This window comes from Microbacterium sp. LMX7-1.2 (genome assembly GCF_040675935.1).
Lineage (GTDB): Bacteria > Actinomycetota > Actinomycetes > Actinomycetales > Microbacteriaceae > Microbacterium.
The window spans coordinates 1,511,161-1,626,503 of record NZ_JBEGIL010000001.1 but is presented as its reverse complement, the minus strand read 5'-3'; the positions used below and the strand labels follow the sequence as shown (position 1 = coordinate 1,626,503).

88 protein-coding genes (2 of these 88 only partly in view) are annotated in these 115,343 nt (G+C 70.1%); 53 read left to right on the top strand and 35 right to left on the bottom strand.

Annotation, left to right across the window (positions count from 1 at the left end):
* The 4 genes from MRBLMX7_RS07825 to MRBLMX7_RS07810 form a co-directional block, all read right to left on the bottom strand.
* A protein-coding gene (locus tag MRBLMX7_RS07825; protein ID WP_363367290.1) for an MFS transporter crosses the window boundary here: on the bottom strand, positions 1 to 1,061 show its 5' portion. The gene continues 250 nt to the left of window position 1, outside the view; the window shows 1,061 of its 1,311 coding nt (coding positions 1-1,061); its start codon is at positions 1,059 to 1,061; its stop codon lies off the left edge, out of view.
* Entirely contained in the window at positions 1,058 to 1,543 is a 486-nt protein-coding gene (locus MRBLMX7_RS07820) for a winged helix-turn-helix transcriptional regulator (RefSeq protein ID WP_363367288.1), read from the bottom strand. The genes MRBLMX7_RS07825 and MRBLMX7_RS07820 overlap by 4 nt, the downstream gene beginning before the upstream one ends.
* A gap of 177 nt (positions 1,544 to 1,720) precedes the next feature.
* Positions 1,721 to 2,998, bottom strand: coding sequence for a phosphoribosylamine--glycine ligase (gene purD, locus MRBLMX7_RS07815; protein WP_363367286.1), 1,278 nt, complete (start codon positions 2,996 to 2,998; stop codon positions 1,721 to 1,723).
* A 161-nt stretch (positions 2,999 to 3,159) separates the two neighbouring features.
* Positions 3,160 to 3,840 carry an NUDIX hydrolase gene (locus tag MRBLMX7_RS07810; RefSeq protein WP_363367284.1) on the bottom strand — a complete coding sequence of 227 codons (681 nt, stop codon included), beginning with the start codon at positions 3,838 to 3,840 and terminating at the stop codon, positions 3,160 to 3,162.
* Between the two features lie 55 nt (positions 3,841 to 3,895).
* Between MRBLMX7_RS07810 and MRBLMX7_RS07805 the strand changes: the two genes are divergently transcribed.
* Together MRBLMX7_RS07805 and MRBLMX7_RS07800 are read left to right on the top strand one after the other, a co-directional pair.
* The gene (locus MRBLMX7_RS07805; RefSeq protein ID WP_363367282.1) at positions 3,896 to 4,267 is read left to right on the top strand and encodes a sterol carrier family protein; all 372 of its coding nucleotides are present in this window, start codon (positions 3,896 to 3,898) and stop codon (positions 4,265 to 4,267) included.
* A gap of 30 nt (positions 4,268 to 4,297) precedes the next feature.
* A complete protein-coding gene (locus MRBLMX7_RS07800; RefSeq protein WP_363367280.1) occupies positions 4,298 to 4,732 on the top strand; it encodes a GNAT family N-acetyltransferase in 435 nt (144 codons plus the stop codon).
* Here MRBLMX7_RS07800 and MRBLMX7_RS07795 read toward each other — a convergent pair.
* From MRBLMX7_RS07795 to MRBLMX7_RS07785, 3 genes are read right to left on the bottom strand one after another with little or no spacing between them, the layout of a single operon-like run.
* Positions 4,729 to 5,517: a heme ABC transporter ATP-binding protein gene (locus tag MRBLMX7_RS07795; protein WP_363367278.1), complete on the bottom strand. Its 789-nt coding sequence runs from the start codon at positions 5,515 to 5,517 to the stop codon at positions 4,729 to 4,731. The genes MRBLMX7_RS07800 and MRBLMX7_RS07795 overlap by 4 nt on opposite strands.
* Positions 5,514 to 6,587, bottom strand: coding sequence for a FecCD family ABC transporter permease (locus tag MRBLMX7_RS07790; RefSeq protein WP_363367276.1), 1,074 nt, complete (start codon positions 6,585 to 6,587; stop codon positions 5,514 to 5,516). Before MRBLMX7_RS07790 ends, MRBLMX7_RS07795 begins: the two co-directional genes overlap by 4 nt.
* Entirely contained in the window at positions 6,584 to 7,708 is a 1,125-nt protein-coding gene (locus tag MRBLMX7_RS07785) for a heme/hemin ABC transporter substrate-binding protein (protein ID WP_363367274.1), read from the bottom strand. The genes MRBLMX7_RS07790 and MRBLMX7_RS07785 overlap by 4 nt, the downstream gene beginning before the upstream one ends.
* 161 nt (positions 7,709 to 7,869) lie before the next feature.
* Between MRBLMX7_RS07785 and MRBLMX7_RS07780 the strand changes: the two genes are divergently transcribed.
* Complete coding sequence (locus tag MRBLMX7_RS07780; protein WP_363367272.1) at positions 7,870 to 11,712, top strand: HtaA domain-containing protein; 3,843 nt, start codon at positions 7,870 to 7,872, stop codon at positions 11,710 to 11,712.
* A 119-nt stretch (positions 11,713 to 11,831) separates the two neighbouring features.
* A complete protein-coding gene (locus MRBLMX7_RS07775; protein WP_050723247.1) occupies positions 11,832 to 12,146 on the top strand; it encodes a hypothetical protein in 315 nt (104 codons plus the stop codon).
* Between the two features lie 6 nt (positions 12,147 to 12,152).
* Here the strand turns inward: MRBLMX7_RS07775 and MRBLMX7_RS07770 are convergent, their stop codons facing one another.
* Complete coding sequence (locus MRBLMX7_RS07770; RefSeq protein WP_363367269.1) at positions 12,153 to 12,779, bottom strand: zinc-binding alcohol dehydrogenase; 627 nt, start codon at positions 12,777 to 12,779, stop codon at positions 12,153 to 12,155.
* Positions 12,780 to 12,841: 62 nt separating this feature from the next.
* On the opposite strand from MRBLMX7_RS07770, the gene purM reads away from it, so the two are divergent.
* From purM to MRBLMX7_RS07755, 3 genes are read left to right on the top strand one after another with little or no spacing between them, the layout of a single operon-like run.
* Positions 12,842 to 13,957, top strand: a complete 1,116-nt coding sequence (gene purM, locus MRBLMX7_RS07765; protein WP_363367267.1) for a phosphoribosylformylglycinamidine cyclo-ligase — start codon at positions 12,842 to 12,844, stop codon at positions 13,955 to 13,957.
* A 6-nt stretch (positions 13,958 to 13,963) separates the two neighbouring features.
* Positions 13,964 to 15,436, top strand: a complete 1,473-nt coding sequence (purF, locus tag MRBLMX7_RS07760; RefSeq protein WP_363367264.1) for an amidophosphoribosyltransferase — start codon at positions 13,964 to 13,966, stop codon at positions 15,434 to 15,436.
* Positions 15,409 to 16,734, top strand: coding sequence for a CynX/NimT family MFS transporter (locus MRBLMX7_RS07755; RefSeq protein ID WP_363367262.1), 1,326 nt, complete (start codon positions 15,409 to 15,411; stop codon positions 16,732 to 16,734). The genes purF and MRBLMX7_RS07755 overlap by 28 nt, the downstream gene beginning before the upstream one ends.
* A 12-nt stretch (positions 16,735 to 16,746) precedes the next feature.
* Here MRBLMX7_RS07755 and MRBLMX7_RS07750 read toward each other — a convergent pair whose 3' ends face one another.
* On the bottom strand, positions 16,747 to 17,565 hold the full coding sequence (locus MRBLMX7_RS07750) for an MOSC domain-containing protein (RefSeq protein ID WP_363367260.1): 819 nt from the start codon (positions 17,563 to 17,565) through the stop codon (positions 16,747 to 16,749).
* Positions 17,566 to 17,584: 19 nt separating this feature from the next.
* A complete protein-coding gene (locus MRBLMX7_RS07745) occupies positions 17,585 to 18,619 on the bottom strand; it encodes a LacI family DNA-binding transcriptional regulator (RefSeq protein WP_363367258.1) in 1,035 nt (344 codons plus the stop codon).
* 92 nt (positions 18,620 to 18,711) lie between these two features.
* On the opposite strand from MRBLMX7_RS07745, the gene MRBLMX7_RS07740 reads away from it, so the two are divergent.
* The 3 genes from MRBLMX7_RS07740 (at position 18,712) to MRBLMX7_RS07730 (ending at position 26,536) form a co-directional block, all read left to right on the top strand.
* Positions 18,712 to 20,544 (top strand): glycoside hydrolase family 35 protein, encoded by a 1,833-nt coding sequence (locus tag MRBLMX7_RS07740; protein WP_363367256.1) that lies wholly within the window; start codon positions 18,712 to 18,714, stop codon positions 20,542 to 20,544.
* A gap of 284 nt (positions 20,545 to 20,828) precedes the next feature.
* On the top strand, positions 20,829 to 25,967 hold the full coding sequence (locus MRBLMX7_RS07735) for an endo-alpha-N-acetylgalactosaminidase family protein (RefSeq protein ID WP_363367254.1): 5,139 nt from the start codon (positions 20,829 to 20,831) through the stop codon (positions 25,965 to 25,967).
* A gap of 242 nt (positions 25,968 to 26,209) precedes the next feature.
* Complete coding sequence (locus MRBLMX7_RS07730; protein ID WP_363367252.1) at positions 26,210 to 26,536, top strand: hypothetical protein; 327 nt, start codon at positions 26,210 to 26,212, stop codon at positions 26,534 to 26,536.
* 104 nt (positions 26,537 to 26,640) lie between these two features.
* Here the strand turns inward: MRBLMX7_RS07730 and MRBLMX7_RS07725 are convergent, their stop codons facing one another.
* The 4 genes from MRBLMX7_RS07725 to MRBLMX7_RS07710 form a co-directional block, all read right to left on the bottom strand.
* Entirely contained in the window at positions 26,641 to 27,561 is a 921-nt protein-coding gene (locus tag MRBLMX7_RS07725) for a carbohydrate ABC transporter permease (RefSeq protein WP_363367250.1), read from the bottom strand.
* Entirely contained in the window at positions 27,558 to 28,541 is a 984-nt protein-coding gene (locus MRBLMX7_RS07720) for a carbohydrate ABC transporter permease (RefSeq protein WP_363367248.1), read from the bottom strand. Before MRBLMX7_RS07720 ends, MRBLMX7_RS07725 begins: the two co-directional genes overlap by 4 nt.
* A gap of 87 nt (positions 28,542 to 28,628) precedes the next feature.
* Positions 28,629 to 29,939, bottom strand: a complete 1,311-nt coding sequence (locus MRBLMX7_RS07715; RefSeq protein ID WP_363367246.1) for an ABC transporter substrate-binding protein — start codon at positions 29,937 to 29,939, stop codon at positions 28,629 to 28,631.
* Positions 29,940 to 30,246: 307 nt separating this feature from the next.
* Positions 30,247 to 30,435: a DUF3073 domain-containing protein gene (locus MRBLMX7_RS07710; RefSeq protein ID WP_050723254.1), complete on the bottom strand. Its 189-nt coding sequence runs from the start codon at positions 30,433 to 30,435 to the stop codon at positions 30,247 to 30,249.
* Between the two features lie 149 nt (positions 30,436 to 30,584).
* On the opposite strand from MRBLMX7_RS07710, the gene MRBLMX7_RS07705 reads away from it, so the two are divergent.
* Positions 30,585 to 31,127, top strand: coding sequence for a universal stress protein (locus tag MRBLMX7_RS07705; RefSeq protein WP_050723255.1), 543 nt, complete (start codon positions 30,585 to 30,587; stop codon positions 31,125 to 31,127).
* Positions 31,128 to 31,228: 101 nt separating this feature from the next.
* Here the strand turns inward: MRBLMX7_RS07705 and MRBLMX7_RS07700 are convergent, their stop codons facing one another.
* The 7 genes from MRBLMX7_RS07700 to MRBLMX7_RS07670 all read right to left on the bottom strand — a co-directional run bounded on the left by MRBLMX7_RS07700 (position 31,229) and on the right by MRBLMX7_RS07670 (position 36,094).
* A complete protein-coding gene (locus tag MRBLMX7_RS07700; RefSeq protein ID WP_363367243.1) occupies positions 31,229 to 31,855 on the bottom strand; it encodes a PadR family transcriptional regulator in 627 nt (208 codons plus the stop codon).
* Positions 31,852 to 32,694, bottom strand: a complete 843-nt coding sequence (locus MRBLMX7_RS07695; protein ID WP_050723256.1) for a DUF4097 family beta strand repeat-containing protein — start codon at positions 32,692 to 32,694, stop codon at positions 31,852 to 31,854. Before MRBLMX7_RS07695 ends, MRBLMX7_RS07700 begins: the two co-directional genes overlap by 4 nt.
* An 85-nt stretch (positions 32,695 to 32,779) precedes the next feature.
* Positions 32,780 to 33,346 carry a hypothetical protein gene (locus MRBLMX7_RS07690; RefSeq protein WP_363367241.1) on the bottom strand — a complete coding sequence of 189 codons (567 nt, stop codon included), beginning with the start codon at positions 33,344 to 33,346 and terminating at the stop codon, positions 32,780 to 32,782.
* Position 33,347: 1 nt separating this feature from the next.
* Positions 33,348 to 33,599 (bottom strand): hypothetical protein, encoded by a 252-nt coding sequence (locus MRBLMX7_RS07685; protein WP_363367239.1) that lies wholly within the window; start codon positions 33,597 to 33,599, stop codon positions 33,348 to 33,350.
* Positions 33,553 to 35,067: a hypothetical protein gene (locus MRBLMX7_RS07680; RefSeq protein WP_363367237.1), complete on the bottom strand. Its 1,515-nt coding sequence runs from the start codon at positions 35,065 to 35,067 to the stop codon at positions 33,553 to 33,555. Before MRBLMX7_RS07680 ends, MRBLMX7_RS07685 begins: the two co-directional genes overlap by 47 nt.
* Positions 35,064 to 35,786 (bottom strand): ABC transporter ATP-binding protein, encoded by a 723-nt coding sequence (locus MRBLMX7_RS07675; protein ID WP_363367235.1) that lies wholly within the window; start codon positions 35,784 to 35,786, stop codon positions 35,064 to 35,066. Before MRBLMX7_RS07675 ends, MRBLMX7_RS07680 begins: the two co-directional genes overlap by 4 nt.
* Before the next feature lie 65 nt (positions 35,787 to 35,851).
* Positions 35,852 to 36,094 (bottom strand): hypothetical protein, encoded by a 243-nt coding sequence (locus MRBLMX7_RS07670; protein WP_050723261.1) that lies wholly within the window; start codon positions 36,092 to 36,094, stop codon positions 35,852 to 35,854.
* A 207-nt stretch (positions 36,095 to 36,301) separates the two neighbouring features.
* Between MRBLMX7_RS07670 and MRBLMX7_RS07665 the strand changes: the two genes are divergently transcribed.
* From MRBLMX7_RS07665 to MRBLMX7_RS07655, 3 genes are all read left to right on the top strand, one after another.
* Complete coding sequence (locus MRBLMX7_RS07665) at positions 36,302 to 37,090, top strand: MerR family transcriptional regulator (protein WP_363367233.1); 789 nt, start codon at positions 36,302 to 36,304, stop codon at positions 37,088 to 37,090.
* Between the two features lie 170 nt (positions 37,091 to 37,260).
* Positions 37,261 to 37,635, top strand: a complete 375-nt coding sequence (locus tag MRBLMX7_RS07660) for a hypothetical protein (protein WP_363367231.1) — start codon at positions 37,261 to 37,263, stop codon at positions 37,633 to 37,635.
* A 4-nt stretch (positions 37,636 to 37,639) separates the two neighbouring features.
* Complete coding sequence (locus MRBLMX7_RS07655) at positions 37,640 to 38,452, top strand: nitroreductase family protein (protein ID WP_363367229.1); 813 nt, start codon at positions 37,640 to 37,642, stop codon at positions 38,450 to 38,452.
* 2 nt (positions 38,453 to 38,454) lie between these two features.
* On the opposite strand, the gene MRBLMX7_RS07650 is transcribed toward MRBLMX7_RS07655, so the two are convergent.
* A complete protein-coding gene (locus tag MRBLMX7_RS07650) occupies positions 38,455 to 39,981 on the bottom strand; it encodes an FAD-dependent oxidoreductase (protein ID WP_363367228.1) in 1,527 nt (508 codons plus the stop codon).
* Between the two features lie 88 nt (positions 39,982 to 40,069).
* On the opposite strand from MRBLMX7_RS07650, the gene MRBLMX7_RS07645 reads away from it, so the two are divergent.
* The 7 genes from MRBLMX7_RS07645 (at position 40,070) to MRBLMX7_RS07615 (ending at position 46,349) form a co-directional block, all read left to right on the top strand.
* Positions 40,070 to 40,459 carry a fluoride efflux transporter FluC gene (locus MRBLMX7_RS07645; RefSeq protein WP_363367226.1) on the top strand — a complete coding sequence of 130 codons (390 nt, stop codon included), beginning with the start codon at positions 40,070 to 40,072 and terminating at the stop codon, positions 40,457 to 40,459.
* A complete protein-coding gene (locus MRBLMX7_RS07640; protein WP_363367224.1) occupies positions 40,456 to 40,815 on the top strand; it encodes a fluoride efflux transporter FluC in 360 nt (119 codons plus the stop codon). The genes MRBLMX7_RS07645 and MRBLMX7_RS07640 overlap by 4 nt, the downstream gene beginning before the upstream one ends.
* A 126-nt stretch (positions 40,816 to 40,941) precedes the next feature.
* The gene (locus tag MRBLMX7_RS07635) at positions 40,942 to 42,213 is read left to right on the top strand and encodes an ABC transporter substrate-binding protein (protein WP_363367219.1); all 1,272 of its coding nucleotides are present in this window, start codon (positions 40,942 to 40,944) and stop codon (positions 42,211 to 42,213) included.
* Between the two features lie 7 nt (positions 42,214 to 42,220).
* Positions 42,221 to 43,180, top strand: a complete 960-nt coding sequence (locus MRBLMX7_RS07630; RefSeq protein ID WP_050723269.1) for a carbohydrate ABC transporter permease — start codon at positions 42,221 to 42,223, stop codon at positions 43,178 to 43,180.
* Positions 43,173 to 44,066, top strand: coding sequence for a carbohydrate ABC transporter permease (locus MRBLMX7_RS07625; protein WP_200903859.1), 894 nt, complete (start codon positions 43,173 to 43,175; stop codon positions 44,064 to 44,066). The genes MRBLMX7_RS07630 and MRBLMX7_RS07625 overlap by 8 nt, the downstream gene beginning before the upstream one ends.
* 1 nt (position 44,067) lies before the next feature.
* Entirely contained in the window at positions 44,068 to 45,126 is a 1,059-nt protein-coding gene (locus MRBLMX7_RS07620; RefSeq protein ID WP_363367216.1) for a LacI family DNA-binding transcriptional regulator, read from the top strand.
* 41 nt (positions 45,127 to 45,167) lie between these two features.
* A complete protein-coding gene (locus MRBLMX7_RS07615) occupies positions 45,168 to 46,349 on the top strand; it encodes a Gfo/Idh/MocA family protein (protein ID WP_363370858.1) in 1,182 nt (393 codons plus the stop codon).
* 52 nt (positions 46,350 to 46,401) lie between these two features.
* On the opposite strand, the gene MRBLMX7_RS07610 is transcribed toward MRBLMX7_RS07615, so the two are convergent.
* The gene (locus tag MRBLMX7_RS07610) at positions 46,402 to 47,778 is read right to left on the bottom strand and encodes an FtsX-like permease family protein (RefSeq protein ID WP_363367214.1); all 1,377 of its coding nucleotides are present in this window, start codon (positions 47,776 to 47,778) and stop codon (positions 46,402 to 46,404) included.
* A 2-nt stretch (positions 47,779 to 47,780) separates the two neighbouring features.
* The gene (locus MRBLMX7_RS07605) at positions 47,781 to 48,518 is read right to left on the bottom strand and encodes an ABC transporter ATP-binding protein (protein WP_363367212.1); all 738 of its coding nucleotides are present in this window, start codon (positions 48,516 to 48,518) and stop codon (positions 47,781 to 47,783) included.
* Between the two features lie 157 nt (positions 48,519 to 48,675).
* Here MRBLMX7_RS07605 and MRBLMX7_RS07600 point away from each other — a divergent pair, with 157 nt between their 5' ends.
* Together MRBLMX7_RS07600 and MRBLMX7_RS07595 are read left to right on the top strand one after the other, a co-directional pair.
* Positions 48,676 to 49,269: a TetR/AcrR family transcriptional regulator gene (locus MRBLMX7_RS07600; RefSeq protein ID WP_363367210.1), complete on the top strand. Its 594-nt coding sequence runs from the start codon at positions 48,676 to 48,678 to the stop codon at positions 49,267 to 49,269.
* A gap of 17 nt (positions 49,270 to 49,286) precedes the next feature.
* Positions 49,287 to 52,490, top strand: a complete 3,204-nt coding sequence (locus tag MRBLMX7_RS07595; protein WP_363367208.1) for an efflux RND transporter permease subunit — start codon at positions 49,287 to 49,289, stop codon at positions 52,488 to 52,490.
* A 177-nt stretch (positions 52,491 to 52,667) separates the two neighbouring features.
* Here the strand turns inward: MRBLMX7_RS07595 and MRBLMX7_RS07590 are convergent, their stop codons facing one another.
* Entirely contained in the window at positions 52,668 to 53,564 is an 897-nt protein-coding gene (locus MRBLMX7_RS07590) for an aldose 1-epimerase family protein (RefSeq protein ID WP_363367206.1), read from the bottom strand.
* 281 nt (positions 53,565 to 53,845) lie between these two features.
* Between MRBLMX7_RS07590 and MRBLMX7_RS07585 the strand changes: the two genes are divergently transcribed.
* Entirely contained in the window at positions 53,846 to 56,053 is a 2,208-nt protein-coding gene (locus tag MRBLMX7_RS07585) for a DEAD/DEAH box helicase (RefSeq protein WP_363367204.1), read from the top strand.
* Between the two features lie 191 nt (positions 56,054 to 56,244).
* On the opposite strand, the gene MRBLMX7_RS07580 is transcribed toward MRBLMX7_RS07585, so the two are convergent.
* The 3 genes from MRBLMX7_RS07580 to MRBLMX7_RS07570 form a co-directional block, all read right to left on the bottom strand.
* A complete protein-coding gene (locus tag MRBLMX7_RS07580) occupies positions 56,245 to 56,784 on the bottom strand; it encodes a YaeQ family protein (protein ID WP_363367201.1) in 540 nt (179 codons plus the stop codon).
* Positions 56,785 to 56,802: 18 nt separating this feature from the next.
* Positions 56,803 to 57,921 (bottom strand): Rv2578c family radical SAM protein, encoded by a 1,119-nt coding sequence (locus MRBLMX7_RS07575; RefSeq protein ID WP_363367199.1) that lies wholly within the window; start codon positions 57,919 to 57,921, stop codon positions 56,803 to 56,805.
* A 61-nt stretch (positions 57,922 to 57,982) separates the two neighbouring features.
* Entirely contained in the window at positions 57,983 to 58,126 is a 144-nt protein-coding gene (locus MRBLMX7_RS07570) for a hypothetical protein (protein WP_363367197.1), read from the bottom strand.
* Between the two features lie 89 nt (positions 58,127 to 58,215).
* Here MRBLMX7_RS07570 and MRBLMX7_RS07565 point away from each other — a divergent pair, with 89 nt between their 5' ends.
* The 4 genes from MRBLMX7_RS07565 (at position 58,216) to MRBLMX7_RS07550 (ending at position 61,201) form a co-directional block, all read left to right on the top strand.
* Positions 58,216 to 59,151, top strand: coding sequence for a M15 family metallopeptidase (locus tag MRBLMX7_RS07565; protein WP_363367196.1), 936 nt, complete (start codon positions 58,216 to 58,218; stop codon positions 59,149 to 59,151).
* Positions 59,152 to 59,313: 162 nt separating this feature from the next.
* On the top strand, positions 59,314 to 60,477 hold the full coding sequence (locus MRBLMX7_RS07560; RefSeq protein ID WP_363367194.1) for an acyl-CoA dehydrogenase family protein: 1,164 nt from the start codon (positions 59,314 to 59,316) through the stop codon (positions 60,475 to 60,477).
* Positions 60,478 to 60,611: 134 nt separating this feature from the next.
* A complete protein-coding gene (locus MRBLMX7_RS07555) occupies positions 60,612 to 60,833 on the top strand; it encodes a ribbon-helix-helix domain-containing protein (RefSeq protein WP_050723280.1) in 222 nt (73 codons plus the stop codon).
* Entirely contained in the window at positions 60,830 to 61,201 is a 372-nt protein-coding gene (locus MRBLMX7_RS07550; RefSeq protein ID WP_363367191.1) for a type II toxin-antitoxin system PemK/MazF family toxin, read from the top strand. The genes MRBLMX7_RS07555 and MRBLMX7_RS07550 overlap by 4 nt, the downstream gene beginning before the upstream one ends.
* A 127-nt stretch (positions 61,202 to 61,328) precedes the next feature.
* Here the strand turns inward: MRBLMX7_RS07550 and MRBLMX7_RS07545 are convergent, their stop codons facing one another.
* The 4 genes from MRBLMX7_RS07545 to MRBLMX7_RS07530 form a co-directional block, all read right to left on the bottom strand.
* Positions 61,329 to 62,204, bottom strand: a complete 876-nt coding sequence (locus MRBLMX7_RS07545; protein ID WP_363367189.1) for a siderophore-interacting protein — start codon at positions 62,202 to 62,204, stop codon at positions 61,329 to 61,331.
* An 11-nt stretch (positions 62,205 to 62,215) separates the two neighbouring features.
* Entirely contained in the window at positions 62,216 to 63,034 is an 819-nt protein-coding gene (locus tag MRBLMX7_RS07540) for an energy-coupling factor transporter transmembrane component T (RefSeq protein WP_363367187.1), read from the bottom strand.
* Positions 63,031 to 64,719, bottom strand: a complete 1,689-nt coding sequence (locus MRBLMX7_RS07535; protein WP_363367185.1) for an ABC transporter ATP-binding protein — start codon at positions 64,717 to 64,719, stop codon at positions 63,031 to 63,033. Before MRBLMX7_RS07535 ends, MRBLMX7_RS07540 begins: the two co-directional genes overlap by 4 nt.
* Positions 64,720 to 64,829: 110 nt before the next feature.
* Complete coding sequence (locus tag MRBLMX7_RS07530) at positions 64,830 to 65,372, bottom strand: ECF transporter S component (RefSeq protein WP_363367183.1); 543 nt, start codon at positions 65,370 to 65,372, stop codon at positions 64,830 to 64,832.
* A gap of 219 nt (positions 65,373 to 65,591) precedes the next feature.
* On the opposite strand from MRBLMX7_RS07530, the gene MRBLMX7_RS07525 reads away from it, so the two are divergent.
* The 10 genes from MRBLMX7_RS07525 (at position 65,592) to MRBLMX7_RS07480 (ending at position 82,486) form a co-directional block, all read left to right on the top strand.
* The gene (locus MRBLMX7_RS07525) at positions 65,592 to 71,837 is read left to right on the top strand and encodes an Ig-like domain-containing protein (protein WP_363367181.1); all 6,246 of its coding nucleotides are present in this window, start codon (positions 65,592 to 65,594) and stop codon (positions 71,835 to 71,837) included.
* 174 nt (positions 71,838 to 72,011) lie between these two features.
* Complete coding sequence (locus tag MRBLMX7_RS07520) at positions 72,012 to 74,294, top strand: carbon starvation CstA family protein (protein ID WP_363367179.1); 2,283 nt, start codon at positions 72,012 to 72,014, stop codon at positions 74,292 to 74,294.
* A gap of 1 nt (position 74,295) precedes the next feature.
* Entirely contained in the window at positions 74,296 to 74,541 is a 246-nt protein-coding gene (locus tag MRBLMX7_RS07515) for a YbdD/YjiX family protein (protein WP_363367177.1), read from the top strand.
* Between the two features lie 25 nt (positions 74,542 to 74,566).
* Positions 74,567 to 75,751, top strand: coding sequence for a sensor histidine kinase (locus MRBLMX7_RS07510; RefSeq protein ID WP_363367175.1), 1,185 nt, complete (start codon positions 74,567 to 74,569; stop codon positions 75,749 to 75,751).
* A gap of 4 nt (positions 75,752 to 75,755) precedes the next feature.
* The gene (locus MRBLMX7_RS07505; protein ID WP_363367173.1) at positions 75,756 to 76,487 is read left to right on the top strand and encodes a LytR/AlgR family response regulator transcription factor; all 732 of its coding nucleotides are present in this window, start codon (positions 75,756 to 75,758) and stop codon (positions 76,485 to 76,487) included.
* The gene (locus MRBLMX7_RS07500; RefSeq protein WP_363367171.1) at positions 76,484 to 76,858 is read left to right on the top strand and encodes a heavy metal transporter; all 375 of its coding nucleotides are present in this window, start codon (positions 76,484 to 76,486) and stop codon (positions 76,856 to 76,858) included. Before MRBLMX7_RS07505 ends, MRBLMX7_RS07500 begins: the two co-directional genes overlap by 4 nt.
* Positions 76,855 to 78,312 (top strand): cation acetate symporter, encoded by a 1,458-nt coding sequence (locus tag MRBLMX7_RS07495; RefSeq protein WP_363367169.1) that lies wholly within the window; start codon positions 76,855 to 76,857, stop codon positions 78,310 to 78,312. The genes MRBLMX7_RS07500 and MRBLMX7_RS07495 overlap by 4 nt, the downstream gene beginning before the upstream one ends.
* 280 nt (positions 78,313 to 78,592) lie before the next feature.
* The gene (locus tag MRBLMX7_RS07490) at positions 78,593 to 78,856 is read left to right on the top strand and encodes a type II toxin-antitoxin system Phd/YefM family antitoxin (RefSeq protein ID WP_363367167.1); all 264 of its coding nucleotides are present in this window, start codon (positions 78,593 to 78,595) and stop codon (positions 78,854 to 78,856) included.
* Positions 78,853 to 79,158, top strand: a complete 306-nt coding sequence (locus MRBLMX7_RS07485; RefSeq protein WP_363367165.1) for a type II toxin-antitoxin system RelE family toxin — start codon at positions 78,853 to 78,855, stop codon at positions 79,156 to 79,158. The genes MRBLMX7_RS07490 and MRBLMX7_RS07485 overlap by 4 nt, the downstream gene beginning before the upstream one ends.
* Positions 79,159 to 79,327: 169 nt before the next feature.
* Complete coding sequence (locus tag MRBLMX7_RS07480) at positions 79,328 to 82,486, top strand: S8 family serine peptidase (RefSeq protein ID WP_363367163.1); 3,159 nt, start codon at positions 79,328 to 79,330, stop codon at positions 82,484 to 82,486.
* A 224-nt stretch (positions 82,487 to 82,710) separates the two neighbouring features.
* Here MRBLMX7_RS07480 and MRBLMX7_RS07475 read toward each other — a convergent pair whose 3' ends face one another.
* Together MRBLMX7_RS07475 and MRBLMX7_RS07470 are read right to left on the bottom strand one after the other, a co-directional pair.
* Positions 82,711 to 83,628, bottom strand: a complete 918-nt coding sequence (locus MRBLMX7_RS07475) for a pirin family protein (RefSeq protein ID WP_363367160.1) — start codon at positions 83,626 to 83,628, stop codon at positions 82,711 to 82,713.
* Positions 83,628 to 83,987: a GNAT family N-acetyltransferase gene (locus tag MRBLMX7_RS07470; RefSeq protein WP_363367158.1), complete on the bottom strand. Its 360-nt coding sequence runs from the start codon at positions 83,985 to 83,987 to the stop codon at positions 83,628 to 83,630. The genes MRBLMX7_RS07475 and MRBLMX7_RS07470 overlap by 1 nt, the downstream gene beginning before the upstream one ends.
* 202 nt (positions 83,988 to 84,189) lie before the next feature.
* On the opposite strand from MRBLMX7_RS07470, the gene recQ reads away from it, so the two are divergent.
* Positions 84,190 to 86,256: a DNA helicase RecQ gene (gene recQ / locus MRBLMX7_RS07465; RefSeq protein WP_363367156.1), complete on the top strand. Its 2,067-nt coding sequence runs from the start codon at positions 84,190 to 84,192 to the stop codon at positions 86,254 to 86,256.
* A gap of 61 nt (positions 86,257 to 86,317) precedes the next feature.
* Here recQ and MRBLMX7_RS07460 read toward each other — a convergent pair whose 3' ends face one another.
* A complete protein-coding gene (locus MRBLMX7_RS07460; RefSeq protein ID WP_363367154.1) occupies positions 86,318 to 87,601 on the bottom strand; it encodes a TetR/AcrR family transcriptional regulator in 1,284 nt (427 codons plus the stop codon).
* Between the two features lie 134 nt (positions 87,602 to 87,735).
* Here MRBLMX7_RS07460 and MRBLMX7_RS07455 point away from each other — a divergent pair, with 134 nt between their 5' ends.
* From MRBLMX7_RS07455 to MRBLMX7_RS07390, 14 genes are all read left to right on the top strand, one after another.
* A complete protein-coding gene (locus MRBLMX7_RS07455; protein WP_363367152.1) occupies positions 87,736 to 89,034 on the top strand; it encodes an MFS transporter in 1,299 nt (432 codons plus the stop codon).
* Between the two features lies 1 nt (position 89,035).
* A complete protein-coding gene (locus MRBLMX7_RS07450) occupies positions 89,036 to 90,817 on the top strand; it encodes a glycoside hydrolase family 3 protein (protein ID WP_363367150.1) in 1,782 nt (593 codons plus the stop codon).
* A 289-nt stretch (positions 90,818 to 91,106) separates the two neighbouring features.
* Entirely contained in the window at positions 91,107 to 95,990 is a 4,884-nt protein-coding gene (locus MRBLMX7_RS07445; protein ID WP_363367148.1) for a choice-of-anchor G family protein, read from the top strand.
* A gap of 73 nt (positions 95,991 to 96,063) precedes the next feature.
* The gene (locus MRBLMX7_RS07440) at positions 96,064 to 96,891 is read left to right on the top strand and encodes a DUF5819 family protein (RefSeq protein WP_363367146.1); all 828 of its coding nucleotides are present in this window, start codon (positions 96,064 to 96,066) and stop codon (positions 96,889 to 96,891) included.
* The gene (locus tag MRBLMX7_RS07435; protein WP_363367144.1) at positions 96,888 to 98,102 is read left to right on the top strand and encodes an HTTM domain-containing protein; all 1,215 of its coding nucleotides are present in this window, start codon (positions 96,888 to 96,890) and stop codon (positions 98,100 to 98,102) included. Before MRBLMX7_RS07440 ends, MRBLMX7_RS07435 begins: the two co-directional genes overlap by 4 nt.
* Positions 98,103 to 98,222: 120 nt before the next feature.
* A complete protein-coding gene (locus MRBLMX7_RS07430; protein ID WP_363367142.1) occupies positions 98,223 to 100,283 on the top strand; it encodes an acyl-CoA dehydrogenase in 2,061 nt (686 codons plus the stop codon).
* A 136-nt stretch (positions 100,284 to 100,419) separates the two neighbouring features.
* Positions 100,420 to 101,466, top strand: a complete 1,047-nt coding sequence (locus MRBLMX7_RS07425) for an NAD(P)-dependent alcohol dehydrogenase (RefSeq protein ID WP_363367140.1) — start codon at positions 100,420 to 100,422, stop codon at positions 101,464 to 101,466.
* Between the two features lie 133 nt (positions 101,467 to 101,599).
* Positions 101,600 to 103,162 carry an HNH endonuclease signature motif containing protein gene (locus tag MRBLMX7_RS07420; protein ID WP_363367138.1) on the top strand — a complete coding sequence of 521 codons (1,563 nt, stop codon included), beginning with the start codon at positions 101,600 to 101,602 and terminating at the stop codon, positions 103,160 to 103,162.
* A gap of 267 nt (positions 103,163 to 103,429) precedes the next feature.
* Positions 103,430 to 103,837 (top strand): hypothetical protein, encoded by a 408-nt coding sequence (locus MRBLMX7_RS07415; RefSeq protein WP_363367136.1) that lies wholly within the window; start codon positions 103,430 to 103,432, stop codon positions 103,835 to 103,837.
* A 62-nt stretch (positions 103,838 to 103,899) separates the two neighbouring features.
* On the top strand, positions 103,900 to 104,481 hold the full coding sequence (locus MRBLMX7_RS07410) for a DNA-3-methyladenine glycosylase I (RefSeq protein ID WP_363367134.1): 582 nt from the start codon (positions 103,900 to 103,902) through the stop codon (positions 104,479 to 104,481).
* A 138-nt stretch (positions 104,482 to 104,619) separates the two neighbouring features.
* Positions 104,620 to 110,694: an Ig-like domain-containing protein gene (locus tag MRBLMX7_RS07405; RefSeq protein ID WP_363367132.1), complete on the top strand. Its 6,075-nt coding sequence runs from the start codon at positions 104,620 to 104,622 to the stop codon at positions 110,692 to 110,694.
* A gap of 57 nt (positions 110,695 to 110,751) precedes the next feature.
* On the top strand, positions 110,752 to 111,723 hold the full coding sequence (locus MRBLMX7_RS07400; RefSeq protein ID WP_363367130.1) for an AAA family ATPase: 972 nt from the start codon (positions 110,752 to 110,754) through the stop codon (positions 111,721 to 111,723).
* Positions 111,723 to 112,985 carry a DUF58 domain-containing protein gene (locus MRBLMX7_RS07395; protein ID WP_363367128.1) on the top strand — a complete coding sequence of 421 codons (1,263 nt, stop codon included), beginning with the start codon at positions 111,723 to 111,725 and terminating at the stop codon, positions 112,983 to 112,985. Before MRBLMX7_RS07400 ends, MRBLMX7_RS07395 begins: the two co-directional genes overlap by 1 nt.
* Positions 112,982 to 115,343: the 5' portion of a transglutaminaseTgpA domain-containing protein gene (locus MRBLMX7_RS07390; RefSeq protein WP_363367125.1), read on the top strand. 44 nt of this gene lie beyond the right edge of the window; only the first 2,362 of its 2,406 coding nucleotides appear in the window; its start codon is at positions 112,982 to 112,984; the stop codon falls past the right edge of the window. The genes MRBLMX7_RS07395 and MRBLMX7_RS07390 overlap by 4 nt, the downstream gene beginning before the upstream one ends.

Sequence of the window (115,343 nt, the reverse complement as noted above, 5' to 3'; positions counted from 1 at the left end):
CAGTCGAGGCCGTAGATCACGATGAACACGACGATGCTCGGCTGCACCTCGGCCGACAGCAGGCTCGGCAGGAACAGCAGACTCACCCCGCGCAGGGCGTAGTAGGCGGCGAGCAGGATGCGAGGGTTCACGCGGTCGGTGAGCCAGCCCGAGAACACCGTGCCGGCGATGTCGAAGATCCCGACGACGGCGAGGAGCCCCGCGGCGGTGGTCGTCGGCATCCCGTGGTCGTGCGCGCTGGGGATGAAGTGCGTGCCGATCAGGCCGTTCGTCGTGGCGCCGCAGATCGCGAAGCCGATCGCCAGCGCCCAGAAGGTCTTCGTGCGGGCCGCGTCGCGCAGCGTCGTGAGGGCGAGGCGCGCAGCGCCCCAGGCGTTGCCGCGGGGTCGCGCCGGTGGCGGTGCGGTCGGGGCCGCCTCTCCGAAGCGCCCGACGCCGAGGTCGCTCGGTTGGTTGCGGAGGAAGATCCACACGAGCGGCACGACCGCGAGAGCGCCGCCGGCGATGATGAGGGATGCTCCGCGCCAGCCGATCTGCTCGGCGGATGTCGCGATCACGGGGAGGAAGATCAGCTGCCCGGTGGCGCTGCCGGCCGTGAGCACACCGGAGACCAGGCCTCGCCGCGTCGCGAACCACGTGTCGGTGATGGTCGCTGCGAAGACCAGCGCCATCGACCCCGTGCCGAGGCCGATCAGCACGCCCCACGTGAGGATGAGCTGCGCGGGTGTCGCGACGAACACGCTGAGCGCCGAGCCCGCGCCGATCACGAACAGCGCGGTCACTGTCACCGCGCGGATGCCGAAGCGCTGCATGAGCGCCGCGGCGAACGGGGCGGTGAGCCCGAACAGCAGCAGGTTGACGGTGACGGCGAGGGAGAGCTCGGCGGTGGTCCAGCCGAACTCGTCCTGCAGCGGGAGCATGAGAACACCCGGCGCGGCACGGAATCCGGCGGCGCCGATCAGGGCGATGAGCGCGACGAGCGCGACGATCCACGCCGGGTGCAGGCGGCGTGGTCGGGGTGTCGGAGTGCCGGTCGGCTCCTCGACGGTCTCGGCGGTCATTCGGAGGCTCCCGGCACCCGCGTCTCGCCGGAGACGAGCGCGAAGGGCTCGCCTCCCATGCTCCGCCGCGCCCACAGCGTGGAGTAGGTGTCGAGCGGGGCATCGCAGTGCGGGCACCAGTCGGCGGATGCGGCGGCCTCGCCGCATCGCGCGCAGGACACCGTGAGTCCCCAGGGTCCGTCGGGGTCGGTCGCGCGGGAGAAGCGCGCGAAGGCGTGCAGGACCGGAAGCGTCTCGCGCCCGGCATCCGTGAGGGCGTAGCCGCGCTCCTCGCTGCGAGCGATCAGGGCGGCGTCGGTCATGGCGGTGAGGCGTCGGGACAGCACGGAGTCGGCCGCGCCGGTGGCGTCGCGCAGCTCGTCGAAGCGCGTGCGGCCGGAGAACAGCTCGCGCAGGATCAGCAGGACCCAGGGATCGGCGAGGACGTCGGCGGAGCGGGCGATCGGACACGTGGCTGTCGACCAGTCGGAGCGGAGCGGCATCCACTCACTTTCTTGAAGAAAGTACGCGGTGTCAAGTACCGATGCTCTGCGCGACCCACCTGCCCCTCTGTTTCTGCCGAACGGCAGAAACAGAGGGTCCATTCGTGCCGAACGGCAGAAATAGACGGGCGGGAGGGCGGGCGGGCGGCGGACGGGCGGCCCGGGCAGGAGTGCGGACTACTCCGCGACGCGCGCGGCGATATCGCTGCGGTGGTGCGAGCCCTCGAGGCGGATACGGCCGATCGCCTCATACGCGCGGTCGCGCGCGGTGCGGAAGTCGGATGCCGTCGCCACGACGTTCAGCACGCGCCCTCCGGTCGCGACGAGCGATCCGCCGGGAGCGTCGGGGCTGGCGGTCGCGGCGTGCACGAGGCGCACACCCTCGACCCGGGCCGCCTCGGCCAGGCCCTCGATCGGCCGACCGGTCTGCGGCGCCTCGGGATAGCCCTCGCTCGCGAGGACGACCGTGATCGCGACGTCGTCGGAGAACTCCGGCTCGGGCTGGTCTTCGAGGGTGCCGGATGCCGCGGCGAGCAGCAGCTCCGACAGCGGCGTCACAAGACGGGGCAGCACGACCTGCGTCTCGGGGTCGCCGAAGCGGGCGTTGAACTCGATCACGCGCACGCCGGCGGGCGTGAGGATGAGCCCGGCGTAGAGCAGGCCGATGAACGGGGTGCCCTCGCCATCGAGCTGTCGGATCACGGGGAGGGCGACATCGCGCGTGACCTCCTCGACGAACGCCTGCTCGCTGCCGAACTGCTCGGCGAGCCAGGGGAGCGGGGAGTATGCGCCCATCCCGCCGGTGTTGGGACCCTCGTCGCCGTCGAGCGCGCGCTTGAAGTCCTGCGCGGGGCTCAGCGCGCGCACCGTGTCGCCGTCGCTGAGGAAGAAAAGCGAGACCTCCGGTCCCGAGAGGAACTCCTCGATCAGCACGGGGCCCGACGGGAGGTACTGCTCGGCGTGCGCGAGGGCCTCGGCACGATCCGAGGTCACGATGACGCCCTTGCCCGCGGCCAGGCCGTCGGCCTTCACGACGTGCGGGGCGCCGAGCTCGTCGAACGCGGCCTCGACCTCGGCGGTCGTCGTGGCGCGCACCGCGCGCCCGGTCGGCACGGAGGCTGCATCCATGATCCGCTTCGCGAACGACTTCGATCCCTCGAGCTGCGCGGCGGCCCTGCCCGGGCCGAACACCGGGATGCCGCGCTCACGCAGCACGTCCGCGACACCCGCGACGAGCGGGGCCTCGGGACCGACGACGACGAGATCGATCGCGTTGTCGTTCGCGAACGCCGTGATGGCGGCGCCGTCGAGCGGGTCGACCGAGACGGGCGTCGCGTCCTGCGCGATGCCCGCATTGCCCGGTGCCACGAAGACCTCGTGCTCCGTCTGCTCGGCCCGCAGGGCGAGGATGATCGCGTGCTCACGGGCACCGGAACCGAGGACGAGGATCTTCACGTGTCCAGCCTACCGAGGCGCGTCGCGACGTTTCGGCGGGGCGAGATCCACAACTCCGGAAGAACGCTGCGTGAGAGGCAGAAAGCAGCCTGTGGGGTCCGAGATGCCTCAGTCCCCGGAGTCGTGGCAGTCGGCCGGGGTGGGCCTCGACCGGGTGCGGGTCAGAGCTCGATCGGGCGCTCGACTCCGCGGTCCCACTCCTGCGTCCAGCCGGTCGCGTCGAACAGGGCGTCGAGCACCATGGCCGTGAAGCCCCACACGATCGTGCCGTCGACGTCGAACGCCGGCCCGCGCCAGGTGCGGCCCATGCGGTGGATCGTCGAGGTGAACCGGATGCTCGAATCGAGCAGCTGCGCCACCGGCACCCGGAACACCTCGACCGTCTCGGCGTGATCGACCGCGGCGACCCGTGACGGCGCACGCCACCACGCCAGCACCGGCGTCACGAGGTGGTTGCTCGCGGCCAGCGGGAGTTCGCCGAGCGTCGCGAGCACCTCGACCCCGGACGGATCCAGGCCGGTCTCCTCCTGCGCCTCGCGGAGCGCGGTGGCCGCGGCGTCGGCATCCTCGTCCTCGCGACGACCGCCCGGGAACGACACCTGACCGGGATGCGAGGACAGCGTGGCGGCCCGGCGCTGCAGCAGCACATCGAGATCGGCCGCGACGGTCAGCTCGTCCGTCTGCGCCGGGACGCTGTCGAGCCGACCGAACAGCACGAGCACGGACGCGGCGTGGGCGTCGCCGACGTTCGGCGGGAGGGCCGGGGCCCAGGCATCCGCGCGCTGCGCGGCCGCGAGCAGTTCGGCTCGTGCGCCGTGCAGTGTCTCGGGATTCTGGCTCATCGTGTCGAGCCTATGCCCGGGCCGCAGGATCCGGGCCGGGCGTACCCTGGATCGCATGCCCTCCCGCAGGATCGACATCATCGACGGCCGTGCCGCGCTCGACGCCGTCCGCGCCGCCGACGCTGCGAATGAGAAGCCGACACGCACCGACCTCGCGACCGCGGTGCGGTACCTGCTGCAGCTGCTCGATGAGAAGGCACCGGGCAACAGCGTCGAGGTGCGCGTGCCGCCGTTCGGCGCGGTGCAGGTGATCCAGGGTCCGCGGCACACGCGCGGCACGCCGCCGAACGTCGTCGAGATGGACGCCGTGACCTGGATCGCGGTCGCGACGGGAGCGCAGCACTGGACGGATGCCGCGGCCGCGGGCCGCATCCACGCCTCCGGCACCCGCGCCGACCTGGTCGACGTGCTGCCGCTGCGCCCCTGAGCTGGTCGGCGGCGAATGCAGAATGGACGGATGAGCTACGCCGTCGACGACTCCCGTGACCGCATCGACATCGACGCGGTGTGGTCGGCGCTCCGCGAGGTGTACTGGGGCAAGTGGCGCAGCCGCGAGGACATCGAGGCGCAGATCCGCGACGCGTGGCGGGTCATCGGCGTGTACGACGAGCACACCGGGGCACAGGTCGGCTTCGCGCGGGCGGTGTCGGACGGGTCGGGGTTCGCCTACCTCGCGGACGTGATCGTCGTGGATGCGCATCGGGGCCACGGTCTCGGCAAGCGGATCGTGCAGGCGATGATCGACGACGGTCCGGGCGCCCACTTCAGGTGGACACTCTTCACGAGCGATGCGCACGGGCTCTACGAGCAGTTCGGTTTCGCGGAGCCCGACCGCACCGCCCTGGTGCGTCCGGCGACGCCGCTCCCCGTGCATCCGACGCAGGCACCCTAACGCCTCGCGACGACCAGCGGCACGCCCGTGACGGGATGCGGGAAGACGTCGACGGCCTGGCCGTACACGGCCTCGATCCGCTTGGCGGTCAGGACCTCCGCGGGTGTGCCCGACGCGGCGATCCGACCGCGGTCGAGCAGCGTGACGCGGTCGGCGTGCGCGAGGGCCGCGTTCAGGTCGTGCAGCACGATCGCGACGGCGATCCCGGCATCCGCCTGCGCGCGGATCAGCCGCATGACGTCCTCGTGGTGCTTGAGGTCGAGGGCCGCGGTGGGTTCGTCGAGCAGCAGGATGCCGGTGCTCTGCGCGATCACGCGGGCCAGGGCGACACGGGCGCGCTCTCCTCCCGACAGCGAGGTCACCGGGCGCGAGCCGAGAGGGAGCACCTCGGTCGCGGCCATCGCCGCGGCGACGACCTCGTCGTCCTCCGCGGACGCCTCGGTGCGCGCCCACGGCGCCCGCCCCATGCGCACGACCTGCTCGGCGCTGAACGGGAACGAGACGGCGTTCTCCTGCAGCAGCACGGCGCGTGCGCGGGCGAGGTCGGCCGCGCGGATGCCGTCGAGCGGCGTCCCGTCGAGCGCGACCTCTCCGGAAGCCGGGACGACGTCGCCCGCCAGGACCCCGAACAGTGTGGACTTGCCCGCTCCGTTCGGGCCGACCAGGGCGTGGATCTCGCCGGCCCTGATCGCGATCGACGCGTCGTCGAGGATCACGCGGTCGCCGCCGAGGCGCATGGTGATCTCGGTCGCGCGGAGCCGCACGGCGGCGTCGACGACGGTCATGCCCAGCCCCCCGAGCGGCGGCGCGTGCGCACGAGCAGCCACAGGAAGAACGGCCCGCCGACCAGCGAGGTGATCATGCCGATCGGCAGGTCGGCGAGCGGCACGGCCGTGCGGGCGACGAGGTCGGCCAGCGCGATGAGCAGCGCACCGCCGAGCGCTGAGGAGATCATGAGCGGCAGGTGCGCCGGTCCGATCAGCATGCGCATGAGGTGCGGCACGACGAGCCCGGCGAAGCCGATGATGCCCGCGAACGCCACCGCGGCGCAGACGAGGATCGCGACCGTCACGATCACGACCATGCGCAGCGCCTCGACGCGGACTCCGAGGTGTCGTGCGGTGCGCTCGCCGAGGGCGAAGAGGTCGAGCTGAGGGGAGACGATCAGCGCCACGACCACGCCGACCGCGACGAGTGGGGCGACGAGCGCGGCGTGCGACCACAGCGCGCCGTTGAGGGATCCGAGCTGCCAGAACACGATCTGCTCACGCGTCGACGTCGTGCCGAGGAACGTGAGGAACGCCATGCCGGCGCCGGCGATCGCGTTGATCGCGATGCCGGTGAGCAGCAGCGTCACGACCTCGGTGCGCCCGCCCGACCGGCTGATGAAGTACACCGCGAGCACGGCGGCGAGTCCGCCGAGGAAGGCGAAGGCCGGGGTCGTCCACATGCCGAAGGATGCGAGGCCGAGGGTGATGCTCGCGGCCGCGCCGAGCGCCGCGCCGGAGGAGACGCCGACGACTCCGGCATCCGCCAGCGGGTTGCCGAAGATCGCCTGCATGAGCACGCCGGATACCGCGAGGGCCGCGCCGACGAGCAGGCCGAGGACGAGGCGCGGGAGGCGGAGGTTGTAGATGACGCCGTAGTCCGTCGTGGCGGCCGGGGCCCAGGCAGTGTCGATGCCGACGCCCTTGAGCAGCACGCCGATGAGGTCGGTGGGCGACAGCGTGTACTGGCCGCTCGTGATCGACAGGACGGCCGTCGCGACGAGCGCGGTGACCAGCCCGGCGACGACGAGGGTGAAGCGCAGCGCCCGATGGCCCGCGGGAGTGCGGGTGACGACCTCGCCGCTCACTTCGCGGGCTCGGCTGCGGCGGCCTCGGGCGCGTACAGGGCGCGGGCGATCGCGCCGATCACCTCGGCGGAGCGGGGCCCGAAGCTGAGGATCTCGCTGTCGGCCATGTCGATCACGCGACGGTTCGCGCCCGCGGGGGTCTCGGCGATCGCCGGGATGCGCTCGATCAGCCCGTCGATGCCGCCGACCGAGTCGAGCCCGTCGGTCATCATCACGAGCACATCGGGCTGTGCGGCGACGAGCGCCTCGGCGGTCATGGGCTTCATGCCCTCCCAGCCGATCTCGCCCGCGACGTCGACGCCGCCGACCGCGTCGATCAGGGAGTCGGCGCCGGAGTCCTCTCCGAAGATGTAGTACACGTTCGCGCTGCCGCGGACGTACAGGAACAGCATCCGCGCACGGTCCTCGACATCGGCGGGCACGACGGCGGCGATCTCCGCGAGCGACGCTTCGAGGTCGGCATCCAGTCGTTCGATGAGGGCCGCCCCGCGCGAGCGCACGCCCAGGGCCGTGGCGATCTCGGTGACCAGCTCGTCGGTCGTGGCGAGGCGGCGGTCGCTCGAGATCACGACGACCGCGATGCCGGCATCGCGCAGCTGCTGGCGCACCTCCTTGGGGCCGATCGTCGTGTCGGTGAGGATCACGGTGGGGGCGAGCTCGAGGATCGCCTCGGCGTTGAGCGTGTGGCCGGACTTCGTGACGACGGGCAGGTCCTCGGTGCCGACGAACTGCGTGGAGGAGTCGCGGCCGACGACCTGGTCGCCGAGTCCGAGCGCGAACACGGTCGATGCGATCGTGCCCGAGATGTCGATGGGCAGGATGCGGTCGACGTCCGTGACCTCGACCTCGCGGCCTTCGCTGTCGGTCAGCGTGACGGGCAGGTCGGGGGCGGTGTCGTCGCTCACGGGCTCGATCGCGTGGCTCGAGAGGCAGGCCGTGGAACCACCGGTCGCGGTGCGGACGTCGTCGACCAGGTCGAGCGAGGCGAGGGGGACGGATGCCTGGGGGCACGCGTCCGGAGTCGCGGCGTCCTGCGGCGCGGCGGTCGCGTCGGGGTCGGCGCACGCGGCGAGGCCGACGGCGAGAGCGGCAGCGAGCAGGAGGGCGAAGACTCGACGCATTAGGCAAGGCTAGCCTAAAACTTGACGTGGTCTTCCACGCCGCTCTAGTCTCAGGAATGGAGCTTACTTAGCTAAGCCTAACCAACAATCCCCTTTTGCCCGATCGCATTGCGGCACCGCGGGCGCGCGCCCGAACCGCGCGCCCGGGAGCCTGGAGAACCGTGAATCACACAGCTACAGCATCCTGGGGGAGCAGACGTCTGCGCGTCGCGCTCGCCGCCCTCCTCTCCTTCCTCCTGGTCGCCGCCGGAGCCGTGATCGTGCCTCCCGCGCACGCCGCATCCGGCTCGGTCGCAGCGACCGTGGCCTCCGCCGACGCCGCAGGCGTCTCGGTGCAGGTGCAGGCATCGGGGCTTCCCGAGGTCTCCAGCGCCTACGCCGCGCTCATCGTCAAGGGCACCGAGGCCGGACTCTCGGGCCCCGGCGGCGGCTACGCGGCCTTCGCGACGCCGTTCCCCGCGGTGAGCGCCGGTGCGAGTTCGTTCACGCTGACCGCCCCGGCCGACAACCTCGACCGCACCCAGGTGTACGAGGTCCTGATCTGGCAGCAGCACTCGGTGCCGAACGCCGACACGATCTACGCCCGCGGCGACGTCGCGATCTCCGGTGCGCAGTGGGATGCCGTCTTCCCGCCGTCCACGGACCTGGGTACGGATCCCGGCACCGACCCGGGCACGGACCCCGGAACCGATCCGGGTACCGACCCCGGCACCGATCCCGGCACGGACCCAGGCACCGACCCCGGCACGACGCCGGAGCCGACCGAGCCGTCGATCGCCGTCTTCCTCGCCGACGGCACCACGCCCGCCGGCACGACCGCGCTGAAGGCCGGCGACACGATCGTCGTGAAGGGCTCCGGCTACGACCCGACCGCGAACGTCGGCGGACGGGGAGTGCCGATCCCCGCGAACCTCCCGCAGGGCACGTACGTCGTGTTCGGCAACTTCGCCTCGGCCTGGCAGCCCTCGACGGGCGCCGCCTCCGCGACCCGTTCGGTCGGTGCGCAGCAGTGGGCGCTCGCCGAGTCCGTGCTCCTCCAGGTGCCGTCGCAGTACCAGTCGACGATCCGCTCGCAGTGGGTCGACATCGCTGCCGACGGCACCTTCACCGCGACCCTCACGCTCAAGGACACGGCCGCGACACCCGGTGCCTACGGCGTCTACACCTACGGCGCCGGCGGGGTGAGCAACGCGGCGCAGGAGCGCAGCGTCGCCCTGAACTACGCCGTCACCCCCAAGATCACGGCCGCGGCATCCCTGGCCCAGGGCTCGCCCGGCGTCACCACGAAGGTCACCGGCGCCGCGTTCGGCAGTGCCACCGGGGTGTATGCCGCGGTCATCGAGACCGGCACCGAGGCCGACGTCACCGCGAGTGGCGGCTTCGCGGCCATGCAGTACGTGCGCTCCGTCACGGGCGGCGCGTTCACGGTCGACCTCACCGCCAAGGCGGCCGACCTCGACCGCACGAAGACCTACGAGGTCATCGTGTGGCAGCAGCACACCATGCCGAACGCCCAGACGATGCTCGCCCGCACGCCCGTCGCGATCAGCGACACCATCTGGGACGTCGTCGACCCCGCACCGGCCATCACCGTGTTTCTCGCCGACGGCACCACCCCCGCAGGCGCCACCGCTCTGAAGGCGGGCGAAACGATCGTCGTGAAGGGCTCCGGTTACGACCCGACCGCGAACGTCGGCGGCCGCGGTGTGCCGATCCCGAACACGCTGCCGCAGGGCACGTACGTCGTGTTCGGCAACTTCGCGAACGCCTGGCAGCCGTCGACCGGCGCGGCATCGTCGACCCGCTCGGTCGGCGCGCAGAAGTGGGCGTTGGCCGAGTCGGTGCTCGATCAGGTGCCGTCGCAGTACCAGTCCACGATCCGCTCGCAGTGGGTCGACATCGCCGCTGACGGCACGTTCACCGCGACGCTGACGCTGAAGGATGCTCCCGCGACGCCCGGCGCCTACGGCGTGTACACCTACGGCGCCGGTGGCGTGACCAACGCGGCGCAGGAGCGCAGCGTCGTCCTGAACTACGGCAACGCCCCGGTCGTCTCCGCGACCGTGAAGACGGCGACCGCGGACGAGGGCCTCACCGTCACGGCCTCCGCGTCGAAGCTCGGCGACATCGCCGGCGCCTACGTCGCGCTGATCGAGACCGGCACCGAGGCCGATGTGACCGCGGGCGGCGGCTTCGCCGCCATGCAGTACGTGCGTCCGGTCACGGGCGGCGCGCTCACGGTCGACCTCACGGCGGCCGCGAAGCTGCTCGATCGCACGAAGACCTACGAGGTGATCGTGTGGCAGCAGCACACCATGCCCACCGCGAGCACCATCTACGGCCGCAGCGCGGTCACGGTCACGCCCGAGCAGTGGGAGAGGATCTTCGGCCCGACGACCACACCGCCCGTCACACCGCCCGTCACGCCTCCGACGACGCCCGGCGTCGTGGTGCCCGGTGGCTCGTTGCGCTGGGGCATCTCGACCTCGTTCACGACCTACGTCACGGGTCCGATCGCCAAGGGCGCGATCGAGGTCTCGGGCGGTGCGACACGCGCCGACGGACGGTTCCAGTTCGGGCAGACGGCCGGCGGCGACTACAGCACGGCCTCGGGTCTCGGCAGCGTGATCTACGGCGGCTCCGTGCGCTTCACGGGTCACGGCGGCGTGCTCGACGTCACGGTCTCCAACCCGCAGGTCACCGTGACCTCCGCGGGCGCGGCGACCCTGTCGGTCACGCACGGCGGCGCGCAGGTCGCGTTCGCGACGCTCGACCTCTCGCGGGCCGTCGTCACGTCGGCCAACGGGGCTGTCACGTACTCGGGCGCCCCGGCGACGCTCACGGCCGCCGGTCGTGACCGCGTGCTCGCGGGCTTCTCGACGACGCTCGACCCCGTGACGTTCACGATCGGATCCGTCGCCGCCGCCCCCGCGGGCACAACCGGAACGGTGGCCGCGGCCGCCGTGAAGGCGAAGACGACGATCCCTGCGACCCCGCCGGCGACCACCGGCATCCAGATCGACGAGACGAACCTCACCGCACTCCAGTCCGGGCAGTCGGCCAGCTTCTCGGCGTCCGGCTTCCAGGCGGGCGAGAAGGACATCAAGGTCGTCGTGTACTCGACGCCCGTGCTGCTCGACACCGTCACGGCGGATGCCGACGGCGTGGCGACCTGGACGGGCACGCTGCCCGCGAGCCTCGAGGACGGCGCGCACACGCTCACCCTGCAGGGCTCGGTGTCGCGCGGGCTCGAGTTCACGCTCACCCGCGCCACCACGGCGGCGCTCGGCCAGTGCACGGTCGAGGGAGCGACCCTGCAGTGGGGCTTCAAGGAGTCGTTCCGCACGTACATCGAGGGCATCGCCGCGGGCGGATGGACGCTCGACGGCGTCGAGTACCGCTACCCGGACTATGTGTGGGAGCGCGGCGTGGGCTCGTTCGACGACGAGACCCTCACCGGTCTGATGACGTTCGGCGGCAGCATCGCTTTCACCGGGCACGGGGGAGCACTGAACACGACGGTCGCGAACGCACGGGTCGAGCTCGCCGGCGACACCGGCTACGTCGTGCTCGACGTGCTCGGTACGACGCAGGACGGTCAGAGCATCGACCAGCAGAGTGTGCGGTTCGCGGAGTTCCCGCTCGCGGACGCCGCCGTCGTCGACGGGATGCTGTCGCTCGACGCGCTGCCGACGACGCTCACCGAGGCGGGTGCCGCAGCCTTCGGCACCTACGCCGCCGGTGAGGAGCTCGACCCGGTGACGGCGCGGATCCCCGTCGCGACCGCGTGCGGTGCGCCCGCCGAGGAGCAGGACGACGCGCCCGCCGAGGCCAGCGCGGCCACGACCGCGGTCACCGCGGTGGCCGATGTCGACGGCGCGCCGGTGTGGCCGTGGATCGTCGGCGGCCTCGTGGTCGTCGTGCTCGCCGCGGGTGGCGGTGTGCTCGTCGCACGCCGCAACCGGGCGAAGGCCGAGGGGGCCGAGGTCGCGACCGAGGTCTGACCCCGCAGGACGGCATCGCCCTCCCCGCAGCGGACGCGGGGCGGGCGGTGCTCTGCGTCCGGGGCATCCCCGCCGCAGACCCGGCAGCGGTGCACGGGCAACGGTGGGACAATGGAGTCATGTCCTCCCACGATTCCTCCCAGACGGTCGAGGCGACCGTCCGCCGCGTGCCGCGCTACGGCGTGTTCATGGGCATCGGCGTCGTGCTCGGCATCGTCGTCGCCGGCATCCTCACGCTCGTGGGCAGCTACGAGCCCTCCGACGCCGTGAACGTCGTGTACCCGCCCGGACAGGTGTTCGGCTTCCTGCTGCTGTGGACCGTGCCGATCGGCCTCGCGCTGGGCGGCGTCGTCGCCCTCGTGATCGAACGCGTCTCGCGTCGCCACGACCGCGTCGTGCGGGTCGAGCACGAGACGATCGTCGAGAGCGACTGACCCCGCCTACGCCAGCTCGGCGATGATGGGCCGGATGGCCGCGTCGAACGACACCACGTCGCGCCGCAGGCCGTCGGTCACGGCGACCGTGAGGGCGCCGATCCACCAGATGCCGCGCTGCGAGAACGGCAGCACCTGCACGTTGAGTTCGAACGAGTGCGCGCGGCGGCCGATGTCGCGCTCGAACTCTGCGATCGCACTCGCGTACGCACGGTAGGCCTCACCGTCGGTCGAGCCGGACCGGTGACCCATGGAGCTGCGGATGGACGCGACGTAGCGATCGTGCGCGACACGGGCGTAGTGCAGAGCGGATGCCGCGTGCGGGGCGATCGCGTCGGTGAGCTGCTCCGCGCCGGACGCCGGGAGTGCGACGAGGGTGTCGAAGCCGTCGACGAGCTCGAGCGGCACACCGGAGTGATGCGCGCGCGGCTCCACCGTCATGTCCCAGTAGTCACGCCACTGCGCCTCGAGCTCGGGCGTCGCGTCGGTCGCATCCGGTGCTCTGACGGGCAGGTCCCGCAGCGAGGGCAGGTCCTGCGGTGCACGGATGCCGAGCGACTGGCGCAGCGCGAGCGCCACCAGCACGGGGACGCTCGCGTCCTCGCGGATCAGCCACTGCGGCTTGTCGGCCATGGCCCCATCGTAGGAGATGCCGCGCGGGGATCGGAGGGCGCCGCGGGCGGTAGGCTGGACGCGTGGCTGCCTCCCCCACCAACCCCTATTCCGAAGCCGGCGTCGACACCGCTGCCGGCGATCTCGCGGTCGAGCTCATGAAGTCGTCCGTGCGTGCGACGCACGGACCCGAAGTGCTCGGCGGCGTCGGCGGATTCGCCGGCCTGTTCGACGCCAGCGCGCTGCGCGACTTCCGGCGTCCGCTGCTCGCGACCAGCACCGACGGCGTCGGCACGAAGGTCGCGATCGCGCAGGCGATCGACAAGCACGACACGATCGGCCAGGACCTGGTCGGCATGGTCGTCGACGACATCGTCGTAGTGGGCGCGAAGCCCTTGTTCATGACCGACTACATCGCGTGCGGCAAGGTCGTGCCCCAGCGCATCGCCGACATCGTGCGCGGCATCGCCGAGGCGTGCTCGGCGACCGGCACCGCGCTGGTCGGCGGCGAGACCGCCGAGCACCCCGGTCTGCTGGGACCCCGTGACTACGACGTCGCCGGCGCCGCGACCGGAGTGGTCGAGGCCGACGGCATCCTCGGTGCGGAGCGCGTGCAGGACGGCGACGCCGTGCTCGCGGTCGCCTCCAGCGGGCTCCACTCCAACGGATACTCCCTCGTGCGCCATATCGTCACGAACGCCGGCATCGGCTACGGCGACAACGCCGCCGACTTCGGCACCACGTGGGGCGAGGCGCTGCTCGAGCCCACGCGTCTGTACACGCTGCCGCTGCTGCGCCTGATCTCGGCGCTCGACGGCGGGGTCCACTCCCTGAGCCACGTCACGGGCGGCGGCATCGCCGCGAACCTCGCCCGCGTGCTTCCGCAGGGCAGCTGGGCCGAGGTCGACCGCAGCACGTGGTCGCCGAGCCCGGTCTTCCGTGTGCTCAGCGACATCGCGGGATCGACGCTCGAATCGGCCGAGGGCACCTGGAACCTCGGCATCGGATTCCTGGCGATCGTGTCGGCGGAGAAGAAGGATGCGGCGATCGCGGCGCTCGAGGCCGAGGGGATGCCGGCCTGGCAGGTCGCGACGGTCGGTTTCGGCCCGCGTCCCCAGGGCGAGTTCGAGCAGGGCGCCAAGGGCGTCGACGGTGGAGCGGTGCGCCTGGTGGGCGCATACGCGGATGGAGCGAAGTAACCACACATGTGCGGCATCGTCGGAATGGTCGGAACAGCCCCGGTCAATCAGGACATCTACGACGCTCTCCTCCTGCTGCAGCACCGCGGTCAGGATGCGACGGGCATCGCCACGGCAGAGGCCAACGGCGTCATGCACAACGCGAAGGCGCAGGGCATGGTGCGCGAGGCGTTCCGCACCCGCGACATGCGCGGACTGCTCGGCAACGTCGGCCTCGGCCACGTGCGCTACGCCACCAAGGGCACCGCGTCGAGCGAGGAGGAGATGCAGCCGTTCTACGTGAATGCGCCCTACGGCATCATCCTCATCCACAACGGCAACCTCACGAACACGCGTGAGCTCACCGCCGAGATGGCGAAGCGCGACCGCCGCCACCTGAACTCCTCGAGCGACACCGAGCTGCTGCTGAACGTGCTCGCCGGGGAGCTGCAGAACACCACCTCGACGGTCGACCTCGACCCCGAGCGCATCTTCGAGGCCGTCTCCCGCACGCACGAGCGCATCGAGGGCGCGTACGCCGTGATCGCCGTGATCGCCGGCTATGGCCTGCTCGCATTCCGCGATCCCTTCGGCATCCGTCCCCTGATCCTGGGACGTCGTCCCTCGACGGTGCCCGGCGCCGAGGGCAAGGACGAATGGGTCGTCGCGAGCGAGTCGCTCGTGCTCGAGAACGCCGACTACGACGTCGTCCGCGAGGTCGAGCCCGGCGAGGCGGTGTTCATCACGAACGACGGCGAGCTGCACACGAGGCAGTGCGCGGACGAGACGACGCTCGCCCCCTGCGCGTTCGAGTACGTCTACCTCGCGCGTCCCGACTCGGTCATGAACGGCATCTCGGTCTACGAGTCCCGTCTGCGCATGGGCGACCGCCTCGCCGACACGATCGCGAAGCACGTGCCGATGGACAAGATCGACGTCGTCATGCCGATCCCCGACTCCTCGCGGCCCGCCGCGATGGAGGTCGCACGCAAGCTCGGCATCGAGTATCGGGAGGGCTTCTACAAGAACCGCTACGTCGGCCGCACCTTCATCATGCCCGGGCAGGCCGTGCGCAAGAAGAGCGTCCGGCAGAAGCTCAACGCCATGTCGACGGAGTTCCAGGGCAAGAACGTGCTGCTCATCGACGACTCGATCGTGCGCGGCACGACGTCGAAGGAGATCATCCAGATGGCGCGGGATGCCGGTGCCACTTCTGTCACGTTCGCCTCGGCGGCGCCGCCGGTGCGGCATCCGCACGTGTACGGCATCAACATGCCCTCGCGTCAGGAACTGATCGCCCACGGGCGGACGATCCCCGAGATCGCCGAGGTGCTCGGCTGCGACCACCTCGTGTACCAGGAGGTCGACGACCTCAAGGCCGCGATCACCGAGGGTTCGGCGATCGAGGATCTCGACATGAGCTGCTTCGACGGCCGCTACGTCACGGGCACCGTCTCCGACGAGTACCTCGCGTGGGTGGAGGGGTCGCAGACCTCGTGACCGGCGGTGCGCAGCCGCTCTGGCGGGGGCGTGCCCTCGCCCTGATCGGCATCGTGCTGGTCGCCTTCTCGCTGCGATCCGCCGTGGCGTCGCTGTCGCCGGTGATCGATCACATCGCCGAGGACTTCCCGGTGACCCCGGTCGTCGCCGGACTCATCGGCGCCGCACCGCCCGTGTGCTTCGCCGTGTTCGGCCTCCTGACGCCGCTCGTCGAACGCCGCTTCGGTCTCGAGCGCATCGCGGTCGCCGCGATCGCTCTCATCGCCGCCGGGCTCCTCCTGCGCGGGTTCGCGGTGGACTCGACCTCGCTGCTCGCGGCGACCGTCGTGGTGTTCGCGGGCGTCGGCTCGGGCAACGTGCTGCTGCCGCCGCTCGTGAAGAAGTACTTCCCCGACCGCCTCGGCGTCATGATGACCGTGTACTCGACCATGATGGCGGTGTCGACGTTCGTGCCGCCGCTGATCGCGGTGCCGATCGCCGACTCCGCGGGGTGGCGCGTCTCGCTCGGCCTCTGGGGTGTGTTCGCGGCGATCGCGCTCGTGCCGTGGATCGTGATGCTCGCCACGAACCGCACTCAGGGGCCCGTGCTCACCCCGCCGATCGTGAAGCCGTCGATCGAGCAGCTCGAGAACCCCGATCCGGCGTCGGTGTCGACCGGGCCGATCGTGACCCGACCGGCGAACCCGCGGGTGTTCGGTCGGCTGTGGCGGCTGCCCATGGCGTGGGCGGTCGCCCTCGTGTTCGGCACCTCGTCGACGCTCGCGTACGTGTCGTTCGCCTGGCTGCCGGCCATCCTCATCGAGGTGGGTGATGTCTCGCCGGCCGACGCGGGACTCCTGCTCTCCCTGTTCGGGCTGATGGGGCTGCCGTGCTCGCTGATCGTGCCGCTGCTCATCGTGCGCTTCCACGCGACGCGGCCGGTGTTCTTCGTCGGAATCGTCGCCGGGCTCGCCGGGCTCGCCGGCCTGCTCTTCGCGCCGACGGTCGCGCTCCCGCTGTGGGTCGCGCTGTTCGGCCTCGGACCGATCCTGTTCCCGCTCAGCCTCGTGCTGCTCAGCATCCGGGCGCGGACGCCGGAGAGCGCGGTGGCGCTGAGCGGGTTCGCGCAGAGCATCGGCTACGCGGTCGCGGCCGTCTTCCCGCTGTTGGTGGGTCTGCTGCACGAGGTCACCGGGGGGTGGCAGCTGCCGCTGTGGCTGCTCGTCGGCATCCTCGTCGCGGCGATCCCCGCCGGATGGGTCGCGGGTCGCCGGCGCACGATCGAAGAGGACTGGGAGCGCCGGCACGGCCGGTGGTGACCCGGCCAGGGCTCAGTCCGCGCGCACCTCGTCGCCGACGCGGATGACTCCGCCCTGCCACTCCGCGCCTTCGTCCTGCGGTGAAGCCGGGAGCAGCAGGCGTCCCAGGGTCGGCTCGACCTGTTCGAAGCTGCGGGTGAGCGTGGTCAGCACCTTCGCGTCGCGCTCGCCGGTGTCGGGGTTCGCGTGCGTCGCGAGGCAGCGCACGATCGGTCCGGCGGTGCGGAACACGAGGTCGCCGATCGCGACCTCCCCGCTCCAGTCGAGTTCGGCCCAGGGCGCGACGCCGTCGATCGCGATGTTGGAGCGGAACCGTCGATCGTCGATGCCGAGTCCGAGCGCGTCCCCCAGTGCGTGGACGCTGCCGTGGCTGTGCACCGACACGTATCCCTGCGGACGATCCTGGAACCTCGACGTGAGTCCGTCGCCGACCAGCACGAGCGGCATGCGCCCGGGTCGACGGAGCCGGCGACCTTCCGGGGTCGCGAGGACGTAGTCGGCGACTGCCTCGCTCAGCGCCGTGCGGCCGAGCTCGTCGAGTCCGGCCTCCACGAGCATCCTGCCGTCGTGCTCGATCCGCAGCCGTCGATCGACGTCGTCGTAGCGCAGGCGCAGCGCGGCCAGCGCCGGGAAGTCCTGCAGCGATAGCCCCTGAGACTTCGGCCAGTAGTCGAGACCGTCGCGGTCCTCGGGTGCAGCGGCGTCCGCGAAGCGGAAGGCGAGCACCCGATCGCCGGCCACGCGCCCGTCGGCCTGCACGGTGAGCGCATCCACGCGCTCGGGGGTGAAGCCCTTCACTGGGTGACGGTAGAGCGCGACGACGTGAGCCATCCCTCGATCCTCTCAGGCGTCAGCGGGCGGTCGACGGTGGTGCGGTCGACGACCGCACCACGAGCTGGGGATCGGTCGACGGGATCTCGCCGATCGCGTCGTGTCCCTCGATCTTCGCGATCACGCGCAGTGCAGCTGCACGTCCCATGTCCTCGAAGGGCTGCCGCACGGTCGTGAGCGCGGGGGAGGCGTAGGCGGCCAGGGCGATGTCGTCGACGCTGACCACCGACACGTCTTCGGGCACGCTGCGTCCGGCCTCGTGCAGCGCACGGATCAGGCCGAACGCCATCTCGTCGCTGCTCACGAACACGGCCGTGACGTCGGGGATGGCGGCGATCGTGCGTCCCGCGCGGTAGCCGGATTCCGGCGTCCAGTCGGCTGGGATCAACGGCGGGGGTGCGATGCCGCGGTCGCGCAGCGTCTGCTCCCACGCCTCGATGCGGTGCTGCGTCTCGATCCAGTAGTCGTCGCCGGATACATGCCAGACCGTCGCGTGGCCGAGGTCGAGCAGATGCTCGACCGCGAGCCGGGCGATCGCGCGCTGGTCGACGGCGAGCGGCGCGTCGTCGTCGAGGGAGCTCCGCTCGCTGCGGGTGGCCGGGGTCCGCTCGGTGCGCGCGCGCATGGCCGGGCTGTCGAGCTCGACCGGCACGCCCAGGATGATGCCTTCGGCGCCCTGGCGCTCGAGCCGGTCGAACGCTTCGAGGAACGCCTCGGTGGACGCGTGGTCCGCGACCGCCGCCGTCGTGACGGTGTACCCGTTCGCGGCTGCGACCTGCTGGATGCCGACGCCGAGCGCGGCCGACGAGTAGCGATCGGTCGAGACGACGATCACCCCGAGCACGCGCGTGCGACCGGAGGCGAGGGATGCCGCGGCCGCGTGCACCCGGTAGCCGAGCTCCTCCACGGCGGCGAGCACGCGGCGCGCCGTGTCGGGGCGGACGTTGTCCTGTCCCGACACCACACGGGAGACCGTCTGGGTCGACACTCCCGCGAGGCGGGCCACGTCGACCTGGCTGGGGGATCGGTCTTCCTGATGGCGACGAGGGGGCATGGGGCAATGGTAGCGATCAAACAGCGGAATATCACGAACCACGGGGAGCTGTGGTGCGATAATGTGAACGCAAACACTACCGCTGGAGGATCATGTCAGACCTTCTCGCCCGCGCCGTCGACGGTCGTTCCCCGGGCGCCGACGCCCCGGAGCGCACCGTCGGGGCCCCGGCGTCCGCCCTGTCCTGGCGCGACGGCGCGCTCTTCCGCGGCGGCGTCCCGCACCGCATCCTCTCGGGAGCGATCCACTACTTCCGCGTGCACCCCGACCAGTGGGAGGACCGGCTGCGCCGTCTCGCCGCGATGGGCGCGAACACCGTCGACACCTATGTCGCGTGGAACTTCCACGAGCGCGTCGAGGGCGAGCGCCGCTTCGACGGCTGGCGCGACGTCGAGCGCTTCATCGCGCTCGCCGGAGAAGTCGGCCTGGACGTGTTCGTACGGCCGAGTCCGTACATCTGCGCGGAGTGGTCGAACGGCGGCATCCCCTTCTGGCTCTCGGGTCGCGTCGCCGCGCTGCGTTCGAGCGACCCCGACTTCCTCGCGGCCGTCGACGCCTGGTACGACGAGCTGATGCCTCGGCTGGCTCCGCTGCAGGCCGCCCACGGCGGGCCGATCGTCGCGGTGCAGATCGAGAACGAGTACGGCTCCTACGGCAGCGACGCCGCATACCTGGTGCACCAGCGGGATGCGATGCGGCGTCACGGCATCGTCGAGCTCCTGACCACGGCCGACGGGATCACCGCCGACATGATCGAGCACGGCAGCGTGCCTGGTGCGATGACGACCTTCACGTTCGGGACCGGGGTAGCCGCAGCCCGCGCACTCCGGCGGGGCGATGAGGCGCTCATGTGCAGCGAGCTGTGGGGCGGATGGTTCGACCACTGGGGTGAGCGTCATCATGTGCGATCGGCGGCCGGCATGGGCGGAACGGTGCGGGAGCTGCTGGATGCCGGGGGATCGGTGAGCCTCTACATGGCGCACGGCGGCACGAACTTCGGCCTGTGGAATGGCGCCAACCACGACCGGGTCCTGCAGCCGACCGTGACGAGCTACGACTCGGACGCCCCGATCGGAGAGGACGGGACGCTCGGTGAGAAGTTCCACGAGATGCGCCGGATCCTCGAGCCCTTCCACGACAGGGAGCTCCCGCCGGTCCCCGCGCAGCCTCGGCGTCAGCGCGGGGCGTCCGCGCCGTTGCGGGCGGTCGCCGGACTCGTCGACGTGATCCGCTCCGCACCGGTGGTCGGCTCGGCATCCCCGCGACCGCAGACGTTCGAGCAGCTCGGCGCAGAGGACGGCCTCGTCGCGTACGAGGCGACCGTGTCCTTCCGCGACGGAGCCGCGCTCACGGTCGACGGGCTGCACGACCGCGCCACGGTGCTGCTCGACGGCGAGTGTCTCGGTGTGCTCGAACGCGACGGCCTGACCACCGTCACCTTGCCCGGGGCGAGGCGCGAGGCGCATCTCACCCTCCTCGTGGAGAGTCTCGGGCGGATCAACTACGGGCCCTACACGGGGGAGGGCAAGGGAATCATGCGAGGCGTGATGATCGGGCGGCGCCTGGTGCACGGGTGGACCCACAGGGTTCTCCCGCAGGACGCGCCGCGCCTCGACGAGACGGCCATGGCGGCGGTGGCGGCCACCGGCTCGGAAGGGCTGGCCACGGCATCCATCGTGGTCGAGGAGGCGCTGGACGCCTGGCTCGCGTTCCCCGGCGGCACGAAGGGCATGGTGTGGCTCAACGGCTTCCTGCTCGGCCGCTACTGGGAGATCGGACCGCAGGAGACCCTCTATGCGCCGGCGCCGCTGTGGCGGGCGGGCGAGAACGAGATCGTGGTGCTCGACACTGCAGGTCTCGGAGGGGCGGTGGAGATCCGGGAGCAGCCCTCGTTCGGGCCCCGCGAGGAGTTCATCGGCTCCTGACGCCGTGACGAAGGGCCGCCTCGCGCTGACGCGAGGCGGCCCTTCGTGTGCCCGGCGGAGGAGACCGTCGCGAGCGAAATCCGTGAATGTTTACGCTTATATCACTCAGGGTATTGCAAAATCGAGCATGATCCGCCTACGGTGATAGCGCAAACATTCGTGTCCGCGAGTGTCCAGCGCGACGCATCGAGGCGTCTCCTCGCCGTGTCGCCCCATCCGAGAGGCAAGACGTGTTGAGTACACCCCGAGCCCACCGCGCAGGGAGAGCCGTCGGCTCCCTGCTGGTGACCGCCCTCGCCGTCGGCGGAGTCGTCGCGCAGGCCGCGCCGGCCCAGGCGGCCGATCTGATCCCGGTTCCGAAGTCCGAGTACCGCCTGGCCGCGGTCTCGAGCGAATCCGACGCGTACCCCGCACCCCCGGCGCTCGACGGCACCGCGCTCGGAGCCTTCGACGGCGACTTCTCCACGCAGTGGGTCTCGCGCTACACGACGCCGGCCCCCGCCCCGCACTGGCTCTCGCTCGACCTGCAGCGGTCCATCTCGATCTCCGCGGTCGACTATTCCGGCAAGAGGGGCCAGCGCGTCTCGGCCAAGAACGTCGAGGTGTACGTCACGGACGACGAGGCCGTCGCCCTCACGGATCCGAAGAACGGCGGCTGGGGCACGGCGGCCGCCACCGCCACTCTGCACGCCCCGACCGCGAACGACGAGAAGCAGCGCATCGCGCTCGGCGAGGCGAAGACCGGCCGCTACGTCGCTTTCGTGATCCTCGACGCACAGGACGCCGCGGGCAACGGAGGGGGAGCGGGCGAGATCGAGGTGCTCAGCGACGAGGCGCTCCCGCCCATCGTGACCGATCCCGGCGGCCCCGCCGTCGGTGACACGGTGCAGATCTCGGGCGGAGGCACGACGGCGACGGTCGCCGCGGACTTCCCGCAGATCGTCGAGTACTCCGTGGGCGGCGCCACGATCGGCGGCCAGCGCGCAGCCGGTGCGACGTGGTCGGTGAACGGAACCGCGCGCACCGCGACGACCACGGCGACGCCTTCAGCGGCCGGTATCGACTACGTCTCGGTGCTCGACGGGATCGACGTGACGGTGCGCAGCAGCATCCGGGTCGACGCCGAGGGGTCTGTCGTGTTCGAGGTCACGGGCGTCGAAGGCTCGACTCCCGTCACCACGCTCGGCCTGCCGGACAACGCCTTCCTCTCCGCCGGAGCATCCGATGGGTCTCCCGTGCTCGACCGCACGGTCATCAGCCCCGACAGCACCAAGAACGCCGACGAGCACATCGCGGTGAACGCCGGGACGCCCACAGGGCAGAAGGGCGCGGCCTTCGCGTTCCTCGGCACCGGCGACCTCATCGGCAGCGTGATCTCCAACTCGACCACCCAGGCCTCCGGCAGCACGGCGTCGTGGAACACACGACTGACCACCCGCATCACCGGCGTCGACGGACGCACCGCCGAGATCGGCTCGAACAGCTGGCTCATCCACCCGACGACCGCCGTGGACGACCGCGTGACGACCTACGAGCTGCCGAAGGTCACCGTGCTGCTCACCGGCGACCGCAACGGCGACGGCGCGGTGGACTGGCAGGATGCCGGAATCCGCTATCGGGAAGTGGACACGCCACGACTCGGCGCCGACCGCGTCGCGGAGCGTGTCGTGAGCCGCATCCCGTTCAACTTCGCCTCGAGTGCCACCAACTACTTCGACCTGACGCTCGACAACACCAAGCGCATCGCGAACCAGACCGACGGTCTCGGTCAGTGGGTGCTCAACAAGGGCTACGGCAGCGAGGGGCACGACTCGGCCAACACCGACTACGGCGACAACGTCAACGAGCGCGCCGGCGGTGTCGAGGCCCTCAACCACCTCGTGGACGAGGGCGCGAAGCTCAACGCCGACATGAGCGTGCACGTCAACGCGACGGAGATGTACCCGCAGGCGAATGCCTTCGATGCGGCGATCATCGACGGCGCCGCCCCCTACAAGCCGGGCTGGAACTGGCTCGACCAGTCGTACTACATCAACCAGCAGGCCGACCTCGGGTCGGGACGGGTGCTCGACCGCTTCCAGCAGCTGCGCGACGAGGTGCCGGGACTCAGCGGTGTCTACATCGACGTCTACTACTCGAACGGCTGGGTCGCGGAGGAACTCGCCGACGAGCTGCACGGCATGGGGCTCGAGGTCGCGACCGAGTGGGGCGACAAGTTCGTCGACAACACCGTGTGGTCGCACTGGCCGAACGACCTCAGTTACGGAGGCGTCACGAACAAGGGCATCAACTCGACCATGGTGCGCTTCATCCAGAACGGACAGGCAGACATCTGGAACGACGACGCCCTGCTCGGCCAGCAGCGACTGGTCGACGCCGAGGGATGGGTGGGCAACCAGAACTGGGACGGCTTCATCGGCAACGTGTGGACGCAGAGCCTGCCGACCAAGTTCATCCAGCAGTTCGATCTGCTCGCCTACGAGGCGGGGAAGTCGGCGGCGCTCACCGACGACGTCGCGATCACGATGGACGGCAGCACACGCGTCATCACGATGGACGGAGCCACGGTGCTGCGCGGCGACTCGTACCTGCTTCCCTGGCAGTCGCTCGCGTCGAACACGGAGGCCGGATCGCCCGTCGACGCCGACAAGATGTACTTCTACTCGGCCTCGGGCGGAGCTCAGACGTTCGGCCTCACCGACGCCTTCGGTGCGAACACGGCGTTCGACGTCTTCGCGCTGGGCGACCAGGGCCGGCAGAAGGTCGGGACCGTGAACGCGGTCGGCGGCGAGCTGACGATCACCGGCGACAAGGGCGTGGCGTACGTCGTCGTGCCGCAGGGCGGCTCCGAGCGGGCCGCGGTCGACTACCGCGACGCCGGCCTCGACGACCCCGGATTCAATGCGGGATCGCTCGACGCGTGGCACCCGAGCGGTGATGTGACGGTCGCACGCACCGACGAAGGGACGGCGAAGGGCGACTCCCGCGGCGACAACATCGCCGTACTCGGCGACGCCGCGTCGTCGATCGGCCAGACCGTCACCGGGCTCACCCCGGGAGAGCGGTACTCGTTCTCGGCGCAGGTGGAGATCGATCCGATCGCGACGCGCGACGTCACGATGTCGGTCGACACCGGCTCGGGTGCCGTGCAGCGCACCTGGAATCTGTCGCCGACGTACAACTACGTGGCCGCGGACTCCAAGAACGGTCGGCACTCGCAGCGCGCGACCGTGTCGTTCCTCGCACCGGCGTCGGGCGAGGTGCGGGTATCGATCGCCGCGGCCGAAGGTGACGCGACGGTGCGGATCGACAACGCGCGGATCATGTCCGACACCACGACGCCCTTCGCAGCCGGAACGGTCTATTCGAACGACTTCGAGGGCAACCAGCCCGGATGGGGGCCGTTCGTGAAGGGTGACGCTGGCGGTGTGACCGATGCGCGCACCAGCATCTCGCGACGCCACGATCCGTACGCGAGCAGCGAGTGGCGCAACACCGCCGCACCGTTCGCTCCCGGAGGCGCGCTCGCAGGTCTCGCAGTGGACTCCACCCTCACCGGCGACCACTCCCTGATGTCGCACTCCGAGAACAACGGGCTCGTCTACCGGACCGACCCGACGCTCGTGCCGCTGCAGGCGGGGCACACGTACCGCATCGGCTTCGACTATCAGGCCGGTGCGAGCGGCTCCTACCGCTGGCTCACCGGCACCGACGCGGTGACCGACGGCGAGGTGTCGTCGACTGTGCTGAACCGCACCCCTGTCGAGCAGGCGCTCGAGACGACGGCGTTCTCGCAGGACGTGGTCGTCGGATGCGGCGACTACACCTGGGTGGGCCTCGAACGCGCCGGCGGACCTGACGTCGACTTCGTGCTCGACGACTTCACAGTCACCGATCTCGGGCCGACCGCGGGCGGGACGCCGTGCGCGACGGTCTCGGGAGCGAGCGCAGTGCTGAACCCCGGCGCCCAGGCGACGTTCACGACGCAGTTCACGAACAGCGAGGACATCGTCGCCGAGAACGTCGCGGTCGCGCTCGACCTGCCCGAGGGGTACGACATCGAGGTGGCCGACGGATCGTCGAACCTGTTCGCCTCCGTCGACCCCGGGAAGACCGTCGAGACGACCTGGCTCGTCACCGCCCCGGCGGAGGCCGCCGGGGCGACGGTCGCCATCGGCATCGCGGCGACCTACCTCGTCGACTGCGACGTGCGCACGGTGCGCACGACGCAGCAGACGGCGGTCGCGAGCAGGGCGAGGATCCCGAACGCGCAGATCACCGCCTCCGCGAGCTCCGAGGAGACCGAGGGAGAGGACGGCGCTGCGGCGAACATGCTCGACGGCGAAGCCGGGACCTTCTGGCACAGCCGCTGGAGCACGAGCGCGACGTCGTATCCGCACGTGGTGACGCTCGATCTCGGAGCCGCCGAGACGGTCGACGGCGTCTCGTACCTGCGTCGCGGCGCGAACCAGAACGGTCCCATCAAGGGCTACGAGGTCGCGGTCTCGACCGACGGTCAGACGTACACGCCGGTGGCTTCGGGCGACTGGCAGAACGTCGCCGGATGGCAGGACGTGGACTTCGCCGAGACCACCGCGCGCTACGTCCGGATCACGGCGACATCGTCGATCTCCGGCACGCAGTTCGCCGCGATCGCCGAGGTGGCCGTGTACGGCACGCCCGCGGCGAAAGCCGGGCATGCGCCGAAGCCCCGCCCTGACGACGCTCTCGACGGATGCGGTCAGGCGACCGATCCGGTGCTCGACCTCGATGCCGGATCGGCACGGGCGGGGGACAGCGTGGGCGTCGCGCTCACCGGCTTCGCCCCGGATTCGGCGGTGTCGTTCTGGCTCGATGGCATGAGGATCGCGGATGCCGCGGTGGACGGAAAGGGCGCCCTGTCGACGTCGCTGCTGATCCCCGCGGATGCCGTGGTCGGGGCGCACCGGTTGATCGTCAAGGACGCCGGGGGCGCGGAGCTCGCGAGCTCGGCGCTGGAAGTCACCACGGCGGCGACGCCGAAGGACGCCACGATCACCGCCTCCGTCGCCACGGCGCGCGCCGGTGCGAGCCTCAGCGTGCAGTTGCGCGGCTTCGACGCCGGAGCGGTCGTGCAGGTATGGCTGCACTCCGACCCGGTGCGCCTCGGCGAGGTGACGGTGGGTGCCGACGGCACCGCCGTGGCGACCGTGACGGTCCCGGCGAACACGCCCGCCGGCACCCACGCCCTCGTCGCCACGAACGCCCAGGGCGCGGAGCTCGCGCGCACCGGACTGGCCGTCACGGCGGTGCCGGGTTCGGCGACCGGCGCGCTCGCCGTCACGGGCGGCGACGGCTCGGCATGGGCCGCGCTCGCGGCATCCGCCCTGGTGCTGCTCACGATCGGCGGTCTGATGTGGGGCAGGCGCCGCCGCGCAGACTGACGCACGGCATCCCGAGGGGGCCCGGACGATCACGTCCGGGCCCCCTCTGCGTGCCCCGGGGTACGTTGCTATGCATGCATGTGAATCGCCGTTGCTGTCTCGTCGCCGCTGTCGTCAGCCTGGCGCTTCTCACAGTCGGGGTTACCGGGTGCGGTGAGCGCGGCCCCGAGTCGCGCCCCCAACCTCCCGCCCAGTGGGACGGGGGAGACATTTCACGCCCCCCTCAGCCCGGTGACCTCACCATGTCGTTGCTGATCCTGCCCGGCGGCAAGGCAAACCTCGTCAACGTACCCGGTGGGCGGTGGACGCGCACGGATGACGGGATCTGCTGGAACGACACGGATGAGGTCTACTCGGGCCCCGCTACCTGGACGTTCTTCGCAGAGCAGGGCATCGAGGTCGAGTTCGGGGACTCCGACGTGATCTTCTGGGCCTGGCCGGGGAAGTTCGGCAGTTACGACTGGAGCGAGTTCCGCATCTTCAATTGCTCCGGAGACAAGGAGTGGGGCATGAGCCTTTCGTGCGGTTCGGCCGGGTTGGTGGACCTTCCCGCGTGCAAAGAGCCGTAGAGCACCGGACCGTGCCGCCGTGCGTCTCAGAACGCGAAGCGCCAGGACCGGCGCACGCGAAAGAGGCCCCCGCCGTGGCAGGGGCCTCTTTCCCAGGTTCCGGATCAGCCCTTCACGGCGCCGGCCGCCAGCCCCGACCGCCAGTAGCGCTGCAGCGTGAAGAACAGGAGGATCAGCGGGATGACGCCGAGCAGTGCGCCGAGCATGACGGCGCCCTTGTCGGGCGAGAAGTAGCTCATCATGCCGTACAGACCGAGCGTCACCGGCTTGAGGTCCTGGCTCGAGATCATCATGAGCGGCAGCAGGAAGTTGTTCCAGGTTGCGACGAAGATGAAGAGGAAGATCGTCACCATGGCGGGGCCGAGGAGGCGAAGCACGATCGTGAAGAAGATGCGCGCCTCGCCGGCTCCGTCGATCCGCGCCGCCTCCAGGAGCTCGGTCGGCACCGAGGATTCGGCGTAGACCATTCCGAGGAACACGCCGAACGGCGATACGGCCGAGGGGATGATGATCGCCCACACCGTGTTCGTGAGTCCGAGGGCGTGGAACTCGATGTACAGGGGCACTGTCAGCAGCGCCACCGGGAGCAGGAGTCCCGCCATGATGATCCCCACGGCGATGCGCTTGCCGGGGAAGGCGAACTTCGCGATCGCGTATCCGGCCATGACCGCGAACAGGGTCCCGATGACGCCCGCGCTCACCGAGTAGAAGAGCGAGTTGCCGACCCAGCGCCAGAACAGCCCCTGAGTCCAGCCCATCAGGCTGTCGTAGTTCGCGACGAGGTTCGGTTCCGCGAACCAGAACCCGAACGTCGAGGCGAGGTCGGTGTTGTCCTTCGTGGAGGCGACGACGAGCCAGTACACCGGCACGAGGAAGTACAGGGTCGCGACGACGAGGGCGATGATCCCGAACGCGCGGGCGACGGGTCCGGGTGCGATCGACGGCGGCGGGGCGTCGAGGTCCGGGCGGCGCGCGCGGCGACGCCCCGGGGCGGGCACGGTGGTGGCGAGAGCGGTGGCGGTCATGCGTCCCCCTTCCGGCGCTGCAGCAGCGCGTACACGATGGCGAGGACCCCGGCGATCAGGGCCATGAGCAGGGAGTAGGCGGATGCCGGGCCGCTGCCCGACGGCGACAGTTCGCCCATCATCGAGTTGTAGGTGAGCATCATCGGGGTGAAGTCCTTGCCCATCCAGGAGTTGGCGCTCTCCATGATCACGGGCTCGTTGAACAGCTGGATGGTGCCGATGATCGACAGCAGCACGGCAAGGAGGGCTGCGCCTCGGACGAGCGGCACCTTGATGCGCATCGAGATCTGGAATCCGGATGCGCCGTCGAGACGTGCGGCTTCGTAGAGGTCGCGGGGCACCGCCTGCAGGGCCGACAGGAAGATGAGCATGTTGTAGCCCATGTACGTCCACGTCGTCATGTTCGCCATGGAGAAGAGGATGGTCTGCGGCGACATGAGGTCGGTGCCGTCCGGCAGGTAGGGGAGGAAGGGTGAGACCTCGGGCGTGTAGAGGTAGAGCCACATCATCGCCGCGATCACGCCGGGCACCGCGTACGGGAGGAAGAACGACAGGCGGAAGAGGGCGGGCCGTCTGACGATGAACGAGTCGAGCAGCAGGGCGAGGGCCAGCGCGCCGACGATCATGACGGGGATCTGCAGGCATGCGAAGAGGATGACGCGTCCCATGCCGAGCCAGAACGCGCCGTTGCCCGCCGCGGCGACGAAGTTGTCGAGCCCGACGAACGTGTCGACGAGCTCGCCGCCTCCGTAGAGGCCGCCCCCGGCGGGGACCTGAGCGAAGAACGACGACCGTACCGACACGATGATCGGCACGAGGAACACGATCGCGAAGAGCACCGCGAACGGCGCCATGAACAGCCAGCCGGTGAGTCCCTCGCGCCTCCGTCCGACTCCTGTGCGGCGGGTGCGTGTCGCCGTCGAGGGGAGGCGCGGTCTCGTCGACGGCGACGTCGCCCTCGTGTCGGTCACAGTGGCCATTGTCCTGCCTCTCGGTCCATGACGGTGGCGGAGTGCACGTGATCGCGCACTCCGCCACCGGTCATCTCGTGCTCTGGCTGTGGTCGATCACTCGGCGACGGGGAGGCCGAGGTCCTTCAGCGAGGCGACGGCCGTGTCCTGCGCGGTGGTGAAGATGTCCGCGACGGTCGCCGAACCGGATGCTGCGGCTGCGGCGGTCTCGTTCATCTTCGACAGCGTGGAGAATCCGGGCGCGTACGGGAAGTCCGGGTTGAGGTTCTCGGTCGCGGTGGCGAGCTCGGCGAGCACGTCCTGGCCGCCGAACTGCCGGAGCATCTTCTCGGGGGTCTCGACGTCGCCCTTCGCGGCGACCACGAGCCCCTGCGAGGCGAGGTCGTCGACCTGCGTGTTGAACCAGTCGTTGAACTCCATGGCCTCGGCCGGGTGCTCGCATCCCTTCATGATCGAGACTCCGGATCCGCCGTCGGGGCCGCTCTGGGCGCCGGCGCCCATGTCGGGGAGCTGTGCGACGCGCCACTGTCCCTCGGCGGGGGTGCCATCGAGGGAGTCGAGCAGGAACCCCGCCTCCCATGCCGCGCCCACGTGGCCGATCAGGCTGCCGTCGTTGAGTGCGGAGGTGAAGCCTTCGCCCCAGCGTTCCGTGGTCAGGGTCTGCTTGTTGTCGAGGAGTCCCTGCCAGAAGGCCGCGACCTTCTGCGAACCGTCTCCTTCGGTGTCGACCTTCCACTCGTCGCCCTCGGCGGCGAACCAGGTGTCCCCTGCGGCCGCGGCTTGCCCTGCGAGCCAGTTCTGGGCCTCGTCGGGGGTGAAGGCGGTCACGAACTTGCCTGCAGCGGCCGCGGTCGCGGAGTCCGCAGCGAGGTCGTCGAGCGTCGCGGGGGCGTCGAGACCGAGAGCGGCGAACTCGGCCTCGTTGTAGAAGTAGACGAGGGGTCCGGTGTCCTGCGGCAGTCCGACGATCGCGTCGCCGACCTTCATGCCGCTGAACGCGCCGGCGGAGTAGTGCTCCTCGTACTTCGTCGCCTCGTCGGCGACGTCCTGCAGGAGGCCCTTGACGAAGAGCTGCGGGACCTCCGAGTACCCGGTCTGCGCGAGGCACGGGCCGTTCCCGGCCTTGATGTCGGTCTCGAGCTTGAGGATCATGTCGCTCGACTTGCCGTCGAACTTCGTCGCCTTCACCTGGACCTCGGGGTGATCGGCGTTCCAGCGCTTCACGATGTCGTCGACCTTGGTCATCCCGTCGCCGTCGGGCAGACGGTGGACGTACTCGATCGTGATCGGCTCTCCCGCGTCGGCGCCGCCGGAGTCGGTGGTCGAGCAGGCCGCGAGTCCGAAGGCCGAGACGGTGCCGACGGCGACGACGGCTGCGGTGCGGATGAGGCGAGGGGTGGGTGCCATGCTGTTCTCCTCTTTGAGGTCATGTTCGTGCGGGTCCGGCACCGGGGCGCCGTCGATCACATGCACATCAAATCAGAAAATGTTTGCGCTCACAAGGGCGTGAGGACAACGATTACGGCGTCAGTGACCTTCGCTTAGGGAGCGCTGACATCGCTGACGCCGTCGGCGGGTCGACTCGATCGCGGGAGGGACGCACGGCCTCCTCGCGATGCCTCGCGGAACTCGACCGGCAGGTGTGCCCGAATGCTCGCCGGGCACGACGAAACCCCCGTGCGGTGCACGGGGGAGACGACGAACGGGAAAGCGGTCAGGCCTTCTCTAGTTCGTCCTCGTCTTCGTCGGCGTACTCGTCAGCCCACTTGTCGACGTACTCGTTCTCCGAGTCACTCGGGTGACCGAGTTCGCGCTCGAGCGCCGAGTAGTTGACAGACGGACTGAATGACTTCAGTTCGCGGGCGATTTTGGTGTGCTTCGCCTTCTGACGGCCACGGCCCATGCCTGAGACCCCCTCACGAGTTGAGCTGCGGGCTAGCTGGGGCCCGATGCATTCACGACACCGGCGCGAAGCCGGTAAGAGTAGCATTCAGAATAGCACGCGGCTACGCCGTACTGCCTGACAGCAGCACTGTGAAGGGAGCGATTCTCATGACCGACAACGCCTCCACTCCCTCCGATGAGGCCGCCCAGAACGCCACGTTGCAGAAAGCCGTGATCGTCGGCATGCAGCCGGGGCAGAGCGCGCACGTCATCCACGAAGCCGCGCGGTTCGCGCGCCTGCTGCGGGTGCCGCTCGTGGTCGTGCACGTCGACGTCACGCGGTTCGTGACGTACGAGGATCCGGACGGATACGTGCACTCGGCGCCGATCGACATCAACTTCGACGCGGGCACGGCCGAGTTCGAGGCCGTGCAGTCGGAGGCTGCCGCGGCGCTCGACGGCACCGGGCTCACCTGGACGGCGCGTCAGCTCGTCGGCGACCCCGCCCTCGCGATCAAGCAGCTGGCGAACAAGCTCGACGCGCAGCTCATCGTGGTCGGCACCCGCAAGCGGGGGATCGGCGAGTCGATCCGCGAGTTCTTCACCGGATCGGTCGCCGCGCGTCTCGCTCATCGGCAGCATCGCTCCGTGCTCGTCGTGCCGCTCGAAGAGCCGGTGCCCGACACGCAGCCCGAGATCTGGACCGAGTAGCGACTCGCGCGGTTGGGCGCGTTTCGTCTCGCTTCGCTCGCTCGACGACCGGGTGCCGATCGTCGAGCGAGCGCAGCGAGGAGACGAAACTCGCCGCCCGATCAGTGCGACAGGGTCGACAGAGCCGCCGTGATACCCCTGGCCGCGGCATCCAATCCGTTTTCGAGCTCCGTCACGACGGATGCCGGCAGGCGGCCCCCCTGCGCCACGTGCGTGCGCAGATCGGTGCGCACCCTGGCGCGGAACGCGTTGATCACGGCATCCGCGCGGTGCATCTCCTCGCGACTGACGATGCGCTCGTCGTCGCCGGGTGTGCGGGGACGGGCCTTGGAGGCCGCGCGGTCGTCCTTCTCGGCGGACGCGAAGTCGGCGCGGAGGCTCTTCATCGCCTCCTTGACGCTCTGGCGCACCTCGTTGGCGATCAGACGCACCGAGTCGGTGAGTCCCGCCTCGATGCCGGCGAGGTCGCCCTCGCGAGACGTGAGCTCGGCGCGTCCGGCGTCGGTGATCGCGTAGATCGTGGTGCGGCCGTCGACGGTCTTGGAGACCAGGCCCTCCTCCTCGAGCTTCGCGAGACGCGGGTAGATCGTGCCGGCACTGGGCGTATAGGTGCCTCCCGTGCGGTCGGTGAGCGCCTGGATGATGCCGTAGCCGTGCTGCGGCGCCTCGGCGAGCAGCGACAGCAGGTACAGGCGCAGGTCGCCGTGGGAGAAGACCGCGGGACTCATGCGTCCTCCCACTCGGCGTCGTTCTCGATCGAGGCGGGGGTGCGGCGCAGCACCGTCACTCCGCCCGAGACGGAGTTCACGCGCAGGTCGACGAAGCGTCCGGCGAGCTCTCCGGTCGAGCCGGTGTAGTTGCTGGGGCCCGAGGAGGACCGCTCGACGCCGTCGATCAGGAGTCGGCCGCTGAGCGAGCGCAGCACGTAGTTCGCGGCGAGGGACTCGTCGAGCCGCACGGTGGTGCCGCCCGACACCGAGTTCACGGTGACGGTGTTCACGTCGCCGGCGGCGTCGACCAGGGTCGCGCCCGACACGGTGTCGACGGTCGCCTTGCGCACGGTGCCGGTCACGGCGATGTCACCCGAGACGCTGTTGGCGCTGATCGAACCGGTGAGGCCGCGCACCTGCACGTCTCCCGAGACGGAATTGACGGTGAGGTCGCCGATCAGCGTGTCGACGATGAGGTCGCCTGACACGGTGTTGAGGCGGGCGTCGTTGCGGATGCCGGAGACCAGCGCGCCTGCGCTCACGACGCCGAGGTTCAGCGCGATCGAGCGCGGGACCGCGACGCTGACCTCGGCCTTGGGGCCTCCGGAGCCGAAGTTGCGGAAGACCTCGAGGAAGTTGTCCCAGCCGAGCTGCGGGTGGTCGATCTCGACCTCGCCGTCGTGGGACTCGATGCGGAGGTCCTTGATGGTCACTCCGTGCACTTCGATGCGGATGCCGGGTTCGTCGTGCGCGATGACGTCGACCTGGCCGCCGACCAGGCCGATCTTCAGCCGACTGACGTTCTCGATGTCGATGACGCGTTCCTCGCCGGGGGCGATGAGCCACTTCTCGGTCATTTCTTCTCCTGTGGGTGGGGGCCGTGTTGAGACGGATCACGATATATCGTGTGCGAGAAGCGTAACACGATATATCTCGAAGGTGTCAAGACTGTGATCGCGCCTTCTCGTCGGTCGACGGGATCCCGGTGGTGGATCGCTCGCACCCGATCCACCGATGCCACGACCGGGCGCCCGCGATCGCGGCGCGCCCGTCCGCGAAGATCGGGACCAGGAAGAACCCGTGCGCGAGGAACCACGCGTGCAGGAGGAGGTCCGGGCACGCGAGCAGGAGCAGGAGACCGACTGCGACGCATCCGCCCGGGCCCGCGGCAGCCGCGACGAACATGTCGCGACCTCGGATGCGACCGCGCGCCGACACCGAGATCCGCCAGAGCGTGCGCTCGAGCGTGAGCGTCGTCACCCCCGGCGAGCGTCGGAGCGCGATCGCGTGACCGAGCTCATGGAGCACGAAGGAAGCGCAGAGTCCGCACGAGTAGTGGACAGCGAGCAGGGTCGTGCCGACGAGAAGGGCCGGTTGCGCCGTGACGACGCCGAGCACGACGGCCGCGGTGGCGGTGGACGCGAAGACGATGTGCAGCGGCCATCCCGCCCGCAGTAACCAACGGCTCAGCGTGCGGACGTCAAAGGAGTCGATGGCCCGCGTCCACACGTCATTCCGCTTCGGCGAGGAGCTGCGCCCGGCGTTCGACCAGCATGTCGTACACGGCGAGCGTCGCGAGCAGCAGGAACGTCACGACGACGGCCGCGATCACGAGCGGCGCCGGATTCGCGAGTCCCACCTCCAGCCCTGTCGTGCCGTCCTCGCGCTGATCGACGCTCACGAACAGCGAGTCGAAGAAGCCGAGTCGTCGGCCCTCAGTCGACCCCGACGAGAACATCAGCCACACCAGCGTGACGGTCACGATCCCCGCCACGGCGACGGCGGCCGCTACGACGCATCCGAGTGCTCTGAACATCCACTTCATGACGTTCCGTCCTTTCGATCTTCTGCATTCCGAGGAGCGAGAGCCCCACTGCCGCAGCGCTGATGACGAGGAGCGAGACGACGCTCACTCCGGTGGGGAGACCGAGGAGATCGGTCCCGAGGAGAAGGGTGCCGGTGACGATGCCTGTCGTCACGATGCCGACGATGACGGAGAACGGATTGCCCTTCTCCGGCGGGAAGGCGATGCCGGCGAGGGTCAGCACGACGATGTTCGACAGTGCGAAGCCGACCACGGCGAGGATCGTGACCACGTCGATCCCGGTGAGGGCCGACATCACGCCGGTTGGCACGGCGCACAGGACCAGCGCGGTCGCCTGCGGCGCGACGATGAGCAGATAGCGCACGAGCAGGCCGTGCCGCCGCGGCCCGATCGCGCGGAGCGGAGCCGTGGAGACGTGGGCGTACACGGCGGACACCGTGCAGGCCACGAGCAGGAACGGCGGCAGCTCGATGTCGAGGAGCAGGAGAGCGTAGGACCCGCCCAGCACGAGGCCGTACACCGTCATGGTCTCGATCGGGCGGAGGTGCGCGGCGACGTAGGCACCGAACTCGGAGCTCCCGAACAGGCGGGGAGCGATCGCGAATCTCCGGGTCGGCTCGAAGCTCCGCGGGTTCACGACAAGGATCAGTGCGACGAGCACGGCGACGATCGCGAGCCAGGCGACGGTCGCGACGACCGGGCCGAGCGTCTCGGCGAGATCGGCGAAGAGCAACTGGACCGCGAAGTGCTCGGGCCCGCGGTCGACCGCCGCGAACAGCACGCGCTCGGACTGGGCGGTGGTCACGACGGACAGGGCGATCAGGGAGCCCGCGAGGATCACCGGGACGAGGAACGACCGCAGCCGTGCGAGTCGCAGACGCAGGAGCCCGCGTTCGAGCGCCAGGTACAGGGCGCTCGCGAGGAGGTAGGAGATCACGGACGGCATGACGAGACACGTGACGATGTCGTCGAGAGTCCCGATCCCGCCGATCGACAGGGCTCCGAGGACGAGCGCTCCGAGGATCACGGCGGTCCCCGCTCCCACGAGCGCCGCCTCGAACAGCATGAACCCGATGGTTCGCGCCCGATTGGTCACGGGGAGGCAGTAGGTGAGCTCGACGAGGTCGTTCGACCGCAGGAACAGGACGCGGACGACCGTGAACAGCGCGAGGGTCCACATCGGCACGGCGGTGCAGGCCACGCGCAGCAGCGGGCGGAGCAGCTCGGGGTCGGTGATGATGCTCCGCAGCGTCACCACCCCGAACGTCAGCGCGCCGCCGAGGGCGATCACGACGACCGCCACGAGCAGCGCGCGGATCGCGGGCACTCGGAGCACCCCGTGCCGGAGAACCCTGCGAACGAGGAAGGTGCCGAGGAATCCGGCCAGGATCAGTGCGGGAGTCATGGCGTCGGAGAGGATGCCGGCCGGCCCGTGGCCTCCGCGACGAGGGCATCGAGAGACCCGTACCGACCGAACACCTCGTCGGTGCGGAGATCGTGGCGGACGGCGCCGTCGACCAGGAGGATCACCCGGTCGCAGACGGCCTCGATGAGACGCAGGTCGTGGCTGCAGAAGATGAGTGCTCGGTCCGCGCCCAGGCGACGGGCATCGGCGGTGAACGCGCGCACCGCATCGGCGTCGACGCCGTTGAGCGTCTCGTCGATGATCGTGAGGGGGCGCTCGACGAGAAGGCTCGCGATGACCTGCACCTTCTTGCGCATGCCGTGGGAGTAGTCCTCGATGAGGTCGCCTTCGCGGCCCGCCATGTCGTAGCGGCGGAAGAGGTCGGCCGCCTTCGCCGCGTCGGTCTCCTGGCCGTAGAGGCGGTGCATCAGATCGACGTACTCGCGTCCCGTGAGGAACTGCGGAAGGGTGTCGTTGCTCGCCGAGTAGGCGAGGTCCCGACGCGAGGCCCGGTCGCGGTGCGGGCGTCCCTGCATGCTGATCCGGCCGCCGCGAAGCTGCAGCAGATCGGCGAGAAGGCGGATGAGGGTCGACTTCCCGGAGCCGTTCGGTCCGACGAGGCCCACACGCTCGCCTCGGTCCACGGAGAAGGACACGCCCCGCAGGACGGGCCGGGACTTCACATAGGAGAATCCGACGGACGAGACGTCCAGCAGCATCTCGGCACCTTTCTTCTGGGTGTCCCTCGGCGCACCGTCAGTGACGCCGAGGGAACGGGGTGGCGTCACACGCACTCGATCGAGACGGAGACGCCCTTCTTGCTCCACTTCCAGTTGCCGGTGAACTTCCTGCCTCCGTTGGAGAAGAAGCACCAGAGTGCGAGGGCTGCGAGGAACGCCACCCCGAACACGAGGATCGCTGCTATCAGCACCAGCCACCAGGCGTCGACGCGGACGATCACGTCGTCGACGGCGTCCTGGACGCGTCGGCGCATCAGTGTGGGCTCGATCATCGACATCACGGACATGAACCACCTTCTTTCTACTTGTTGTCGGTGGGATGATGCTCGCAGTCGGGCGACCACTTCCACAAGCGATTCGAGGCGTATATACCGTCATACGACTACATTGCGTCGGCAGGTTCTCGCGAGTGAGTGGATCGCACTTGACCTTGACGTAGCGTCAACCTCTACCGTGGAGTCATCGAGCACGACGCCCGAGGGAAGGAGCAGGTCATGACGGGTCGGGACTGGTCGATCCAGGAGATCGCCCGCCTTGCGGGTACCACCAGCAGGACGCTGCGTCACTACGACGACATCGGCCTGCTGCCGCCGACGCGCATCGCGCACAACGGATACCGGCACTACGACCAGGCGGCTCTCGTGCAGCTGCAGCGGATCCTGCTCCTGAGGGAACTCGGACTCGGGCTGCCGCAGATCGCCGACGTGTTGCGAGCCGCTCCACAGGGCCAGGCCGAGGCCGCAGCCCTGGAGACGCACCTCGCGCTGCTGCGCGAAGAGCAGGACAGACTGGCGCGTCAGATCGCGTCGGTCCAGAGCACCATCACGGCACTGAGAGGAGGTGAAGAGCTCATGGCAGAGAACATGTTCGACGGCTTCGACCACACGCAGTACAAGGACGAGGTCGAGCAGCGCTGGGGCCGCACGGCCTACGTTGACGGCGACCGCTGGTGGCGGGGGATGAGGGATGCCGAGCGCGCCGACTGGCAGCAGCGCGTGGCCGACCTCGGTCGCGACTGGATCAGGGCGGCCGAGAGGGGCATCGACCCCGCATCCGCGGACGCCCAGGACATCGCACGTCGCCACGTCGAATGGTTGACGGGCGTGCCCGGCACCCCGGCATCCGTGCCCGGTGGCGACGTGAAGGCGTACGTGATCGGTCTCGGCGAGATGTACGTCGCCGATCCGCGCTTCGGCGCGAACTACGCGACGTCGTCCGGCGGGACCCACGGCGCCGAGTTCGTCCGTGACGCGCTCCGCGTCTATGCGGACGCGCACCTGTAGAACCTGGCGCGTTTCGTATCGTCGCTCCGCTCCTCGCTCAACGACCGGTCCATCGGTCGTTGAGCGAGCGGAGCGAGACGAGACGCGCCCTCTCCGCTCGAGACGTATCGAAGTCCCGCACTCGCCGCAAGAGCCGAGCCAGACGCCGCCTCCGGGCGTAGGGTCGTGCCATGACCCACCGTCGGAAGCGCACGAACGCGGCTTCGCTGTTCGTCGCCGCCACGATCGCCTACGCCGCGAACGCCGCTCTCGGCACCGCGGTCGCCGCCCGACTCGTCGACACCAAGAACTTCCGTTGGGTTCATCACGCGCTCTACATCGCCACGTGCGTCACGACCGCCGCCGCGCTGAGCGCTGTGCTGTGGGCGCGTCCCAAGCGGGCCAGCCGCCGCGCCGCGGCATCCCTCGCTCCGGCGATCGCACCGCTCGCGGCCATCCCGTACCTCGGTACCCACACCCGACGGCATCCGCTCGTCGCGCTCGCCGCAGCGCCCTTCGTCGTCGCGGGCCTCGTGTGCTCGCGCATCCCCTCCGACCGGAAGTGAACGCATGGAACTGCTCGATGTCATCCGCCGCCGCAAGACGACGAACGGTCCGTTCCTGCCGGACCCGGTGTCGGAAGAGCACCAGCGCATCCTGCTCGAGGCCGCCGGCCGCGCCCCCTCGCAGCTGAACAGCCAGCCGTGGCGGTTCGTCGTGATCGAGGACCGCGGCACGATCGACCGCATCGCGCGCATCTCTGGCGAGAGCATGACCGAGGCGATGTCGAACGGCACGTTCTTCGAGCGCTACAAGCCGTACTTCCGCTTCAGCCAGGCCGAGATGGAGGAGAAGCGCAGCGGGATGCTGTTCGACAAGCTCCCCGCCGCGCTCCGCCCCTTCACGAGCCAGGTGTTCACGAAGCGCGGGCAGAAGCTCATGAACACGTTCGGGGTGCCGAAGACGCTCGGCGAGGAGAACCACAAGCTCGTGGCGGGGTCGCCGCTGCTGCTCGGCGTGATGCTCGATCGCAGCGAGTACCGGCCCGGTCAGCTGTCGTCGTTCTACTCGGTGTTCAGCATGGGCGCCGCGATGGAGAACGTCTGGCTGACCACGGTCGAACTCGGCATGGGCATCCAGTTCATCTCGTTCCCGATGGAGGTGCCGGGGCGATGGGAGGAGATCATCGAGCTCCTCCACGTGCCCGACGATCTCGAGCTCATGGCCGTGTACCGGCTCGGCTACCTGCCGCCCGAGCAGCGCCGCCCCGCGATCGACTGGTCGAGCCATCAGCGCAAGCTCGTCTCGCAGTACGTGTTCCGTGAGACGTGCGAGCAGCCGCAGCAGGGCTGGGACGACCCGCCCGCCGACGCCGAGCGCTGAGCTCAACCGCCGCTCGTGCGCGGCAGCGTCTTCAGGTCGTGCAGCGCCGGCCCCTCGATGCGCGTGCCGTCGGCGGCGAAGCGGGAGGCGTGCAGGGGGCAGTCCCACGTGCAGTCGGCGTCGTTCCAGGCGAGCACACCGCCGAGGTGCGGGCACACCGCGTCGACGGCTCGAGTGACGCCGTCGACCGTCGAGACGCCGACCGGCAGTCCGCCGCGGTTCGCGACGACGCCCTCGCCCTCGGCGGGCCGGGGCACGGGGACGGACCGTCTCTCGGCATCCACCCACCCCGTGGTCGCGGCGGCGGCGACCTTCGCGCCCTCGACCGCCCCGCGAGCGAGGTCGGCGGGCACGGTGAGCCGCGTGCCGATCTTCACCATCCAGTCGGGGCGGTCGTGCCAGCTCGCGCCGAGCACCTCGGCGGTGAGGCGGAGGGCTGCGGCAGGGGCGTTCGAGAGGCCCCACTTCGCGTACCCGGTCGCGAAGCGCACGGCACCGAGACCGCGGGGCATCGCGCCGACGAACGGCAGCAGGTTGTGCGACTCGTAGTCCTGAGCGGACCAGCGATGCGTCTCCTCGGCACCGGGGTAGTGCTGCTGCGTCCACGCGACCAGGTCGTCGACCGCGGCACGCTCGCCGTCGGAGCGCCCGACCGGGTGCCCGTTGCCGCCGACCACGAGGTTCGAGCCGTCCTCGGGCCCGTCGGACGGCGAGACGGGACGGATCGATCTGGTCGGCCCGTCCGCGGAGATGTAGGTGGCAGCCGGGATGTCCCCGGGCACGCGGAACGAGACGCAGTACGACCGGAACGCGCGCATCTTGGCGAAGTACAGGCCGCGGTCGAGGATCGAGGCGCCCGTCGTGACGACGATGTGCTCGCCGAACAGCGGGCCGGACGATGTCTCCACCCGCGAGTCCGGCAGGGCATGGACGGCCGTCACGCGGATGCCGGTGTGCAGCGTCCCTCCCGCGGCGAGGAACTCCTCGGCCAGGGCTCGGGCCACCCGCATCGGGTCGATCGTCACCTGCTCGTCGAGCGCGACCGCTCCCGCGACCGGGAACGTCTCGGGCACCTGCGTGCCGATCAGCATCCGCGTCGGAAGTCCCGCTTCGCGTGCGGCGGCATGCGAGGCGCGCACGCTCTCCAGTGCGTCGGGGGTCTGCGCGTAGGTGTGGTCGGTGCGGCGCTCGTACGGCACGCCCGCGTGCTCCGCGAACTCGAGCAGCCAGTCCATCCCGGCGCGGTTCGCGTCGACGTACGCGCGGACCAGCGACGCCGAATGGTGTCGACGGATCTCGGCCAGGCGCTGTCCCTGCAGGAGCGACAACTTGCCGGTGTTGCCGCCCGTCGCGAGTTCACCGACCGCGCCGGCTTCGACCACGGCCACGTCGAGTCCCGCACGTACGAGCATGACGGCGGTGGCGAGACCCGTGAGGCCCGCGCCGACGATGACCACGTCGTGCCGCCCTCCGGACTCGAAGGGCGTGCCGACGGGCGGGGCGGAGTCGATCTTCCACAGCGGCTTCATGGCGTCAGTCTTGGCCCCTGGGGTGTGGTCGCACAGCGGGTTGACAAGCGTCCGCGGCGCTGCGAGAGCGGCGGGCTAGAGTGGCCGGGTGACTCCCCGCCGCCTGCTCCTCGTGTTCCTCGGGGGCGCCGCGGGCACGGCGGCGCGGCTCGCCCTGGGCCTGTGGATCCCGGAGGTCGGCGGCTTCCCGGTCGCGACTTTCGCCGTGAACGTCGCGGGCTCGTTCCTGATCGGCGTCCTCGCGGCGCGACTTCCGCAGACCACGGATCTGCGCGTGCTGCTGGGCACCGGAGTGCTCGGGGGCTTCACCACATACAGCGCGTTCATGACCGGCACGGTAGGGGTGTGGGCGACGGCGCCCGCTCTGGCCGTGGCGTACGCGGTCGCGAGCCTGGTGCTCGGTCTCGCCGCGGCGGCGCTCGGGCTGCGTCTCGGGCGCCCTCGCGACGTCGGCTCGACGCCGGAGGGTGCGCCGTGAGCCCCTTGCTGTTCCTCGGCGCTGCGCTCGCCGGGGGACTGGGGGCCACGCTGCGGTATGTGCTCGATGTCGCTGTGGGTTCGCTCGCCGGACGACGCTTCCCCTGGGGCATCCTGGCGGTGAACCTCACCGGTTCCTTCGCGCTCGGTCTCGTCACGACGGCCCTGCCCGAGCAGGCGTTCCTCCTCGGTGCGGGACTGCTGGGCGGGTACACGACCTTCAGCACCGCGATGCTCGACACGGTCGCGCTGTGGCGCGACGGCGAGCGCCCGGCATCCGCGTTCAATGCGGTGGGGATGCTGGTGCTGGGCCTGCTCGCGGCAGGCCTCGGGATGCTGCTCGGCGCGCAGCTCTGACGCCACCGGCGAATCGATGCTTGCGCGCGGCCGCCTGACCGGGTTAGTCTCCTTGCTAATCGTTTAACTGTTAATCGTTTAACACTGATCGACGCACACCTCCCGCACCCGTCAAAGGAGACACCGATGCCCCGCACCTCCCCTCGCGCCCTCGGCGCCCTCGCCGCCTCCGCGGTCGCCGTCCTGGCACTCAGCGCCTGCTCGTCCTCCACGGGCGGCGACTCCGCCTCCGGTGGCGACGTCACGCTCAGCTACGCGATCTGGGACGAGAACCAGAAGCCGGCCATGGAGGAGATCGCTGCGGCGTTCGAGAAGGAGAACCCGAACGTCTCCATCGACATCCAGGTCACGCCGTACAAGGAGTACTTCACCAAGCTGCAGACCGCGGCGACCGGAGGGTCGGCCGCCGACGTGTTCTGGATGAACGGCCCCAACTTCCAGCTCTACGCCTCGAACGGCCAGCTCGCCCCGCTCGACGATGCGGGGGTGGATGCCGCGGATTATCCCGAGGGTCTGATCGACCTCTACACCTACGACGGGAAGCTGTACGGCGCCCCGAAGGACTTCGACACCGTCGCGCTCTGGTACAACAAGGAGCTGTTCGACGCGGCCGGCGTCGCCCACCCCGCCGCCGGATGGACGTGGGACGACTTCACGGCCGCCGCCGCCGCCCTCACCGACCCCGCCACGGGCCAGTTCGGCGTCGCGGCGAGCCAGTACGGTCAGGAGAACTTCTACGACTCGATCGCGCAGGCCGGCGGCGAGGTCATCTCGGAAGACGGCACGAAGACCGGGTACGACAGCCCCGAGGCGCTCGAGGGCATCGAGCTGTGGACCGATCTGATCGCTGCGGGCTCTTCGCCCACGGCGCAGCAGATGACCGACACGAACCCCGAGGACATGTTCCTCTCGGGCAAGGTCGCGATGTTCCAGAACGGCTCCTGGGCGGCGATCGCCTACGGCAGCAACTCCGATATCGCCGACAAGGTCGACGTCGCTCCCCTTCCCGCCGGGCCCGAGGGCAGCCAGAGCGTGATCCACGGTGTCGGCAACGTCGCCAACGCGAAGAGCGCGCACCTGGCTGAGGCGAAGGCGTTCGCGGCGTTCGCGAGCGGCGAGGAGGCCGCGAAGATCCAGGCCGAGACCGGCACCGTGATCCCCGCGTTCGACGGCACGCAGGATGCCTGGGTCGACGCCCTGCCGCAGTACGACCTCCAGGTCTACATCGACGCGCTCGACACCGCCGTGCCCTACCCCGTGTCGAGGAACACGTCGGCGTGGACGAGCATCGAGAGCGAGGTGCTCTCGCAGGTCTGGTCGGGAGCGGTCACGCCCGAGGCCGGCCTGAAGGACCTGGCCGAGAAGATGCAGGCCGCGCTGGACGCCGAGCAGGAGTGACGCCGTCATGACCGTCGTCGCCCCCCGCGAAGCCGTGCAGGCGGAGCGGATGCCGGAGCCGCCGCGCTCCGGCATCCGCCGCCGACGGCGCAGCCCCGGCGCCTCGCCCTGGTGGGCGTTGGTCTTCCTCGGCCCCACGGCCGTCGGCATCGCCGCGTTCTACCTGTGGCCGACCGTGCGGACGCTCCTCATCTCGTTCACCAAGTCCGGGCCGTTCGGCGGCTCGGAGTGGGTCGGGATCGACAACTACGCCCGTCTGTTCCAGGATCCCGAGCTGATCGGCGCCCTGCGCAACACCGCGCTGTACACGGTGATCGCGCTCATCGGCATCCCGCTCGCGGTGGCGATCGCCGCCCTCCTCAACACCACGGGCCTCAAGGGGCGCAGCGCCTACCGCACGCTGTACTTCATCCCGGTCGTGACGATGCCCGCCGCGATCGCGCTGGTCTGGCGCATGATCTACAACGGCGACTACGGGGTGCTGAACGCCGCGCTCGGCGCAGTGGGCATCGACGGGCGCAGCTGGCTGACCGATCCGAGCACGGCGCTGATCGCGATCGCCGTCGTGGGGATCTGGGCCGGCCTCGGCACGAACATCGTGATCTTCCTCGCGGGGCTGCAGGGCATCCCCGACACGATCATGGAGGCCGCCGACCTCGACGGCGCCGGCCCCGTGCGCAAGTTCTTCTCCATCACGATCCCGCTGCTGTCGCCCTCGATCTTCTTCGTGAGCGTCATCAGCGTGATCGGCGCGCTGCAGGTCTTCGACCTCGTCTACATGATGCTGGGACGCAGCAACCCGGCCATGCCCAACACCCGCACCGTGGTCTACCTGTTCTACGAGGCCGGGTTCCTCGACAACGACCGCGGCTACGCGGCCGCCGTCGCCTTCCTGCTGCTGCTCATCATCCTGGTGCTGACGATCGTGCAGTTCCGCCTGCAGAAGAAGTGGGTGCACTATGAGTGACGTCTCGCTCGACACGCGCGCCGTCGTCGGCGCCGCCCCCGGCCGATCGGGATCCCGCCCCGGAAAGCCGCGCAACCGCGGCCTCTGGATCGTGCACCTCGTGCTCATCGTGGGCGCGGTCCTCATGGTGTTCCCGTTCGTGTGGCAGCTGCTGACCTCGTTCAAGACGCTGTCCGACTCGGTGCAGGTGCCGCCGTCGATCCTGCCGCGCGAATGGGTGTTCACGAACTTCGCCGAGGTGTTCGACTCGATGCCCTTCGCGCAGATGTTCGCCAACTCGGTGCTGCTCACGATCGGTCGCACGGTGGGGCAGGTCGTGCTGTGCACGATGGCCGGCTACGCCTTCGCGCGCATCCCGTTCCCCGGCCGCAACGCGCTGTTCGTCGTGTTCCTCTCGGTGCTCATGGTGCCCTCGCAGCTGTACCTGCTGCCGCAGTACGAGATCATCCAGGCGCTCGGGTGGCTCAACACGCTGCAGGCGCTCATCGTGCCCGGCATCTTCAGCGCCTTCGGCACCTTCCTGATGCGGCAGTTCTTCCTCTCGATGCCCGCCGAGCTCGAGGAGGCCGCGCGCATCGACGGCGCGAATCCGTGGCAGACCTTCTGGCGGATCATGGTTCCGCTCGCGAAGCCTGGCATCATCGCACTTGTGGTGTTCACTGTGCTGTGGTCCTGGAACGATCTGCTCTGGCCGTTGATCGTGACGACCGACCCGGCGCGCATGCCGCTGTCGGTGGGGCTCTCGCAGCTCGTCGGCATCCACGGCACCGACTACCCGGTGCTCATGGCCGGCGCCCTGCTCGCCACGCTGCCGATGCTGGTGACGTTCATGATCCTGCAGCGGCAGTTCATCCAGGGCATCGCCTTCAGCGGATCGAAGGGATGACATGACCGAGCGCAGACAGCACGCACCCCGCCGCCCCACGCTGCGGATGGTGGCGGAGCGCGCGGGCGTGTCGACCGCGACCGTGTCGTACGTGTTCTCCGGTCGGTCGGGATCGTCGGGTGCCGGGGTCGCCGAGGCCACGGCGGCCCGCGTCCTCGCGGCGGCGGAGGCGCTGAACTACCGGCCGAACAGCGCGGCGCGCGCGATCCGGACCGGTCGCACCGGCATGATCCAGCTGTCGCTGCACATGCTCAGCGACCCGTGGTCGCTCGCGGTCGCCGACGCCGTCAACGTGGAGGCGAACCGGCACGGCCTCACCACCCTGATCCTCGCCGACGGCGACTGGCACGCAGCCCTCGACCGCGTCGAGAGCGACGTCGCCTATCTCGATGGGATCGGCCTCGACGAGGACGCCGTGGGAAAGCTCGGCGACCTCGTGCAGCGGGGGCAGCGGCTCGTGGTGTTCACGGAGCAGCCGCTCGACCCTGACGGCTTCGACGTGGTGCGCTCCGATGCGATCCCCGGCTGTGAGATCGCGATGGACCACCTGCTCGAGCGGCATACGCGGATCGGCGCCCTCACGGCCGAAGGCGCGGTGCGCCTCGCCCCGACTCAGGTCACGCGGTACACCCCGTACCTCCAGCGCATGGCCGACGCCGGGATCGAGGTCGACCCCGCGTGGACCGCCACCTACGGCGACTCGCAGTCGAGCGCGTTCGAGGCGGCCGTCGGGCTGCTGTCCCGCGACGACCGGCCCGAGGCGATCTACGCGACGACCGACTTCGCGGCGATCGCGGCGATCAACGCGGCGCACATGCTCGGACTGCGGGTGCCGCACGACGTCGCGGTGATCGGCATCGGCAACACCCCGGACGCGCAGCTCATCGCCCCGACCCTCACCACGGTCGGCCCGACCGACTTCTTCGCGCGTCAGGCGCGCATCATCACCGACCGCGCTCTCGCGCCCGCCGGCTCAGCCCCGCAGGTGCACGAGTTCCCGTGGTCACTCTTCCCCGGAGCGTCGACGGACCTCGACGCCCCGGCATCCCGCTCGCGGTGACGCTCGTGCACCGCACCCCTCTCTCGACTCAAGGACACACCGTGGATCTCACCATCGGCATCATCGGCTTCGGCGCGCGCGCCACCCTCCGCGACGAGGTGCACCGCCCCGGCGAGGGCTCGCGCGTCACCGCCGTCTGCGACCCCTCCGAGCGCGCTCGGGACGACGCGCGCCGCCTGTTCCCCGAGGCGCTCGTCACGGATTCGCTCGACGAGCTGCTGGCCTCGGGGGTGGATGCCGTCATGGTGCTGACCCCGGACGACACGCACGCCGCGCTGAGCATCCGGGCGCTGGAGGCGGGCGTCGCGGTGTTCTGCGAGAAGCCGCTCGCGATCGACCTCGCCGACGCCGACGCCATGCTGCGGACGGCACGGCGCACCGGCAGCCGCCTCTACATCGGCCACAACATGCGCCACATGCCGGTCATCACCCTCATGCGCGGCCTGATCCAGGACGGCCGCATCGGCGACGTGAAGGCCGTGTGGGTACGGCATTTCGTGGGGCACGGCGGCGACTACTACTTCAAGGACTGGCACGCCGACCGCCGCCGCACCACTGGGCTGCTGCTGCAGAAGGGCGCGCACGACATCGACATCATCCACTGGCTCGCGGGCGCCTACACCGTGCAGGTCGCCGCGATGGGCGAGCTCAGCGTGTACGGTGCGATCACCGATCGGCGCGAACGCCGGGGGGAGCGGATGCCGGACTGGTTCAGCGTCGACAACTGGCCGCCGACGTCGCTGACCGGACTGCACCCGGTGATCGACGTCGAGGACATCTCGATGGTCAACATGCGGCTGTCGGGCGGCATCCTCGCCTCATATCAGCAGTGCCACTTCACGCCGGACTACTGGCGCAACTACACCGTGATCGGCACCGAGGGGCGCATCGAGAACTTCGGCGACACGGCCGGCAGCGAGGTGCGTCTGTGGAACAGGCGGCACCGCGGGGCGGCGGACGCCGACGAGACGTTCATCGTTCCCGAGGTGGTCGACGCGGGGCACGAGGGGGCGGACGCCCTGCTCGTCGCGGAGTTCCTGCGGTTCGTGCGCGACGGCGGCCTCACCGAGACCTCGCCGGTCGCGGCGCGCGAGGCCGTGGCCGCCGGCATCCTCGCGACGCAGTCGCTGCGCGGCGACGGCTCGGCGATCGAGGTCCCCGAGCTCGACGCCGACCTCGTCGCCTACTTCGAGCGCGGTCAGGTGGAGGTCTCCGCCGCCTGACCGGGCCCGTCCTGTCGGGTCGAGCCGGCACATGGCCGTCTCGACCGGGTGCTCACTCGGGTGTCGCGATGCGGTCGCGCGCGGCATGGGCGAGCATCGTGGGCACGATGGTCGCGATCACGTTGAGTAGGAGAAGGACGCTCAGGATGATCCCGAAGTCCCGCCACGGCGGTGCGAAGTCGGCGGCCCCCTGCGTCGCGAGCGCGGCGTCCAGAAGCGTGCTGAAGAACAGCCCGATGCCACCGCCGGTGCCGACGACGATCACGCCCTCGAACAGCGCTTGCCGACGCTGCTGGGCGGGGGTGGCGCCGGCGAGCTCGGCGAGGTGGATCTCGCGTTCCCGCTGCTGCCCCGCCATGAACACGAGCACGACGGATCCGGTGACCGATACCCCCAGGGGGAACCCGACCAGCAGGATGAAGCCCGCCAACTGAGACGCGCTGCCCGAGTTGCTCGCGAACAGCGAGGTGAACAGGAAGACCGCTGTCGCGATCGAACCGGATGCCGCGACCGTCCTGGCCGTCGAGGCGATCAGCGTCTTGCGCGCGAGGAACCACGACGCCGAGACATGCTCGGGCACCAGACCGGTCCAGAAGCGGACGAGACCGATGATGGTGATCGGCCCCCCTGTGTTCACCGCCGCGATGCCGAGGACTCCGCCGAGAAGCGCCAGCATCGCGGCTCCGCTCGGGTCGGCCGAGGTGAATGCGGCGGCGATCGCGCATGCCGCGAGCACGCCGAAGACGATCATGCCGGTCCAGCGCCGGCGATCCATCGGGAGTTCGCGCACGCCCTCGGAGCGGATCGCCTCGAGGGGGCTGATCGTGCGCAGTTCTCTGCCGACGCCTCGCACGGCCAGCACGCAGACCAGCGCGATAGCGGCGGCGCCGAGGGCGTAGCCGGGATACACCCCGGCTGTCGACATCGGCGGGGTGTAGAGCAGTTGCGCTGATCGCATGATGTCCAGGACGGCGGGCGTCAGAAGGATCGCGACCGGCGTCGCGACGATGAACGCGGCGACGGACAGGAGGGCGATCTGCGCGCGCAGCACGCGGAGCAGCTGGCGGTCGGTCATCCCGGCCAGTTGCCACAGAGCCATCACGCGTCGCCGTTGGTAGACGATCGAGTTCACGACGTTGCGCACGGTGAGAGAGCCGACGAACGAGATGACGATGAACGCCATCGTGGTGGCGGAGGAACCGGCCGCACCGAGCAGGGACACCAGCTGCGGATCGAGAGGCGACCCGTCGGCCGCACGGAACGGCGGCCGGGTCGCAGGCTCCATCAGGAAGAGGGGCGTGTTGGTGATGCTGACCATGAGCATGCCGGTCACGCTCATCGCGCTGATCTGCACGACGATGAGCACGACGAGGGCACCGATCCAGATGCGGAGCGAGTGCCGTAGATCGGCGATCACGAGGTGGAGCATCGTCAGAGCTCCCCGCGAAGGGCGACGAGCATCTCGGCGACGCCCTCGCTCGTCGGGGCCGTCATCTGCGACACCACCGCGCCGTCGCGCAGGAAGACGACGCGGTCGCACTGCGCGGCGACGGTCGGGTCGTGCGTGGCCATCACGACGCACTGCCCGTACTGACGCACGGCGCGCTGCAGGAGCGCGAGGACGGCGGCTCCGGTGGCGGTGTCGAGAGCGCCGGTGGGTTCGTCGGCGAACACGATCGCCGGCTGGGACGCCATCACGCGGGCGATCGCGACGCGCTGCTGCTGTCCGCCGGAGAGCTGGCTGGGCATCCGGTTCTCACGCCCCTCGAGTCCGACCTCGGCGATCGTGCGACGGATCTGAGCGGGGTCGACCTTGCGCTTCGCCAGACGAGCCGGCAGCGCCACGTTCTCGAACACCGTGATCGACGGGATGAGGTTGTACTGCTGGAAGATGAAGCCGACGTGGTCGCGGCGGAACTCCGCCAGCTGGGCGCGGTTCAGTGCGGCGATATCGGTGCCGAGAAGCATCGACCGGCCGCTGGTCGGAGCGTCGAGGCCGGCGAGGTTGTACAGGAGCGTCGACTTGCCCGACCCGGACGGACCCATCAGTGCCGTGATGCTCGCCGGTGCGAAGGAGATGTCGACGCCGCGCAGCGCGTGCGTCTCCTCCCCGCCGGTGCGGAATACCTTCGTGAGCCCCTCTGCGCGGACGATGACGGGAGACGACATGGTGCCCTTCCGGATCTCGAGGAATAGGCGGCCGACTCTATTCGCGTCGTGTTCACGTGCGACGCGTTCCCAAGTGAACGGAGGTCGTCCCGGGCGAATCCTCAGCTTCGACAGGCAAGATGTACAAACGTACATGTACGCCCGTACAGGAGGTCGGATGAGCGAGGGCACCCGGCGGCGCCGCGACCCCGAGGCGCGACGTCGCGAGATCGTGACCGCAGCCGCCGAACTCATCGTCGAGATCGGAGTCGACGCCCTCACGCACCGCAAGGTGGCCGCCCGCGCGGGTGTCCCGCTCGGCGCGACGACACAGTACTTCGCGACACTCGACGACCTGCGGGATGCCGCGCTCGGGGCGCTGGCCGCCGAGATCCAGACCCGCGTCGACGAGACCCGCCGCGCAGTGATCGCCGAGGGCGTGACGCCCGACGGCATCGCGCGCCTCGTGCGCCAGGCGCTCGACGACGCACGCGCCGTCCACGCCGACCGCGCGGTCGTCACGGCCGCGGTGCACGACCCCCGCGTGCGCGACTTCGCCCGCCAGTGGTCCGACGAGATCGTCGGCTTCATGTCCCCCGTTCACGGTCAGCGTCGCGCACGGGCTGCCGCCGTCTTCATCGACGGCGTACTCTGGCACGCGCAGATCCACGACGAGCCGCTCGACGAAGAGCTGATCCGCGACGCCCTCGCCGGCATCCTCACCCCGGCACAGGTGTCCGCACCCGCATCGACCGCCGCAGCATCCGCTTGACCGACAGAGAGAACCCCATGTCGAACCTCGCCGTCCTGAGCCTCAAGAACCGCGCACTGATCGCGCTGATCACGATCGTCGCGGCGATCTTCGGCGGACTCGCCCTGACGAACCTCAAGCAGGAGCTCATCCCCTCGCTGGAGCTGCCCAACCTCATGGTCATGACGACCTACCCGGGCGCATCGCCCGAGGTCGTCGAGAACGACGTGTCGACGCCCATCGAGGCGGCGATCCAGGGTGTGCCCGGACTCGACAGCACCACCGCGACCAGCACCACGAACGCCTCGATCGTGCAGGCGACCTTCGCCTACGGCACGAACCTCGCCACGGCGGAGCAGAAGATCCAGCAGGCGATCAACCGCATCTCGGGGCAGCTGCCCGAAGACCTCAGCCCGCAGGTGCTCGCGGTCTCGATCGACGACTTCCCGGTGATCCAGGTCGCGGTGACGGGCTTCGACGACGCCGACAACGCCCAGGCGCAGCTCGAGAACGTCGCGATCCCCGAGCTCGAGGACGTCGACGGGGTCAACGCGGCGCAGATCATCGGCGGCGTCGGCCAGCGCATCACCATCACGCCGGACGTCGCCGCGCTCGCCGCCGCGGGTGAGAGCACGCAGGCGATCGGCACCGCCCTGCAGCAGAACGGAACCCTGTTCCCGGGCGGCGACATCACCGAGGACGGCCAGACGCTCACCGTGCAGACCGGCGCGAAGATCACCTCTGTCGAGGAGATCGCCGCGCTGCCGCTCGTCGGCACCGACGTCACGATCGGCGAGGTCGCGACCGTCGCGCAGGAGGACGACCCGATCTCGTCGATCTCCCGCGTCGACGGCGAGGACGCCCTCTCGATCTCGATCACGAAGCTCCCGGCCGCGAACACCGTGGAGGTCTCTCAGGGCATCATCGCGGCTCTCGACACGATCGGCGAGGCGCTGCCGGATGCCGAGTTCACGATCATCTTCGACCAGGCGCCGTTCATCGTTCAGTCGATCGAGACCCTCGCGACCGAGGGACTCCTCGGACTCGTGATGGCCGTTCTGGTCATCCTCGTGTTCCTCATGTCGGTGCGGTCGACGCTCGTCACGGCGATCTCGATCCCGACCAGCGTGCTCATCACGTTCATCGGGCTGCAGGCGTTCGGGTACTCGCTCAACATCCTGACCCTCGGGGCCCTGACGATCGCGATCGGCCGTGTCGTCGACGACTCGATCGTCGTGATCGAGAACATCAAGAGGCACTATGTCGGGGATGCCGACAAGGGCGCCGCCATCCGGCTGGGGGTGCGCGAGGTCGCGATGGCGGTGACCGCGTCGACCATCACGACCGTCGCGGTGTTCCTGCCCATCGTGTTCGTCGGCGACATGGTCGGTGAGCTGTTCCGTCCGTTCGCGATGACGGTGACGATCGCGATGGTCGCGTCGCTCCTCGTCTCGCTGACGATCGTGCCGGTGCTCGCGTACTGGTTCCTTCGTCCGGGCAAGCCGCTGCTCGACGAGAACGGCGAGCCGATCGACCCCGAGCACGAGGATGCCCCGCCCACGCGTCTGCAGCGCGGCTACCGGCCGGTGCTCGCCTGGACGCTCAAGCACTCCTGGATCACCGTCATCCTCGCGGTCGTCGTGCTCGGCGGGACGATCGCGGCGGCTCCGCTCATGAAGGTCAACTTCCTCAGCGACTCCGGGCAGAACACCATGACCGTCACGCAGGACCTCGGACCGACCGCGAGCCTGGAGACGAAGTCCGAGGCGGCCGTGGCCGTGGAGGACGCGCTGAGCGACATCGACGGCATCACGCACGTGCAGGCCTCGATCGGGTCCAGCGGCTCCGCGCTGCGCGACGCCTTCTCGGGTGGAGCGGGCGTGACGTACTCGGTGCTCACCGACAGCGACGCCGACCAGGAGAAGCTCCGCGCCGAGGTGCAGGGTGCGATCGAGAAGCTCACCGACGTGGGCGAGGTGTCGGTCGCGGCATCCGCGGGACTCGGCTCGAGCGACATCGAGATCACGGTCTCGGCCTCGACCGCCGACGACCTCGACACCGCGACGAAGGCCGTGGTCGCCGAGCTCGAGGGACGGGACGGCATCGGTCAGGTGAGCGACAACCTCGCGGCCGCCCTGCCGTACCTCGCCGTGGTCGTCGACCGCGACGCGGCCGCCGCGCGCGGTCTGTCGGAGGCCGCGGTCGGAGGGATCGTCTCGGGCACCATGCGTCCGCAGCAGCTCGGGACGGTCGAGATCGACGACACCTCCCTGACGGTGTACCTCGCAACCGCCGAACCGCCCGCGACCGCGGACGCGCTGCGCGAACTGGCGATCCCGACCCCGCTCGGCGTCGTGCAGCTGCAGGACATCGCGACCGTCGAGGAGCGCAACGGACCCACGTCGATCACGACCGAGCAGGGACGCCGAACCGCGACCGTGACCGTGCCCCCGGCATCCGACAACCTCGCCACCGCGACGCAGTCGGTGACCGAGGCGCTCGCTGCGGTCGACCTGCCCGATGGAGCGTCGGCCGAGGTCGGCGGCGTGGCCTCCCAGCAGGCGGACTCGTTCTCGCAGCTCGGTCTCGCGATGCTCGCGGCGATCCTCATCGTGTACGTCGTGATGGTCGCGACGTTCAAGTCGCTGCGTCAGCCGCTGCTGCTGCTCATCTCGGTGCCGTTCGCGGCGACCGGGGCGATCCTGCTGCAGATCGTGACGGGCGTGCCGCTCGGCGTCGCCTCGCTCATCGGCGTGCTGATGCTCATCGGCATCGTGGTGACGAACGCGATCGTGTTGATCGACCTCGTGAACCAGTACCGCGAGAAGGGGCTGTCGACCGCCGCGGCGGTGATGGCCGGCGGTGAGAAGCGTCTGCGGCCGATCCTCATGACAGCCCTCGCGACCATCTTGGCGCTGACCCCGATGGCGCTGGGCATCACCGGGCACGGCGGATTCATCTCGCAGCCGCTCGCGATCGTCGTGATCGGCGGTCTGCTGTCGTCGACGGTGCTCACGTTGGTCGTGCTGCCGACGCTGTACAACCTCGTCGAGGGCGCGAAGGAGCGGCGCCGGGCGCGTAAGAGCGGTGGCTCGGATGGTGTCGCGGATGCCCTGGACGAGGGTCCGGACGCTTCAGCCGGGCCCGTGTCGGAAGGAGCCTCGGCCACGGCATCCGGCTCGGCCCTGCCCCATGCCCCGCAGCTGACCCGCCGTGAGTTGCGGGAGCGCGGCGAACTGTAGCTTCCCGCTGGCGTCCTGCCTCGCAGGCACCGGGGTCTCGCCTGCCACAACTCCGGAGAACTGACCCCGCCCAGGCCGAGGAGCGCCGTGGCAGCGGCATAGCGGTCCGGTTCTCCGGAGTTGTGAGACGCGGACCGTAGCTCCGGGCTGGCGGGCGAGGGCGACGGCGGGATCGGCTCAGTCGAGCGTGAGGCCCCAGTGCAGCGCCCAGGTCTCGCCGGGCGCGAGGCGGCGGAGGCCGCGACCGCTGTTCAGCGCGTCCGCGGGGGCGGTCATGGGCTCGATCGCGACGGCCAGGGGCCGTCCGGGGTACTTGTCGGTCGTGAAGACCTGCACGACGTCGAAGCCTTCGCCCTGCCACAGGGTCAGTCGACGTCCGTCCGGTGCCGTGAGCGTGTGCCGGACCAGGCCGTCTGGATCGCGGTCGAGGTCGGTGAAGCCGGTGTCGAGCGACACGTCGCCGAGGCGGACGCCCTCCCGCAGGGAGGCATCGGCCGGGTGGGTGCCGACGGGCAGCATCCGCTCGTCGGTCTCGAAGCGTGTGCGCGCGGGCACGCGGAGCACGAGGTCCTGTTCTGCGACGCCGCCGATCGTGAGGAACGGATGCGTCCCGACCGCTACCGGGGCCGCGGTGTCGGAGTGATTCGTGATGACGTGCTCGACGTCGATGCCGTCCGCGCGCAGCGTGTACGTCACGCTCGTCTCGAGCAGGTAGGGGTATCCGGTCTGCGGCACGACCCACGCGCGCAGAGTCGCGGACGAGGCGCCCTCGGTGATCTCGTAGGCGGTGAAGCGCAGCAGCCCGTGGCTCGCGTTCGAGAACTTCGGTTCGGTGATCGCCAGCTGCCGCTCGACGCCCTCGTCGCTCCACCGACCGTCACGCACGCGGTTCGGCCAGGGCACGAGCACGACGCCCGAGCACGACGGCGTCGGGGCGTCGAGCGGGTACGGGGCGACGAGGTCGACGCCGCCGATCTGCAGAGAGCGGAGCGAGGCACCGACCTGCGCGATCTGGGCCGAGACGTCGCCGAGCTGGAGATGAACCTGGGTGCCGGTGGGGGATGCGGAGGTCACACCGTCATCGTAGGGCGCGGTGGCACGGTGCGGGCTCCCAGGTGCGACGGGTACACTGGGGGAGTCGGCTTCGGGCACCCGCGTATGGACGCGGACGTTTTCGAGCAAGAAGTGTGAGCCCAGGGGCCGATGGTGAGCGTCGATCGACGTTAATCAACCATCACATGAATGGCCCCGGCCGCTGACAGTCCGGACCCGCTGCACGATCGACAGATCGGATGCCGGGTGCTCGCGCGTGTGCGCGGCGCTGTTCTCGTGCGAGAACTCAGAAGGACAGAACCATGCCCAAGAACAAGAAGCCCCGCGGCGGACGACCCGCCGCCAATTTCGAGCCGCGCTACGGCGCCAAGAAGACCTCGTTCCACGATCGTCACGCCGGCGGTCGCGACGGGGGTCGCGACGCACGTGACGCGCGTGACACCCGAGGCGGGCGAGCGGATGCCGGCGAGCGGCGCCCCGCAGCGACCGGATACGACCGTCGCCCCGGCAGCCGCAGCCCCGGTCACCGCGGGTACCGTGCTGCCGAGGAGGGCGGCGCCCCCAAGCAGCGCTGGAACGCCCAGGAGCGTGCCGGCCGCGACGAGGCTCGCAGCATCCGCAATCGCGCGGAGTCCGGCCGCCGTGAGGCGCCGCACCGCCGCGACGAGAACCCGCGCTTCGGTGACCGGAGTGAGCGTCCCCGGTACGGCAACGACCGTCCCGCCGGCGCCCGCCGCTTCGACGACCGCCCGCGCCGGGACGAGCGCTCCGAGCGTCCGCGCTTCGACCGCGACGACCGTGGCGCCGAGCGTCCTCGTTTCGACCGTGATGCGCGTCCGCAGCGCGACGACCGTGGTTACGGCGACCGTGCCCCGCGTCGTGACGACCGCGGTGAGCGTCCTCGGTACAGCGACCGTGGCGCCGAGCGTCCTCGTTTCGATCGTGATGCGCGTCCGCAGCGCGACGACCGCGGCTACGGTGACCGTGCCCCGCGTCGTGACGACCGTGGCGAGCGTCCCCGGTACAGCGACCGTGGCGCCGAGCGCCCCGAGCGTTCCTACGACGCGGATCGCGCACGCCGCGCGTTCGACCGCGACCGCGCTCAGCGTTCGATCGAGGGTGGCCGCGATGAGCGGTCGCGTCCCTCGACCGGCGGCGCGTACCGCACCGAGCGCCCTCGTCGCGACGACCGTTCGCAGCGCGACGCGCGTCCGAGCCGGAGCGACTGGAACGCCACGCCGAAGGCCGCGTTCGAGCCGACTGAGGACGTCGTGCACGAGCGTCTCGAGGCGAAGGCCGTGCAGGCCGTCGAGGTGAACGACGTGACCTTCGCCGACCTCGGTCTCGGGTCGAACATCGTCGAGACGCTCGCGAACATGGGGGCGGCGACGCCGTTCCCGATCCAGGCCGCCAGCATCCCGGCTGTGCTCGAGGGTCGCGACGTGCTCGCTCGCGGCCGCACCGGATCCGGCAAGACCATCGCGTTCGGCGCGCCGCTCGTCGAGCGCGTGCTGCAGTCGCAGGCCGGCAAGCGCCGCGAGTTCGGAAGGTCGCCGCGTGCGATCATCCTCGCTCCGACGCGCGAGCTCGCGCTGCAGATCGATCGTACGATCCAGCCGATCGCGCGCAGCGTCGGACTGTTCACGACGCAGGTCTACGGTGGCGTGCCGCAGGGCCGTCAGGTGGGTGCGCTCAAGAAGGGCGTCGACATCGTGATCGGCACGCCCGGTCGCATCGAGGACCTCATCAACCAGGGCAAGCTCGACCTCTCCGACTGCCGCATCGCGGTGCTCGACGAGGCCGACCACATGTGCGAGCTCGGATTCGTCGAGCCCGTCCAGCGCATCCTCCGGGCGACGGCCGATGGCAGCCAGAAGCTGCTGTTCTCGGCGACGCTCGACCGTGAGGTCGCTGCGCTCGTCGACGAGTTCCTCGTCGACCCGGCCGTGTACGAGGTCGCCGGTGAGGACCAGGAATCCAGCACGATCGAGCACCGAGTGCTGGTGATCGAACACCGCGACAAGGCCGAGATCCTCACGTCGCTCGTCGACCGCGAGGGCAAGACGCTCGTGTTCGCCCGCACCCGCGCGTACGCCGAGATGCTCGCCGAGCAGTTCGACGACGCCGGCATCCCTGCGGTGTCGCTGCACGGCGACCTCAACCAGAACAAGCGCACGCGCAACCTCGAGCGTCTGACCTCCGGACGCGTGAACGTGCTCGTCGCGACCGATGTCGCCGCGCGCGGCATCCACGTCGACGACATCGATCTGGTGGTGCAGGCCGACGCCCCCGACGAGTACAAGACGTACCTTCACCGCTCCGGTCGCACCGGCCGCGCGGGTCGCTCGGGGCGTGTCGTCACGCTCATCACGCGTCAGCGTCAGCGTCGTATGAACGAGCTGCTGGAGCGCGCCGAGATCGAGGCGCCGTTCGAGAACGCGCGTGTCGACGACGATCTGATCGAGGAGATCGCCGGTCGGATGCCGTCGGCGGCCGACCTCACCGCCTGATCGCTCGTGTTTCGAAGGCCTCGTCCCGCATCCGTGGGACGAGGCCTTCTGCGTGTTCAGGACGTTTCGTCTCGCTGCGCTCGCTCAACGACCTCCGGCGGAGCGCAGCGATCTTCTCCCGGTCGTCGAGCGGAGCGCAGCGACGCTCTCCCGGTCATTGAGCGAGGAGCGCAGCGACGAGACGAAACGACTCAACCGAGGGTGTGCTCGTGCACGGCCGTCGTCAGGGTCGTGCCGTTCAGCGTGAGGTAGAGGGTCTGCTCGGTGACGGTGAGCGTCGCGGTGTTGCGCCGTTCGAGGAGCGGGGCGGCGGTGGCGATGAACTCGGGGTCGAAGCTGTAGACGCGCACGTCGTCGGCGCGGTGGATGCGCTTGTCGGCCCAGGGTGCCATGACCTTGGCGGGATCGCGGTGCGTGTAGACCACGACGCGGTCCGCGAGCCGCGTCGCGTGATGCAGACGCTCGGCGTCGGGCGCTCCGACCTCGATCCAGGCCGTGATCGCCCCGGTGAGATCGCGGGCGATGACGGCGGGTTCTTCGGTCGACGACACGCTGCCCCCGAACGCGATGCCTTCGGTGTGCTCGAGGCCGTAGGCGAGGACGCGCGTGAGCATGTACGCGTCGGTCTCGGACGGATGCCGGGCGGCGCGCAGCGAGTAGTCCTCGTAGACACCCCGGTCCATGTCCGCGAGCTGCACGTCGAACGTGTGGATTGTCGAGCCGATCGCCATAGTCATCGAGCCTACGGGTCAGAACAGCATGGGTTGCGCGGGCACGGCAGGGGAGGTCCCCGTGGTGCGGAACCCGACCGACGTCCTCTCGCGTGCGCCACCCCGCGTCTCGTCCTGGTTCCAGATCGAGTCCACGTGACCCTGCCCCGGACGATGTCCTCGGCGGGGGTAGTCGTTCTCGTCGCGTCCGTCGAGCCCGTGCATCCGGATCAGCGGCCGAGCACGCTTGGCGAGCCACTGCCGGTACCCCTTCGGGGCTTCCGCCGAGACGCCGGGGTAGAGCCCGAGGTACGACGACACGAGGTCGGGTCGCGCGTCACCGAGCCACTTCATGAACCAGGGCTTCACGCCGGGCCGCAGGTGCAAGGCGCCGTAGATGACGCGTCCGGCACCCGCGTGCTTGATGCGCTTCAGAGCCGTGTCGATCGCCTCCACCGAATCGGTCATGTGCGGCATGATCGGCATCAGGAACACGGTCACCGGGAACCCGGCATCCGCCAGCGCCCTCACGGTGTCGAGCCGCGCCTGCGTGGTCGGGGCGCCGGGCTCGATGGCCTTCTGCAGGTCGTCGTCGTACATCGCGATCGACATCTGCACGTCGACGGGCACCCGCTGCGCGGCCTTCACGAGCAGGGGGATGTCGCGGCGGATCAGAGTCCCCTTGGTGAGGATCGAAATCGGCGTGCCCGATGCTGCCAGCGCGTCGATGATGCCCGGCATGAGCTTGTATCGACCTTCTGCACGCTGGTACGGGTCGGTGTTGGTGCCGAGCGCGACGGTCTCGTGCTGCCAGCTGCCCTTGCGCAGCTCGCGCTGCAGCACCTCGACGACGTTGGTCTTGACGACGATCTGCGAATCGAAGTCCGCGCCGCCGTCGAGGTCGAGGTACTCGTGCGTCCCGCGAGCAAAGCAGTAGACGCAGGCATGACTGCATCCGCGGTAGGGGTTGATGGTCCAGGCGAACGGCATGCGCGAAGCGCCGGGGACGTGGTTGAGCGCCGACTTCGACAGCACCTCGTGGAACGTCATGCCCGCGAACTCGGGTGTCGTCACCGACCGCAGCATGCTCGACCGGTCTTCGAGACCGGGGAGTGCCGCAGCATCCGTCTCTCCGAGCTTTTGTCCCTGCCACCGCATGACATCATTCGAACATGAAGACGAAAGCAACGCAAGTGAGATTCGAAGAAAAAGACGAACTCTAGCCGGATGGCTCGGTGGCGCGGATCAGGCCGCACTCGACGCACGACCACACCACGAGGAACCGTTCATCGTCGAGGATCTCGAAGCTCAGTGGCCCGCCGCAGGTCGGACAGATCCGGGGGTCCTGCGTGCGTGCGTTCATTGACTCCAGCCTACGGACGCTGTGAACCGATGCGACCAGTATTCCGGACTCTGAATGCGGCTCCCCGCCGCTCGCGGCACAATGGAGGGATGACCCTCATGCCGCAGCCTCGGCATGCGGCGCCTCGCTCCCCGATCAGCGGTCCCGCCCTGCCCGTCGGGCTCGCGGTGACCGCTGTCGGCATCCTGCTGTCGATCGCGGCGGCGCCCGTCGCGACCTCGGCGCAGAAGGAGCCGACTCTGCCCGAGCCGGTCGTCGTCGCCGAGGTGCCCGAGGTGCAGGTCGGCGCGACGACCGCCGCCGACCCCTGCTCCGAGCCCGCCGTGCTGGAGGCCATCGCGGTCGCCGATGACGCGGCCATCATCGCTGGCTTCGGCGGTGGGGCGAGTTTCCAGGCGGCGGTCGTCGCGGGAAACGCGCCTTGTATCTCCCTCGACGACCCTGCCCACGTCTGGGTCGTGGTGAACAAGGCCCGCCCGTTGAACCCCGTCGATTTCGCCCCCGCGTCGCTCGTCGACATCCCCCTGCAGATGACGACGCGGTCGGGTCAGGCGCGCGCCGACGCCGCGGCGGCTGTCGGACAGATGGCGGCGGCCGCGGTCGCCGAGGGGGCAGGGGAGATCGGCGCCAACAACGGCTACCGCTCCTACGACCTCCAGGTCTCGACGCATGCCTCGCACGTCCGCAACAGCGGGCAGGCCGAAGCGGATGCCGCGTCGGCGCGAGCCGGCCACAGCGAGCATCAGACGGGGCTCGCCATGGATGTCGTCGCCTGCAGCCCCTCATGCGGCGAGATCGGCGCCTTCGGCGCGACGCCGCAGGGGGCCTGGGTCGCGGAGAACGCCTGGGAGTACGGCTTCATCGTGCGCTACGAGGACATGGGGTCCGGCATCACCGGTTACAAGCCCGAACCGTGGCATCTGCGCTATCTGGGGCCGGAGCTGGCGGCGGCCTATCATCACGGCGGCTTCCACACTCTGGAGGCGTTCTTCGGATTGCCCGCAGCACCCGACTACGCGCACTGAGCCCGGTCGCAGGTTGTCGGACTGCTGTCTGGCGGCATCCGACAATCGCGGTACCCAGTCCCACGCGATGTGGGATGCATTCTCACAACGCGCTGTCGTCTCATCGGTGTACCGGCATATGATCGCCGGAGCAACGACGCACGACACGTTCGGGAGGACGTCATGGAACGCGACATCTACGAAGAGGATCACGAGGCCTTCCGCGACCTCGTCAAGGATTTCGTCAAGCGGCACGTGAACAACGAGGCCATCGAGCGGTGGGATGCTGCGGGGGAGATCGACCGCGACACCATGCTCGCCGCCGGAGAGGCCGGACTCATCGGACTGTCCGTGCCCGAGGAGTTCGGCGGTGCGGGGATGCTGCAGGACTACCGCTTCCGCACGATCGTGATGGAGGAGGTCATCGCCGCCGGCGCCGGTTCGCTGGCCGGAGCGTTCGGCATCCAGGATGACCTCGCGGTGCCCTACCTCGTGCACATGGGCACGCAGGAGCAGAAGGAGAAGTGGCTGCCCCGGATGGCCACGGGCGAGGTGCTCGGGGCGCTCGCGATGACCGACCCGGGCGCGGGGTCGGACCTCCGCGGCATCAAGACCAACGCGAAGAAGGTCGACGGCGGGTACATCCTCAACGGTGCCAAGACCTTCATCTCCTCGGGAACCACGGCCGACGTCGTCGTGACGTTCGTGAAGACCGGCGAGGGCAACCGCCCCGATGCGTTCAGCCTGCTGCTCGTCGAGAAGGGCATGGACGGCTTCGACCAGGGCAAGAAGCTCAGCAAGATGGGCTTCCACGGCTGGGACACGGCCGAGCTCAGCTTCACCGACGTCTTCGTCCCCGAGGAGAACCTCATCAGCGGCAAGGAGGGGCAGGGGTTCATCCAGCTCATGCTCAACCTGCCCCTCGAGCGCTTGTCGATCGGCGTCGCCGCGGCCGCCGCCGCTCAGGCCGCCCTCGACTGGACCGTCGCGTACACCAAGGACCGCGAGGCCTTCGGCGAGCGGATCGCGGACTTCCAGAACACCCGCTTCCGCCTGGCCGACATGGCCGCGACGACCGACGCGATGTGGGCGTACATCGACCGCGCGCTGCGCGCCTACTCGCAGGGGAAGCTCTCGGCCGAGGACGCGGCGAAGGTCAAGTTCTGGGCCACCGAGCGCGAGTGGGAGGTGCTCGACACCGGCGTGCAGCTGCACGGCGGGTACGGCTACATCATGGAGTACCCGATCGCGCGTGCGTTCACGGACGCCCGGGTGCACCGCATCTACGGCGGCACGAACGAGATCATGCGCGACCTCGTCGGTCGTCAGATCGCCGGCAAGCGCTGACTCCCGCCGGCCGACGTCGGTCGATAGATGGGAAACGCTCCGGAAGCACTCGCTTCCGGAGCGTTTCCCATCTTTGGACCGCTGACAGCCGGGCGTCGGTGCTACCCGAGGTGCTACTGCGGTAGCATGACCGCATGTCCAGCGCGAAGGTGAGCCTCAGCCTCTCGGAGAGCGATCTCGCGTTCCTCGACGCCGAATCCCTGAGCGGGCGGTACCCCTCGCGGTCCGCCGCCGTACACGATGCGGTCCGTCTTCTGCGCGAGAGCCGCCTCGCCGACGCGTACGCCGAGGCGTATGCGGAGGGCTACGACGAGGACTGGGATGCCGCTGACACCGACGGGCTCGCGAGCGCGTGACCGCGCCATCCGTGTCGATCCTGCGTCGCGGCCAGATCGTGCTCGTGTCCCTCGATCCCGCCATGGTATCGGAAGCGCGCAAGGCGCGGCCCGCGGTGCTCGTCAGCAACAACACGGCGAACGCGCAGGCGATGAGATCACCGCGAGCGACCGTGACGATCGTTCCGCTGACGTCGAAGACCGATCGCGTCCTCCCCTTCCAGGTGCTCCTGCCTGCCGCGGCGACCGGACTCGACCGGGACTCGAAGGCCCAGGCGGAACAGGTTCGCACGGCCGCCGTCTCCCGTATCGTCCGCCCGGTCGGATGGATGCCGGCCGAGCTGATGGGCGCCCTCGACGAGGCGCTTCGGCTCCACCTGGCCCTCTAGGAAGGGCACGGCTTCGGATGCGGGTGCGCGGCGCGCCGGCATCCGTCGTCGATGCGCGGCATGTCGGACGCCGGCTCCGAACCTGTGCCCGGGTGCGTGACCGGGGTCAGCGGGGGAGGCGCGCCGGTCATGCGAGCGGCTCCGCCGCGGCATCCCGCGCGGCCTTGGAAGCCGGTGATGCGGCGCCGATCTTCCAATAGCCGCAGAAGCTCACGGTGTTCTTGTCGACGCCGCGCTCTCCCACGAGGTGCTTGCGCACGCCCGAGGCGAGGGACTGCTCGCCCGCCGCGTAGGCGTGGAACGGGGCAGCGGGGAGCTCGAGGTCGTGCAGCAGCGACAGCGCCCGCGATCCGGGCGGGAACTCGTGCGGCCGGTCGAGCCACACGACGTCGATCCCCTCCGGATGCGGGAAATCGAGAGCATCCTCCTTCGAGGGCACCTCGACGATCGCCGTGCCCGTCGCCGTCTCGGGGAGCGACGCGCAGATCGACGCGATCGCGGGCAGGGCCGTCTCGTCGCCGATCAGCACGACACGATCCACGCCGCGTTCCGGGTTGAACGTGAGCCCCTCGTCGATGATGAGCACGTTCTCGCCCGGCTCGCAGGTCTCCGCCCAGCGCGATGCCGGGCCGGCGGTGCCGTCGGCGGCCGAGCCGTGCAGCACGAAGTCGACGTCGATCTCGGCTCCCACGGCATCCGTCGCCGGGCGGTACGCGCGCACGCTGTAGTTGCGCATGACGGGCCGCTCGCCGTCGGGGATGCGGAGGAACTTCAGGTACCCGAACATCTTGTTGGCCTTGGCTGGCACGCGATCGAGCCCCGCATCCCCGCCGATCGGGAGGAACAGGCGGAACCACTGGTCGAAGCCCATGGGCCGGAACCGCTCGACCTCCCCACCGCCGAGAGTCACCCTGACCCAGTGCGGTGCGAGCCGTTCGGTGCGCAGCACGGTCAGGTGCAAGAGCTCCGAGGACTCGGGCTTGACGAGTTTGCTGAATGCCATGAGGGTGCCTTTCAGGGCAGCTGCCAGGGGAAGAACGTCGTGAAGATCGCGGCGGAGACGGCGAGGCACAGGACGATGAACACGGTGTCGCGCGTGCGGAACGGGACCAGGTGCCGTTCGGTGCGGGTCGGGTGCGCGCCGAAGGCGCGGGAGTCCATCGCGAGCGCCACCCGCTCGGCATGACGGATGGCACCGGCCAGCAGCGGGACGATGTAGCCCCAGCCGCGGGCGATGCGCGCGAAGGGGCCGCTGCCGCCGTGATGGCCGCGGACGCGGTGGGCGGCGCGGATGACGGAGAGCTCGTGCCCGAAGCGCGGCACGAACCGGAACGCCGCGAGGGCCGTATACCCGATGCGGTACGGCACGCGGAGCTGCTGCACGCTCGCCCGCACGAGGTCGGGGCCCGTCGTGGTGACTCCGCCGATCAGGGCGAGCGCGATGATCGTGCCCAGCCGCAGCCCCGTGGCGAAGCCGATCGCGAGCGCTCCCTGATGCAGCGTCCACGCGCCGATCTGCAGCACGGCGGGGGTGTCGGCCACGAGCGCGGCATCGACCCACAGCGAGAATCCGATGCCGATCGCGAGAATGCCGAGGGGGAGGATGCCGAACAGCAGCGCCGCGAGGCGCCCCGTGAGCCGTGCACCCACGAGGACCGTCGCGAGGGCGAGCACGAGGAACGCCGCCGGCGTCGCGAGGTCGCGCACGAAGATGAGGAGCACCATCGCCGGGGCGACTCCGGCGACCTTGGCGAGGGGGTTCAGGGCGTAGAGGAACTGCCGCGGGGAGGTCGCGACGACGGCGGCGTAGGGATCGAAGGTCGACGCGCTCATGGGATCGACTCCCCGGCGGCCGCGAGCACGCGCTGCAACGGCGGCAGGCGCAGACCCGCGGCGCGGAACGCGTCCTCGTCTCGGAACAGCGCCGCGGTCTCGCCGGCCGCATGCACGCGGCCGTCCCGCAGGATCAGCGTGTGCGTGGCGTGTTCGGCGACGAGCTGCAGGTCGTGGGTCACGATGAGGATCGTCGTGCCCTCGTCGCGCAGCCCGTGCAGCAGATCGAGCAGCTCCGACGCCCGGGCGCGGTCCTGGCCGAACGTCGGTTCGTCGAGCGCGAGGATCCGCGGTCGCGTGATGAGCGCCGTCCCGACCGAGAGTCGGCGCTTCTCGCCGCCGGATAGCAGGAACGGATGCAGCTCCGCCTTGGCCTCGAGGCCGAACCGCGCGAGCATCGCACCGACGCGCTCGGCGATCTCGGCATCCGGTACGTGCCGGAGGCGCAGGCCGTGCGCGAGCTCGTCGAACACCGTGTGCGCGATGAACTGGTGCTCGGGGTTCTGGAACACGAAGCCGATTCGGCTCGCGAGGTCGCGCGGAGACGCCGCGCCCGGGTCGATCCCGTCGACGCCGACCTGGCGCTTCGGCGGCGGGACCACGCCCGCGAGCGCCTGCAGCAGGGTGGTCTTGCCTGCGCCGTTCGTGCCGACGATGGCCGTCAGGGTCCCCGGTGCGATCTCGAGGTCGACCCCGTGCAGGATCTCGGTGCGCCCGCGCCGGACGGTGAGGCCGGTGGCGCGGATGATCGGGGTGACGGGGGAGGTGGTCTCGGTCGCCCCGCGAGCGGAGCGAGCGCCGTGCTGAGCGAGCGCAGCGAGTCGAAGTGACGAAACGCGGTGAACTGCCCCGTCAGCGAGCCCCGCCGCGAGTTCCTCGGGCGTGAGGGGCAGCGGATCGAATCGTGCCCCGGCATCCTGCATTCGGAGCGCGGCGATCGTGGCGGCGGGCAGCCAGACGCCCATCTCGAGGAGCTCCTCGACGTGGGTGCGGATGACGTCGGCGGGCGTCCCGTCGAAGGCGATGCGTCCCGAGCGGTCGAGCACGATCGTCCGCGTGACGAAGGCCATGGCCGCGTCGAGGTTGTGCTCGACGAGGAGGATGGCGCGATCGCCGGCGGCGACGACGTCGGCGAGTGCGGCGTAGACGTCGTCGATGCCCTGGGGATCGAGGTTCGCGGTCGGCTCGTCGAGCACGATGAGCGGCGACCCCATCGCCAGCGCGCAGCCGATCGCGAGGCGCTGGCGTCCGCCGCCGGAGAGCCGGTCGGGGTTCTCGTCGCGGCGCTCCCACAGGCCGACGCGTCGCAGGGCGTCCTCGGTGCGCGCGTGCACCTCGTCGAGCGGTAGCAGGAGGTTCTCGGGGCCGAAGGCCACCTCGTCGTACACGGTGCCGGTGACGATCTGCGCGTCCGGGTCCTGGAACACCATCGCCACGCGGGTGCTGAGCGCAGCCGTGAGGGCGTCGGCGGTGTCGAGCCCGCCCGCCGTGACGGTGCCCGTCATGGTCGCGGGAACCGCATGCGGGATGAGTCCGTTCAGCGCGAGCGTCAGTGTGGACTTGCCCGAGCCGGACGGCCCGAGCAGCAGCACCACCTCGCCGGCGTGGATGTCGAACGTGACGTCTCCGGGGGAGGGGTGCGCGGCATCCGCGTGCGTGATCGAGAGGTCGCGCACGCTCAGCATAGGCTCGGTGGAGCGCACGGCATCACCCCGGGTCGGCGGATCGGTACCCCTCTAACTTAGCCGAGCCTTACCTACCTCCGCCATGTGGCCGCGGAGCCGGATGGGGTGGGTCAGCGGCGGGCGACGCCGGCGCGGCTGAGGGCGGTGCCGACGGCCATGCCCACGGCGGTCCAGGCGATCGGACCCAGCACCGAGAGCACGAGGTAGGCGATCTGCGCCCAGAGCGGCTGCACGCCGAGGTGAGCGGCGAAGAACACGACAATCGCGACGAAGACGCCGATGACCGCGGCCGAGAGGAAGAATCGCCACGCGCCCCAGGCCCGGTAGCGGGTGAGTGCGGCGATGCCCTCCTGGATCGCTCCGAAGAGCAGGGCAGTGCCGAGGAAGCGGAGCGTCCATGCGGGGTTGAAGGCGCTCGCGATGAGCGCCGCGATCACGTGTGTCACCAGGGCGACGAGCGGACGTCGAAGCACTTCCTGCGCGATGATGCCCGGCAGCACGTGCGAGCCGAGCACCAGGCCGTACAGGAACGCAGGGCCCGCGAGGACGGGCAGGGTGACCCAGCCGGCGATGCCGCCGAGGATGCCGGTCGCGACGCCGATGGCCGCGCAGACGAGCAGCACGCGGGTCGTGAGGAGAGGGGTACGGGCCACCGTTCCAGCCTACTTGTGCGGGATTGCGCGGGCGGCGCCGGGTGGCCGTGAGAAAGAGTGCTCGCCGGGATGCCGGGAGGGGGTGCCGGGAGGGGATGCCGCATACCGGAATGCCACATTCGTATACCGGTATGCCCGTTTTCGCAGTGCGCGCGCTCATACGATTTTCGGATGGTCAGGACGGGGAGGGGCCGCCGATTGAGCGCGGCCGGGGCGGCAGTGGCACTCGTTGCGACGGGGATCGTCGTGCTCGACGACGACTCGTCGGCGGTCGCGGCGGTGTACGCGCAGTGCCAGAATCAGGACTCCCTCGACTGGGCATCGCTGCCGGATCGCTCCTCTCCCACGACCGTCACGGGCGACGGCGTGACCTACGCCCTCACTCGCGACGACCAGGCACCCGTCACCGGGAGCCCCGCGCCACCCCAGGTCGACTACGCCACCGTCAAGACCGCCGTGCAGGGCAATCGCTCGGGGTACTACTCGCTGGCGATGGATCCCCGGAACCTCACCGATCACGAAGAACTGATCCTCACCCCCGACAACCCCGTCGCCGGGTTCGAACTCACACTCCTCGACGTCGACATCCGCACGGACGGCGGCAACTACCGCGATGTCGCCGTCGTGAGCGCATCGCTGCGCGGCACTGCGGTCACGGCCACACCCTCCGCGCTCGGCAGCGCCGTGCAGTACTCCACCCGAGCCGACGGCGCGGCAGTCGTCACCGGCATCGCCTCCGCCGACAACACCAGTGAGAACGCCAACGCGACGCTGGCCTTCCCGAGCCCCGTCGATCGCATCGTGATCCGCTACGAGACGGGGGCTCCTCCGCTCGGCGGCAACAACCCGACGCAGCAGCTGATCGGCATCGACGACTTCCGCTGGTGCGGGCTCTCCACCGGGGTCGCCAAGTCCGTCTCCGCGGCCACCTTCGACAGCGGTCACTACACCGTGAACTACGACTACACGCTCGAGAACAACGGCGGACCCGGCGGCTTCGATCCGCAGATCGTCGAGGACCTCGCCGCACGATTCGGCACCTACGTCTCGGGAACGCCGACCGCGAGAGGGACCTACACGGTCGGTGCGACCACGATCGTCACGAACTCCGTCGTCCCCGTCTCTGCGTCGGCGGGATTCACCGGTTCAGGCACGAGCAAGGGGATCCTGACGCCCGGGGTCGGTGCCCTCGGCTCCGGCGAGAAGATCGTGGTCCGGGTGCCGGTCACCTTCGTCCCGGCGGGCCTGCCCTTCTCCGTCACCAACCAGGTCACCGGCACGCTCGACTACTTCGCCCACGACAACGGGACGGTCGAGGGCGATCAGACCGACCGGTCGACGAACGGCTCGAACCCGGATGCCGACGGCGACGGTCATGCCGACGACGATGGGGCCACCACCCCGCTGACCATCCAGGGCACACCGGTCATCGACCTCACGGTCACGGACGATGCGGGTGGCCGAGCCCGTGAGGGCGAGTCGGTCGGCTTCACCTACACCGCGGTGAACCGTGGCGACGTGCCGCTGACCGGGGTCACGATCGACGGCGCGACGCCGGCGCTCGTCTGCACCCCTGCCCAGCCGGCGGCGGTGCCGGTGGGCGGGCGTCTCGTGTGCACCGGCACCCGCGTCGTGGGGGCACCGGACGTCGCGCGAGGCGTCCTCGTCGAGTCGCCGACCGTCACCGCGCAGTCCACGGCCGGCTCGGCCCGCGACGCCGACACGGATACGGTGCCCGTGGTGCCGAATCCCGTCGCCCAGCCCGACACGGGGAACGGGGTGCAGGGTCAGCCCCAGCGCATCGACCCGCTCGCGAACGACACCCCGGGATCCGCAGAAGTGCCGCTCGACCCTGCGACCCTCCGACTGCTCGACGCCGACGGCCAGCCCACGGAGCGGCGGGTGGTCGCGGGGGAGGGCGCGTACGAGATCGATCGCGCGGATCCGCAGCGACCGATCGTCGTCTTCACGCCCGAGCCCGGTTTCGCGGGCACGGCGACTCCGATCCCGTATCGCGTGGCCGATGGTGACGGCATCATCGCGAGATCGACCATCACGCCTGCGGTCACCCCTCAGGCGCCCACCCCGGCACGTGACGAGACGTCCGGTCCGCAAGGGATCGCCCAGCGGACCCGGCCCCTCGACAACGACACGGCAGGGCACCCCTCCGTGCCGATCGACCCGACGACGTTCACGCTGCTCGACGCGGCCGGTTCGCCTGCCGCGTCCGTCACGGTTCCGGGGCAGGGCGTCTACACCGTGGAGTCCGGACCGCAGGGGCCGACCGTGGTTTTCACGCCGCAGCCGGACTTCGTCGGAGCCGCGGTGCCGGTGTCGTACCGTGTGGCCGACAGCCGCGGCGCGACCGCCACGAGCACGTATGCGCCGACGCTCACCGCCGTCACGCCCGTCGCGACGGCGGACACCGGTGAAGGACGGCAGGGCGCTCCCGTGCGCATCCCGCTCCTCGCGAACGATCGGCCCGGCGACCCGGCCGTGCCCCTGGTCCCCGTGAGCACGACCCTCCTGACCCCCGAAGGGGTGCCGGCCGACACGGTGACCGTCCCCGGTGAGGGGGTCTACACGCTGGAGAACGGACCGGACGGACCGACCGCGGTCTTCACCCCCGAGCCCCGCTTCGCGGGCACACCGACCCCCGTCGTCTACCGGGTCGCGGACGCCAACGGCACCACGGTGACGGCGACCGTCACCCCGCGGATCGTCGCGGTCACGCCGACCGCGTCACCCGACACGACGACCGGAATGCAGGGTCAGCAGCAGCGGATTGACGTCACGACCAACGACACCCCGGGTGATCCCGGCGTCCCGCTGGACCCCGCGAGCGTCACGCTGCTGCAGAACGGGGAGCCGGTGCGGGAGATCGTGACCCCTGGTGTGGGCACCTACTCTCTCGGCGCGTCGGGGACCATCGTCTTCACGCCCGAGGCCACTTTCAGTGGTCCGGCGCCCGCCGTGGCGTATCGGATCTCGGATGCGAACGGCACGACGGCGGAGTCGACGTACACGCCCACCGTGACCGCTGTGGTGCCGGTCGCGAACCCCGACGCGACGACGGGGCGACAAGGAGCCGTGCAGCAGATCGACGTCTCGCTGAACGATGCCGCGGGCGATGCCTCCGCGCCCCTGGACCCGGCATCCGTCCAGCTGCTGAACGCGAACCGCGAGCCGGTTGCCGAAGTGGTCGTCGACGGAGTCGGCACGTACTCGCGCGGTGCGGGCGGAGTCATCGTGTTCACGCCGCTTCCCGCGTTCACGGGTGACGCGCCCGGAGTGCCGTATCGGATCGCGGATGCGAACGGCACGACGGCGGAGTCGACCTACACCCCGACCGTGACCCCGGTGACGCCGACGGCGAATCCCGACGCGACGACAGGCCCGCAGGGTCAGGCGCAGCAGATCGATGTGTCGACGAACGACGCCGCCGGTGATCCCGCCGTTCCGCTCGACCCGGCGTCCGTGCGGTTGCTGAATGCGGCGGGCGAGCCGGTGGCCGAGGTCGTGGTCGACGGAGCCGGCACCTACACGCGGGGCACCGGTGGAGTGATCGTGTTCACCCCTCTGCCGGACTTCGTCGGCACGGCCACCCCGGTGCCGTATCGGATCGCGGATGCGAACGGGACGTTCGCCCGTTCGACGTACACCCCGACGGTGACCCCTGCCCCGGGCGTTCCCGTGGCGGCACCGGATGCGACGACAGGGCCGCAGAATCGGCCGCAGCAGATCGACGTCTCGCTCAACGACACCCCGGGCGATCCGGCCGTTCCGCTGGATCCGGCGTCCGTGCGGCTGCTGAACGCAGCGGGAGAGCCGGTGGCCGAGGTCGTGGTCGACGGCGCGGGGACGTACACCCGGGGTGCGGGTGGAGTGATCGTGTTCACGCCCCTGCCCGCGTTCACGGGCACGGCGCCGGGTGTGCCGTATCGGATCGCGGATGCGGATGGTGTGACCGCGGAGTCGACGTACACCCCGACCGTGACCCCGGTCGTCCCGACGGCGTCGCCGGATGCGACGACGGGACCGCAGGGTCGGGCGCAGCAGATCGACGTGTCGACGAACGATGCTCCGGGTGCTCCGGATGTGCCGCTGGATCCGGCGTCCGTGCAGCTGCTGAATGCGGCGGGCGAGCCGGTGACCGAGGTCGTGGTCGACGGTGCGGGCACGTATACACGCGGCGCGGGCGGAGTGATCGTGTTCACCCCGTTGCCCGAGTTCACGGGCACGGCGAGTGCGGTGCCGTATCGAATCGCGGACGCGAACGGGACGTTCGCCCGTTCCACGTACACTCCGACGGTGACCCCGGTCGTCCCGACGGCGTCGCCGGATGAGACGTCCGGCCCGCAGGGGCAGGCGCAGCAGATCGACGTGTCGGGCAACGACACCCCGGGCGCTGAGGACGTGCCGCTCGACCCGGCGTCAGTGCAGCTGCTGGATGCGGCGGGTGAGCCGGTCGCGCAGGTCGTCGTCGACGGTGCGGGCACGTACACGCGGGGCGCGGGCGGGATCATCGTGTTCACGCCGCTGCCCGAGTTCGTCGGCACCGCGACCGCTGTGCCGTATCGGATCGCGGATGCGAACGGGACGTTCGCCCGCTCCACGTACACCCCGACGGTGACGCCCGCCCCGGGACGGCCGGTGGCGACACCGGACACCTCGACGGGCCCGCAGGGTCGGGCCCAGCAGATCGACGTCTCGCTCAACGACACGCCGGGCGATCCGGCGGTGCCGCTGGATCCCGCGTCCGTCGAGCTGCTGGATGCTGCTGGGAACCCCACGACGGAGGTCGTGGTCGACGGTGCAGGCACGTATACGCGCGGCGCGGGCGGAGTCATCGTGTTCACGCCGCTGCCCGCGTTCACGGGCACGGCGCCGGGTGTGCCGTATCGGATCGCGGACGCGGACGGCGTGACCGCGCAGTCCACCTACACCCCGACGGTGACCCCGGTCGTGCCGACGGCCTCGCCGGACGCGACGTCCGGCCCGCAGGGTCAGGTACAGCAGACCGACGTGTCGGGCAACGACACCCCGGGCGCCGACGATGTGCCGCTCGATCCTGCATCCGTGCAGCTGCTGAATGCGGCGGGTGAGCCGGTCGCGCAGGTCGTCGTTGACGGTGCGGGGACGTACACCCGAGGCGCGGGTGGGATCATCGTGTTCACGCCGTTGCCCGAGTTCGTCGGCACCGCGACCGCTGTGCCGTATCGGATCGCGGACGCGAACGGCACCTTCGCCCGCTCGACCTACACCCCGACCGTGACCCCGGAACCGGGTCGGCCGGTGGCCCTCCCGGACACCTCGACGGGTCTGCAGGGCGCGCCGCAACAGGTCGACCCCCTGCGCAACGACACTCCCGGTTCCCCGGACTCCCCGTTGGATCCCGCCACGACGACCCTGATCGACGACGACGGAGATCCGGTCGGTACGGTCGCCGTGCCTGGGGTCGGGGAGTACACCATCGAGCGCCCGAACGGTGAGAGCAGGATCGTGTTCACGCCGGATCCGGCCTTCTCGGGAACGGTTCCGGCAGTCACCTACCGGGTGTCGGACTCGGAGGGAGTCACCGCTCAGTCCACGTACACGCCGACGGTGACCGCAGTGACCCCGATTGCGACCCCCGACACGACGACGGGAGTGCAGGGTGAGCCGCAGCAGGTCGACGTGTCCGCCAACGACGCGGCCGGTCATCCCTCGGTTCCGCTGACGTCGTCCTCCGTCGCCCTGCTGAACGCCGACGGCCAGGTCGTCGCCCAGCTCGTCGTCGACGGGGTCGGCGCCTACTCCCGCGGATCAGGAGGCTCGGTCGTCTTCACGCCCGAACCGGACTTCGTGGGAGCGGCTCCACCCGTCCGCTACCGCATCGCCGACGCGAACGGCACGACCGTCGAGACGACCTACACGCCGACCGTCACTCCGACACCGCGTCCGGCTGCTGCTCCTGACACGTCGAGTGGGCGTCCGGGCGAACCCCAGAGCATCGACCCGCTCTCCAACGATCGCGCCGGCAGCCCCGCTGTCCCGCTCGACCCGTCGACGCTGGTGCTCCTGGAGGAGGACGACACTCCGACGGCTCGCATGGAGGTGCCCGGCGTCGGCGTGTTCATCGCCATCGCTCAGCCGGACAGCGCCCGACTCCAGTTCCTTCCGGAGCCGGACTTCATCGGCACCACCCCCGAAGTGCGCTACCGAATCGCGGATGTCGACGGGGAGACGACCATCTCCACGTACCGGGCCGTCGTCTCGGCGGAGGGACCCACGACACCTCCCGTCTCCACACCTCCGGCGGCGCCCGCTCCGAAGGGAGACGTGCGCACCGGACCCCTGGGAGGTCTGGCGGCGACCGGTGGGGGCGCGGGCCCGATCGGACTCGGTTCCGCCCTGCTGATCGGTGGCGTTCTCCTCACACTGTGGGGTCGACGTCGTCACGTGAGCCGCGGCACCGACAGCTGACCGCACGGACGGCTGACCCGACGGACAGCCGACCGCACCGCTCGTCTAGCCGACCGTACCGCTCGTCGCCCCGTCCACACCGCTCGTCGCATGACGCCTCCCACGGCATCCCATCGACCATCGGCGATCTCTACCGTGGGGGAACGCAATGACGCGCACCCTGAGGAGAACCCCATGATCGCATCCTCGCCGCACAGCCGCGGCGCCGCGAGTGTCGATGACGACCCGATCATCGCCACCGACCCGACGCTTCCCCCGGTCGCCCTGAGCGACGCCCACCACGAGAGGTCCAGCCGCTGGACCCTGCCGAAGATCCTGCTGTGGACGGCCATCGCGCTGCTCGGCGGCGTCGCCTGGGTCATGCTCGCGATCGTCCGCGGTGAGACCGTCAACGCGATCTGGTTCGTGTTCGCGGCAGTGTGCACCTACCTGATCGGCTACCGCTTCTACTCCAAAGTCATCGAGCGCTACATCACGCGCCCCGACGACCGCAGGGCCACGCCCGCCGAGGTCAAGCAGGACGGCAAGGACTACGTCCCCACCGACCGCCGGGTGCTGTACGGCCATCACTTCGCGGCCATCGCCGGCGCCGGTCCTCTCGTGGGGCCCGTGCTCGCCGCGCAGATGGGCTACCTCCCCGGCACGATCTGGATCATCGTCGGCGTCGTGCTCGCCGGTGCCGTGCAGGACTACACGGTCCTCTTCTTCTCGATGCGACGCGGCGGACGCACGATCGGTCAGATGGCCCGCAAGGAGCTGGGCAAGATCGGCGGCACGGCCGCGATCATCGCCTCGCTGCTCATCATGCTCATCATCGTCGCGATCCTCGCGCTCGTCGTGGTGAACGCGCTCGGCGAGAGTCCCTGGGGCGTCTTCTCGGTCGCGATGACCATCCCGATCGCGCTCTTCATGGGCGTGTATCTGCGCTACCTGCGCCCCGGCAAGGTCACCGAGGTCTCGCTCATCGGCTTCGTGCTGCTGATGGCTGCGATCATCGGTGGCGGCTGGGTCGCCGGCACCGAGTGGGGTCAGGCGATCTTCCACCTCGACCGCACGACCATCGCGTGGGGCATCATCGTCTACGGCTTCATCGCCGCCGTGCTCCCGGTCTGGCTGCTGCTCGCCCCGCGCGACTACCTCTCGACGTTCATGAAGATCGGCGTGATCGTGATGCTCGCCGGTGCGATCGTGCTCGTCCGCCCGGAGATCACCGTCCCGGCGGTCAGCATCTTCGGCGAGAACGGAATGGGTCCGGTGTTCGCCGGTCCGCTCTTCCCCTTCCTGTTCGTGACGATCGCCTGCGGAGCCCTATCGGGCTTCCATGCCCTGATCGCCTCGGGCACGACCCCGAAGCTCGTCGAGAAGGAGCGCCAGACGCGTTTCATCGGCTACGGCGGAATGCTCATGGAGTCGTTCGTGGCGATCATGGCCCTCGTGGCGGCGATCTCGATCGACCAGGGCATCTACTTCGCGATGAACGCCCCGACGGCGGCGACAGGGGGAACCGTCGAGGGTGCCGTCGCCTTCGTGAACTCTCTGGGCTTGACGGGGGTGAACCTCACACCCGAGATGCTCACGGGGACGGCGGCGGCGGTCGGCGAGGAGTCGATCGTGTCGCGCACGGGCGGTGCCCCGACGCTCGCCCTCGGCCTCGCGCACATCATGCAGCAGGCCCTCGGCGGTCAGGCGCTCATGGCGTTCTGGTACCACTTCGCGATCATGTTCGAGGCGCTGTTCATCCTCACCGCGGTGGATGCCGGAACTCGCGTCGCGCGCTTCATGCTGCAGGACTCGATCGGCGCCTGGTTCCCCAAGTTCCGCGACGTCTCGTGGCGTCCGGGCGTGTGGATCTGCACCGCGATCATGGTGGCCGGCTGGGGAGCGATCCTCATCCTCGGCGTCACCGACCCGCTCGGCGGCATCAACACGTTCTTCCCGCTGTTCGGCATCGCGAACCAACTGCTCGCCGCGATCGCGCTCGCCGTGGTGCTCGCGATCGTCGCGAAGCGCGGACGCAGTTATTTCAAGTGGCTGTGGATCATCGGGCTGCCGCTCGCGTTCACGGCCGTCGTCACGATCACTGCGTCGCTGTACAAGATCCTGTCGCCGGTGCCCGCGATCGGCTACTGGGCGAACCACGTCAAGTACCGGGATGCGCTGAGTTCGGGCGACACGTCGCTCGGCGAGCCGAAGGTGCTCGAGGCCGTCATCCGCAACACGGCCGTGCAGGGCACGCTGTCGATCATCTTCGTGACGCTCGCGATCGTCGTGATGATCGCCGCGGTGATCGCGACGATCAAGGCGATCCGCAACGGCGGCGGCGAGAACACCGAGGACGCGCCGGTCGCCTCCCGGCGCTACGCCCCTGCGGGCTTCCTGCCGACGGCCGAGGAACGCGAGCTCGAGAAGCAGTGGGAGCCGATCCTCGCCGACGAGCGCAGGGCAACGTCGCACTGAGATGACCGACACCATGAATCGGACGGATGCCGTGACCACCGCTCTGCGGGCACTCTGGTGCACCGCGGGGCGGGTGGGCCGCGGCATCCGCTGGTACATGACGACGCTGATGGGCGACACGGCCTACGCGACCTATGTCGCCCATCACCGTCGCCACCACCCCGACGAGGAGCCGGTGACCGAGCGGCAGTTCTGGCGTCAGCGCATGGACGACCAGGACCGCAACCCCGGTGCGCGCTGCTGCTGACGTGCCGGATGCTTAGGCTGAGGGCATGAACGATGTCGTCCTCGCCGCCGTCCTCGGCGCGCTCGGCGGCATCGTGCTCACGGTGCTCCTCGTGCTCGCGCGGCGGTTCGCCCGGGGGTCGGCCGACCTCGGCAGCGACGCGGAGCGTGCGGCGCTGCAGGCGCTTCATCAGGCGAGCCTCGCGGCTCCGCACCTGCGCGCGGGGTTGACGGGGCCCGACGTGGTCAAGGCCGCCCGACACTTGCGGGTCCTGCTCGGCAGTGCGGCGGTGGCGATCGTGGGCGACGGCGACGCGCTCTCGTTCGACGGTCCGTCAGACGGGCTGGAGTCCGCGGCGCTGCGGATCGCGCGGGCGGTGCGGGAGTCGGGCCGTCGGCAGGTCTTCCCGTCACCCGACGGGCGCACCGACGACCTGGAGGCCGTGGGCGCGCCGATCGTCGTCGATGGACAGGTCATCGGCGCGGTCGTGGCCTTCGCGGCCCCGGTGGGTGCGGCGCTCGTGCGGGCGGCGGAGGAGGTTGCGGACTGGTGCGCCGCGCAGGTGGAGCTCGGCAGCCTCGACGCCTCGCGCACGCAGTTGGCCGAGGCGGAGCTGCGCTCGCTCCGCGCACAGATCTCGCCGCACTTCATCTACAACGCCCTCACCGCGATCGCGTCGTTCATCCACACCGACCCGATGCGGGCCCGCGACCTCGTGCTGGAGTTCGCCGACTTCACGCGGTACTCGTTCCGGCGCCAGGGCGAGTTCACGACGATCGCGGAGGAGCTCGGCAGCATCCACTCCTTCCTCGAACTCGAGCGCGCACGGTTCGGGGAGCGCCTGCGGGTCACGCTGCAGATCGCTCCCGAGACGCTCGCGACGGTCATCCCGTTCCTGTCGGTGCAGCCGATCGTCGAGAACGCCGTGCGGCACGGGATCGAGCCGGGCGAGGGTGGCGGTGAGATCCGCATCGTCTCCCGCGACGACGGCACGCACACCGAGATCACGGTCGAGGACGACGGCGTGGGCATGGATCCCGATGCGCTGCGCGCGACGCTGACCGCCGTCGACGACGGGCTGCACGTGGGGCTGCGCAACGTCGACACCCGGCTGCGGCAGCTGTACGGCGCGGACGGCGGACTCGTGGTCGAGACGAACACGGGCGCGGGTACCCTGGTGCGCATGCGGGTGCCCAAGTCGCAGCCGCAGCATGATCCCGAAGGCGACTGAACCGATGACAGAGGTGCGCACGATCGACGTCCTCGTCGCCGACGACGAGAGACCGGCGCTCGACGAGCTCGTGCATCTGCTGCGCCTCGACCCGCGGATCGGCGACGTCCTGACGGCGTCCTCGGGGGCGGAGGCGTTGCGGATGCTGTCGCAGCGCGCCGTGCGGATCGCATTCCTCGACATCCATATGCCGGGGCTTCTCGGCACCGAGCTGGCGCGGTCGCTGCTGGCGCTCGCCGCGCCGCCCGCCGTCGTGTTCGTGACGGCCGACGAGGCGCGTGCGGTCGAGGCGTTCGAGCTGCGTGCCGCCGACTACCTGCTCAAGCCGGTGCGCGTCGAGAGGCTGCGCCAGGCGATCGACCGGGTGATCGACCTGGGCGAGGTCATCGCGCCCGTCGACGACGAGATGCTGCCGGTGACGGTGGGGTCGACCGTGCGGTTCGTCCGCCGCAGCGAGGTGCGCTGGGTGCAGGCGCAGGGCGACTATTCGCGTCTGCACACCGAGGGCGGCGGGCATCTCGTGCGCATCCCGATCTCCGAGCTGGAGGCACGGTGGGCGGATGCCGGGTTCCTGCGCATCCATCGCTCCACCCTCGTCCGTGCGACGGCTGTCGCGGAGGCACGTCTGTCGGGATCCGACCCGGTCGTGGTGGTCGACACCACCGTGCTCCCGGTGAGCAGGCGCCTCGTACCGTCGGTGCGGGAGGCGCTTCTGCGCGCGGAGGGCGCGCCGTGACCGAGACGCCGAAGCGGGTGCGGGTCACGGCCGATGCGCCCGCCCGACGGTCGACCCCTGCCACGCGCGGGATCGCTCTGCCCGGCTCTCCGGTCGATGAGGCGGATGCCGTGTTCGCGCGCGCCCTCATGCGCAGCCAGCTGCGGCTCGCGCTCGGCACGGTCGCGGGGTTCGTGCTCGTGGTGATCGCGCTGACCTTGACGGTGGCGCTGATCCCCGAGATCGATCAGCTCGTGGTGTGGGGTCTGCCGCTGTCGTGGCTGCTGCAGGCGTATGCGTTCTATCCGATCATCCTCGTGTTCGCGGTGCTGTACGTGCGTACGGCGGCACGGAACGAAAGGCGCTTCCGCGCCCTCCGGGACCGCGAATGAACGCGGTGCTCGACCTGGTCGGCATCGCCTTCGTCGTGGTGGCGACGCTGCTGATCGGCGTCTACGGGCTGCGGATCTCCCGCACGACGGGAGACTTCTTCGTGGCCTCGCGCACGGTTCGGCCGGTGTGGAATGCCTCGGCCATCAGCGGCGAGTACCTCTCGGCCGGCACCTTCTTGGGGCTCTCCGGACTCGTGCTGCTCGACGGCGCCCGCGGGTTCTGGTTCCCGATCGGGTACGCGGCCGGGTACCTGCTGGTGCTCGTGTTCGTGGCGGCACCTCTGCGCCGTAGCGGTGCGTACACGATCCCCGACTTCATGGAGGCGCGGCTGGAGTCGGTGGCGGCGCGGCGCGTGACGAGCATCGCGGTGCTCGTGATCGGCTGGCTGTACATCGTGCCGCAGCTGCACGGCGCGGGCATCACGTTGCTCGTCGTCGCCGGGGTGCCGGAGTGGGTGGGCGCCGTGCTCGTGGCGGTGCTGGTCGCGGCTGCGGTCGCCGCGGGAGGCATGCGGGCGATCACGTACGTGCAGGCGTTCCAGTACTGGCTCAAGCTCACGGCGCTGCTCGTGCCGGTGGTGTGCATCGCGTTCGCGCTCAGCGGCGGCCCGCACGATTTCGACCCGGCGCTCGTGTTCCCGGCGGAGGCGGGCCCCTCGGGGTTTGACGCGTATGAGACGGCATCCCTGCTCCTCGCGCTGCTGCTGGGGACCATGGGGCTGCCCCACGTGCTGGTGCGCTTCTACACGAGTCCGACCGGCGTCTCTGCGCGTCGGACGACCGTGATCGTGATCGCGATGGTCAGCGCCTTCTATGCGGTGTCGAGCACCATGGGTCTGCTGGCCCGCATCACCGCCCCTGATCTCGCCGTGCCCGGTGTCGCCGACACGGTCGTGCTGCTGCTGCCCTCGCGGGTGTTCCCGGGAGCCCCGGGCGAGCTGCTCACGGCGCTCATCGTCGCGGGGGCGTTCGCGGCGTTCCTCGCGACGTCCGCCGGGCTCGTGGTGTCGCTCGCGGGTGTGATCAGCCAGGACGTGTTCTCGGGATCCGTGCGGTCGTTCCGGCTGTCGGCGGTGCTGTGCGCCCTCGTGCCGCTCGCGGTCGCGTTGCTCACGGCTCCTGCCGGGCTCGGGTCGAGCGTCGGGGTGGTGTTCGTGGTGGCCGCGTCGACGCTGTCGCCCGTGGTGCTGCTCGGGGTGTGGTGGCGAGGTCTCACGGCCCGGGGAGCGGTCGCGGGGATGCTGTCGGGCGGCCTCGCGGCGGGCCTCGCCCTGCTGGTGCATGCGGCGATCGGCGGAGTGGGTGCCGCCGCGCCGTATCTCGCGCAGCCGGCCGCGTGGACCATCCCGCTGGCTACGGCCGTGACCGTGACGGTGTCGCTGCTCGACCCCCGCGGCCCGTCCCCGCGCACGGCGCGATTCCTCGCCCGGGTGCACTCTCCCGAACGGGGATGAGCGACCGGGCTCCGCGGTATGCCGGAATACGTTCCGACGGCGCGCCGCAAAGGTACGCGACCTCCGCACTGCAGGCGACGGCGTCGACGGTCGATCCGAATGGGTTGGCGTTGAAGACGCCGACGACGTTCGAGCAGCCGGGTGGGTCGAGGTGGTTGCGGCGTCTCACCCGTGCCTCGCCAGGTGCGACGATGGCGGTTGCACAGGCGTCGGCACGAAACGTTGGTGGTTGCGACTCCTTGAACAGTGCAAAACGTACGTTTCGCGCTATCATGTACTCATGAGTGAGATCGCGATAACCGAGGCCCGTAGCCGTCTGGCGTCGATCATCGACGATGCGCGCACCGAGCCGGTGTATCTGACTCGCCGCAACAGGCCGGTGGCGGCCGTCGTCGACACCTCACTTTTGGAGCGGCTCCTGGCCGACGCTGAGGAGCTCGCAGATATCCGTGCCGTGGACGAGGCATGGGAGGAGACGGAGCGTCTGCAGGAGACGCCGATCCCGTGGGACGACGTCAAGCGAGACCTCGGACTGGTGCAGTGACCTACACGCTCCGGGTTCTCCCCCTGGCGGCTCGCGCGATACGCAAGCTCCCGCCGGAAGCGAAGCGGCGAATAGAGGGAGTCATCGAGACGCTGGCCGATCAGCCGCGACCGCCCGCCGCGACGAAACTCACCGGGCGCCCGGAATGGCGCGTTCGCACCGGCGATTACCGCGTGCTCTATCGCATCGAGGATCAGATCCTCACCGTGGTCATCGTCCACGCCGGGCATCGACGCGACGTATACCGATGCGCGGCCGCGGCCGCGGCTCGGGGCCAGTCCGGCCATCTCCACGCTGCCTGAGAGCACTCCCACCGATCGAGAGCGACAGGAAATGACGTACTGGCCTTTCGTCTAGGTTTTGACCTCGAACCTGGCAATCCCGTGTGAGCCCGGGTTACTTTGAGCGGCGTTGCGGCAAGAGGCCGCACAACGATCATCGGAGAGTCACATGGGTCGAACACCCCTCCGGATGGCAGCGGCCACAAGCCTGGCCGTGCTGTTCGTCGCGTCGACGGCAACCGTAGGATACGCAGGCGTCAAGGAGGTGAACGCACCCACCCCGATCGAGGGCACGCCCGGACAGTACATCGTCGTACTGAAGGCAGACCCTCTCGCCAGCTACGAAGGCGGCGTCGACGGCATCCAGGCGACGAAGCCCGCCGAAGGCGAGCAGCTCGAGACCGAGTCGCAGGACTCGCTCCGCTATGTCAAGCACCTCGAGAGCGAGCAGCAGAGCATCGCCCAGCAGGCCGGCGTCACTCCCGACACGACCTACCAGGTCGTGCTCAACGGCTTCAGCGCGCAGCTCTCGGGCGAGCAGGTCGACACGCTCCGCGCCTCGAAGGACGTCTTCGGCGTGTACCCCGACTTCATCCGCCACCCCGACGCGCAGACCTCCACGAGCTTCCTCGGACTCGGCGACGACAAGAAGGGCAAGGGCGGCGTCTGGCAGCAGACCGGCGGCGTCGACAAGGCCGGCGAAGGCGTCGTGGTCGGTGTGATCGACACGGGCATCGCGCCCGAGCATCCGTCGTTCCAGGGCAAGAAGCTCAAGCAGCAGAAAAAGGACAAGAGCCGCCACAAGGGGCGCGAGCCGTACACCGACGGCACGAACGTCTACTTCGACAAGTCCGACGGCGGACGCTTCCAAGCCACCATGGTCGAGGGTCAGGGCTGGGACAAGAGCGACTACTCCAACAAGCTCATCGGCGCGCAGTACTTCTCCTCAGGCGCCGCCGCCGCAGGCTTCGACTTCCAGTACGACTACCTCTCGCCGCGTGACGGCGACGGCCACGGCTCGCACACCGCGAGCACCGCAGCCGGCAACTTCAAGGTGAAGGCCGCAGTCGAGGGTGTCGACTTCGGCACCATATCGGGCGTCGCACCCGGTGCCAAGGTCTCGGCCTACAAGGCCTGCTACGTCGGCCCCGACCCCACCGTCACCACCGACGACATCTGCGCCGGCAGCGACCTCATCGCCGCGATCGACCAGGCCGTCGCCGACGGCGTCGACGTGATCAACTACTCGATCGGCGGAGGCGCGGCATCCACCGTCCTCGCCCCCGAGGACATCGCGTTCTTCAACGCGGCCGCCGCCGGCGTCTTCGTCGCCGCGAGCGCCGGCAACGACGGACCCGACTCCGTCACCGCCGACCACGCCTCGCCCTGGTACACGACCGTCGCCGCATCGACCATCCCGACCTGGGAGGGCACCGTGCAGTTCGACGGGTTCGCGCAGGCCGGCGCCTCGGTCAGCGTGCCGTTCGGCCAGACCGTGACCGGTCCTTCCGTGTACGCCGGCGACATCCCGGCATCCGGCGCCTCGGGTGCGGATGCTGCGCTCTGCCTCCCCGGAAAGCTCGACGCCGCCCGGGCCGCAGGGCACATCGTGGTCTGCGACCGCGGCAACAACGCGCGCGCCGAGAAGTCGCAGGTCGTGAAGGATGCCGGAGGCATCGGCATGGTCCTCGTGAACGTGCCCGGCGGAGCCGACTCGCTCGACAACGACTTCCACGCCGTGCCGACCGTGCACCTCGCCTCCGCGTACCGCGCGGCGGTGCTCGCCTACGTGCAGGGCGGCACCGACCGCCCGATCTCGCTCGTCGGCAAGAACACCACCGGTGTCACCACCCCGACGCCGCAGATCGCCGGCTTCTCGAGCCGCGGACCGATGCTCGCCGACGGCAGCGACGTCATGAAGCCCGACATCGCCGCCCCCGGCGTCGCGATCCTCGCCGCCACGAACAACGACCCGGGCGAGGCGCCGACCTTCGGCATCCTGTCGGGAACGTCGATGGCGTCGCCGCACATCGCCGGCCTCGCTGCCCTGTACCTCGGCGAGCGGCCCCTGGCCAAGCCCGCCGAGATCAAGTCCGCGATGATGACCACCGCGTACGACACGGTCAACGCCGACGGATCGCCCAACCGCGACCCGTTCTCGCAGGGTGCCGGTCAGGTCGACCCGAAGCGCATGTTCAACCCGGGCCTGCTGTACATGAACGACGTGGTCGACTGGATGGCGTTCCTCGAAGGCAAGGGGCTCGCCGACTTCCCCGGTGACCCCATCGACGGCAGCGACCTCAACGCCGCGTCGATCTCGATCGGCTCGCTCGCCAGCGCGCAGACCGTCACCCGCACGGTCACGTCGACCGAGAAGGGCACGTTCACGGCATCCGTCGACGTCCCCGGTGTCGACGTGACCGTGTCGCCGTCGACCCTGAAGTTCGACCGCGCGGGCCAGAAGGCGACCTACACGGTCACGTTCGACAACCAGAGCGCACCCGTCGAGCAGTGGACGACCGGCTCGCTCACCTGGACGAGCAAGAAGAACACGGTGCGCTCGCCGATCGCGGTGTTCCCGGTCACGGCGGATGCTCCCGCCGAGGTCACGGGCACGGGCGTCGACGGGTCGACCACGGTCGAGATCACCCCCGGTCTCGACGGCGACCTCGCCCTCGGCCTCTCCGGCCTCACGCCGTTCACGTTGCTCGAAGACCCCGACGGCCGCGTCGTCGGACACTCGGGCGACGAGAAGTCCGGTGACGAGAACAAGGACGTGTCGTGGATCGTCGACGTGCCCGAGGGTACGACGCTCGCCCGCTTCGACCTCGACTCGTCGGACGACACCGGCAGCGACCTCGACCTGAGCGTCTACCGGGTGGTGAGCCCCGACGACCTGCGGTACTACGAGCAGTGGAAGTCGGCCACCGGATCGGCCGACGAGCAGGTCACCGTCGCCGCCCCGACCGCGGGCACCTACCTGGTCGTCGCGAACGTGTACGCGACCACGGCGCCGATGACGTGGGACATGTCCTACGCCGCCGTGCAGCCCGCGGGCGAAGGCGCACTCACCGCGACCCCCAACCCGCTCGCCGTCGTGCGCGGGGAGAAGACGAGCTACGACCTCAGCTGGACCGGGCTCACCCCCGGCACCCGCTACCTCGGGCTCGTGCAGTACGGGGAATCGGCCGTGCGCACGATCCTGACGGTCGAGACCGGGGCCGCGGCGGACGTGCCGGATGCCGACGCGCCGGAGACGGAGGTCCCGCCGACGGAAGCTCCGCCGACGGAGGTTCCGCCGACGGAAGCCCCGCCGACGGAGGCTCCGGAGACGGACCAGCCGGAGTAGTCGCAACCGGTCGCTGAGCGAGGAGCGCAGCGACGAGACGAAACGCGGTGGGATTCGGAGAACGGCTCACCGCGTTTAGTCTCGCTGCGCTCGCTCAACGACCGGGGTGCTCACCGCGTTTCGTCTCGCTGCGCTCGCTCAACGACCGGGGTACTCACCGCGTTTCGTCTCGCTCCGCTCGCTCAACGACCGGCGGCTCAACGACCGGGTCGGTCGCGCTCGCGTCAGATCTTCCGCCCGCGGGGCATGAGCCGCACGTCGGGCAGGGGCGGCGCCGGGATGCGCACGTCGTGCCCCTCGACGACGCCGAAGCGGTCGGATGCCGCCTCCCAGTCCTCACGCGCCGACACGATCTCCTCGTGGGTCCTGCCGGCGAAGTTCCACCACATGACGATGTCGGCCTCGAACGGTTCGCCGCCCACGAGGAACAGCAGTGCCCCGTTCGCGCTCGAGATCTGGACCTCGTCCCGCGCATCGCCGAGGTAGAGCATGTCGTTGAGCTCCATCGGATGCTGTGACACCACGGCATCCCCCTCGACGAGCATGATCCCGTGCTCCCAGTCGCTCCGCAGCGGCAGCCGCACGGTGCTCCCCGCGGCGATCGCGATCTCGGCCCCGACGATGGGCGTGTGCACGGTCGCCGGCGACGTGATGCCGACGAACTCGCCCAGCACGACCGTGGCCGCGGCATCCGCTCCCTCGACGGCCGTCAGCCGGACGCCGGGGAGCTCGGTGTGACGCTCGAAACCGCCTGCCCCGTGACGCGCGCTCTCGGGCAGCACGACCCAGAACTGCAGGGCATCGAGCGGCACAGGTCCCTCGCCGATCGAGTACTCCGAGTGCGAGATGCCGTTGCCTGCGGTCATGAGGTTGAGCTGCCCGCGGCGCAGGTCGGCGTCGCTGCCGAGCGAGTCGCGGTGGCGGATCTCGCCGACCAGCGGCCAGGTCACGGTCTGCAGGCCGATGTGCGGGTGCGGCTCGACGCGCATGCGCGTGTCGGCGGGGCCGAACCGGTCGAGGAAGCACCATGCGCCGATGGTCGGCAGGTTGCGGTGCGGCAGCAGGCGCAGCACGTTCATACCGCGCACGCCGCCGAGCGGCACCTCGCGCGGCTCGAGGACGAGGCGGCGTTCGCCGATCATCAGGAGTCCGCGGGGCCGGTGCCGGCGGCATCCGTGCCGGCGGCGTCCGTGCCGGCGATCGGGGCCGGGCGCTGCGGCCAGCGGATCTCCGCACCGGGGATCTCGTGCGTCGTCAGATACTTCGCGATGTAGGGGCACAGCGGCACGATCGCGTCGCCCGTCGCCGCGGCATCCGTCAGGGCATCCTTCGCGAGGACGCCCGCCACACCCTGCCCCTGGAATGCCGGGTCGACCTCGGTGTGGACGAAGCGGATCGCGCCGGGGCGCTGCTGGAACTCGGCGAAGCCGGCGAGCGTGTCGCCCGAGTGGATCTCGTAGCGGGAGGCGTCGTCGTTGCGGGTCACGGTGAAGTCGGTCATCGGATGCTCCTTCGGGCGTCTGCGTCCAACCTAACCCCGTGTGGCGTGGGGCGGGTGGAAAACGGAGGCCGTCGGCGATGTGGGCGGCGCGCCGGGGCGGGACTCGCCGGCCGGGTCTTCGCGGCTCTCGGTTTCCCGGGTGCCTCCGCGCGGATGCGGGGGACGGGTGTCCGGTGTCGGCGGGGGTCGTTACGCTGGGGGGATGCCGCAGACTCCCCGTGACCCGTACGAGGACCTGCCGTTCGCGGACGAGCCGCCCTCCGACGGATGGGACGGCGACGGGTGGGAGCCCTCCGAGCCTCCGGAGCCGATGGACTGGGAGCCGCAGGGCGCCCGGTTCGAGCCTCCGCTGGACTGGGGCCCCGGTCCGAGCACGCGGGTCGCCGCAGCCCCGGCATCCGGTCCGGCTGCTCCCGCTGTGCGCCGCGCGACGCCGAGCCGGTTCGCGAGCGCCCGCGAGGCCCTGCACACCGTCTTCGGCTACGAGGAGTTCCGCGGCGACCAGGCAGCGATCGTCGAGCAGGTCATCGGCGGAGGGGATGCCGTCGTCCTCATGCCGACCGGCGGCGGCAAGAGCATCACGTACCAGGTGCCCGCGCTCGTGCGCGAAGGGACCGGACTCGTGATCAGCCCGCTCATCGCCCTCATGCACGACCAGGTCGACGCGCTCCGCGCGAACGGCGTCAAGGCCGCGTACCTCAACTCCACGCAGTCGATCGACGAGCGCCGCGACGTCGAGCGGGCCTACGTCGCCGGCGAGCTCGACCTCCTCTATGTCGCCCCCGAGCGGCTGTCGAACCCCGCGACGACGGCGCTGCTGCAGCGCGGAACCCTCAGCGTCATCGCGATCGACGAGGCGCACTGCGTGTCGCAGTGGGGCCACGACTTCCGCCCCGACTACCTCGCACTCGGCGACCTCGGCGAGCGGTTCCCCGGCGTGCCGCGCATGGCGCTCACCGCCACGGCCACCCGCGCCACCCACCAGGAGCTCACCGAGCGCCTGCACCTCGACGGCACCGGTGGGGCAGCGGCCGCCAAGCACTTCGTCGCGAGCTTCGACCGACCGAACATCCAGTACCGCATCGTGCCGAAGGTCGATCCCCGCAAGCAGCTCGTCGCATTCATCCGCGAGCAGCCTGAAGGGGCGGTCGGCATCGTCTACGCCCTCAGCCGCAAGTCGGTCGAGCAGACGGCCACCTACCTCGCGGCGCAGGGCTTCGACGCCCTGCCCTATCACGCGGGTCTGCCCGCCGAGGTGCGTGCGGCGAACCAGTCGCGGTTCCTGCGGGAAGACGGCGTCGTGATGGTCGCCACGATCGCGTTCGGCATGGGCATCGACAAGCCCGATGTGCGCTTCGTCGCGCACATCGACCTGCCGAAATCCGTCGAGGGTTATTACCAGGAGACCGGTCGCGCCGGTCGCGACGGCCTGCCCTCGATCGCGTGGATGGCATACGGGCTGGGCGACGTGGTGCAGCAGCGCCGCCTGATCGACCAGAGCCCCGGCGACCGCACGTTCAAGATGCGCATGGGGCAGCACCTCGACGCCATGCTCGCGCTGTGCGAGACCGTGCAGTGCCGCCGCCAGAACCTGCTCGGCTACTTCGGGCAGGAGTCCGAGCCGTGCGGCAACTGCGACACCTGCCTCGAGAAGGCCGACACCTTCGACGGGCTCGTGCCCGCCCAGAAGCTGCTGTCGACGATCGTGCGGCTCAAGCGCGAGCGCAATCAGGCGTTCGGCGCCGGGCACCTGATCGACATCCTGCGTGGGGCGTCGACCGAGCGCATCCGTCAGCAGCGGCACGACGAGCTCGCGACCTACGGCATCGGCGCCGACCTGTCCGACCAGGACTGGCGCAGTGTCGTGCGGCAGCTGCTCGCCTGCGGCATCCTCGCGGCGCAGGGCGAGTACGGCACCCTCACCCCCGGGGCCGAGGCGCCAGGGGTCCTGAAGGGAGAGACCGCGGTACCGCTGCGCAAGGACACGATCGGGCGTCCCGCGTCGTCGTCGCGCGCCCGCAAGGCGAGTGCGGCGGATGCTCTGGATGCCGGTGATCGCGGCCTCTTCGAGGCGCTGCGCTCCTGGCGCGCCGGCGTCGCCCGGGAGCAGGGCAAGCCCGCCTACGTCGTCTTCGGCGATGCGACCCTGCGGGCGCTCGCCGAGCACCGCCCCACGTCATTGGCCGATCTCGAGGGCATCACCGGCATCGGCGAGAAGAAGCGCGAGGCCTACGGAGAGGACGTGCTCGCGGTCATCGCCGCGGCGTGAGACCGCCGACAGCAGTCGACTCCGGCCGTCCCAGACACGGGCGTTTTCAGCCGCGGCCGGCTCAGACGCGGGCGGGCACCACGTCGGCGAGGTGGGAGCGCAGCTGTGCGGCGACATCGACGGCCGTACGGTCGTACAGCCACTGGTACTGCAAGCCGTCCCAGAGGGCGATGAGCCAGATGGCCTCGTGCTCGGGGTCGCGATGCGCGGATACCTCGCCCTCGAGCTGGGCGATCCGGAACAGCTCGGCGAAGTAGTCGATCGCCCGTGAGAAGCGCTGCGCGAAGTATCCGTGCGCGGGGTGTCCGGCCGGGACGGCCTCGCACGACAGCACCGCGTAGACCTCGATCAGGCCGGGCTCCACGTGCGCGCTCTGGAACGCCCCGACCGGCAGGTCGCGCAGGGCCGACGCCGCGCTGTCGATCCCTTCCGCGTCGCCGCGGTGCTGGATGGCCCTGTCGCGCTCGGTGAGCACCGCGCTGAGCAGCAACTCCTTGGTGGGGTAGTGGTGCAGGAGGGTCGACTTCGAGACGCCGACGGCCTGAGCGATGTCGCGCAGACTCGTGTCGCCGTAGCCGTCCTGGGCGAACAGGCGCATCGCATCGGCGACGATCTGCGTGCGTCGACGGCGCCCCACCGCGTATCCGGGTTCGTCGTCGTCGGCGACGTCGACGAGCGCGCCGGTCAGCGGGGGCGGCATGGGTGCGGTCGTGGCCGATGCCGCAGCATCCGGCTCCTGCCATCCGAACGGCAGCGCCCACAGCGACTCGCGCTCCTCGAGCATCGAGACGACGTCGACCCGGTCGGGGAGGTACTGCGAGATCAGCTGCAGCCCGTCCCAGCCGGCCATGTGGCGCACGGTCTCGTCGGCGACGTCGCGGTCCGGGTCCATGGCTCCGCTGGCACGGGCGTCGTCGAGCAGCTCGGTCGTCATCGCTCGCAGACGCTCGTAGCGGTCGCGCATCCGCTCGTGGGCGGGATGCTCGGGTGCCGATGCCTCGCCCGTGAGCGCGGCGAACAGCTCGAGGTAGCCCTCGGTGCGGGCGTTCCGAGCCGCGATGGCCGCGGAGACGAGCTCGCCGGGCTCGGCGTTCGCGGTGATGGCGTCGAACGCCTTCTCGTTGTCGTCTTCGAAGCCGGCGACGACCTCGGCGAGCAGGTCGTCCTTCGACGCGAAGTGCCCGAGAAGGCCGGGATGGCTGATCGATGCCGCGGCGGCGATGTCGCGGAGGGAGACGGAGCGATAGCCATCGCGCACGAACAGCTCGCGGGCGGCGTCGACGATCCGCTGTCGCGTGGCTGCGGCACGGCCCTGCCGTGAGCCGGTCGACGTCATAGTGGTCATCGCGCCCTCCTCCTGCATCCTATCCTCGCTCATTACCAAGCGGTCGATATTCACTTACCAAACGGTCGAGATTCGTGTATCGTCGGGTCCACGCCGCGTCGATGACGAACGGCTTCCGCCCGAAAGGAACACCCATGACAGAGTTGTCACCCGCCGCGAACGCGGCCGCCGTCGGCACGACGGGCGTCAAGGTCCCCGGCACCACGCCCGCGCGCACACCCCGCGGCTACGCGCCCGGCCTCGCCGCCGTGAACTTCGGCGTCTTTCTCGCCCTCCTCACCCCGGTCATGGTCTCGATGGCCTTCAAGGTCGCCCGCATCGATCCCGTGACCACCGAGGCGAGCCTGGGTCTCGTCATGGGAGTCGGCGCGGCCTTCGCCCTGGTGGCCAACCCGCTCGTCGGGCGTCTCTCCGACCGCACCACCTCGCGGTGGGGCATGCGCCGCCCCTGGATCCTCGGCGGTGCCGTCGTGGGCCTCGGCGGATTCGTGCTGATCGGCGTCGCGACCTCGCTCTGGGTCGTGCTCCTGGCCTGGTGCCTCGTGCAGGCGGCCATGAACGCGGTGCTCGCCGCCGCCAACGCCACTCTGCCCGACCAGGTGCCCGCGGGCAGCCGTGGCAAGGTCTCGGGTCTCGTCGGCATCACGACGCCCATCGGCATCCTGGCCGGCAGCTTCATCGTGAACTTCCTCCCCGGCGACTTCGAGCGCTTCGTCGTGCCGGGCGTGATCGCGCTGCTCCTCGTGATCGTGTTCGTCCTGATCCTCAAGGACCGACGCCTGACCGAGAAGCCCGCCGAGCGCTTCACGATCGGCACGTTCTTCGGCTCCTTCGTCTTCAACCCGCGCAAGCACCCCGACTTCGGCTGGACCTGGCTGACCAAGTTCTTCGTCATGTTCGGCTACGCCGGCATCGCGACGTTCCTCCCGCTGTACCTCGTGACCAAGTTCGGGCTCGACGAGCAGGGCGCGGTCGGCACGATCCTGCTCGCGAACCTCGCCTCGATGGCCGCCATGGCCATCTCCTCGCCGCTCGGCGGATTCCTGTCGGACAAGATCGGCAAGCGCCGTCCGTTCGTCGCGATCGCCGGCCTCGTCATGGTCGTCGGCCTCGTGATCCTCGCGGTTGCCCCCTCGATCGAGATGGTCATCGTCGCGCAGGCAATCATCGGCTTCGGCGCCGGGTCGTTCCTCTCGGTCGACCTCGCTCTCGCGACCGAGGTGCTGCCCAACCCCGACGACGTCGCGAAGGACCTCGGCGTGCTCAACATCGCCAACGCCCTGCCCCAGTCGATCGCCCCCGCGATCGCCCCCGCCATCATCGCGCTCGGCGCCGCCACTCCGCTCGGCGGCTACCCCACCTGGTACCTGTTCGGCGCCCTCGTCGCGCTCGCCGGCGCCGTGCTCGTCTACCGCATCAAGGGAGTCAAGTGACATGACCGACGCCTCCACCACCACCGCATCGACCGCCACTGTCGCCGACCGCCCCTGGCTCGACGCGTCCCTCCCGGTCGACGAGCGCGTGCAGCTGCTGCTCGACGCGATGACCGTGGAGGAGAAGGCCGGACTCTTCTTCCACACCATGATCGCGATCGGCGACCTCGACGAGGCGAACCCCGTTTTCGGCACGCCCAGTGCGCGCGAGTTCCTCGAGGTCAAGCAGATGACGCACTTCAACCTGCTCGGCGCTGCACCGACCGGGCGTGAGATCGCCGCCTGGCAGAACGCGCTGCAGCGGCTCGCGTCGACGACGCGCCTCGGCATCCCGGTGACGCTCTCGACGGATCCGCGGCACTCGTTCAGCGAGAACCCCGGTGCGTCGATCCTCGCGGGCCCGTTCTCGCAGTGGCCCGAGACGCTGGGTCTCGCGGCCACCCGTGACCCCGAGCTCGTCGAGCGCTTCGCCGATATCGCCCGACAGGAATACACGGCGGTCGGTCTGCGCGTCGCCCTGCATCCGCAGGTCGACCTCGCGACCGAGCCCCGCTGGGCACGGCAGACCGCGACCTTCGGGGAGGATACCGAGCTGGCGGGCATTCTCGGTGCGGCATACATCCGCGGGTTCCAGGGCGAGTCGTTCGGTCCAGGGTCTGTCTCGACCATGACGAAGCACTTCCCCGGCGGCGGTCCCCAGAAGGACGGCGAGGACCCGCACTTCCCCTATGGCCGAGAGCAGGTCTACCCGGGCGGTGAGTTCGAGCTGCACCTGAAGCCGTTCCAGGACGCGCTTGCCGCCGGCACCCGTCAGATGATGCCGTACTACGGCATGCCGGTCGGCACGGAGTACGAGGAGGTCGGCTTCGGCTTCAATCGCTCGGTCATCACCGGGCTGCTGCGCGAACGCTTCGGCTTCGACGGGCTCGTCTGCACGGACTGGGGACTGATCAACGACTCGGAGATCTTCGGACAGCCGTTCCCCGCGCGTGCGTGGGGTGTGGAGGACCTCTCGCCGGCGGAGCGGATGAAGAAGGTGCTGGATGCCGGAGCGGACCAGTTCGGGGGAGAGGACTGCCCCGAACTGCTGCTCGAGCTCGTCGCGGACGGGTCGATCACCGAGGACCGCCTGGACGTCTCGGCGCGCCGCATCCTCCGGGAGAAGTTCGAGCTCGGGCTCTTCGAGAACCCGTTCGTCGACGAGGACGCGGCCGACCAGATCGTGGGTCGCGCGGAGTTCCGCGCCGCGGGCGAGGAGGCGCAGCGCGCGTCGATCACGGTGCTCACGAACGACGGCTCGCTGCCTTTCGCCCGAGGGCTGAACCTCTATGTCGAGGGCATCGATGAGGAGGTCGCCGCCGCCTACGGACAGATCGTCGGAACTCCCGCGGAGGCGGACCTCGCGGTGATCCGCCTGCAGGCGCCCTTCGAAGAGCGCGCGACCATGTTCGAGAACTTCTTCCACGCGGGCTCGCTCGACTTCGCAGACGAGGTGATCGCGCATGTGCGCGAGGTCTCGTCGTCGGTGCCGACCGTGGTCGACGTGCTCGCCGACCGCCCGCCGATCCTCCAGCCGATCACGGACGCCGCGGCCGCGGTCACCGTGAACTGGGGTGCGTCGGGAGCTGCTCTGCTCGATGTGCTCAGCGGGGTCGCCCCGTCCACGGGGGCGCTGCCGTTCGACCTCCCCCGGTCGATGGCGGCCGTCGAGGCATCACGGCCCGACGTTCCCTTCGACACCTCCGATCCGCTCTTCCGCTTCGGTCACGGTCTCCGGTTCTAGCCGCCCGGCACACGACGATCCCGCCGCCTCGCATGTTCGCCATGCGAGGCGGCCGTCGTGTGGGGGTCAATTCGTGTGACCGCTCCCACGTTTTTGCGGGACCGTTCCCATGATTTCGTGTGATCGCTCCCACGAAACAGTGTGACCGCTCCCATGAATTTTGCCAAGACCTCTGGACAAACCGTTCGGAGGGTTGGCATAGTCGCTTACCAACATCGTCCTGACCGGCAGATGCCGGCACCTGGGGAGGGCCTTGTGACGCGGAACATCTGCATCACGGGAGAGGCGAATGGCGAAATTCGGAGGGGCGGGACTGCGTAGGCGCAGGGCCGCAGGAGCAGGACTGGCGGGCGCGGTCGCCGCGGCCGTGGTCCTCGCAGGAGCACTGGTTCCGATGGCGGCGACAGCCGCGCCGGGCGACCAATCGGCGTCGAGCTCGCGGTTCCTGAGCGGCAGTCTGCTGCTCGGAGGAGTGCCGCTCGACGACGTCGTGGCGCTCGGCGGATCGTCGACCAGCAACGCGGGTTCGCCGACGCCCGACACCGAGACGAGTTCGCTCGATCTCACGGCGTTGAACGCGCTGCAGCTCGGCATCCCCGGCGGCCTCAGCGTGCCTCTGTCGAACTTCGTGCAGCTCGGCGCCGTGAACCAGTACTCGCAGTCCTCCGACGCGGGCGTCTCGCGCGCCGCGGCCGGTGCCGTGAGCGATTCGGGCGTGATCGACACGACCGGCACCGGCGCCTATCCGTCCAACGCGTCGTTCAACCTCCAGGGGCTCCTCGGCTCCGCCGTGACCGGCACGGTCGCCGACCTCGACATCTCGCTCGAGGCGATTAGCTCCGAGGTCGCGATCGACTCCGCGGGAGCCGTGACGCGGGACTACAACGTGGCCGGTGGCGACGTCGCGCTGTCCTTGCCGGCGATCGCGACGCTCACGAACACGCTCACCGGCCCTGGTGGTGTCACCGCGACCGTGGACGCCGCCGTCGCGAGCCTCGCCGGTCCGAGCGGACTGCTCGCCCAGGCACTCGCCGGCCTCAACGCCGCGCTCGCTCCCATCGTCGGCAACGACGGCGTGAACATCACGATCACGACCGACATCGCGGCCGCCATGAACACGATCCTCGACACCCCGGTGGGTGACGGGGTCGTCAGCGTGAACCTCCGCACCGGACTCGTGACCGCCGACATCGCCGCGCTGTTCTCCGACACCACCGGTCGGGGTCTGAACAACCTGAACGTGGGCGAGGAGGTGCTGTCGGCCGCCGTGCTGAACAACCTGATCACCCGCGTCGGGAACGTGCTGAACACGGTCCCGAACCTCGTGCAGACCGCGCTGACGAACACGCTCAACGCCGCCGTGCTGAACATCGGCGTCGCGGTCTGCGTCGTCGGCACGGCCCCGACCTGTACCACGCCGGTGGTCGACATCGGCACGGGTCTGCAGGTCTCGGTCCCGAACCAGACCCTCGGCAGCGTCGTCGCCGGAACAGCGACCGCCACGATCTCGCTCAAGGTCGCCGGGCTCCCGGTCGTCGTCCCCGTGGGCACCCTGCTCGGCGCCCTGACGACGCCCATCAACGCGACGCTCTTCGGCCCGACCGGCGTGATCGCGACGGTCGTGCCGACCGTCACCACCGCGGTGACCGGGATCATCACGGCGATCGCCCCCGCGGTCGGACTTCTGAACGGCGTGGTCTCGCTGCGCGGCAACGTGCAGTCCGACAACGGCCCGATCTTCAGCGAGGAGGCGTTCGTCCTCACGGTCGGCGACATCCTCGGCACCGGGGGAGTCGGCACGATCGCCCTCGCCCGCGCGCAAGCCGGACCGAACGCTCTCGCCGACGCACCGACCGTGGATGCCGCGGCGACCGTGCAGGCGGGCGACGACCTCGCCGTCACGGGCGCCGGCTGGCCCGCGAACACCGAGGTGTCGGTGCAGCTGACCGCCCCGGGTGGCGGCGCGAACGTCGGCGGACCCGAGACCGTCACGACCGACGGCGCCGGCGGCTTCACGCTCGCGTACCCGGTCCCTGCGGGAACCCCCGCCGCGACCGGCTACACGGTCACGGCCACCGACGGCACCTCCACGGCCTTCGACACCACAGACGTCACGGCAGCCCCCGCTACCGTCGACGCGGCCCCCGCTGTGCAGGCGGGCACCGACCTCGCCGTCACCGGCGCCGGATGGCCCGCGAACACCGAGGTGTCGGTCCAGATGACCGCCCCGGGCGGTGGCGCGAACGTCGGCGGCCCGGAGACGGTCACGACCGACGGCACGGGCGGTTTCACGCTCGCGTACCCGGTTCCTGCGGGCACTCCCGCCGCCACGGGGTACACGGTGACCGCGACCGCCGGGGCCGTCACGGCCACGGATACCACCGAGGTCACGGACGCCCCCGTCCCGACCGTCGACGCGGCTCCGACCGTGCAGGCGGGCACCGACCTCGCGGTCTCGGGCACCAACTGGCCCGCGAACACCGAGGTGTCGGTGCAGCTCACCGCCCCGGGCGGTGGCGCGAACGTCGGCGGCCCGGAGACGGTCACGACCGACGGCACGGGCGGCTTCACGCTGGCCTACCCGGTCCCCGCGAGCGCGGCGGCCGGCACGGGTTACACCGTGACGGCGACCGCGGGCGCGCAGACCGCTACCGACACGATCGACGTCACGGCAGCGGCCACGGTCGACGCGGACGACACCGTGCAGGCGGGCTCGGATCTCGGCATCACCGGCGCCAACTGGCCCGCGAACACCGAGGTGACCGTGCAGCTCACGGCTCCGGGTGGTGGGGCGAACGTCGGCGGACCCGAGACGGTGACGACCGACGCAACGGGCGGCTTCACGCTCGCCTACCCGGTGCCCGCGGGCACGCCGGCAGGAACGGGCTACACGGTCACGGCGACCGTCGGAGCGCAGACCGCGACCGACACGACCGCCGTCACCGCGGCGCCCACGGTCGATGCGGCCGACACGGTCGAAGCCGGATCCTCGCTATCGGTGACCGGTTCCGACTGGCCCGCCGACACCGAGGTCACGGTGCAGCTGACCGCACCGGGCGGCGCGCCGATCGGCACCCCGCAGACCACGACGACCAGCGGACTCGGCGGCTTCACGCTCGCCTACCCCGTGCCCGCAGGGACCCCTGCCGGGACCGGCTACACGGTCACGGCGACAGCCGGTGCGGCGACCGCCGTCGACACCACAGAGGTCACGGCCGCGCCCGTCGTGCTGGATGCCGCGGCATCCGTGCCCGCGGGCACGAACCTCGCGGTGACCGGCTCGGGCTGGCCCGTGAACGCCACGGTGTCGCTGCAGCTGACCGCCCCGGGCGGCGGCGCGAACGTCGGCGGCCCCGTGAACGCGACGACGGATGCGTTCGGCGCCTTCTCGGTCAACTACCCCGTGCCGGCAGATACGGCGCCGGCCACCGGGTACACGCTGACCGGCACCTCGGGGGCGGTCACGCAGACCGACACCGTGGAGGTCACGGCGGGCGACCCGGCCGACGTCAACACGAACGCCGCGGCTTCGGCCTCGGCGTCCGCAGATGCCACGGCCGACGGCGACCCCTCGGCACAGGCGGCGGCAGAAGCGGCGGCCCTCGCGGACGCCACGTCCGCGGCCTCGGCCGCTGCCACGGCGGACGCGTCGGCGGCTGCGGTCTCGGCGGCCACGACGGACGCCTCGACCACGGCCACGACCGACGCGACGGCGGCAGCCAACGCCTCGGCGGCCGTCGCCGCACAGGCAGCGGCGCAGGCCGACGCCTCCGACGATGCGAACGCCGCAGCCTCCACGGCCGCCGACGCCAACTCGGCCGCCTCGTCCGAGAGCGCGGCGACCGCGGATTCCTCCACGAACGCCTCCTCGGAGGCCTCGACGAACGCGAACGCCTCTGCCTCGGCATCCGCGTCCGCGAACGCCGACGCCTCGACCGACGCGGTCGCTGAGGCGGCCGCGCAGGCGGCGGCCTGGGCGGATGCGACGGCGGAGGGCTCCGCTGCGGCGAACCCGGCGGCGGCGGCGGCGGCGCAGACCGCGGCGACCGCCACCTCGTCGACGGATGCCACGGCTGATGCCACCTCGGCGGCGAACGCCGGAGCCGCAGTCGCGGCACAGGCGGCAGCGCTCGCGGATGCGACGAGCACGACGGCGGCGCAGGCCTCGGCCACGTCCGACGCGAGCACGAGCGCCGCATCGAACGCCAGCGCAGCGGCCCTCGCCTCCGCCTCGACCGACGCGTCGTCCGATGCCGTCGCCTCCGCGGATGCGGACGCCGACCCCTCGGCGGAGGTCAACACCAACGCCTCGGCGTCGGCGGCGGCCTCGGCGCAGGCTGACAGCGATGCGAACGCGGTCGCCGAGGCGGCGGCGGTGGCTGCGGCCCTGGCCGATGCGACGAGCAGCGCCTCTGCGGCGGCCGACGTGACGGCGGATGCGGCGGCCTCGGCCGCGGCGACCACCGACGCATCGACGGACGCCTCCTCGACCGCCACCACCGACGCGAACGCCTCGGCGGCCGCGGCGGCGCAGGCGGCGGCGCAGACGGACGCCACGTCGACCAGTGCCGCCGATGCCTCGGCTGCGGCGACTGCTAACGCGAACGCGTCCTCGGCCGCGGCGGCGAACGCCTCGTCGTCCGCGACGGCATCCTCGTCGGCAGCGGCAGACGTCTCCGCCGATGCGACGGCTGAGGTCTCCGCGACCGCGACGTCGACGGCCTCGGCATCCGCGTCCGCCGACGGGAACGCCGCCGCGAACCCCGGAGCGCAGATCGGCATCCGGGTCGTGACGCCCGTGCTCGAGCGAGGAGATCAGCAGACCGCGATCGGCACGGGATTCCAGCCCGGCGAGACGGTCACGGGGCTCATGACCTCCGCGCCGCTCGCGCTCGGCAGCCGCATCGCCAATGCCCAGGGCGAGGTCACGTTCACGTGGACGATCCCCGCGGACACCGACCTCGGCACCCACACCGTCACGCTGACGGGGGCGACATCCGGAGCCGTGTCGACGACGTTCCAGGTCGTGGCATCGGGCCTCGCCACCACCGGTGGAGACGTGCAGACGGGATGGGTCGCGCTCGCGGCTCTTCTGCTCCTGATGGGTCTCGGCGCCGTCCGTCTCGGTCGTCGCCGAGCGCAGACCGTCGCAGCCGACCGCATGGTCGAGTAGCGACACCCTCGTCGGGGCCGCCGCGCACGGCGGCCCCGACCTCCCCCCTTCGTCGGTCAGGAAGGTGCGCACAATGACCACGACGCAGATGTCATCCGACACCGACACCGACACCTCGACTGAGGCGATCGAGACGGCTGAGAACGTGAGGCCGCGCCCCACGTGGTGGGTCAAGCTCATCGCGTTCGCCGCATGCCTCCTCACCCTGTGGCACGTCGGCGCATCCTTCCTGTGGATCGCGCCGTACTCGGCACTCCGGGAGATCCCCACGCAGGAGGTGCTGTCGAGCTACATGCTGCCGATGTTCGGCCAGTCATGGAGCGTCTTCGCTCCGGAGCCGATCAACGGCGACTACCACTTCAACGTCCGCGCGATCATCGAGAAGGACGGCGAGGAGATCGAGACCGGGTGGGTCAGCGCCACGGACGTCGAGCTCTCCATGATCCGCTACAACCTGTTCCCGCCGCGCGCAGGCATCCAGTCGACCGAGGTCGCGAGCGGGCAGATGAACGCCTACAACAAGCTCGACGACCAGCAGCAGGCCGTGGTCGCGCTGGACTACACCGAGGACGGCTGGGAGGAGTGGATGACCAGGTCCTTCGACGAGCTCGAGGGCGACCATCCCTCGCCCGCCGCGTACCTGGCCGAGGAACATCTCTCCACCGCGTACGCGACCCAGGTCGCCTATGCGATCTGGGGAGCGGATGCCGTCGTGCAGGTGCAGTACCGCGTGAGCCGTCAGAACGTCGTGCCCTATGCCGAGCGGAACGACCCCGGGGCGCAGCGCCCGGATCCGACCTTCTCGACCACGGGATGGCGTCTGCCGATAGAGGAGGAGGGTCAGAGCCGCGAGAACTTCGCGAACACCTTCCGCGCCCAGTTCGAGAGGATCCAGCCGTGAGCGCGCCGACGAGGACACGGGACAAGGCGGTGGAGAAGCAGAAGAGGGATGCCGCGCCCGCGGCGCTGCGCCCGGATGCGCCGCCGAAGAAAGCACCGGAGCAGGCGCCGCAGAAGAGGCCTGCCGTCCCTGAACCCGTGCCCACGGCATCCGTCCCTGCACGGCTCCTCACCTTCGCCTCGTCGATGGTCGCGGGACTGTGGGCGATGGTCGTGTCGGCCGTCGACCGCATCTCCGCGTTCGTCGGCGACTGGCTGTTCCACGGCAAGAAAGCCCTCTACGGGCTCGCCGTGACCCGCATCCTGTTCGGCGTCACCGCGCTCGGACTGCTGGCGGCGAACTTCGGCACCCGCCTGTACACGTTCGGCTCGGGCTCGGCGTGGAACGGCGAGATGGCCCGGCCCGTGAGCGACTTCCCGACGATCTGGGTGTTCAGCGCGTTCCACGCGGCCATGGGCAACGACGTCCTCTATACCGCGCTGTACCTCGCACTCGCTGGGCTGGCGGTGCTGTTCGTGCTGGGCTGGCGCTTCCGCCTCGTGCTGCCGGTGTTCTTCTGCCTGTGGGTCGGATTCATCGAGGCGAACGATATGGTCGGCGACCAGGGCGACAACATGTTCCGCATCGCGCTGCTGCTGCTGTTCTTCGCCGACCCGGCCGCACGGTGGTCGCTCGACGCACGGCGCCGCGCGAAGGTCGGCGACTGGTTCCCGCCGAACAGCCAGCCGGCCCTGCTCGGCACCGTCTTCCACAATCTCGCGCTCGTCGCGCTCACGGCTCAGGTGTGCTTCGTGTACGCCTCCGGCGCTCTCTTCAAGGCGGGAGGGGACCCGTGGAAGGACGGCTACGCGGTCTACAACCCGCTGCAGACCGCCCGCTTCGGGACCTGGCCGGTGCTGAGCGACCTCGTCACGGCCTGGGGGCCGATGGTGACGATTGCGAGCTGGGGGTCGATCATCCTGCAGGTGGCGTTCCCCCTCATGCTGTTGACGCGCCCCTCCAGGCTGATCGGCCTCCTCGGCATCCTCTCCTTCCACATCGGCATCGCCGTGCTCATGGGTCTGCCCTGGTTCTCGCTCACGATGATCGCGATCGACTCGATCTTCATCCGCGACCGCACGTGGGCGCGGCTGAGCGCCGGCACCGCCCGCCGGTGGCACGACGCGAAGGCGGCGCCGCCACCGGGCAGGACCGTCGGCACTGTCGGCTGACGACAACCCGGCCGGGGGACGTCGCGGCAGCATATTGGAGGAACAGCACAGACGAGTTCGCCCATGGTTGTGGCAGACCTACCATGGAGGCATCCCCGTCTCCCTCCGAGAGGAATGCGCATGGTCGACGCCGCCGTCCGTCCCAACACCACTTCCGCCGATGCGAACGACGCCGGAGCCCGCCTCGACGTCGACGCCGTCACGCGTCTGCTGCTCGGCACCTGGGCCGATACCCGTCTCGAAGCGCGAGAGCTGATCAAGGACCCCGCCTTCTGGCGCGACGACGAGCTCGGCAAGGACGAGCACCGCGAGCGCGTGCTGAGCCAGCTGCACCTGCTGGTCGAGAACAAGGCCGTGCACCGGGCGTTCCCGAAGCGCCTCGGCGGCGAGGAGAACAACGGCGCGAACATCGCCGGCTTCGAAGAGCTGGTCGTCGCCGATCCCAGCCTGCAGATCAAGTCGGGTGTGCAGTGGGGCCTCTTCGGATCCGCCGTGCTGCAGCTCGGCACCGCCGAGCACCACGACAAGTGGCTTCCGGGCATCATGAGCCTCGAGATCCCCGGCGCGTTCGCGATGACCGAGATCGGACACGGGTCCGACGTCGCGGCTGTCGGCACCACCGCGACCTACGACCCCGAGACCCAGGAGTTCGTGATCCACACGCCGTTCCGCGCGGCGACCAAGGAGTACCTCGGCAACGCGGCCCTGCACGGCGTCGCGGCCACGGTCTTCGCTCAGCTCATCACGAACGGCGTGAACCACGGCGTGCACTGCTTCTACGTGCCGCTGCGCGGCGAGGACGGCGTCGACCTGCCCGGCATCGGGCGCGAGGACGACGGACTCAAGGGAGGCCTCAACGGCATCGACAACGGACGCCTCTCGTTCGACCACGTGCGCATCCCGCGCACCAACCTGCTCAACCGCTACGGCGACGTCGCAGCCGACGGCACGTACTCCAGCGCGATCGACAGCCCCGGACGCCGCTTCTTCACGATGCTCGGCACCCTCGTGCAGGGGCGCGTCTCGCTCGACGGCGCCGCGTCGTGGGCGTCGGCTCTCGGCCTCAAGATCGCGATCACCTACGCGACCCAGCGTCGCCAGTTCGACGGTGCCGACGGGCAGGAGGTCGTGCTGCTCGACTACGGCAAGCACCAGCGCCGCCTGCTGCCCCGCCTCGCCACCACCTACGCGCAGATCTTCGCGCACGACGAGTTCCTGCAGAAGTTCGACGGCGTGTTCTCGGGCCGCACCGACACCCCCGACGACCGCGAGGACCTCGAGACCCTCGCGGCGGCCCTCAAGCCGCTCTCCACCTGGCACGCGCTCGACACTCTGCAAGAGGCCCGTGAGGCCTGCGGGGGCGCCGGCTTCATGTTCGAGAACCGTCTCGTCGGGCTTCGCGCCGACCTCGACATCTACGTGACCTTCGAGGGTGACAACAACGTGCTGCTGCAGCTCGTCGGCAAGCGCCTGCTCACCGACTACGCCAAGCAGTTCACCGGCAAGGATGCTGCGGCGCTGGCCAAGTTCGCCGTGGGCCAGACCGCGGGGAAGGTGTTCCATGGCGCGGGTCTGCGTCAGTTCGGCCAGTCCGTCGCGGACTTCGGCCAGGTGGCGCGGTCGGTCGAGAACGGGCTGCGCGAGGAGCAGCAGCACCTCCTGCTCGCCGAGCGCGTGCAGCAGATGGTCGCCGACATCGCCGGTCGCCTCCGCGTCGCGGGCAAGGACAAGGTGCGCGGGGCGCAGCTGTTCAATGAGAACCAGGCCGAGCTGATCGAGGCCGCCCGCGCTCACGGCGAGCTGCTGCAGTGGGAGGCGTTCACCGACGCCGTGCACCGCGTCGACGACGCCGACACCAAGAAGGTGCTCACGTGGCTGCGCGACCTCTTCGGCCTGCAGCTCATCGAGAAGCATCTCGCCTGGCACCTCATCAACGGCCGCCTGTCGATGCAGCGCGCCGCCGCGGTGTCGAGCTACATCGACCGCCTGTGCGCGCGTCTGCGTCCGCACGCGCTCGACCTCGTCGATGCGTTCGGCTACGAGCCCGAGCATGTGCGCGCCCCCATCGCCTCTGGCGCCGAGAAGCAGCGTCAAGACGAGGCGCGCGCCTACTACGCCGACCTCGCCGCGTCTGGTGAGGCGCCGATCCAGGAGAAGGCGCTCAAGGCCAAGAAGCGGTAGGGCTCTCAGCGTTTCGTCTCGTCGCTGCGCTCCTCGCTCAACGACCTTCTCCCGGTCGTTGAGCGAGCGGAGCGAGACGAAACGCGTCCACAACCGTGCACAGTTCTCGCCTAGGCGGCGTGGGTAGGGTCGAGGCATGACCCGCGTCCACGCCTACGCCGCCCCCCGCGAAGCCGCTCCGCTCGAGAAGACCGAGATCGATCGTCGCGAGCTCGGCCCGCACGATGTCCTGATCGACATCGCGTTCGCCGGCATCTGCCACTCCGACATCCACACGGTGCGCGGAGACTGGGGCTCGCAGACCTATCCGCTCGCGCCGGGTCACGAGATCGCCGGCGTCGTCGCCGCGGTCGGCCCCGAGGTGACGCGCCACGCGGTCGGCGATCGCGTCGGCGTCGGCTGCATGGTGAACTCGTGCGGGGAATGCCGCAACTGCACGCGCGGAGACGAGCAGTTCTGCACGAACGGCGCGGTGTTCACCTATGGGGCGACCGATCGCGACGGCACGATCACGCAGGGCGGCTACTCGGAGCAGGTCGTCGTGACGGAGTCGTTCGTGGTCAGCATCCCCGACGCCCTTGCCCTCGACGTCGCGGCTCCGCTGCTGTGCGCGGGCATCACGACGTACTCGCCGCTGCGCCACTGGGGCGTCGGCCCGGGCAGTCGAGTAGCGGTCGTCGGTCTCGGCGGCCTCGGCCACATGGGCGTGCAGATCGCGCACGCGCTCGGCGCCGAGGTGACGGTGCTGTCGCAGACGCTTAACAAGAAGGACGACGGACTGCGCCTCGGCGCGGACCACTACTACGCGACGAGCGACCGCGAGACGTTCCGGAACCTGCGCTCGTCGTTCGACGTGATCCTCAACACCGTGAGCGCCGGCATCGACCTGCGCGCGTACCTGAGCCTGCTCGACGTGGGCGGATCGATGGTCTGCGTCGGTCTGCCGAACGAGCCGCTTCCCGTGCCTGTCGGCGCGCTGATCGGCGGACGTCGCTCGCTCGCAGGGTCGAACATCGGCGGCATCCGGGAGACGCAGGAGATGCTCGACTTCTGCGCCGAGAAGGGCATCGCCGCTGAGATCGAGGTCATCCCCGCATCGCAGATCAACGAGGCCTACGAGCGCGTGCTCGCCTCGGACGTGCGCTATCGGTTCGTGATCGACGGGGCGACCTTCGCGGACTGAGGTCGGCGGCGGCCTGGCGGCGCCTACCTCGCCTCCGGTCGTGCCCTCTGACGCATTCCGAAGTTTCGGAATATCTTACCTGAACGGGGATTTTCAGGATCTGAATGTCGGTGGTCCCTGATGGGATCGACGTATGGAAGATCTCCTCGCACACCTCGCCCGGGTCGCCACCGACCTCGACGCGGTGCTGTGCGACGACTCTCTCGCGGGCCTGACCGACGCCGCGCGCGTCGAGGTCCTGCAGGCGGCGGGGAAGGTGCTGCGGAGGGTCGGGGCGGTCGTCGTCGAGACGGTCGCGACCGCCGACCCGGTAGACCTCGCGCACGGGGCCGGATGCCGGTCTGCAAACGAACTCCTGCAGCGAACCCTGCTCGTCGACGCGGCAGCGGCAGCGCGTACGGTGAAGGCCGCGGGATTCACCCGGCGCGAGTCGAGCCTGGTTTCCGGCGAGCGGCTCCCCGCGCGGTGGCCTGAGCTTCGCGGGGCTCTCCTAGACGGTGCGGTCGGGGTCGCCGGACTGCTCGCCGCGATCGGCCCGATAGAGCGGATCAGCGACCGCATCGGTGCCGAGGAACGGCTCACCGCGGATGCGTTCCTCGCCGACTCCGCACGGGGGATCGACCAGGGGGATCCGAATGCAGTCGAGGGTGACGCTGCCCCGGTCCGCGATGATGCGACCGGACCGGGAGCGATGCCCGAAGACCTCGCGCGCTTGTCGCAGCACATCGTGACGGTGCTCGACCCTGACGGCGAGGAGCCCGACGACCAGCAGGCGTTACATCGACGCGGGCTCGTGATCGGGCGCCTCCGCCAGGGACTGCACCGCGTGACGGGACACCTTCTCCCTGACACGGCGGCGCAGCTGCAATCCATCCTCGACGCGATGCTGAACCCGAAGGTCGACGCACCACCGATGCCAGTGACGGGAAGCGGGGTGCGCTTCGAGGAGTCTTCGGACGGCGCCGACGCGTCCGACGGTGGCGGGAACCACGGCCGCGACGACGATCCGTTCAATTCCGATCCGCGGGCGGTGATCGATCCGCGGACGCACGCGCAGAAGCGTCACGACGCGTTCGCCGCTGCCTTGGGCATCGCCGCACGACACAAGGAGATGCCGTCGCTGGGCGGGGCTGCTCCGACGCTCGTGGTGACGGTCGACGCGAACGACCTCGCCCGCGGAGCCGGCCGCGCCCGCCTGCCTGGTTCCGATGCGACGATCCCCGTCGCCGCAGCCGAGCACATCGGCTGCACGGGGGCGGTGCAGCGCGTGCTCCTCGATGAGGGGAAGATCGTCGGGATCACGACGACCGACCGGGTCTTCACCGTCCACCAGCGGAGGGCGATCGTCGCTCGCGACGAGGAGTGTCTCATCCCGGGATGTCACGTTCCCGCGTCGTGGTGCGAGATCCACCATGTCGTCGAGCACGCCCGCGGCGGTCCGACCAGCACCGACAACGGAGTCCCGTTGTGCTGGTGGCATCATCGTTCGCTGGGCTCGTCGGGTTGGGAGATCCGCATGGACGATGGCCTGCCGCAGGTGCGCGGTCCGGGGTGGTGGGACCGCGAGCGTCGATGGCGCACACCCGCACCCGTCGCGAGAGGGCGGATCGATCTCCCACCGCGCCGATCCCAGGCGCCGCGCCGATACCCGTCACCGCGCCGATCCCAGCCACCGCATCCTCGCACGGCGGCGTGATGCATGGGCTGCGAGGTCGGGTGGCGACCGACTCCCGTCGTTCGCGACGGATCCCGTACCGTGGGCGATATGAGCGAGCCCCCGCAGCAGGATCCCTGTCCTCCGGGCCCTCGGGTCCACGTCCACCCGTGGTGGGAGCCGCCCAGAGAAGAGACGCCTGCCATTCTCCCTGTCGTCATCCCACTCGTGAGGACACCGACGGCGGCACTCAGTCTCGTCGGTGCCCACGTATACCGTCAGGGAGTCGAGTTGCGCCTCGAGCGACGAATGCGGCGGTGCGGGGAGACGGACGACGAGTGGCAGGCCAAGATTCGGGGCTTCCTGGAGTCGCCGGGCCTGCAGGCGGTGCCCGGGGGGAGCGTCGATCTGCAGTACTCCGTCATCACGGAGGGCCAGGAGGTGTTCGCGAACTCGCTCTTCCGTGGGTACAGCGACGTCAACTCGAGGCCATCAGGCCTCTCGGTGATGCGCACCGGTTCCGGCGCCAGCGCTGATATCTGGCTGTGCCAATCCAGCGAGGGTCTGTGGCTGTGGCCCTTGCCGAGTGGTGACCATCTGGACGTCGTCGCCCGCTGGCCCGCCGTCGGCATCGCGTTCGCATCCGCCGCGGTCCCGACCTCCGGACTCGAGGTGATGGCGCAGCAGTCGACGCCCCTGTGGGACACCACCACATGAGAGATCAAGAGGGCCAAGGCTCCGACCACCGCGATGTCGGCGCCAGGCGATAGCGTCGACGCATGCCCTCTCTCCTCACCGGACCCGACGGTCGCGCGCGCTGTGCATGGGTCGGCGACGACCACGAGTACCGCCGCTATCACGACGAGGAATGGGGCACGCCGCTGCATGGCGACCGGGCGCTGTTCGAGAAGATGGCGCTCGAGGGCTTCCAAGCAGGGCTCTCGTGGATCACGATCCTTCGCAAGCGCCCGCGCTTCCGCGAGGTGTTCGCGGGATTCGAACCCGAGAAGGTCGCCGACTTCGACGAGGGCGACGTCGAGCGGCTCATGGCGGATGCGGGCATCATCCGCAACCGCGCCAAGATCCTCGCCACGATCGGCAACGCCGGCATCGTCCGTGACATGGCCGACGGCGAGCTCGACGAGCTCATGTGGTCTTTCGCGCCGCCACGGACCAGCCGCCGCCCCATCGAGTTCGCCGACGTGCCCGCCGTGACCGCGGAGTCGACGGCGATGAGCAAGGAGCTCCGCCGCCGCGGATTCCGCTTCGTCGGAGCCACCACGATGTACGCGCTGATGCAGTCCGCCGGCATGGTCGACGACCACATCGAGGGATGCTGGCGCGCCACCGAACTCGGCTGAAGCGGCGCTGAGCATCCCCTGGGCAGTTCTCCCCATCGTGCGCGGTATTCCGGAAGGTTAGGATATTCGGGTGTATCGTGCGCCGGCGGGCGCACGGTCGGAGAGTCTTGATCAGCGAGACCCTGGGGGGAACCGGGCATGAAGGCGTTGTCGTGGATGCGAGCGCGGCCGAAGACACTGGCGTCGGCGGCCGGCGTGACGGTGGGCGTGATCGCCCTCACCACGATGGCGATCAACTACCAGGGCTTCCCGACCACCAAGGTCGACCTCAACGACGGCGGCGTCTGGATCACCAAGACCTCCAGCCTCCTCGTCGGCCACTTCAATCACGAGTCGACCGTGCTCGACGGCGGTCTGCGCACGGCGGGTGAGAACTACGACATCCTCCAGGACGAGACGAACATCCTCGTGGTCGACGAGAGCGCCTCGACCATCACCGCCGTCGATCCGGCCCGCGTCGCTCTCGGCGACTCGGCCCGCATCCCCACCTCGGCCAAGGTCGTGCTCGGCAACCGCACCACCGCGATCCTCGACAAGAAGACCGGCAAGGTCTGGGTCGTCCCGGTGTCGGGCATCGCCTCGTTCAAGATCGAAGCAGCCGAGCCCGCCGTCGAGCTCGGCGCGAACGCCGATGTCGCGGTAGCCGAGGACGGCACCGTCTTCGGCGTCTCCGCCGAGCGCGGCGAGGTCGTCACCGTCCCGGTCGACAACGAGGGCGAACCGCTCGACCCCTCCGCGGCATCGCTGGGCGACATCGACGAGGAATCCGTTCCCGTCATCACCGCCGTCGGGCGCACCCCGGTGGTCCTGGACCCCGCCGCGGGCGTCGTCACGACACCGGGCGGGTTCCGCACCGAGATCGCCGGCGCTCAGGATGCCGTGCTGCAGCCCGCCTCCGCCCAGACGTCCGCCGTCGCCCTCGCCACGGCATCCGCCCTCGTCACGGTGCCGCTCGACGGAGCAGAGCCCGTCGTCACCGACGTCGGGGGCACCGGGATCCCCGCCGCCCCCGTGTCGCTGCGTGGCTGCACCTACGCGGCCTGGGCCGGATCCGCGCGATTCCTGCGCGAGTGCCCCGGGGACTCCAACGACGTCGACGAGAGGATCGAGGGCGCAGAGCAGTCGAAGAGCCTCACGTTCCGCGTGAACCGCGACGTGATCATCCTCAACGACGCCGTCGGCGGCGCCGCCTGGATGGCGAACGAGTCGCTGCAGCGCGTCGACAACTGGAACGACCTCACGCCGCCCGAGGGCGAGACGCAGGACGAAGAGGACACCACGGAGGAGACCGTCGAGACGACGCTCCCGGATCGCAAGGAGGAGAATACCCCGCCCGTCGCCGAGGACGACGAGTTCGGAGTGCGTCCCGGTGCGACGACCCTCCTGCCCGTGCTCGACAACGACAACGACCCCGACGGCGACGTGCTGGTCGCGACGATCGCCGAGGCGCAGCCGTCGATCGGGACGGTGCAGCCCGTGCAGAACGGCGGATCGCTGCAGATCGCGGTCGACGAGAAGGCCAGCGGCTCCACGACCTTCATGTACGAGGCCGACGACGGGCGCGGGGGCAAGGACACCGCGAACGTCACCCTCACGGTGTACGACTGGGACCAGAACTCGGCCCCCACGCCGAAGCGCAAGACGAGCCTGACCGTCGAATCCGGCGGCACGATCTCGTACAACATCCTCCCGGACTTCATCGACCCCGAGGGTGACGACATCTACCTGAAGGGTGTCGAGCCCGCGCCCGGCGACGAGGTCGACTTCAGCACCGACGGTCAGATCACCTACAAGGCGACCGCGAGCCTGCAGGGGCGCAAGGACATCAGCGTCACGATCGCCGACGGCTTCGGCGAGACCTACGTGGGCACGATCTCGCTCGACGTGCGCCCCGAGGGGTCGACCGACCCCAAGACGAACGCCGACCATGTCGTGACCCGCGTGGGCGAGCAGGTCGCGGTCGCGCCGCTCGTGAACGACACGAGTTCGGGCCGTGAGCCACTGCGCCTCGGACGCGTCGATGAGACACCCGGCGCGACCATCCTCCCGGACTACTCGAACAAGACCTTCACCTTCTCCGCGCAGGCGCCCGGCACTTACTACGTGCAGTACCTCGCGACCGCCGGCCCGAAGAACGCACAGGGACTCGTGCGCGTCGATGTGCTCGACGCGAACGAGACCGACCTGCCGCCCGTCGCCGTGCGCGACGTCGCCCTGCTGCCCTCGGGTGGAGACGTGCTTGTCGGAGTGCTCGCGAACGACATGGACCCCGCCGGCGGCATCCTCGTGGTGCAATCCGTCTCGCTCGAGCCGAGTTCCGGCATCTCGGTCTCGGTGATCAACCACGAGACGCTGCGCATCACCGATCAGGGATCGCTCAAGGATCAGGTGCGCGTCAAGTACCGCATCTCCAACGGCTCGAAGTCGGCCGAGGGCGAGGTCGTCGTGATCCCGATCCCCGCGCCCGACCAGATCCTGCAGCCCGTGGCGAACCCCGACACCGCCTACGTCCGCGCCGGCGACGTCGTGACGATCCCCGTGCTCGACAACGACACGCATCCGAACGACGACGTCATGCACGTCGCCCCCGAGCTCGTCGAGGCCCCGGACCCTGAGGACGGCGAGGCCTTCGTCTCGCAGGACGCGGTGCGGTTCAAGGCCGGCGACGAGGCGAAGACCGTGTACCTCACCTACGAGGCCGTCGATTCGCGCGAGCAGAAGGCCGCCGGCTACGTCACCATCCAGATCATGCCGATCGATGCCGAGACCAACGCCGCGCCGCGTCCGCAGGACATCGTGGCACGTGCGCTCGCGGGCACCGAGGTGAACATCGCCGTGCCGCTCGACGGCATCGATGCGGACGGCGACTCGGTGGAGCTCATCGGCATCGCGTCGAACCCGGCCAAGGGCCGCATCAACGAGAACGGCTCGAACTACTTCACCTACGAGGCCTTCGACGGCTCCACCGGCGTCGACACGTTCAAGTACCGCGTGCGCGACCGGCTCGGCAAGGAGGGCCTCGCCACGATCCGCGTCGGCATCGCGCCCGCTGAGGACATCAACCAGGCGCCGTACGCCGTGAAGGATGCGGTCGTGGTGCGTCCCGGACGCGAGATCGCCGTCCCGGTGCTCGCGAACGACTCCGACCCCGAGGGCGACGAGATCACGCTGGTCAGCGAGAAGAACGGCGGTCTCGAGGTGCCGGAGATCGACGGCCTCTCGGCCCGCGTCTCCGGCGACCGGGTGCTCGTCCAGGCGCCGGACCGCGCACTGGAGACCTCGCTGCAGTACACGATCCGCGACTCCCGCGGCGCCACCGCCTCGGCCGTGCTCCAGATCACGGTCGACGAGGACGTGCCCCTGCAGGCGCCGATCGCCCGCGACGACCGGGTGCGCCCCGAGGACCTCAAGGACGGGACGCTGACCGCGGAGATCCCGATCCTCAAGAACGACGAGGATCCCGATGGCACGACGGATGCTCTCACCGTGACGCTCGGCGAGGGCGCGACGCAGCTCGACAACGGCTCGGTGCGCGTCACGGTGCAGGAGGAGCAGCAGCTCATCCGCTACACGCTCACCGACCGCGACGGGCTGGAGGCCTCGGCGTTCATCTTCGTCCCGGCCGAGTCCGGACTGCGGCCGACAGTCGACCTCACGAAGCCCGTGGAGGTCGTGAGCGGCGAGACGAAGAAGCTCCCGCTGTCGGAGTACGTCACGGTCGCGGGAGGCGGCACCGCCCGCATCACCGAGCACGCCAAGGTCTCCGCGGTGCACGCCGACGGCAGCGACCTCGTGCAGGACGAGACGACGCTCGTCTACACGTCCGCCGCCGGCTACTTCGGCAAGGACGCGCTCACGTTCGAGGTGACCGATGGCTCAGGCCCGGACGACCCCGAGGGACGCATCGCCACGCTGACGATCCCGATCGACGTGCTGCCGCCCGAGAACCAGCAGCCCGTCTTCGTGAACGGTCAGATGGAGGTCGCGCCCGGCGAGGACGCGACGGCGCTCGACCTCGCGGCGCTCACCACCGACCCCGACCCCGAGGACGAGGGCAAGCACACCTACAAGTTCACCGGTGGTGACGGCAAGGGCGTCAAGGCCAGGATCGACGGATCGAACCTGATGGTCGAGGCCTCGTCCGAGGCGAAGAAGGGCACCGCCCTGACGCTCAAGGTCGAGGTGACCGACGGTGAGACCGAGCCGGTCGAGGGAACCGTGACAGTGCTCGTCGCCGCCTCCACGCGTGCGATGCCGGCCGCCAACACCGATACGATCTCCGAAGCCGACCAGGGCAAGCCGGTCACGGTCGACGTGCTCGCGAACGACTTCAACCCGTTCCCCGAGACTCCGCTCAAGGTCGTGTCGGCGGTGGTCGAGGCGGGCATGGGTTCGGTGACGCAGAAGGGCGATCAGCTGACGGTCACCCCCGCGGCGACGTTCGTCGGCACGCTGGTGGTGCGCTACCGCATCCAGGATGCGACGAAGGACCCCGACCGCGAGGTCAACGGCCAGGTCATCGTCACGGTGCAGGGAGTGCCGGAGGCCCCGGGTGCGCCGACCGTCACGAGCGTGCAGGACCGCACGGTCGTCGTCTCCTACGGCGCCCCGTCGAACAACGGCGCCGAGATCACGAAGTACACCGTCAAGGCGGTGAGCGGCGGTTCGTACACCAAGGAGTGCCGGTCGACCACGTGCACGCTCGACGGACTCACCAACAACGTGGAGTACACGTTCCAGGTGACCGCGACCAACCGCGTCGGCGAGAGCAAGCCCTCCGGCTCCTCCGCCGTTGCACGCCCGGACGCCCGTCCCGACACACCGAACCCGCCGACTCTGAAGTTCGGCGACAAGTCGCTGGCCGTGAGCTGGACGACCCCGTCGACGCCGGGCTCGCCCGTCGAGAGCTACACGCTGGAGATCTCCCCGGCTCCTCCATCCGGAGTGTCGCAGAAGCAGGTCTCCGGCAACTCCCTGACCTGGGAGGGTCTGGAGAACGGCGGCAACTATCAGGTGCGCGTCCAGGCTCACAACAAGGCGCCGGATCCGTCGAGCTGGAGCAACTGGTCGGCATCGGAGGTCCCCGCGGGGCCGCCGCTCAAGCCCGCGGCTCCGACCACGACTCAGCTCGCCTCGGTCGGCAACGAGGCGCAGATGCAGGTCAACTGGAGCGCGCCGAACTCCAACGGCGACGCGATCGCCAGCTACCAGCTCGAGGTGCGCAACGGCGGTACGGTCGTCAACACCCTCACCCCGGGTGCGGGGGCGACGTCGCAGGCCGTCAAGGTCCCGACGTCGGAGACGCCGTACACCTATCGCATCCGCGCGCAGAACAAGGCCGGCTGGGGAGAATGGTCCGAGCTGTCGGCGCCCCGCCGCGGCGTGAACGCTCCTGGCGCTCCGACCGGCCTGCGCGGTCAGGCCGCCGACCGGTCGATCACGAACATCTCGTACACCCCTGGCTCCGCGAACGGCGCCAAGTCGTCGGAGATCTCGTACCAGTACACCTTCAACGGCGGTGGCAGCTGGCAGGCGCTCAACGGCAACTCGATCGGCGGGCTCTCGAACGGGACCACGTACAACCTGCAGGTGCGCGCCGTCTCCACGGTCGACGGCAGCACCTACGCGGGTGCGGCCTCGAACGTCGCCCAGGTCGTGCCGTTCGGGCAGCCGAAGGCGCCGGTCGCGAAGGCCGAGAACGCCGGGATGTCGGTGAAGCTGAGTTGGGATGCACGCAACTCCGGCAACGGACGCCCCATCGAGACGGTGCAGATCAGGATCGACGGCGGCGGCTGGCAGACCGTGGGCGCGAGCGGCTCCCAGACGGTCGGGAACGGCTACGACGAGACGCACAGCATCACGGTGCGCGCGACCGCCAGCGAGGGCGGCACCTCACCCGAGGCGTCGGACTCCGCCAAGACCAACCCGCGCCCCGCCGAGGTGCTGAAGACCGGGAAGGGCGCGTCGGGCAACTGGCCGGGGGAGTGCACGCACTCGTCCTGCGCCTATGTCACCCTCACGGTGCAGAACTTCCGCAGCCCCGGCAACTACACCCTGCGCTGCGACGACGGTGGGCAGTTCGGCAACTCGGCGCGCTACGTGCCCGAGAACGGGACCGTGCAGCTGGGCTGCTTCTACGGCAATCCGGGCCGGTCGATCCGCGTGTACATCGTCGAGCTCAACCGCTACGCCGACGCCATCAGCTGGTACTAGCGCGACCCCACGGCGCGACGCCAACGATCCTTCACAGAACGAGGAACCGACACACTCATGACCATGACCCCCGAACAGGCCGCCTGGTTCCAGGGCACCTTCCAGCGTCTCGTCGACAACGTCGACAAGGCGGTGCAGGGCAAGCGCGAGATCGTCAGCCTCGTGCTGTCGTCGATGCTCGCCGAAGGGCACGTGCTCCTCGAGGACGCCCCCGGCACGGGCAAGACCAGCCTCGCGAAGGCGCTGGCCGCCACCGTGCAGGGCACCAGCACGCGCATCCAGTTCACCCCGGACCTGCTGCCGTCCGACGTCACGGGTGTGACGATCTACGACCAGCAGTCGCACAAGTTCGAGTTCCACAAGGGCCCGATCTTCGCGTCCATCGTGCTCGCCGACGAGATCAACCGCGCCTCGCCGAAGACGCAGTCCGCGCTGCTCGAGGTCATGGAGGAGTCGCGCGTGACGGTCGACGGTGTCGCGCACGAGACCGGTCGGCCGTTCCTCGTGATCGCGACGCAGAACCCGATCGAGCAGGCCGGTACATACAAGCTGCCCGAGGCGCAGCTCGACCGCTTCCTCATCAAGACGTCGATCGGCTACCCCGACCTCGACGTGACCGAGAGCATCCTCGCCGGCGCCTCCGACCGCAACCCCTCCGCTGGTCTCGCGGCGATCATCACCACGAGTGCGGTCGCCGACATGGCCGACCTCGGCGCCTCCGTGCACGTCGAGCCCGCAGTGCTGCGCTACGTGGCCGAGCTCGCCGCCGCGACCCGCGACGACTCGGCGATCCGCCTGGGAGTCTCGGTGCGAGGCGCGATCGCGATGATCCGCATGGCGAAGGTGTGGGCGGCCGCGCAGGGACGCCACTTCGTGCTCCCCGACGACATCAAGGCGCTCGTGCGTCCCGTCTGGCAGCATCGCCTGCTGCTCGACGCCGAGGCGGAGTTCGCCGGCACGTCCGCCGAGACGGTCCTCGTTCGCGTGCTCGACGCGGTCGCCGCACCGCAGGCCCGAGCGGCGGCCTGATGACCGCGGAGGTCCACCAGATCGCGAACGCGCCGATCGACCGCGATGCCGGATGGCGTGACATCGTGGCGGTCATCGGCGCGCGCATCCTGGTGCGCCTCCGACTGATCGCCGCCGCGATCCGACCGCTCGCGTGGGTGCTCATGGGCCTCGCGGTCGTGTTCTGGATCGTCGGTCAGGTCGCGGGCTGGGCGGAGTTCACGGTCGCCGCGGTCGTGATCGCGATCACCGTGGCGCTGTGCGCGCTGTTCCTGATCGGCCGCACCGCTTACGACGTCTCGCTCGATCTGGCCCGCACGCGCGTCGTCGTCGGCGAGCGCGCGGTCGGCGCCCTCACCCTCGCGAACCACGGCACCAGGGCGATCCTGCCGTCTCGGATCGTGCTGCCCGTCGGCGCAGGACGAGGCGAGTTCGGCATCCAGCGTCTCGCGCCGGGGGAGGAGGCGGAGGAGCTGTTCGCCATCCCCACCCAGAAGCGCGGCGTCGTGAAGGTCGGCCCCGTCAGCGTCGTCCGCGGCGACCCGCTCGGGCTGTTCGAGCGCGCGCATCGCCGCGACGACCCCGTCGACCTGTTCGTGCACCCGAAGACCGTGCTGTTCGACGGACAGTCGCTCGGCTACCTGCGCGACCTGGAGGGTCTGCCCGCGGCCGACCTGTCGCGCGACGACGTGTCCTTCCACGCGCTCCTCGAGTACCAGCCCGGCGACGATCTGCGCCACGTGCACTGGCGATCCACCGCCCGCACAGGAACCATGATGATGCGCCAGTACGAGGAGACCCGCCGGTCGCACTTCGTGATCGGGCTGTCCCGTTCGTCCGGGGACTACGCGAGCGACGAGGACTTCGAGCTCGCGATCTCCGCGGCCGGGTCGATCGGTCTGCGGGCGATCCGCGACTCCCAGCGGGTCGACGTGCGCGTGCAGGGCAGAGAGCTCCCCGCGGGCACCGGCAAGCGGCTCCTCGACTCGCTGTCCGGCGTCGAGCAGTCCAAGCCCCGTGACGGCGGCATCGACCACCTCGCCGGCGTGCTCGCGCGCACCATGCCCCTCGCGAGCGTCGTCGTGCTGGTGTGCGGCTCCAAGGTCAGCACCGACGACCTCCGCCTCGCCTGCTCGCGTCTGCCGTTCGGGGCCAAGACCATGGCGCTCGTCGCCGACACGACGGTCGCGTCGCCCACGCTGCGCCGCATCGGCGAGGCCGATGTCGTCACCGTGGGTGCACTCGATCAGGTCCCCCTCGCACTGCAGAAGGTGCTCGCATGACCGCTCTCTCGACCGACTTCGCGGGGATGCCTGTACGTCGCTGGATCCTGGATCTCGGCGCTTCCGCGCTGCTCGTCGCGGTCGCCGTCGTCGGTTTCTGGCCCACGTTCGCCGGCGGCTCGTATCTGCCCGCCGCCCTCGGCGCGATGCTGCTCGGTCTCGCGATCGCCGCGGTGTCGACGTGGCGTCGGTGGGGGATCCTCGTCGTCGCCGGCCTCACGGTCGCGGTGTACTTCCTCTTCGGCGGCGCTCTTGCGCTGGCGCACACGACCATCCTCGGCGTGATCCCCACACTCGAGACACTCGAGAAGCTCGCCGTCGGCACGGTCACCGCGTGGAAGCAGCTGCTCACGACCGTCGCGCCCGTGGCCGGAGCGGACGGCCACTTCCTGGTGCCGTTCCTGCTCACCCTGGTCACCACGGTGCTGACGGCCTCGCTCGCGCTTCGGCTGCCGCACGTCGGGTGGGCGCTGCTGCCCGCCGGGTCCATGCTGATGCTCGTGATCGCGCTCGGCACCCCCGAGCCCGCCGTCCCCATCGTGCAGGGTCTCGTGTTCGCGGTCGTCGCGGTCGCCTGGCTCGCGCTGCGGCAGCTGTGGGCTCCGCAGAACGCAGCGGTGTCGGTCGGCGAGGTCGATCCGTCGCGGGCCGGGCACATGCGGCTGCGCAGACTGCTGGCTGGTGTGGCCGTGCTGGCCGTCGCCGGCGGCGCCGGTATCGCGACGAGCGCGGTCGCGGCCCCGGCTCAGCCCCGACACGTCTTCCGGGACGTGATCATCCCGCCGTTCAACATCCGCGACTACCCGAGTCCGCTCCAGGCGTTCCGCAAGAACGTGCGCGACGAGGCCGGCGACACGCTCTTCACCGTGAGCGGATTGCCGAAGGACGCGCGGATGCGGATCGCGGTCATGGACCAGTACGACGGCATGGTCTACAACGTCACCGACGGCGGCGCCGGCTCGTCGAGCGCCTTCGCGCCGATCCGCGCCAACATGTCGCCGGAGGCCGAGGGCATCCCCGTCACCCTGCAGGTGCAGATCGAGGAGTACCGCGGGGTCTGGGTGCCGGATGCCGGTCAGGTGTCGGAGATCGACTTCACGGGGGATCGTGCGGAGGACCTGCGCCGCTCCGCGTACTACAACGCCGAGACGGGGACGGCCGTCGTGACCTCGAAGCTCACGGCGGGGGACTCCTACACCGTCGACACGGTGATCCCGGGCGAGCTCGACGACGACCAGATCGCCGACGCGCCCTTCGGCAGCGTTCCCCTCCCGAAGCAGAGCAACGTGCCCGAGGAGCTCACGGCGCTGGCCTCCGAGACCGTCGCGGGTGCGGAGTCGCCGATCGAGCAGGTGCGGGCGCTGGAGAGCTTCCTCGCGGAGGGCGGCTTCTTCAGCCACGGCCTCGAGGGCGAGGTGCTCTCCCGCGCCGGCCACACCTCCGAGCGGATCTCGACCCTCATCGGCGGCGATCAGATGATCGGAGACGACGAGCAGTACGCGGTCGCCATGGCTCTGCTCGCCCGCGAGGTCGGCATCCCCGCTCGCGTCGTGATGGGCTTCTACCCCGACGAGGAGCAGGCGGGCGACGCCGTGTTCACCGCGACGGGCGACAACATCCATGCCTGGGTCGAGGTGAACTTCGAGGGGCTCGGATGGCTGACGTTCAACCCCACGCCGCCCGAGGACAAGGTCCCGAACGATCAGAACACCAAGCCCAAGGTCGACCCGAAGCCTCAGGTGCTGCAGCCGCCGCCCCCGCCGCAGGAGCCGGTCGATCTGCCTCCGACGCTGCCCGACGACCGCAAGGGCGACGACGAGACCCTCAACATCCTCGGCATCATCGGCGCGATCCTCGCGATCGGCGGGATCTCGCTCGGGGTGCTCGCCCTGCTGGCCTCGCCGTTCATCCTGATCGGCGCGTGGAAGGCGGCCCGGCGCCGCACCCGGCGCAACGCCCCCCGCACCGCCGACCGCATCAGCGGAGGCTGGGACGAGCTCGCCGACCGCGCCGTCGACTACGGCGCGCGCATCCCTCCGGGCGGGACCAGGGCGGAGGAGGCCGCTTCGGTGGCGGCCACGCTCACGGTGCCGCAGGTCACGGCCCTGGCGCGGCGAGCGGATGCCGAGGTGTTCGGGCCCTCCGAACCGACGCCGGAGGACGTCGAGGCGTTCTGGACCGAGGTCGACGCGATCGTCGGCGGACTCGGCAAGGACGCCGGTTTCTGGAAGCGGCTGAAGGCGCGACTGAACCTCCGCTCCCTGCTCGGCGGATCCGCGTTCTCGGTCGGCCTGCAGAGCCTCCGCGAGGCCGCGGCCGCGCGCGTGCGCCGCGAACCTGGCACGATCGAGAGCAGAC

Bases quoted from the DNA above. Each gene is read 5' to 3' on its own strand.
- MRBLMX7_RS07820 (WP_363367288.1), bottom strand. From the start codon at position 1,543: ATGCCGCTCCGCTCCGACTGGTCGACAGCCACGTGTCCGATCGCCCGC.
- MRBLMX7_RS07810 (WP_363367284.1), bottom strand. From the start codon at position 3,840: ATGAGCCAGAATCCCGAGACACTGCACGGCGCACGAGCCGAACTGCTC.
- MRBLMX7_RS07805 (WP_363367282.1), top strand. From the start codon at position 3,896: ATGCCCTCCCGCAGGATCGACATCATCGACGGCCGTGCCGCGCTCGAC.
- MRBLMX7_RS07800 (WP_363367280.1), top strand. From the start codon at position 4,298: ATGAGCTACGCCGTCGACGACTCCCGTGACCGCATCGACATCGACGCG.
- MRBLMX7_RS07795 (WP_363367278.1), bottom strand. From the start codon at position 5,517: ATGACCGTCGTCGACGCCGCCGTGCGGCTCCGCGCGACCGAGATCACC.
- MRBLMX7_RS07785 (WP_363367274.1), bottom strand. From the start codon at position 7,708: ATGCGTCGAGTCTTCGCCCTCCTGCTCGCTGCCGCTCTCGCCGTCGGC.
- MRBLMX7_RS07775 (WP_050723247.1), top strand. From the start codon at position 11,832: ATGTCCTCCCACGATTCCTCCCAGACGGTCGAGGCGACCGTCCGCCGC.
- MRBLMX7_RS07770 (WP_363367269.1), bottom strand. From the start codon at position 12,779: ATGGCCGACAAGCCGCAGTGGCTGATCCGCGAGGACGCGAGCGTCCCC.
- purF (WP_363367264.1), top strand. From the start codon at position 13,964: ATGTGCGGCATCGTCGGAATGGTCGGAACAGCCCCGGTCAATCAGGAC.
- MRBLMX7_RS07750 (WP_363367260.1), bottom strand. From the start codon at position 17,565: ATGGCTCACGTCGTCGCGCTCTACCGTCACCCAGTGAAGGGCTTCACC.
- MRBLMX7_RS07745 (WP_363367258.1), bottom strand. From the start codon at position 18,619: ATGCCCCCTCGTCGCCATCAGGAAGACCGATCCCCCAGCCAGGTCGAC.
- MRBLMX7_RS07740 (WP_363367256.1), top strand. From the start codon at position 18,712: ATGTCAGACCTTCTCGCCCGCGCCGTCGACGGTCGTTCCCCGGGCGCC.
- MRBLMX7_RS07730 (WP_363367252.1), top strand. From the start codon at position 26,210: ATGTCGTTGCTGATCCTGCCCGGCGGCAAGGCAAACCTCGTCAACGTA.
- MRBLMX7_RS07725 (WP_363367250.1), bottom strand. From the start codon at position 27,561: ATGACCGCCACCGCTCTCGCCACCACCGTGCCCGCCCCGGGGCGTCGC.
- MRBLMX7_RS07720 (WP_363367248.1), bottom strand. From the start codon at position 28,541: ATGGCCACTGTGACCGACACGAGGGCGACGTCGCCGTCGACGAGACCG.
- MRBLMX7_RS07715 (WP_363367246.1), bottom strand. From the start codon at position 29,939: ATGGCACCCACCCCTCGCCTCATCCGCACCGCAGCCGTCGTCGCCGTC.
- MRBLMX7_RS07710 (WP_050723254.1), bottom strand. From the start codon at position 30,435: ATGGGCCGTGGCCGTCAGAAGGCGAAGCACACCAAAATCGCCCGCGAA.
- MRBLMX7_RS07705 (WP_050723255.1), top strand. From the start codon at position 30,585: ATGACCGACAACGCCTCCACTCCCTCCGATGAGGCCGCCCAGAACGCC.
- MRBLMX7_RS07700 (WP_363367243.1), bottom strand. From the start codon at position 31,855: ATGAGTCCCGCGGTCTTCTCCCACGGCGACCTGCGCCTGTACCTGCTG.
- MRBLMX7_RS07695 (WP_050723256.1), bottom strand. From the start codon at position 32,694: ATGACCGAGAAGTGGCTCATCGCCCCCGGCGAGGAACGCGTCATCGAC.
- MRBLMX7_RS07680 (WP_363367237.1), bottom strand. From the start codon at position 35,067: ATGACTCCCGCACTGATCCTGGCCGGATTCCTCGGCACCTTCCTCGTT.
- MRBLMX7_RS07675 (WP_363367235.1), bottom strand. From the start codon at position 35,786: ATGCTGCTGGACGTCTCGTCCGTCGGATTCTCCTATGTGAAGTCCCGG.
- MRBLMX7_RS07670 (WP_050723261.1), bottom strand. From the start codon at position 36,094: ATGTCCGTGATGTCGATGATCGAGCCCACACTGATGCGCCGACGCGTC.
- MRBLMX7_RS07665 (WP_363367233.1), top strand. From the start codon at position 36,302: ATGACGGGTCGGGACTGGTCGATCCAGGAGATCGCCCGCCTTGCGGGT.
- MRBLMX7_RS07660 (WP_363367231.1), top strand. From the start codon at position 37,261: ATGACCCACCGTCGGAAGCGCACGAACGCGGCTTCGCTGTTCGTCGCC.
- MRBLMX7_RS07655 (WP_363367229.1), top strand. From the start codon at position 37,640: ATGGAACTGCTCGATGTCATCCGCCGCCGCAAGACGACGAACGGTCCG.
- MRBLMX7_RS07650 (WP_363367228.1), bottom strand. From the start codon at position 39,981: ATGAAGCCGCTGTGGAAGATCGACTCCGCCCCGCCCGTCGGCACGCCC.
- MRBLMX7_RS07635 (WP_363367219.1), top strand. From the start codon at position 40,942: ATGCCCCGCACCTCCCCTCGCGCCCTCGGCGCCCTCGCCGCCTCCGCG.
- MRBLMX7_RS07630 (WP_050723269.1), top strand. From the start codon at position 42,221: ATGACCGTCGTCGCCCCCCGCGAAGCCGTGCAGGCGGAGCGGATGCCG.
- MRBLMX7_RS07625 (WP_200903859.1), top strand. From the start codon at position 43,173: ATGAGTGACGTCTCGCTCGACACGCGCGCCGTCGTCGGCGCCGCCCCC.
- MRBLMX7_RS07620 (WP_363367216.1), top strand. From the start codon at position 44,068: ATGACCGAGCGCAGACAGCACGCACCCCGCCGCCCCACGCTGCGGATG.
- MRBLMX7_RS07610 (WP_363367214.1), bottom strand. From the start codon at position 47,778: ATGCTCCACCTCGTGATCGCCGATCTACGGCACTCGCTCCGCATCTGG.
- MRBLMX7_RS07605 (WP_363367212.1), bottom strand. From the start codon at position 48,518: ATGTCGTCTCCCGTCATCGTCCGCGCAGAGGGGCTCACGAAGGTATTC.
- MRBLMX7_RS07600 (WP_363367210.1), top strand. From the start codon at position 48,676: ATGAGCGAGGGCACCCGGCGGCGCCGCGACCCCGAGGCGCGACGTCGC.
- MRBLMX7_RS07595 (WP_363367208.1), top strand. From the start codon at position 49,287: ATGTCGAACCTCGCCGTCCTGAGCCTCAAGAACCGCGCACTGATCGCG.
- MRBLMX7_RS07585 (WP_363367204.1), top strand. From the start codon at position 53,846: ATGCCCAAGAACAAGAAGCCCCGCGGCGGACGACCCGCCGCCAATTTC.
- MRBLMX7_RS07580 (WP_363367201.1), bottom strand. From the start codon at position 56,784: ATGGCGATCGGCTCGACAATCCACACGTTCGACGTGCAGCTCGCGGAC.
- MRBLMX7_RS07575 (WP_363367199.1), bottom strand. From the start codon at position 57,921: ATGCGGTGGCAGGGACAAAAGCTCGGAGAGACGGATGCTGCGGCACTC.
- MRBLMX7_RS07570 (WP_363367197.1), bottom strand. From the start codon at position 58,126: ATGAACGCACGCACGCAGGACCCCCGGATCTGTCCGACCTGCGGCGGG.
- MRBLMX7_RS07565 (WP_363367196.1), top strand. From the start codon at position 58,216: ATGACCCTCATGCCGCAGCCTCGGCATGCGGCGCCTCGCTCCCCGATC.
- MRBLMX7_RS07560 (WP_363367194.1), top strand. From the start codon at position 59,314: ATGGAACGCGACATCTACGAAGAGGATCACGAGGCCTTCCGCGACCTC.
- MRBLMX7_RS07555 (WP_050723280.1), top strand. From the start codon at position 60,612: ATGTCCAGCGCGAAGGTGAGCCTCAGCCTCTCGGAGAGCGATCTCGCG.
- MRBLMX7_RS07545 (WP_363367189.1), bottom strand. From the start codon at position 62,204: ATGGCATTCAGCAAACTCGTCAAGCCCGAGTCCTCGGAGCTCTTGCAC.
- MRBLMX7_RS07540 (WP_363367187.1), bottom strand. From the start codon at position 63,034: ATGAGCGCGTCGACCTTCGATCCCTACGCCGCCGTCGTCGCGACCTCC.
- MRBLMX7_RS07535 (WP_363367185.1), bottom strand. From the start codon at position 64,719: ATGCTGAGCGTGCGCGACCTCTCGATCACGCACGCGGATGCCGCGCAC.
- MRBLMX7_RS07520 (WP_363367179.1), top strand. From the start codon at position 72,012: ATGATCGCATCCTCGCCGCACAGCCGCGGCGCCGCGAGTGTCGATGAC.
- MRBLMX7_RS07515 (WP_363367177.1), top strand. From the start codon at position 74,296: ATGACCGACACCATGAATCGGACGGATGCCGTGACCACCGCTCTGCGG.
- MRBLMX7_RS07510 (WP_363367175.1), top strand. From the start codon at position 74,567: ATGAACGATGTCGTCCTCGCCGCCGTCCTCGGCGCGCTCGGCGGCATC.
- MRBLMX7_RS07505 (WP_363367173.1), top strand. From the start codon at position 75,756: ATGACAGAGGTGCGCACGATCGACGTCCTCGTCGCCGACGACGAGAGA.
- MRBLMX7_RS07495 (WP_363367169.1), top strand. From the start codon at position 76,855: ATGAACGCGGTGCTCGACCTGGTCGGCATCGCCTTCGTCGTGGTGGCG.
- MRBLMX7_RS07490 (WP_363367167.1), top strand. From the start codon at position 78,593: ATGAGTGAGATCGCGATAACCGAGGCCCGTAGCCGTCTGGCGTCGATC.
- MRBLMX7_RS07480 (WP_363367163.1), top strand. From the start codon at position 79,328: ATGGCAGCGGCCACAAGCCTGGCCGTGCTGTTCGTCGCGTCGACGGCA.
- MRBLMX7_RS07475 (WP_363367160.1), bottom strand. From the start codon at position 83,628: ATGATCGGCGAACGCCGCCTCGTCCTCGAGCCGCGCGAGGTGCCGCTC.
- MRBLMX7_RS07470 (WP_363367158.1), bottom strand. From the start codon at position 83,987: ATGACCGACTTCACCGTGACCCGCAACGACGACGCCTCCCGCTACGAG.
- recQ (WP_363367156.1), top strand. From the start codon at position 84,190: ATGCCGCAGACTCCCCGTGACCCGTACGAGGACCTGCCGTTCGCGGAC.
- MRBLMX7_RS07460 (WP_363367154.1), bottom strand. From the start codon at position 87,601: ATGACCACTATGACGTCGACCGGCTCACGGCAGGGCCGTGCCGCAGCC.
- MRBLMX7_RS07455 (WP_363367152.1), top strand. From the start codon at position 87,736: ATGACAGAGTTGTCACCCGCCGCGAACGCGGCCGCCGTCGGCACGACG.
- MRBLMX7_RS07450 (WP_363367150.1), top strand. From the start codon at position 89,036: ATGACCGACGCCTCCACCACCACCGCATCGACCGCCACTGTCGCCGAC.
- MRBLMX7_RS07445 (WP_363367148.1), top strand. From the start codon at position 91,107: ATGGCGAAATTCGGAGGGGCGGGACTGCGTAGGCGCAGGGCCGCAGGA.
- MRBLMX7_RS07440 (WP_363367146.1), top strand. From the start codon at position 96,064: ATGACCACGACGCAGATGTCATCCGACACCGACACCGACACCTCGACT.
- MRBLMX7_RS07430 (WP_363367142.1), top strand. From the start codon at position 98,223: ATGGTCGACGCCGCCGTCCGTCCCAACACCACTTCCGCCGATGCGAAC.
- MRBLMX7_RS07425 (WP_363367140.1), top strand. From the start codon at position 100,420: ATGACCCGCGTCCACGCCTACGCCGCCCCCCGCGAAGCCGCTCCGCTC.
- MRBLMX7_RS07420 (WP_363367138.1), top strand. From the start codon at position 101,600: ATGGAAGATCTCCTCGCACACCTCGCCCGGGTCGCCACCGACCTCGAC.
- MRBLMX7_RS07415 (WP_363367136.1), top strand. From the start codon at position 103,430: ATGCGGCGGTGCGGGGAGACGGACGACGAGTGGCAGGCCAAGATTCGG.
- MRBLMX7_RS07410 (WP_363367134.1), top strand. From the start codon at position 103,900: ATGCCCTCTCTCCTCACCGGACCCGACGGTCGCGCGCGCTGTGCATGG.
- MRBLMX7_RS07405 (WP_363367132.1), top strand. From the start codon at position 104,620: ATGAAGGCGTTGTCGTGGATGCGAGCGCGGCCGAAGACACTGGCGTCG.
- MRBLMX7_RS07400 (WP_363367130.1), top strand. From the start codon at position 110,752: ATGACCATGACCCCCGAACAGGCCGCCTGGTTCCAGGGCACCTTCCAG.
- MRBLMX7_RS07395 (WP_363367128.1), top strand. From the start codon at position 111,723: ATGACCGCGGAGGTCCACCAGATCGCGAACGCGCCGATCGACCGCGAT.